Genomic DNA, 115,343 nt, shown 5'->3' on the forward strand with positions numbered 1-115,343 from the left:
CCCGGTCCCATCCCGAACCCGGAAGCTAAGACCCACAGCGCCGATGGTACTGCACCCGGGAGGGTGTGGGAGAGTAGGTCACCGCCGGACAACCATTACAGCCAGGCCCCGACACACAGTGTCGGGGCCTGAGCCTTTTAACACCCCAAGCACAGTGCCATTGAGAGGGACCAGCGGACACTCCCTCACCACCTGCGTGGTAGACGGGATCGCTCTCGCATAACTCTCCCGCGGCACCGGCAAGTACCCGACGGACCGTCCCGCAGCCCAAGCTGTGATGAGGCCCGGGTGAGCGCCGTCCGGCTGGGCTGTGAGACTTGACACCGCATCGGCCTAAAGCCCCGCTGCCGTTAGCCGGGTGCTGGCGTCTCGCCTAGAATTGATTGAGATGTACGGACTTCGAAGCGCTTGATTTCGGGTTGCGTAGGGAACGAAACACGGAAACAGAGCGGCTGCGATTGCGCCAGTGGTCAGCTCATAACAGGAGGAATCCAACATGGCTGAGCACAACGACGGCAACCGCGGCGGCAACGACCGCGGCAACTTTGGCGGGGGACGAAACTCTGGCGGCGGTGGATTCCGTGGTACGAGCAACTCTGGGGGTGATCCCCGCGGTTTCCGCGCCAGGGACGACCGTTCGGCCGGATCGAAGCCGGCTGGCGACCGGAAGCCGTTCAGCGGTGCCGGTGGCGACCGCGATCGTAAGCCTTTTGGCGATCGTCCATCGCGTGAGGGTGGGGAGCGTCGCAGCTTCGATGCTGATCGTGATCGGAAGCCGTTCAGCAGTGGTGGCGATCGTGATCGTAAGCCGTTCAGTGGTGGTGGCGATCGTGGTCGTAAGCCGTTYGGYGATCGTCCGTCGCGTGAGGGCGGGGAGCGTCGCAGCTTCGGCGCAGATCGTGATCGTAAGCCGTTCACCGGTGGTGGCGATCGTGATCGTAAGCCGTTCGGCGATCGTCCGTCGCGTGAGGGYGGGGAGCGTCGCAGCTTCGGCGCAGATCGTGATCGTAAGCCGTTCAGTGGTGGTGGCGATCGTGATCGTAAGCCGTTTGGTGATCGTCCGTCGCGTGAGGGCGGGGAGCGTCGCAGCTTCGGTGGCGACCGGGACCGTAAGCCGTTCACCGGTGCCGGTGCTGATCGTGATCGTAAGCCGTTTGGTGACCGTCCCCCGCGTGAGGGCGGGGAGCGTCGCAGCTTCGGTGGCGACCGGGACCGTAAGCCGTTCAGTGGCGGGGATAATCGCAAGCCCTTCGGCAACCGCGAGGACCGTCCGGCTCGCAGCTTTGACCGCGCCGAGTCCGGTCCGCGCCAGTTCGGCCGTGACCGCGCCGAGGACCGCCCCGTACGTGAGCCGAACGCCCGGGACCTGCGCAGCGCTAACCGCCCGGACCGTGAGCGTTCACCGCAGATCGACGAGGACGTCACCGGCAAAGAACTCGACCGGGCCACGCAGCACCAGATCAAGACCCTTGAAGACAACAGCGCCGAATGGGTGGCACGCCACCTCGTGATGGCCGGCCGCCTTCTTGATGAGGAGCCTGAGCTCGCCTTCCAGCACGCCCTGGCGGCGAGCCGCCGCGGCGGCCGCCTCGCAGCGGTCCGCGAAGCCGTTGGCCTGACTGCGTACGCTGCAGGACACTACGGTGAGGCGCTGCGGGAATTCCGCACCTACCGCCGGATCAGCGGATCCAACATGCACCTGCCGGTGATGGCCGACTGCGAGCGTGGCCTCGGCCGGCCGGATCGTGCCCTGGACATGGCCCGCTCCGAAGAGGCCAAGGACCTCGATGCTCCGGGCAAGGTGGAACTGGCGATCGTCGCGGCCGGCGCCCGTACCGACCTCGGCCAGCTCGACGCTGCGGTCTCCGAGCTCGAAATCGCGCAGCTGGACATCAACCGCGCGTTCTCCTACAGCCCGCGGCTCTTCCGCGCCTACGCCGATGCCTTGACGGCGGCCGGCCGCGACGCCGAAGCGGGGAAATGGCAGCGCCAGGCCGTCGTCGCCGAGAAGGCCCTGGGCATGGGCGTTGACGAGGAGCCGGACATCATCGACCTCGGTTGGGACGAGGAAGAGGAAGCCCGCGAGGAAAAGGAGCGCCGCCGGATCCTGCAGCAGCAGTCCGAGCAGCAGGCCGCTGCCGCCGCCGGCGAGGCCGCACCCCGTGCCGCCGGTGCCGGAGCGGTGGCCGGCCTCCCGGAGACCGACGCGCCGCACTCTGCTGTCCGCGATCTTGAAGCCGGCTCCGACGACGAAGAGCCCGACTTCTTCGAATCCGACGACGCCGAATCCGACGAGGATTCCGTGGAAGCCGACGAACTGGAAGCCGACGAACTGGAAGCCGACGAACTGGAACCTGTGGAGTCGGAATCCAGTGACGCCGACGCCGGGGAGTCCCACTACTCGGAACGCGTCGAGGACTAGTCCGTAATGGCCGAAGCTGAGCTGATTTCCCGGTTCGACGCGCTCCTCGCCGATTTGGACGGCGTCGTCTATGCGGGCCCGCACGCCATTCCCGGCGCCGTGGAGTCGCTCCGCCGCCTCTCGGAAATCGGCGTCGGGCTGGGTTACGTAACGAACAACGCCTCCCGTTCGCCCGCGGAGGTGGCACAGCACCTGCGCGAGCTCGGCGCCCCTGCGGAGGAGCAGCAGGTCGTGAGTTCGCCACAGGCGGCCGGAGAGCTGCTGGCCTCGCTGCTGCCTGCCGGTGCCCGCGTCCTGATCACCGGTGGCGAGGCGCTGGCCCGCGAAATCGAACTCGCAGGGCTGGTGCCGGTCCGCAGTGAGGCCGAGGATCCCGTCGCCGTCGTGCAGGGCTTTCACCCGGATCTGGGCTGGAAGGACCTCGCGGAGGCATCTTACGTCGTTGCGGCCGGCGCCCTGTGGGTGGCCACCAATACGGACATGTCCATTCCGCAGGCCCGCGGTATGGCGCCCGGCAACGGCACACTGGTTGCCGCCGTCGCCGCCGCCACCGGCCGGCAACCGCTCGTCGCGGGCAAGCCCGAAGCGCCGCTGTTCCACGCTGCCGCCAAGCGGCTGGCGGCCGACCGTCCGCTGGTGGTCGGAGACCGGCTGGACACTGACATCCTCGGCGGCAACAACGCCGGCTTCGCGACGGTGGCCGTGCTGACCGGTGTGGACACGAGGGAATCCATCCTCGCCGCGCGCACCATGGAACGCCCCACTTTCGTGATCAATGACCTCACCGACCTCTACCGCCCCTACCCGGCGGTGGAGCGCGACGCCGAGGGACGCTACCGTTGCGGAGCGGCTTCGGCGCTCGTCGAGGGGACCACGGTGCGCGTCAGCGGGGATCCCGCGGACCTCGACTCGTGGCGTGCAGCCTGTGCCGGCTGGTGGGCTGCGAACCCCGAAACTGCAACCGCCCTGGCGCCCGGCCTCGAGTGGCTGGATCACTAGACTGGAGAGCATGACCGAGCAAAGTTCTTCCACCGACGCCGATTTGGAAAGCGCTGACGCCCGGATCGACTGGCCTACGCCCGCCGACGCCGCTGCTGTAGACGATCCGGCCGTAGATGCCTTGCTGGTGCGCCTGAACGCGCTGCCGATGCTGCCGGTTGCGGACCACGGCGAGGTCTACGCCGGCCTGCACGACGAGCTGGCGGCAGCCCTCAACGAGGACGTGACCGGACAGCGTGCGGGGGACTCCCCGCAATGACCAGGCTTGATCAGGCCCTCGTCAGCCGCGGGCTGGCAAGGTCCCGCACCCATGCCGCGCGCCTGATCGGCGAGGGCAAGGTCAGCTCTGGAGGCGAAGTGCTCGCCAAGGCCTCCTTCCAGGTCCAGGACGGCATGGCCCTTAATGTCGCCGCCACCAGCGAGGACGACTACGTCAGCCGCGCGGCCCACAAACTGGCCGGCGCCCTGGATGCCTTTCCCGCCGTCGAGGTTTCCGGCAAGCGCTGCCTCGACGCCGGAGCCTCCACCGGCGGCTTCACCGAGGTGCTGCTTCGGCGCGGCGCCGCGCATGTCGTCGCCGTCGACGTCGGGCATGACCAGCTGGTACCGCAAATCCGCAACGACGCGCGGGTCTCGGTCCACGAAGGGCTCAACGTCCGCTACATGACCCCGCAGATGATCGGCGGCCCGGCGGCGCTGACCGTGGCGGACCTGTCGTTCATCTCGCTGACCCTCGTGGTGGCGCCCCTCGCGGCGTGCACCGAGCCCGGCGGGGACCTGGTCCTGATGGTCAAGCCGCAATTCGAGATCGGCAAGGACCGGCTGGGCCGCACCGGCGTGGTCACCTCCGTGCGGGAACGCCGCATGGCCGTCGCCAAGGTGGCGTCCGCGGCGATGGACGCAGGCCTGGACCTGGCGGGCCTCGCGCAGAGTCCGCTGCCCGGCCAGGACGGAAACGTGGAGTACTTCCTGTGGATAAAACGCGGGATCCGGACAGACCTGCCTAAGATCGAGGAGCGGGACGCAGCCGTTGCTGCGTTACTCGGAACGATCTGGCCAGAGCAGCACGAGAAGCACTAGAAGCACTAGAAGGCGGAACCCGATGAGCAGGCGTGTCCTCATCCTTGCCCACACCGGCCGCGAGGAATCCCTCAAGGCCGCTTGGGAAGCGTGCGCCCAGCTGCATGCCTCCGGCCTCGTCGCGGTGATGCAGAAATCCGAGCTCGCCGACATGGTCAGGTTCTTCGGCCGGCTGGACCAGCCCGTCGAGGTCCTGCACGACCACGTCAAACTGCCCGACGTCGAACTCGTCATGGTGCTCGGCGGTGACGGCACTATCCTGCGCGCCGCGGAGCTGGTCCGCGAGGTGGACGTGCCGCTGCTCGGCGTCAACCTCGGCCACGTCGGCTTCCTCGCTGAGAGCGAGCGGGCGGACCTGGCCCAGACCGTGGAGTGGATCGCCAGCCGCCAGTACACGGTGGAGGAGCGGATGACCATCGATGTGCAGGTGTGGGTCCGAGGGCAGAAGATCTGGCACACCTGGGCGCTGAACGAGGCCGCCATCGAAAAAGGCAACCGTGAACGGATGCTCGAGGTGGTCACCGAGGTAGACGAACGCCCGCTCACCTCCTTCGGCTGCGACGGCGTCGTCCTTGCCACCCCCACCGGCTCCACCGCTTACGCGTTCTCCGCGGGCGGCCCCGTGGTGTGGCCCGAGGTCGAGGCGCTGCTGATCGTGCCGATCAGTGCCCACGCCCTCTTCGCCAAGCCGCTCGTGGTCTCGCCCAGGTCCCGGCTGGCCGTCGAAATCCTGAACCGCACCGACGCCCAGGGCGTGCTGTGGTGCGACGGCCGGCGCTCCGTGGACCTGCCGCCGGGAGCCCGCGTGGAAGTGACCCGCTCGGCCACGCCGGTAAGGCTGGCCCGCACCCACCAGACCCCGTTCTCCGGACGCCTGGTCCGCAAGTTCGAGCTCCCCATCCAGGGCTGGCGCGGTCCGGTGCCGCAGACCGACACCATCCACACCGGGCCCCTGCCGGTGGTGCGCACCCCGCGGCCCAGCCGCGCGCTGCCCACGCCCCGTCATGCGGGCCCCGGCGCGGATCCGGAAGCACCAACTGATCCCTCGACTGTGAAGTGACCCATGCTTGAAGAACTGAGAATCCGCGACCTCGGCGTCATCACCGACGCGACGCTGCCGCTGGGCCCCGGCCTGAGCGTGGTGACCGGCGAGACCGGCGCCGGTAAGACGATGGTGGTCACCGCCGTCGGCCTCCTGCTCGGCGCAAGGTCCGACGCCGGCGCCGTCCGCAGTGGGGCGAAAAGCGCCTCCGCGGAAGCCGTGCTGAAGCTCGACGCCGGGCACGCTGCGATCAGCCGGGCACGCGAGGCCGGAGCCGAGGTCGAGGAGTTCGACGGCGGCGCCGAACTGCTGCTCGCCCGAAGCGTGGGTGCCGACGGGCGTAGCCGCGCCTACCTCGGCGGCCGCGCCGCGCCGGTCGGAGTCCTCGCCGAGATCGGCGGGACGCTGGTGGTGGTCCACGGTCAGTCGGACCAGATCAGGCTCAAGAGCCCGGTGGCGCAGCGCGAAGCCCTGGATAAGTTTGCGGGGGAGGGCCTGGCCGGTTCCCTGACCGCCTACCAGGAGCTGCACGGGCACTGGAAGGCCAGCCAGACCGAGCTGGACGAACTCCGCAGTGCCGCCCGCGAACGGCTGCGCGAGGCGGAATCCCTCGAGGCAGCCCTTGCCGAGATCGACGCCGTCGACCCACAGCCCGGCGAGGACGAATCGCTGAAAGCGGAGGCCGTCAAGCTCGCCAACGTCGAAGAGCTCCGAATCGCAGCCAGCACCGCCCATCAGGCCCTCATCTCCGAAGACTTCGGCGAGGACGCCGATGCCACCACGCTGGTGGACGCCGCAAAGCGCACCCTGGAGCACGTCGCGGAACACGACGGCGAACTGGGCTCTGCCGCCGCCCGGCTGGCGGAGGTGGGCTTCCTGCTCAACGACATCGCCGGCGACCTGGCCAGCTACCAGGCCTCCCTCGACACCGAGGGGCCGGAACGCCTGGCCGAGATCGAGGACCGGCGCGCCGCGCTGGCCAAGCTGGTGCGTAAGTACGCCCCCAGCATCGACGAGGTGTTGCTCTGGGCGGAGCAGGCCCGGGCCCGTTTCGAAGAGCTCCAGGACGACTCGACCCGGATCGAGGCGCTGGACGCCGAGGTCGCCCGCTCCGAGGCCGACCTCCGCAAGCAGGCCGCGGCCATCAGCAAGACCCGGAAGAAGGCCGCCAAGGACCTCTCAGCCCGGGTCAGCGCCGAGCTGACCGCGCTGGCCATGGCCGACGCCACCCTGGTCATCAATGTGGACCCCGGTGAGCAGCTGGGCCCGCTCGGCACCGACGAGATTTCCTTCCTGCTGCAGCCCCACTCCGGCGCGCCGGCCCGGCCGCTGGGCAAGGGTGCGTCCGGCGGTGAGCTCTCCCGCGTGATGCTCGCCATCGAAGTGGTGCTGGCCGCCGTCGACCCGGTGCCGACGTTCGTCTTCGACGAGGTCGACGCCGGCGTCGGCGGCCGCGCCGCCGTCGAGATCGGCCGCCGGCTGGCCATGCTCGCCCGGCATGTCCAGGTCCTCGTGGTCACCCACCTGCCGCAGGTGGCGGCCTTCGCCGACCAGCACATCCGGGTCACCAAGACCTCGGTGCGCGGGGCCGACGGCGCGACGGCGACCGGCTTCACCTCCAGCGATGTCCAGTTGCTGGACGAGGCGGAACGGGTCCGCGAGCTGGCCCGCATGCTCGCCGGGCAGGAAGACTCCGAATCGGCCCGGGCACACGCGCAGGAACTGCTGGACGACGCGAAGCTGCTGCCGCAGGCCTGATCGATCTTCCGGCGCGCCGGGACTGGGATGACCATCACAGCGGTGATTTATCGACCCTAGGACGGCCGAATTGATGATAGGCTCAAATTCCGTGGTGCAGCGATCAAATTCCCGTGTAAATTCCCGGTTCCCGGGCTCGTCCAAGACGACCAAACACATCTTCGTAACCGGTGGTGTGGCGTCCTCGCTCGGTAAGGGACTGACGGCTTCGAGCCTCGGTCACCTCCTGCGGGCACGCGGCCTGTCTGTAACAATGCAAAAGCTCGATCCCTATCTGAACGTGGATCCGGGCACGATGAATCCCTTCCAGCACGGCGAGGTCTTCGTGACCGACGACGGCGCCGAGACGGACCTCGACATCGGCCACTACGAGCGCTTCCTCGATGAAAACCTTGAGGGCTCGGCCAACGTCACGACCGGCCAGGTGTACTCCACGGTCATTGCCAAGGAGCGCCGCGGCGAGTACCTCGGCGACACCGTCCAGGTCATCCCGCACATCACCGATGAGATCAAGCGCCGCATGCGGCTCCCCGCCGAGGGCAAGAACGCTCCGGACGTCATCATCACCGAAATCGGCGGCACCGTTGGCGACATCGAATCCCAGCCGTTCCTCGAGTCCGCACGCCAGGTCCGCCAGGACGTCGGCCGGAACAACGTGTTCTTCCTGCACGTCTCCCTCGTGCCCTACATCGGGCCCTCGCAGGAACTGAAGACCAAGCCGACGCAGCACTCCGTCGCTGCGCTGCGCTCCATCGGTATCCAGCCCGAGGCGATCGTGATCCGCTCCGACCGCGAGGTCCCGCAGGCCATGCGCGACAAGATCGGCCGGATGTGCGACGTCGACATCGACGCCGTGATCGGCTGCCCGGACGCACCGAGCATCTACGACATCCCCAAGACCCTGCACTCCCAGGGCCTGGACTCCTACATCGTCCGCGCCCTGGACCTGCCGTTCAAGGACGTCGACTGGACCAGCTGGGACAAGCTCCTCGAAGCCGTCCACAACCCCAAGCATGAGGTTGAGATTGCCCTCGTGGGCAAGTACATCGACCTGCCGGACGCCTACCTGTCCGTGACCGAAGCACTGCGTGCCGGCGGCTTCGCAAACGACACCAAGGTCAAGATCCGCTGGGTCCCCTCGGACGAATGCGAAACCCACGACGGTGCCGTCAAGTCCCTGGCCGGCGTGGACGCGATTTGCGTCCCTGGCGGCTTCGGCATCCGCGGCCTTGAGGGCAAGCTCGGCGCCCTGAAGTACGCCCGCGAAACCAAGCTCCCGGTGCTGGGCCTGTGCCTGGGCCTGCAGTGCATGGTGATCGAGTACGCCCGCAACGTGGTCGGCCTGGAGGGCGCCTCCTCGTCCGAGTTCGAGCCGGACTCTAAGTACCCGGTCATCGCCACGATGGAAGAGCAGCTCGACATCGTCGACGGCAAGGGCGACCTGGGCGGCACCATGCGCCTGGGCCTGTATGAGGCGAAGCTGGACGAGGGTTCGGTCATCGCCGAGACCTACGGCACCACTACGGTCAGCGAACGCCACCGGCACCGCTACGAGGTCAACAACAAGTACCGCGAGCAGATCGCTGCCCAGGGCCTCGTCTTCTCCGGAACTTCGCCGGACGGCAAGCTGGTCGAGTACGTCGAGCTTCCCCGTGAAGTCCACCCGTACTACGTGGCCACGCAGGCGCACCCGGAGCTGAGCTCACGGCCCACCCGCCCGCACCCGCTGTTCGCCGGGCTGGTCAAGGCTGCCCTGGACCGCCAGCACGGCGCGGGCCAGCCTGCCGCTGCCACTGGCAAGGCTGCGGCCGCCAAGTCGACTCCGGCAGAGTCAAAGTAACTCCCAACTGAATCAAAGGACGGCGCGATGCCCGGTAAGTCTGAGACCCCCAATGCTGCACGGCAGGTTTCGGATGAGCCGAGCCCGCGCCGTCTTTTGTCTTCCGAGAAGGTCTACGAAGGCCGGATCTGGGACGTTGTCAGCGACAGTTTCCAGCTGAGCGACGACGGCGAGCCACTGGTCCGTGATTACATCGACCACCCCGGTGCGGTGGCCGTGTTGCCGATGAACGACGACGGCGAGATCCTGCTGATCAAGCAGTACCGGCACCCGGTGGGCATGGCCCTTTGGGAAATCCCCGCCGGGCTGCTCGACGTCGAGGGCGAGGACTTCGTGGCCGGGGCAGCCCGGGAGCTCGCCGAGGAAGCGGACCTGGTGGCCGGGACGTGGAACGTGCTGGCGGACTTCTTCAACTCACCCGGTTCCTCCAGCGAAGCCATCCGCATCTACCTGGCCCGGGACCTGAGCGACGTCCCCGGCCACGAACTGCACGTCCGCACCGACGAGGAAGCGGAAATCGAGCTGCACTGGATCCCGCTCGACGCGGCTGTCTCGGCGGTGCTGGACGGACGGCTGCACAACCCCTCCGCCGTCGTCGGAATCCTCGCCGCCGCCGCGGCCTGCGCCGACGGGTTTGGGGGACTCCGCCCGGCCGACGCGCCGTGGCCGGCCCACCCCAGCCAGCGCTGATGACCGGACTGCTGGCGGCCGAACCTCCCGCCGCTGAACCTCCTGCCGAGGCCTTGCCCGCGGCGAAGCCGGCGCCCGCCCGTCCGCTGACCGCCGTCGACCGCGCCATCACCGACTACCTGCAGCACATGGGGGTTGAGCGCGGACTGGCCGCGAACACCCTCTCCGCTTACCGACGCGACCTGGCGCGCTACGCCCGGCACCTCGCCAGGGCCGGCCGCCAGCGCCCGGAGGAGATCACCCGGCGCGACGTGACCGGCTTCGTGCAGGCGCTCTCCGACGGGTCCGATGGCGGTTCCGCCCTCGGTGTGCGCTCGGCCGCCCGCACGGTTGTGGCGGTTCGCGGGCTGCACAAGTTCTGGGCGCTGGAAGGTGTCACGCCCGCCGACCCGGCCAGCGATGTGCACCCGCCGATGCCCGGAAAGCGGCTGCCCAAGGCCATCACGGTCGATGAGGTGACCCGCATCCTGGAAGCGGCCGGAACCGACACTGCGACCGGACTGCGCGACCGCGCCCTGCTCGAGTTCCTGTATTCCACCGGGGCGCGCATCAGCGAGGCCGTGGGCCTCGACGTCGACGACATCTCGCTCCAAGGGGACGACGAGCCCGGCCCGGCGATTGTCCGGCTGTTCGGCAAGGGCTCCAAGGAGCGCTTGGTGCCGCTGGGATCCTACGGAGCACGCGCCCTGGACGCCTACCTGGTCCGCGGCCGGCCGCTGCTGGCCGCCAAGGGCAAAGGCACCCCGGCCCTCTTCCTTAACGCCCGGGGCGGCCGGATCAGCCGCCAAAGCGCTTGGACCATCCTCAAAGCCGCGGCCGAGAAGGCCAACATCACCAAGGACGTTTCGCCCCACACCCTGCGGCACTCCTTCGCCACGCACCTGCTCGAGGGCGGGGCCGATGTCCGCGTTGTGCAAGAGCTGCTGGGCCACGCGTCCGTAACCACCACACAGGTCTACACCCTGGTCACCGCTGACACGCTGCGCGAGATCTACGCCGCCGCGCATCCGAGAGCGCTGGGGTAGGCCTGATCTGCTTGGCCTGCTTGGCCTGCCGGGCGTGCGGCCGGCAGCTTACCGGCCGGCAGGATGCGACGCACCGCCATCAATAATGTCGGTGCTCGTTCGTAGGCTGGGGGTATGAAAAGCGGAGTGGCTTTCAACGCGCAGACTGGTGAGGCCCTGGCAGCCGTTGCCGACTCTGTCGTTGCGCTGGCTGCCGTCATAAGTGACGGCGAAGAGCATACCGATCCGCTGCGGGCCTTGGTCGATGGTTGCCTGGACGGTCTGGCCGAGGTGGCCCGGCTGGAGGCCCGGACAGAGGCACTGAAGGTCAGGCTCGCAGCGGCTTACCTGCAGGCCGCAGAAGCCCTGGCACAGCCCGCGGCGACGCCGCGGGATTCGACAGCGCAGGAGATGGCCGTGGTAGCCGAGGTCGCGTGTGTGCTTTCCGTGAGCGAACGCAGCGCCGGAGCCCTCCTGCACGAAAGCCGGGCACTCACGACGTCGCTGCCTCTAACCCTGGCAGCCTTGCAGGCTGGAACGATCTCGTGGCAGCACGCCCGGATCATGGTCGACGAAGCCGAGGGCCTGGATCCCGCCGGGGCGGCGGCGCTGGAGACCCACTTCCTGGACCCGGAGGCACCAGATCCGGCGCGTGGATGCCCAGCCGGGGAGTTGGCGCCGGGCCGGTTTCGGGCCAGGGCCCGGAGCTGGCGCGAACGCCACCACCCGGTCAGCGTAGAGTCGCGCCACACCAAGAGTGCGGGGGACCGGCGGGTCGAATACTGCCCGGACCGGGACGGGATGGCCTGGCTTTCGGCGTATCTTCCGGCCGACACGGCGGCCGGTATCTGGGAGCGGATCACCAGCCCGGCCCGGGCCCTGCAAAACCCTTCGGAGGTCCGGACTTTGAGCCAGCTCCGCGCGGACGTTGCCGCCACCTGGCTGCTGAGCAACGGGGGCGGCGAAGCGGCCGACGGCGAAGCGGCCGACGGCGAAGCGGGCGGCGGCGGGGGCGAGGCTGTGGCCGGGGATGTCCCGGCGCCGCGGGCACAGGTCCTGATCACGGTCCCGGCCCTCTCCCTGCTTGGAGTCACCGACGAACCTGCCATGCTGGACGGGCACGGATCCATCCCGCCGTCGATGGCCCGCCGTCTGGTCGCGGGCGGCGCCGATTCGTTCTACCGGGTCCTGACCGACCCGCGCGACGGCGCCCCGCTGGAAATCGGCCGCACCAGCTACCGCGTCCCGAAGGCCCTGCGGCAGTGGCTGCGCCTGCGTGACGGCAAATGCCCGTTCCCGGGCTGCAACAACCTGTCCCTGGACAACGACGCCGACCACCTCCTGGCCTGGGCCGACGGCGGCACCACCGGAATCGCCAACCTCGGCCAACCCTGCCGCAAACACCACCGCCTCAAACACACCACCGCCTGGGCACCCACCCAAGCCAGTCAAGACCACCCGCCTGGCTGGACCTCACCGACCGGCCGGCACTACGCCAGCGAACACCAGGATTGGGAACCACCCCACCTGCCGACGCTCATTGCGGAGTCGGACACCCAGTCCCACCAAGGACTGCCAGGGCATACGGGATACGGGAGTGTGCCCGCGCCGTTTCCAGAGGATCGTGCAGGCGAACATTTTGGACTGGAACTGCCGGAGGATCCCCTCCCGGACTGGTATGAATTTCCGGACTGGTATGAATTTAGGGTCGGGCACGAAATCCCTGCCGTTGAAGCAACCGACCCGGACTGGTCCTCGGCGATGGGAACCACGCTGGTAGGGCGCCTTCTCCAACCGGTCTGATCGACTAATCAACTGACGGTCCCTACCTCACCATGCGTGCGTCGACGATCTTTGGAGCCCCGGGGTCCCTCTGTTCCGTACCGTCGAAATCGAAGCCGTTGCGGCGATAGAACGCCACCGCACGGGGATTGTCCTTCGCGACCCACAGCATGGCCCCACCATCGCCCACGGTCGCATCCATCAAGGCCTGTCCCACCCCGGTGCCGTGGTGCTCCGCCAACACGTAAAGGCTGTAGAGCTGCCGGTCGCGGGGGAGTTGCTGGCCCCTCGCGTCGAGGCTGGGACCAGCGAACGCGAATCCGATGATCTGTCCTCTGCTCTCCGCGATTCTGATAGTCCATTCCACGCGGGGGTTCCCGAGGACCCTGTTCCACATCTGGTGTCGGCTCCGGACATGCTCCTCGGTGAAGAAGTCCTCAGGAAGTAAGCGTGAATACGTCTCCCGCCACGTGGCCACGTGCAGATCAGCGATCTCAAGTGCCTCGGGCAGCGCGGGTTCGCGCAAAGTGAAGGGCATCACGACATCCTGCCAGAATTTCCGCTCCTGAATGTTTTTAGTGGCCGATGTAAGAAAAAACCCGTCGCAGGACACTTAGTCTTCAGGAAGAAGTCATCCGATGTCCGGGGGAAGCACCATGTTGGCTGCCAAAGAGCAAGCGTTCATTGACCTGCACACGCAACATTCAGTGCGGGTCTACCGCTACATTGCCTGCCGGATCAGCGACCGGCACCGCGCCGAGGAACTGGCTGCGGATGTCTTCAGGATTGCCTGGGAAAAGCAGCTGTCGGAACCACCCGGTATTGGCTGGCTGCTGGCGACCGCCCGGAACGTGATCGGCAACGAATACAAGGGCCGCCGTCGCCGCCAGGAACTGGTCGACCGGCTGGAAGATGAGGCCCGCAGCCAGGTTCCAGGGCCAGACACTGAACAACGCGCCGCCGTAGCGGACGTTCTAGCGCGGTTGAGGGAGCGGGATCGCGAGGTCCTCATGCTCAGCTACTGGGACGAACTGAGCACCGCTGAACTGTCCCAGGCGCTGGGATGTTCTCCGTCCGCCGCTGCAGTCCGACTGCACCGGGCACGCCGGGCCTTCGCGAAGGCCGCGCCCACCCATCTCATGACCGAACGGAAGGACTAGCCATGGACCGCATCGAACAGCTCATGAAGGACGCCAAGCCGCGTGTCGGTGCACCGGGCGTGGCGCCGGGGAGCGATGCTGCCCGCTCTGCCGTCTTTTCTACGGATCCCAACATTGTCCAACTGGCCGGGCGCACACCCGCAGGGCGGACACCGGCACGACGCAAAACCGTCCGGGCCGCGGCGGCAACCGTGCTGGCCGCTGCTGCTGTCGTTGCCGCAGTGGTGATCGGCGGGAACCTGATGCCGCAATCGGCGCCCGGCCCTGCCCAGACCGGGGTCCCAACGGTGACCGCCTCCGCAAGCCCCGCACCGAGTCCTGCCAGCCCCTCACCAAGTTCGGCCACCCCGACGGCGCCCACGTCCACAGCCGCTCCCGCTCCAACGAGCGCCGCAGCTTTGAGCACCGGCGGCGTCGCGTGCACGCTGTCCAATATCGACCAGCAGCGCAATGACCAGACGCGTGCCATCAAGGCGATCCCCGCCGCCGAGCAGGCTTATTACACCGTGCTGGGCTGTGCTGACGGTTGGCTCGCCTACTCCATTTCCGATGATGGCGTCCGGGCGCTCAAGCTCGACGGCGGCAACGCGTGGTACAAGATTGCCAAGCTGCAAAACGGCCGTTTCCTCTGTGACGTTCGGCAGGAGTGGGCCTACGTCTTCAACTGGGAGTTCCAGGCGACGAACAACCAGGGACTCACCGCGCAGCAGGCCATGGACAAGGAATTCGCGGCCAAGGGAATTCCGGTCAAACTGCGGCCGAAGCTGGTCGGCGAGGGCCCGGCGGCCGGGTAACTTCGGTGCCGGCGGCTATTAGGCTGGAATACATGAACCTCACACCAGTGACCCTCTGCTTCCTGCTCCGCGATACGGCGGGCGGCGCGGAGGTGCTGCTGGGCCTGAAAAGGACCGGGTTCGGCGTCGGCAAGATCGTCGGCGTCGGCGGCCACGTCGAACCGGGGGAGAGCGACGCCGAGGCCGTGGTCCGCGAGGTCTGGGAAGAGGTCGGCGTCGTGGTGCTCCAGGAGGACCTGGTCCACGCCGGCAACGTCGAGTTCATCTTTCCCGCCCGGCCGGCATGGAACATGGCCTGCCGGCTCTTCACCACCCGGCGCTGGAACGGCGAACCCGCCGAAAGCGCGGAAATAACGCCCGAATGGTTCGGCGTCGGGGAGCTTCCGTTGCACCGCATGTGGCAGGATGCCGGGCACTGGCTACCACCGGCGCTGGCCGGCGAAACCATCGACGTCGTCGTGGTCCTCAACGAGGACAACGAAACGGTGGCGTCGATCCGCTACCCCTCCACGCAGAGGACCACGCAAGGCTGAGGCCCGGCGCCCGCGACGAATATTTCCGCGACTCGAAACTCGGTGCGGGGAATGCCGCGGCTGGGCCGGTAGCCTAGGCTTCGAACATTGCTCAGCGGCGATCCAGGCACTTCCTTCGCTCGCCGGCAAGCGGCACACGGACCACATTGGGGGCAAGGCATGGATTCAAGCAAGCACGACCTTACGGGCGGGGAGTCCTACGACGACGAACAGCCGGCCGTAAACGGTACACGCCGCCGCTGGCCGCTGGCGGCTGCCGTCGTTATCGTCGCGCTGGCGGCCGTTGCCGGGGGCGTCGCCGTCGCCGGCAATATGCGGCCCGCCGACCCGGCCCCCGCTGCGGCCTCGACGGCGGCAGTATCCACGCCGACCGAATCCGCCACCGTCACGACGGAACCGTCGCCCACCGCCACGGCGTCGGAATCCGCGACGCCGTCGGCAACCACAGCGCCCGCAACGGACGGGACGGTCAGCGGAGTCACCAACGGGCGTTACGTCAGCGCTTCGGCCGGGGTCTCGTTCACCTTGCCTGACCGTTGGACGGTAGAGGAATCCACGGACCGGCCCGCCGAGTTCCCCGGGACCAAAATCATCGTCTTCAACGAAGCCAGGATGCAGGTGGCCGAGCTTTACCACGGCGCCACTGGTGCAGTCGGCGGCGCCTGCGGTCCGGGTCCGTACAAAATGACGGAACTCGACACAGCGCCGGCCCTGGACACGCCGTGGGCCCAGGCCAGTGGAGTGCGGTTTTCCTACCGCGTCCTGGATATGCGGGCGGACGGCGGCGCCTTCGACTACCAGGTTGGACTGGTCGACAATGTGACCGGGCAAGTGAAGGACAGCTGCAAGATGTTCTCCTTCGTGTCCGGTGCGCCCAAGGGCACCCTGTCCTTTGCCGACCGCACCTTCCAAAGCCAGAGGAACGATGACCCCATCTTCAACTCGCTGGCGGAGGCCAAGGACTTTATGCGGAGCCCGGAGTACAAGAAGCTCAAGGCCATGATCCTCAGCCTGAGGATGCAGGGCTAGCCACAAAAAGCGCGGGCCGTCCACCTCCAGGAGGTGGGCGGCCCGCGCTTTTTTGTTGCTCGCACTGGCTAAGTCATGCTGTCTACGGCACGTGCCGTTCCTCGACACCGTTGTATTCGCTCAGCGGGCGGATCAGCGAGTTCGAGTCCAGCTGCTCCATGATGTGCGCGGTCCAGCCGGTGATCCGGCTGGCGACGAACAGCGGAGTGAAGGTGGGGGTGTCGAATCCCATCAGGTGGTACGTCGGTCCGGCCGGGTAGTCGAGGTTCGGCTTGATCGCCTTCGCCTCGTCCATCGCGGCCTCGAGTCCGTTGTAGAGCCCCAGCAGCTCCGGACGGCCGTAGTGCGCGATCATCTTGTCCAGGGCCGCCTTCATGGTGGGAACCCGGGAGTCGCCGTGCTTGTACACGCGGTGGCCGAAGCCCATGACCTTCTTCTTGTGCGCCAGGGCATCTTCCATCCAGGCCTTCGCCCGGACCGCAGCCTCGTCGAGCGACTCCTCCTGCCGGATGCCGATCTCGTCGAAGGTGTGCATGACCGCCTCGTTCGCGCCGCCGTGCAGCGGCCCCTTCAGCGCCCCGATGGCGCCGGTCACGGCCGAGTGCAGGTCCGAGAGCGTGGAGGTGATTACCCGCGCCGTGAAGGTCGAGGCGTTGAAGGAGTGCTCGGCGTACAGGATCATCGAGACATTGAAGGCCTCCACTACTTCCTGGACCGGCTCCTCGCCGAAGGCCATCCACAGGAAGTTGGCGGAATAGCCCAGGTCGTCACGGGGCTCCACCGCTGCCTGCCCGTGGCGACGGCGCTGGTCGTAGGCCACCACCGCCGGCATGGCGGCGAAGAGGTCCACGGCCTTGGCCATGTTGGCCTCCCGCGAGGAGTCCTCGGCGAGCGGGTGCCGGGCGCCCATCACCGACGCCGCGGTGCGGCAGACGTCCATGGGGTGCGAGGTGATCGGCAGCGCGTCGATGACCTGCTTGACGACCGGATCCAGGGCACGTCCCGCGCGCTCGGCGGCGGTGAACTCCGCCAGCTGCTCCGGCGTCGGCAGCTCGCCGTTCCAGAGCAGGTAGGCCACTTCCTCGAAACTGCACTTGGCGGCCAGCTCCTGGACGGGGTAGCCGCGGTAGAGCAGGGAATTGGTGTCCGGGTTGACCTTGGACACCGCGGTGTAGTCCACCACGACGCCGGCAAGGCCCTTTTTGATCTCATTTTCAGCCATGCTGAAACTCCTTTGTTCCTAACGCCTGTTGACCGGCCGGGGCCGGCAGTCCGGTGGGGGTGTCAGATGCCGGGGATCTGGAAATTGAAGACCCCGGTGTCAAAGCGGTTGTACGCCTCGTAGTCGACGAGGTCGTAGAGACGCGCACGGGTCAGCATGCTCGAAACCTGTGCCTCCTGGGTGCCGTCGGATTTGATCGATTCCAGAGTACGCTCAGCAGCGCCCATGGCACTACGGAGCAGCGTTACCGGGTAGATGACCATGTTGACGCCGACGCCGGCCAGCTCGTCGACCGTGAACAGCGCGCTCTTGCCGAACTCGGTCATGTTGGCCAGAATCGGCACGTCGACGGCGTCGCGGATGGCCTGGAACTCGCTGAGGTCCTTCATGGCTTCCGGGAAGATCGCGTCAGCGCCGGCTTCCACGAGGGCCTTGGCCCGCTGCTGCGCCGCCTCGAGCCCATCGGTGGCCCGGATGTCGGTCCGGGCCATGATCAGGAAGTTGGGATCCCGTCGGGCGTCGGCCGCGGCCCGGATCCGCTTGGTCGCGGTGTCGAGGTCCACAACGTTCTTGCCGTCGAGGTGGCCGCAGCGCTTCGGGTTGAACTGGTCCTCGATGTGGCAGCCGGCCAGGCCCGCGTTCTCGAGCTCCTGGATGGTGCGTGCCACGTTCATCGGCTCGCCGAAACCGGTATCGGCGTCGACGATCGAGGGCAGGTCCGTCATCCGGGCGATCTGCCCGGCCCGGGTGGCCACCTCGGTGAGCGTGGTCAAGCCGATGTCCGGCAGGCCGAGGTCATTGGCGAGGACGGCGCCGGAGATGTACACCCCGGCGAATCCCTTTTCCTCGATCAGCCGGGCCGAGAGCGGGTTGAACGCACCCGGGAACTGCTGGATTGTCCCGGAAGCAAGCAGCTCCCGGAACCGGATCCGCTTCTGCTCCGGCGTGGTCTTCGAATACAGCATTAGAAGAGTCCCTTCGGGGCGGCTGCCAGGTCGATCACGCCGTCGGCTGCCTTGATGTTGAGCTGGTCGAGCTCGCCGGCGGCGAGTTCGGGAAGCCGCGCGGCGGCGGCCAGGAAGCGCTCGATCTCGTCCTCGGCCACGAGGCCGGCGGCGAGGGTGCGGAACTTGTTGACGTACTGCTCGCGGGCGAACGGCCGGGCGCCCAGCGGGTGCGCGTCGGCGACGGCGATCTGGTCGGTGATGACGGTGCCGTCCTTGAGGGTGATCTCCACGGAGCCGCCGAAGGCCTTCTCCGCGATGTCCAGCGAGTGGTAGCGGCGGGTCCATTCCGGATCCTCGACCGTGGTCACCTTGTGCCACAGCTCCACCGTGTCCGGGCGGCCTGCGCGCTCCGGGGCGTAGGAATCGACGTGGTGCCAGGCCCCGTCCTGCAGGGCGACCGTGAAGATGTACGGGATGGAGTGGTCCAGGGTTTCCCGGCTTGCCGTGGGGCTGTACTTCTGCGGGTCGTTGGCGCCGGAACCGATCACGTAGTGCGTGTGGTGGCTGGTCTTGATCAGCACGGACTCGACGTTGGCCGGGTCGGTGACCTCGGGGTGCTCGCCGTGCAGCTTGCGGGCCAGGTCAATCCACGCCTGTGCCTGGTACTCGGCGGAGTGTTCCTTGGTGTAGGTGTCCATGATGGCGCGCTTGGCTTCGCCCTCCTCGGGCAGCGGCACCGTGTAGTTGGCGTCGGGGCCATCGAGCATCCAGGCGATGACGCCGTCTTCACCTTCGTAGATCGGCACCGGGGAGGTCTGGCCGCGCATGGCACGGTCGGCGGATTCAACAGCCATCTTGCCGGCAAACGCGGGGGCGTGGGCCTTCCAGGTGGAGATCTCGCCCTTGCGGGACTGGCGGGTGGCGGTGGTGGTGTGCAGCGCCTGGCCGATGGACTGGAAGATGGTCTCGACGTCGAGGCCCAGCAGGGTGCCGATGCCGGCGGCGGCGGAGGGGCCCAGGTGCGCTACGTGGTCGATCTTGTGCTTGTGCAGGCAGATGGCCTTGACCAGGTTGACCTGGATCTCGTAGCCGGTGGCGATGCCGCGGATCAGGTCCTTGCCGCTGGAACCGACGTGCTGGGCGACGGCGAGGATCGGCGGGATGTTGTCGCCCGGGTGGGAGTAGTCCGCGGCCAGGAACGTGTCGTGGTAGTCGAGTTCGCGGACGGCGACGCCGTTGGCCCAGGCCGCCCATTCCGGAGCCACGCGCTCCTCGATGCCGAACACCTTCGAGCCCTTGCCGCCGGTGGTGGGACCGTGGGTGAGTGCCTGGGCGCGGGCGGCGACGATCGGGGCGCGGTTCAGGGAAGCGATGGCCACCGAAGCATTGTCGATGACGCGGTTGATCACCATGTCGGTGACCTCGTCGGAGACCGCGACGGGATCCGCGGCGACCTTGGCGATCTTGTAGGCGAGCTGGTCCTCGCGGGCCAGGTTTTCCTCGCTCTTGTAAACGCGGACGTGGTGTTCCTTAACCATGGTGCTCCTTCTAGTGAGGTACGTGGGTGGCTTTGACGTGGGAAAGGCTTCGGTGCAGATGCAGCGTGGTGGCGGCCTCGGCGAGCCGCGGGTTGCCGGCGGCGATGGCTTCGGCAATGGTGGCGTGCTCGGCGGCCGCTGCGGTGAGGCGCTCGGCGTCGTCGGCCGCCAGCCGGCGCACCCGGACCAGGTGAACGCGCAGGCTGCGCATGGCCTGGACCAGGTAGGAGTTGGAAATAGCGGCGTCGATGGCCGCGTCGAGCCGCCCGACCAGGCTGTAGTAGTCATGGCGTGCGGGGTCTGTGCCATTGATCAGCTCCGGCGCTCGCAGGAGCTCGCGACGCAGTTGCTCGAATGTCGCCGCATCGCCGCGCTCGGCGGCCAGCGCCGCGGCCCTGCCCTCGAGGGTTTCGCGCAGTTCGAAGAGTTCGTCAATGTCCTCGAGGGAAATGTCGGTAACGACGACGCCGCGGCCGCCCGCCGTCGTCGTCAGCCCTTCCGCGCTGAGCCGGCTGAGGGCCTCGCGCAGCGGGGTCCGCGAGATGCCGAGCCGCTCGGACTGTTCGACTTCGGCGAGGACTGTTCCCGGCAGGAGACGCCACTCGATGATGTCGTCGCGCAGGGCGGCGTAGGCCTTGTCACTGGCGCGCATGATGGTCTCCTTCCTCGGCTGACCCGTTCAGTGTATACACAATCGGCAGAATAGCCCACACTTTCCGGCCCTAATCAGCAAAAAGAGCCAGATCCAAGTGTCCGCTGTATACACAGCCCTTGTGGAAGGACCCCAGCAGGGCTACCATGAGCTGCATCACAACGTCGTGGACGGGATTACTTCATGGTCACCAAGAGCTACCGGGACAGTTACCAGCGCAGCGTTGAGCAGCCGGAGGACTTCTGGCTTGAGGCCGCCGGGAAGATCGACTGGAGCACGCCGCCGGGCCGGGCCCTCGACTCCAGCCGCGCGCCGCTTTACAGCTGGTTTCCCGACGGCGTGCTGAACACCTGCTACAACGCCCTGGACCGCCACGTGGCGGAGGGCCGCGGCGGCCAGGACGCCCTGATCTACGACTCCGCCATGCTGGGCACGCAGCAGCGCTTCAGCTACGCCGAGCTCACCGACCTCGTCGCCCGCTTCGCCGGGGTGCTGCGCAGCCACGGCGTCGGCAAGGGCGACCGTGTGGTGATCTACATGCCGATGATCCCGGAGGCCGCCATCGCCATGCTGGCAACCGCCCGGCTCGGCGCGATCCACTCGGTGGTCTTCGGCGGTTTCGCGCCTAAGGAACTCGCCGCCCGCATCCGGGACGCCAACCCCGCCGCCGTGGTCACCGCCTCCGGCGGAATCGAGCCCTCGCGGCGGATCGAGTACCTCCCGGCCGTCGCCGAAGCGCTGGAACTGGCCGGCGCGCCGGAGACCCCCGTGCTGGTCAAGGCACGGGAAGGCTTCACCGCGTCCGCTGCAGACCACGCCGGCTGGCTGGACTGGGACACGGCGATGGCGTCCGCCGAGCCCGCCGCCCCGGTCGACGTCGCAGCCACGGACCCCCTCTACATCCTCTACACCTCGGGCACCACCGGGTCACCCAAGGGCGTGGTGCGGGACAACGGGGGCCACGCCGTCGCCCTGAGCTGGACGCTGGAGAATATCTACGACGTCGGCCCCGGCGACGTCATGTGGACTGCCTCCGACGTCGGCTGGGTGGTGGGGCACTCGTATATTGTTTACGGGCCGCTGCTGGCCGGCGCCACCACCGTGATCTATGAAGGCAAGCCGGTGGGCACCCCGGACGCGGGCGCGTTCTGGCGGGTCATCCAGGACCACAAGGTCAACGTGCTGTTTACCGCCCCTACCGCGTTGCGGGCCATCCGGAAGGCCGACCCCGAGGCAAAGCTGCTCGAAGAATACGACATCTCCAGCCTGCGCACCCTGTTTGCGGCGGGCGAGCGGCTGGACACGGACACGTTCCACTGGGCGTCCCGCGTCCTCGGCGTGCCCGTGGTGGACCACTGGTGGCAGACCGAGACCGGCTGGGCCATCTGCGCCAACCCTCGCGGCCTGGACGGGCTGCCGATCAAGGCCGGTTCGCCCAGCGTTCCGATGCCCGGCTTCAGGCTGCGGATCCTGGACGGCGCGGGCGACGAGGTGGAAACCGGCACCGAGGGGAACATCGTCCTGGGACTGCCCCTGCCGCCGGGCACGCTGACCACGCTCTGGCGCAACGACGAACGCTACATCTCCTCCTACCTGCAGGCCTTCGAGGGCTGCTACGCCACCGGCGACTCCGGTTACCAGGACGAGGACGGCTACCTCTTCGTGATGGGCCGGACCGACGACATCATCAACGTCGCCGGGCACAGGCTCTCCACCGGCGCCATGGAACAGGTGATCGGCCAGCACCCGGCCGTCGCCGAATGCGCTGTGATCGGACTCGCGGACCCCCTCAAGGGCCAACGCCCCAGCGGCTACGTGGTCCTCAAATCGGGGGTGGACGTGCCGGAGGAGATCCTGGTCAAGGACCTGATCGCCCTGGTCCGGCGCGACATTGGCGCCGTGGCGGATTTCAAGCACGTCACGGTCGTGGAGGCCCTGCCGAAGACCCGCTCCGGAAAGATCCTGCGCAAGACCATGCGCCAAATCGCCGACGGCGACGACTATGTGGTGCCCTCCACGATCGAGGACGCCGGCGTGATCGACCAGCTCCTGGAGACGCTGCGGCCCGGCGCCGTGGGCACCCGCCCGTCAACGGCGTCCTAGTCCGCCAGTTGGGTGAGCTGGCGCCGCGGGGGAGAGGCATGGGGCCAGGTGTAGGGCTACGACGCCGGCCGGCTCCAGCGGTACTCGTTCTCCGGCCGGCCGGGGGCGCCGTAGCGTGCGGTGCGTGACACCGTACCGGCGTCCGCGAGGTACTCGAGGTAGCGGCGGGCCGTGACGCGGGACATGCCCAGTGCTTCCATCACCTCGCTGGCCGACACCGCACCGGCCTGCAGCTTCATGAAGTCCTGCACGGAATCCAGTGTCGAGGCGGACAGGCCCTTGGGCAGCGGCAGTTCGGAGGGCGCCCGCAGGCTGGCGAAGGCCTGGTCCACGTCACTCTGGGACGCCCCGGCGCCGGTACCGCCCGGGCCGGGGGAGGCCAGCTGTTCACGGAACTGCCGGTAGCTGCTCAGCTTGTCCGCGAACGTGGCGTAGGTGAACGGCTTGATCAGGTACTGCACGACGCCGGTTGCCACGGCGCTGCGGACGATGTTCAGCTCCCGCACCGCCGTGATCGCGATGATGTCCGCAAAGAGGCCGGCGGCACGCATCCGGCGGGCGATGTCCAGCCCGTGCAGGTCCGGCAGGTTCATGTCCAGCAAGACCAGTTCCACGGGCTGCCCGGCGGCTGACAGGTCCGTCATCAGGCGCAGGGCGGACTGCCCGTCCGGGGCAGACCCGGCCAGGGTGAAGCCCTCGAGCCGGCCGATGTAGGCGGCGTGGGCGGCCGCGGCGATCGGCTCGTCCTCGACGACGAGTACGCGGATATCGCTCATTGCTGTTCCTCTGCTGTCCCGGCTGGTTCTTCCCTGGCGCCGTCCGCGGCGTCTCTCGCCGCGCCTGCCGCTGCAGCCGGTGCCGTCGGCAGGGTGACACGGAACAGTGCCCCGGCCGGGCTGGTGATTGTCATGCTACCGCCCAGGCGCTGCACGGCCTGGCGGACCAGGGCCAGCCCGAGGCCGCGCCCGAAGGGACCCGGAGCCTTGGTGCTGAAGCCGTGCCGGAAAACATCCTCCACGGCGTCCGGATCGATGCCGGGGCCGCTGTCCTCCACCGTGATCTCCAGGGCTCCGCCCGCCGAGGAGACACTCAGCTCCACGAGGCGCGGCGGCGGCGCGTCGGCCGCGGCGTCGATCGCGTTGTCGAGCAGGTTGCCGAGGATGGCCACGAGATCCTGGACGGCCAGTCCGGTGACCGCCGTGGAGCCGTCGGTGGTGAGGATGAGTTCGACGCCGCGTTCGTGCGCCTCGGCGGCCTTGCCCATGACCAGGGCGCCGAGCACCGGCTCCTCGAGGGAGCTGACCAGGTCATCGGTCAGCCGCTGGCTCAGCTCCAGGTCGTTGGTGGCGAAATCCAGTGCCTCGTTGCCGCGGCCCAGTTCCATCAGGGACACGATGGTGTGCAGCCGGTTGGCGTGTTCGTGGGTCTGGGCGCGGAGGGCGTCGGAGAGCGTCCGCATGGTCTCCAACTCGCTGCCGAGCGACTCGATTTCGGTGCGGTCCCGGATGGTGGCCACCGTGCCGTAGACGGGGGTACCGGAGGCCGCCGGCCGCTGCCGGGCCGCGGCGGACCGGGGCCCGACCGCGGGGCCCTGGTTCACCACCAGGACACGCGGGCCGGTCAGGTGGATTTCGTCCTGGGCGGTCCGGCCGGATTCGAAGAGTTCCTTGAGGCTGGGGGCCAGCGGCAGTTCCGCCAGCGACGGCGCGTCCGGTCCGCGGCCGCCGGAGGACCCGCCGTCGACGGCGCGGGGCGGCACCCCGAGCAGCGCGGCCGCCTGGTCGTTGTACATCACCACCTTGCCCTTCGGGTCAATCAGGATCACCCCCTCGCGGACCGAGTGGAGCACCGACTCGTAATAGGCGAACAGCTGCGCCAGCTGCTCCGGGCCCCAGCCGCGGGTAACCCGGCGGAGGTAGCGGCCCAGCAGCCAGGAGGCCACCGAACCGCCGGCCAGCAGGGCCACTGCGATCGCGAGCAGCGCCGGCAGGCGGCCGGAAAACGCGACATCCACCGTCCCCACCGTCACGCCCGCCGCCACCAGGGCCCGGACCTTGCCGTCGGCGTCCTTGACCGGGGCGATCGTCCGCACGGACGGTCCGAGCGTGCCGGCCATGATCTCGGTGAAGACCTCGCCGCGCAGGGCCGCGTCGATCGAGCCGATGTAGGGCTTGCCCAGCTCCTCGTTGCGGGGATGGGTCCACCGGGTCCGGTCCGGCGCCATGATCGTGATGAAGTCCGCGCGGGCGTCCCGCATCACCTCCAGGGCGTAGGGCTGGAGCCTCGCCGAGGGATTGGGGGCGCTCGCCGCCTGCAGCACCAGGGGGTTGTCTGCCACCGCGGTGGCGATCCCGGCCATCCGCCGGCCGGCTTCCTCGTAGGCGTGGTCGCGGGCGTCGACGAAGGTGGCCGTGCCGACGACGGCGGTCAGGGCCAGCATGAACAGCAAGTGGGCCACAAACAGCCTGCGGGCGATGCTCCAGTGATGGATCAACTGCACCTTCCATGACCAATATGAACGCAACGGTGATGCGCGTCACTTCATCCCCAATGATGGAGAAACACGCAGAACGGACGTGATGCGCACCCCAAGCCGCATCGAAGTCCAGCCTATCCAAGGAGAACACCATGGCCTCTCAACGAGGAGAGTCAGCGGCAACCGCCGCGGCGCCGGTCAAAAAGCGCAAGGGGCTGGACAAGTCCCACTACCTGTACATCGCAGTCATTGTCGCCGTGGTCCTCGGCGCCCTGGTCGGCCTGATCTTCCCCGAGGTCGGCAAGTCCCTCAAGCCGCTCGGCGACGGCTTCATCAAGCTCATCAAGATGATGATCGCCCCCGTCATCTTCTGCACCATCGTGCTGGGCATCGGCTCGATCGCCAAGGCCGCCACGGTCGGCAAGGTCGGTGGCCTGGCCCTCGGCTACTTCATCGTCATGTCGACCTTCGCGCTGGCCATCGGCCTCGTCGTCGGCAACCTGATCCACCCGGGTGAGGGCCTCAAGCTCGCCCCGTACGATCCCAACAAGAAGGCCGCCACGGACAGCACCGTCGACTTCCTGCTCGGCATCATCCCGGGCGACATCCCCGTGCTGCCCACCCTGCTCGCCGCCATCCTGGTCGGCTTCGCGCTGCAGAAGATGGGCCCGCAGGGCACCCCGATCCTGAAGGCCATCGGCCACGGCCAGGCCCTCGTGTTCCGCATCCTGATCATGGTCATGTGGCTCGCCCCGGTCGGCGCATTCGGTGCGATCGCCGCCGTCGTCGGCGCCACCGGCGTGCAGGCCATCATCAGCATGGCCACCCTCATGGTCGCCTTCTACATCACCTGCGCGGTGTTCATCGTCGTGATCCTGGGCGGCCTGCTCCAGGTCGTCTCGGGTGTCAACATCTTCCGCCTGATGCGTTACCTCGGCCGCGAATACCTGCTGATCTTCTCCACGTCCTCCTCCGAAGCGGCCCTGCCCCGCCTGATCGCGAAGATGGAACACCTCGGTGTCTCCAAGCCCGTCGTCGGCGTCACGGTCCCCACCGGCTACTCCTTCAACCTCGACGGCACGGCCATCTACCTGACCATGGCCTCCCTGTTCGTCGCCAACGCGATGGGCACCCCGCTGGACCTGGGCGCCCAGATCTCGCTGCTGATCTTCATGATCATCGCCTCCAAGGGCGCCGCCGGCGTCACCGGCGCCGGCCTCGCCACCCTGGCAGCGGGCCTGCAGGCCCACCGTCCGGAACTGCTCGGCGGCGTGGGCATGATTGTCGGCATCGACCGCTTCATGTCCGAGGCCCGCGCGCTGACCAACTTCACCGGCAACGCCGTGGCGACCGTCCTGATCGGCACCTGGGTCAAGGAGATCGACGGCGGACAGGTCGAGCGTGTCCTCTCCGGCGCCGAGCCCTTCGACGAGCAGACCATGATCGCCGGCCACACCGGGCACGTGGCCGCCGACCAGCCAGCCGGCCAGGCCGCGCAGCCGGTGCCGGTCAACGCCTGAGCACCAGCCCGAACGCACTGAAACCGCCCGGACGCGCACCCCGCGTCCGGGCGGTTTCGTTTGCGGCGGGGCCCCGGTGCCAGGCAACCCTCGACCTCTACCAGAGGGTCAAGGCGCGCGGAACGGCGGTTGTCAAGGTCCGTCGAATACCGTGTCGGGGGCTGTAACCTTGGGAGGAATAACGATCCTTGCCGAGCGGCCGCAAGCAAGATGAGGCCGCAACATGAGCCAGTCAGCACAACAAGCAGCCGGCAGGGTCAGGCACGAAAATCACCGTCATCGAAAGTGTGGATAGATACGTGAGCAGCGAACAGGGTTCAGCCACTCTGGAAGGCACCGGACTCGACCTGGAAGACGCCATCATGGGCCCCACCGGGCGCCCCCAACGCGACTTTCCGGAGCCCGCGCCGCTGTCATCCCACGGCCCGGCCCGGGTCATCGCCATGGTCAACCAGAAGGGCGGCGTGGGCAAAACCACGTCCACCATCAACCTGGCCGCTGCCCTGGCCGAATACGGCCGCCGCGTGCTGCTGGTCGACTTTGACCCGCAGGGCGCCCTCTCTGCCGGCCTCGGCACCAATCCGCACGAGCTGGACCTCACGGTCTACAACGTGCTGATGGACCGCAAGGTCGACATCCGCGACGCCATCCAGAAGACCGGCGTCGAAAATGTGGACCTGCTGCCGGCCAACATCGACCTCTCCGCCGCGGAAGTCCAGCTCGTGAACGAGGTCGCCCGTGAACAGGTCCTGGACCGGGCCCTGAAAAAGGTCGAAGACGACTACGACGTTGTCCTGATCGACTGCCAGCCCTCGCTCGGGCTGCTCACGGTCAACGCGCTGACCGCGGCGCACGGCGTCATCATCCCGCTGATCTGTGAATTCTTCGCCCTGCGCGCCGTGGCGCTGCTGGTCGAGACGATCGACAAGGTCCAGGACCGGCTGAACCCCCGCCTGCAGGTCGACGGCGTCCTCGCCACCATGTACGACTCCCGCACCCTGCACGGCCGCGAGGTCATCGCCCGGCTGGTGGAGGCCTTCGGGGACAAGGTCTTCGAGACCGTGATCAAGCGCTCCATCAAGTTCGCCGACGCCACCGTGGCTGCCGAGCCGATTACCAGCTACGCCGGCAACCACGCCGGTGCCGACGCCTACCGCCGCCTGGCCAAAGAGCTGATTTCGCGCGGCGGCGCGCCCTAACCAGGGCTATGGCGGCGACGGGAACCGCGACGGCAGAGCTGTCGCCGCCCGGGAAGAAGCCCGGATTCGAGGTCCGGCTGGCCAACTTCACCGGCCCTTTCGACCTGCTGCTGGGCCTGATCTCCAAGCACCAGCTGGACATCACCGAGGTGGCGCTGGCCACGGTCACCGACGAGTTCATCAAATACATCAAGGGGCTGCAACGGCTGGGGGAGGACTGGGCCCTGGACGAGGCCAGCGAATTCCTGGTCATCGCCGCCACCTTGCTGGACCTCAAGGCGGCCAGGCTGCTGCCCGCCGGCGAGGTCGAGGACGACGAGGACATCGCGCTGCTCGAAGCCCGCGACCTGCTCTTCGCCCGGTTGCTCCAGTACAAGGCCTTCAAGCAGGTTGCCGGACTGATCGGCTCGACGCTGGAGCTGGAGGGCCGGCGCTACCCGCGGCAGGTCGCCCTGGAGGGCCAGTTCGCCGCCCTCCTGCCCGAGCTGGTCTGGAAGCACACCCCGCAGCAGTTCGCGGCTCTGGCCGAAGCGGCCCTGAAGCCCAAGGAAGCAGCCCCCACCGAAGTGGGCCTCGAACACCTGCATGGCACGCCGGTAAGCGTGAAGGAGCAGGCCGAAATCATCGGCCACCGCCTGCGTCTTGGCAAGGCACTCACCTTCCGGGCCCTGATCGCCGACGCCGAGTCCACCCTCGTAGTGGTGGCCCGGTTCCTCGCGCTGCTGGAAATGTTCCGTGACAAGGCAGTGGGCTTCGACCAACTGCTTCCCCTCGGCGAGCTGTCCGTGCACTGGACCGCCGACGACCCGGACTGGAGCAGCGACAAGCTGAGCGAAGAATACGAGGAGCAGCCGTGACCGAAGCACCCACCTCTGCCACAGCCGGCGGGGCCCCATCAGGCGCGGCCGGATCCGACGCCGGCGACTCCCGGGTTCCGGACGTTTCCGGACTGCCCGGCGGCGCCCGTGCCGCGCTGGAGGCCGTGCTCATGGTGGTCGACGAACCGGCCACGGCCACGGAGCTGGCCGCCGGCCTGAACCTGACGGTCGACGCCGTCGAGGGCCTGCTCGGGGAACTGCAACGGGAGTATAACGGCTATACTGGTAATGCCCCGGATGCGGACGACGCCAGCACTGCGATTAATCGTGCTGGTTTCGGTGCCGCCCCCCGGGGTTTTGAATTGCGGAATATCGCCGGAGGCTGGCGGATCTATTCCCGCGCTGAGTTCGCCGACGTCGTAGGCGGATTCGTGCTGGAAGGACAGACAGCCAGGCTGACGCAGGCGGCGCTCGAAACGCTCGCCGTCATCGCCTACCGCCAGCCCGTTTCCAGGGCGCGGGTGTCTGCAATTCGAGGGGTCAATGTTGACTCCGTCGTGCGGACGCTGACCCAGCGCGGACTGATCGAGGATTCGGGAACCGATCCTGAGTCCGGGGCCATCCTGTACCGCACGACGTCGTATTTCCTCGAACGTATGGGAATCGGCTCGGTGGCTGAGTTGCCTCAGCTTTCGCCCCATCTTCCAGGGCTTGAAGGCATAGCAGAGTTTTACGACGCAGGAAGAATGTAGGCAGGAATGCTGCCTGCGTAACGAGTATCCACCAGGGCAGAACCATTTGCCCGGCCGGTGGGGGCTGCCGTGAGGCAGCCGCCGCGGGCCAACAAACGAAGGACGGGTCATGACACAGGCGGGACGCCAGGGTTCACCACGTAACGGTTCGGGACGCACCAGCGCCGGACATCAATCAGCACGCACCCAGGGTGCGGGCGGCGCCGGCCGAGGCCAGCGCGACTTCTCCAAGGGCGGCGGCGACCGCCCGTTCAAGCGGCCCAAGCCGCGCGAAGAGGCTTTCATCGATCCGGACCTGAACCCCGCGGGTTCAGCTCCGGAATCCGGGGACCGCAACGGCGCCAAGCCGGCAGCGCGTAAGCCGGCCGCCCGCAAGCCTGCGGCACGCAAGCCCGGTGCCGGCAAGGTCCCCGGTACGCCGGGCGCGCTCAAGCCCAAGCCGCGCATCGGCGCCGGAGCGGCCAAGGCCACCGGTTCCAGCGCGTTCGGCGGCGAACGCTTCGGCCAGAACCTCGGCCCGGTCCGGAAGCCGGCCCGCAAACGCGGCCCGCGCGGACCCGTGCCGCAGTCCGAACTGCACGATGCCGACGGTGTCCGTCTGCAAAAGGTCATGGCCTCCGCCGGCGTCGCCTCCCGGCGCGTCTGCGAGGAAATGATCGCCGAAGGCCGCGTCGAGGTCGACGGCCAGGTCGTCACCGAGCTCGGCATGCGCGTCGACCCCAAGGCGTCCGTGATCCACGTGGACGGCCTGCGCATCCAGCTGGACGAAAACATGGTCTACATGGTGTTCAACAAGCCCAAGGGCGTTGTCTCCACGATGGAAGACCCGGACGGCCGTCCGTGCGTCAGCGATTTCGTCCGCAACCACCACGGCGAACGCCTTTTCCACGTCGGCCGGCTCGATGTCGCCACCGAGGGGCTCCTGCTCCTGACGAACGACGGCGAACTCGCCAACCGCCTGACGCACCCCTCCTACGAGGTGCCCAAGACGTACCTCGTCCAGGTCCGCGGGCCGTTCCCGCAGGGCGTCGGCGCGCAGCTCAAGGCCGGCGTCGAACTCGAGGACGGCATTGCCTCGGTCGACTCCTTCAAGCTCGTCGACTCGACCCCGGGCCACGTGCTGATCGAGGTCGTGCTGCACTCGGGCAAGAACCGCATTGTGCGGCGCCTCTTCGACGCCGTCGGTTTCCCGGTACTGCGCCTGGTCCGCGTCAAGGTCGGTCCCATCGGCCTGGGCGACCAGCGCCAAGGCAGCATCCGCAACCTCGGCAAGCAGGAAGTCGGCCACCTGCTGGCATCCGTGGGGCTGTAAGGCATGTCCGCTTTTCGCACCCACGGCCGCGGCCACCTGAACGGGCCGGTCGTGGTCGTGGGCACCGGACTGCTGGGCACCAGCATCGGGCTGGGGCTCCGGGGCCGCGGCGTCGCCGTGTTCCTCTCCGACCCGTCGCCCACCAACCAGGCCGTCGCCGTCGACATCGGCGCAGGCCTGCCCTTGGCGCGCCTTGACGGCGAAACGCCGGAACTCGTCGTGGTCGCCGCGCCGCCGGACGTGACCTCCGACGTCGTCGCCCGCGCCCTCGCGGACTACCCGCAGGCCGTTGTGGTGGACATTGCCAGCGTCAAGGCGTCCATCCAGGCGGAGCTGCGCGAGCGCGGCGCCGACCTGGGCCGCTACGTCGGCACCCACCCGATGGCGGGCCGGGAAAAGTCCGGCCCCGTCGCCGCCCGCGGGGAACTGTTCACCTCGATGCCGTGGGTGCTCTGCCCCACGCCGGAAACCCGGCCCGAGGCCCTGCAGGCGGCGCGTGCGCTGGCCGGGGACCTGGGCGCCGTCGTCTCCGAATTCGGTGCCGAGGAACACGACGAGGCCGTGGCGCTGGTCTCGCACCTGCCCCAGGTCATGTCCTCCCTCGTAGCCAGCCGGCTGCAGGGAACCCCGCTGCACGCGCTCTCGCTGGCCGGCAACGGGCTGCGGGACGTGACCAGGATCGCCGCGAGCGACCCCACGCTCTGGGTGCAGATCCTCGGCGCCAACGCGGGCAAGGTCGTGGAGATCCTCTACGGCGTCCGCGAGGACCTGAACCGGCTGATCGGAACCCTCGAGGATCCGACCGCGCCCGGTGCCAGGCTGGACCTTGCCCAGCTGATCAGCGAAGGCAACGCCGGCCAGGCCCGGATCCCGGGCAAGCACGGCGGACCGCCGCAGGCCTACTCCTGGCTGACCGTCCTGGTGGACGACACGCCCGGCCAGATCGCCAGGCTCCTGACCGAGATCGGCGAGATCGGCGTCAACCTCGAGGACCTCCGACTGGACCACTCCTCAGGACAGAATGTCGGCATGGTGGAACTCTCCGTGCTGCCCAACAAGCACGAGCTGCTCATCGAAGCCCTCAACGACCGTGGATGGCGGGTACTCCAGTAATGACCCAGGAACTCATTGAAACGGTGGACGTCGTCCGCCCCGGCAAGAGCCTCGTCGTCGCAATCGACGGCCCCTCCGGCTCCGGCAAATCCAGCGTCAGCAAAGAGGTGGCGCGCCGGCTCAGGCTGGCCTACCTCGACACCGGCGCCATGTACCGGGCCCTGACCTGGTTCTGCCTCGACAGCGGCCTGGACCTCGCCGACGCCGAAGCCATCGAAGCCGCTGCCGAGGCCCTCCAACTGGAGATCAGCACCAGCCCGCAGGAAGAGTACGTCCGGGTCGCGGGTGCCGACATCACCGAGGCCATCCGCGAACCGGGCATCTCCGCTGCGGTCAGCGCGGTCGCCACCACGCTCGGGGCACGGACCGAACTGATCCGCCGGCAGCGCGCGCTGATCGAAAAGCACCACCGCCGCATGGTGGTGGAGGGCCGGGACATCACCACCGTCGTCGCTCCCAATGCCGAGGTGCGCATGCTGCTCACCGCCAGCGAAGAGGCCCGGCTTCGCCGCCGCGGCATCCAGCTCGGCGGCAGTCAGAACGCCGAACAGCTTGCCGCGCAAGTCACGGCGCGGGACGCCAAGGACTCCACCGTGGTGAACTTCACGCAGGCCGCCGACGGCGTGGTCACGCTGGACTCCTCGGACCTGGACTTTGCCCAGACCGTTGACGCGGCCCTCGGGATCGTGCACCGGGTCGTCACCCACACGGCCATCAACCACACGGCCATCGACCGTGACTGAGGGCTCAGCCGGGGCGCAGCTTCCCGGCCGCTGGTTCAAGCACGGGACCATGGCCTGGAGCCGGCCGGTCGGCTGGCTGCTGGACCATCTGGTGTACCGGACCACCGTCCAGGGCCGCGCCAACGTCCCGGCGGCGGGGCCGGTCATCTTCGCCGGAAACCACATCAGTTTCCTGGACGGCCCGGTCATGTTCGGTGCGGCGCCCCGGCCGATGCACATCTTCGTCAAGAAGGAGATGTTCAAAGGCTTCCTGGGCCTGGTCCTGAAGGCCTCCGGCCAGTTGGCGGTGGACCGTTCGGGTGACCGGGCGGCGCTGGAACGGGCCAAGAGCGTCCTCGACGCCGGACGGTGCGTCGGGATCCTGCCCGAAGGCACGCGGGGGAGCGGAGAGGCCGCCGCTATCAACAACGGGGTGGCCTGGCTCGCGCTGAACTCGGGGGCCACCGTGATCCCGGTAGCCATCCTCGGGACCAGGATCAGCGGCGAGCACCTCAACGCGGTTCCCCGTCCCGGCCGGCGGCTGCACGTCAGCTTCGGCGGGGCCCTCACCGTCAGCCGCAGGCCCGGGGAGACCGGGCGTGCTTCAATGGACAGGGTGGGAACCGAGATCCGCGCCGCACTGGCACGGCACGTCCAGGACACAATTCAGAGCAGCGGGCAGCGCCTGCCCGACGCGGATTCACCGCAAGAACCACAGACAGCAGTAGCCGCGACGCCGGCAGATCACCACCTAAGGAAAGTGCAATGAGCGATACGACTCAAACCCCCGGCCATTTTGGCGCCGGCGAAGACGAATACACGCCCACCGGCACGGACCAGGTGGCGGAGAATCTTGCCGCCCTGGACGACGAGGAAGCCGATCTCCGCGCGGCCTCGCTCCGCGCCGGCCTGGACGACTACGAACTGGACGAGGAAGACGCCGCCCTGCTGAGCGGGCGCTACGAGGACGAGGACTTCGACGGCCCGGTCAAGCTTGACCCCGTCCTGGCCATCATCGGCCGGCCGAACGTCGGCAAGTCCACCCTGGTCAACCGCATCCTGGGCCGCCGCGAAGCCGTCGTGGAGGACACCCCCGGCGTCACCCGTGACCGCGTTATGTACTCGGCGCACTGGAACGGCCGGAACTTCACCGTGGTTGACACCGGCGGCTGGGAGCACGACGCCCGGGGCATCCACGCCCGCGTCGCCGAGCAGGCCGAGATGGCCGTGGAGCTCGCCGACGCCGTGCTGTTCGTGGTGGACTCCGCCGTCGGCGCGACCGCCACGGACGAAGGCGTCATGAAGATGCTGCGCAAGTCCAAGAAGCCGGTCATCATGGTGGCCAACAAGGTCGACGACTTCGCCCAGGAAGCCGACTCGGCCGCGCTCTGGGGCCTCGGCTTCGGCGAGCCGTACCCGGTCTCCGCCCTGCACGGCCGCGGCGTCGCCGACCTGCTCGACCATGTCATGGACACGCTGCCGGAGTTCTCCACGATCGAAGGACTCGAGCGCAGCGGCGGCCCGCGCCGGATCGCCCTGATCGGCCGGCCGAACGTCGGCAAGTCCTCGCTGCTGAACAAGCTCGCCGGTTCCGAACGCGTCGTCGTCGACAACACCGCAGGCACCACCCGTGACCCGGTCGACGAGTTCATCGAACTCGGCGGCCGCACCTGGCGCTTCGTCGACACGGCCGGCATCCGCCGCCGCCAGCACATGGCCCAGGGCGCCGACTTCTACGCCTCGCTGCGCACCCAGAGCGCGCTCGAAAAGGCCGAGGTCGCCGTCGTGCTCCTCGCCGTGGACGAGGTGCTCAGCGAGCAGGACGTACGCATCCTGCAGCTCGCGATCGAGTCCGGCCGCGCGCTGGTGCTCGCGTTCAACAAGTGGGACCTGCTCGACGACGAACGCCGCACCTACCTGGAACGCGAAATCGAACAGGACCTCGCCCACGTGGCGTGGGCGCCGCGCGTCAACATCTCGGCCAAGACCGGCTGGCACAAGGACCGGCTGGTTCCTGCCCTGGACACTGCGCTGGAGAGCTGGGACAAGCGCATCCCCACCGGACGGCTCAACGCCTTCCTCGGCGAACTGGTGGCGGCACACCCGCACCCGGTCCGCGGCGGCAAGCAGCCCCGCATCCTCTTCGGCACCCAGGCCTCCAGCCGGCCGCCGAAGTTCGTGCTCTTCACCACCGGCTTCCTGGATCCCGGCTACCGCCGCTTCATCACCCGCCGGCTCCGCGAAACCTTCGGCTTCGAGGGCACGCCGATCGAGGTAAACATGCGGGTCCGGGAAAAGCGCGGCAAGAAGCGCTAATTCCGAACGCGCCCGCCGAGGGAAAAAGTTCCCGTGACACAAGTGAAAGTGTCACGGGCACCCTCCGGAATCGTGTAAGCTTTTGGAGGTGGTTCGGCCGGACTGCTCGGATGAAATCCTTTGGATAACAACAGGACATCATCAAGAGCGGAGAACGGCGGAACCAACGGGCTGTAGCGCAGCTTGGTAGCGCACTTGACTGGGGGTCAAGGGGTCGCAGGTTCAAATCCTGTCAGCCCGACCAACAGAAAGTACCCCGCCATTCCGGCAACGGAATGGCGGGGTTTTCTGTTTCCCGGACCGGTCGACTTCATAAAGCGGCTCCTGGAAAGGTCCTACTTCAAAAAACGCGACGTCCGGCGGTCCGCCAGGATCTTTCCCTTCGTCTGGCAGTGCGGGCAGTACTGCAGCGCGGTGTCGGCAAAGGAGACCTCTCGCACGGTGTCTCCGCAGACCGGGCATGCTTCGCCGGCCCGGCCGTGCACCCGCATGTGGCTCCGCTTGGCGTCCTTGAGCTCGGCCGGCGGTTTCCCGCGGGCCTCGGCCAGTGCCGTGCCCAGGATTTCGTGGATGGCGTCGTACAGGCGCTCTACCGCCGCCCGGTCCAGGGCGCCGGCGATGGCGAACGGGGAGATCCTGGCCGCGTGCAGAATCTCGTCGCTGTAGGCGTTCCCGATGCCGGCGATGACGCCCTGGCTGCGCAGCAGCCCCTTGATCTGCTGCTTGCCGGCCGCGAGGATCCCGGCCAGGGTCTCGACGTCGAACCCCGGGCTGAACGGATCCGGTCCGAGCGCCGCGATCCCCGGCACATCCGTCGGGCTGCGGACCAGGTAGACCGCCAGGCTCTTCTTGGTGCCGGCCTCGGTCAGGTCCAGGTCAAGTGGTCCGCCCCCGCTGGAAAATGACAGCCGCGCCGCGATATGCCCGCTGCCCATTTTCAGCACCGCGCCGGTGGGCGCGTCGGTGAACCGCACCCAGCCGGCGCGGGCAAGGTGAAAGACAAGATGCAGCCCGTCGGCCTCCAGGTCCACGAACTTGCCATGGCGGCGCACCCCCGTCACGGTCCTGCCTTCCAACGCCGAGATGGGAGGATCCGCCGTCTTCAGTACCGCAAACGAGACGATCTGGATTTTCGTGAGGACCGCACCGCGCAGGCGCGTGTCCAGGAAATCCGCGAGGGCTGCCACTTCCGGTAGCTCAGGCATGGGCAAATCCGACCGGAACGGGTGCAGGTGCTGCCATGGCCCCATCATGCCAGAGTCCTCCCGGGGTCCGGCCGGATATGCCTATACTTTCAGCGGCGGCCCGTTCGATCGGCCGCCGTCGACCTTGGTGATTGACCAGACGAAAGGCCCGCCATGAGCATCATTCCCGAAGAGCTGTCCTACACCGCGGAACACGAATGGGTCTCCGCCCCGAATGCCGACGGAGTCGTGCGCGTGGGGATCACGGATTTTGCCCAGGACGCGCTCGGGGACGTCGTCTACGCCCAGATGCCGGAGGTCGGCACCGACATCAAGGCCAACGACGTCGTGGGGGAGGTCGAGTCCACCAAGAGTGTCAGCGACATCTACGCCCCGGTCAGCGGCGAGGTAGTGGCCCGCAACGAGGCCCTGGACACCGATTCCGCCCTGATCAATTCGGATCCCTACGGCGAGGGCTGGCTGATCGAAATCAAGCTCGCAGAAGCCGACGCCGTGGAGTCGTTGCTCAGTGCATCGGAGTACGAACAACAGGTAGGCTAATGGGAAGGTCTCCGGGCCGTGTTACTGGACACAGCAGTTGTTGGAGACAGCAATTACTGGACACAGTGGCCGGCCGGGGGGACTGACTACCGGATCTGCCAGGCTTTTCCGGACGGCATGCGTTGTTTGCAGGGGGGACACCTGCAACGAATGAGGAGGACTCAATGGTTGGGCACGGACAGAACGACACCGGTGAATACGGCACGGGTGGAGTGAAAGCCTCGGAGACCACATCGATCCATCTCACTCCCGTGCGCGACGAGCCCACCCTCACCCCGAAGGTTTCGGTCGAGGAACGCACGGCCATCGAGTCGTTGCCCGCAGGGTCCGCCCTGCTGGTGGCACACAGCGGCCCCAACGCCGGCGCCCGCTTCCTGCTCGACTCGGACGTCACGACGGCGGGCCGCCACCCGGACGCCGATATCTTCCTCGACGACGTCACGGTCTCGCGCCGCCACGTCGAATTCCGCCGCACGGCGCGCAGCTTCGAGGTCGTGGACACCGGGAGCCTGAACGGCACCTACGTCAACCACGACCGTGTCGACAGTGTGGAGCTGAAGTCCGGTAACGAGGTGCAGATCGGCAAGTTCCGGCTCACCTTCTACCTCAGCCCTGCCCGTACCGCAGGCAACGTCTGATATCGGGGTAGTTGCCTGTGGCCATGGCACAAGCCGAACGGCGCGGACCCCAGGTCCTGAACATCGGGGAGGTCCTGGCTCAACTGAGCGACGACTTCCCCAACATGACCGCGTCGAAAATCAGGTTCCTCGAAGAAAAGGGACTCATTAACCCGCAGCGGACTCCCGCCGGGTACCGGCAGTACTCCGAGGGCGACGTCGAGCGTCTCCGCTTTGTGCTGGCCCTGCAGCGGGACCAGTACCTGCCGCTGAAGGTGATCAAGGACTACCTCGACGCGATTGACCGCGGCGAACGCCCGGACAACCTGCCTCCCGGGGTCACGGTCTCGCCGCGGATCGTCTCGGACCAACTCGCCGCCGAACTGAACCACCGGGTACGCCTGCTCAGCGAAGAGCAGCTCCGCACCGAGTCCGGGGCCAGCGTGCCGTTGCTCGAATCCCTGCTCAGCTTCGGCCTGATCGGCCACGTCAACGGCAAATTCGATGAACACGCCCTGCAGGTTGCCCGGGCCTGCGTGCAACTGGAGGGCCACGGCCTGGAACCGCGGCACCTGCGCCCGTTCCAGGCCGCCGCCGAACGCGAATTCGGGCTGGTGGAACGGGCGGTGGCGACCCTGACCTCGCGGAAGGACGCCGCCTCGCACGCCCGCGCCGCCGAGGCCGCCCGCGAAATCAGCGAACTCTGCCTGACGCTGCACCGGGCCCTGGTCCAGGACCGCATCTCGAGGATGGACATCTGATGATTGAGGTGGAAATCGTAGGCGTACGGATTGAATTGCCGTCCAACCAACCGCTCGTGCTGCTCAAGGAGATGCACGGGGAGCGCCACGTCCCCATCTGGATCGGCACCCCGGAGGCCAGCGCCATTGCCCTGGCCCAGCAGGGTGTGGTCCCGCCGCGGCCGATGACGCACGACCTGCTGGTGGACGTTGTCGAGGCATTGGGCCACACGATCGTCAGCGTCAACATCGTGGCGGTCGAGGACAACATCTTCTACGGCCAGCTCCAGTTCGAAGACGGCACCACCGTCAGCTCGAGGGCCTCGGATGCCCTGGCCCTGGCCCTGCGGGCCAAATGCCGGATCTGGTGCGCGGACGCCGTGATGGAAGAAGCCGGTGTGCGGATCACCGAGCACGACGACGGCGAGGAGGCCCAGCCCGGGCCCGCCGTCGACGAAGAGGGCGAGCTGCGCCGCTTCCGCGAATTCCTGGACGACGTCGAACCCGAGGATTTCGCCGGCTGAAACGGCCCTAAGCTTAAAGTCGAGGTCGAAAGTTTCGACACGCCCCGGCAATACCGCCAACGTCTTTGACCTTGGGCCCCGGCAGGCCTAACGTCGGAGGTACAAGTTCCCATTGCATACAACAGCCGCGCAAGTCACACTGGACAGAGCAGCCGGAGCCGAAACTACACGGATGATTTTCGTGCCTACTCGGTCCGACGCCGGTCCCGGACAGCGCGTCGTTGCTGCAAGTTCCCGCGGGAACTCATGACAAGGAGGATCCACGTGAGTCCGAAAGGCGAAGCAGGCGAGCTCAAGCAGACCTCGACGGCAGGCGTTGCTGTGCCCGCGAGCGGTGCCCAGGGCCTGCTCTTCACCGAGGATCTTCCCGTCCTGGACGAAGACGCGGGTTACCGCGGCCCCACCGCGTGCAAGGCGGCCGGGATCACCTACCGCCAGCTGGACTACTGGGCACGCACCGGGCTCGTCGAACCCGCCGTGCGCGGCGCCGCCGGCTCCGGGTCGCAGCGCCTCTACGGCTTCCGCGACATCCTCGTCCTCAAGGTCGTCAAACGGCTCCTCGACACCGGCGTCTCCCTGCAGCAGATCCGCACCGCCGTCGAGCACCTCCGGGAGCGCGGGGTCGAAGACCTCGCCCAGATCACGCTGATGAGTGACGGCGCGAGCGTCTACGAGTGCACCTCGGCGGATGAAGTCATCGACCTGGTCCAGGGCGGACAGGGTGTCTTTGGCATCGCCGTCGGCCGGGTCTGGCGCGAAGTGGAGGGAAGCCTCGCGGCACTGCCGAGCGAACACGCCACGGACCAGTCCTTCCCCGACGATGAACTCAGCAAGCGCCGCGCGGCCCGCAAGATCGGCTAGCACGGCCGGAAGATTTAACTAAGAAGCGCGGGGCCACATCGTGGCCCCGCGCTTCTTGTTGTCCTCCATCCGGGAGGCCGGACTTCGAGCCGGAACAGTACAGCTAACGCTGGCTGCGGTTGCGGACCATGCCCGCAGCCGCCAGCTCCCCGGTACCGCCGGCCCCCATCAGGTTGCCTAGCAGCGTGTCGAACAACGCCGCGGCGTTCTTGGCGGAGTCCCCGGGCCAGTGATGGACCGAGTGGGCCGCGCCCTGGATCTGCTGCCAGTTCGCCTGCTCCGGGATGTGCGGGGTGAGCAGCAGTTCACCGAACATGGACTGCATCTCGGCCAGACGGAAGGTGTGCTCCGAGGAGCCGGTCCGCACCCGGTTGGCGACAATGCCTGCGGGGGAGAGGCCTGGCGCGAATTCCTGCCGGAACAGCTGGATGGCGCGCATGGTGCGCTCGGTGCCCGCGACGGAGAACAGTCCCGGCTCGGCGACCAGGGCGACCTTGTCGCTGGCGGACCAGGCCATCCGGGTCAGGCCGTTCAGCGAGGGCGGGCAGTCGATCAGCACGAGTTCGTACTGCCCGGCACCTGCCAGCACGGCGGAGAGTCGGCGCAGGTCGCGGCGGCCGAGGTCGGGCCGGTCGTAGATTCCGGTATAGGCCGAGCCGATGGCGACATCCAGTACGGACGCTGCTGTTCCCTTGGAAGAAGCGCTGTGCTCCACCCATCCGCTGGGGACAACGTTGTCGGCGAGGCGGGCCCGGCGCGGGGACTTGAGCATCCGGCCGATGTCGAGTTGTTCATCGGGCCGGACGCCGAGGGCGGTGCTGGCATCCGCGTGCGGGTCAAGGTCGACCACAAGGGTGGGGATGCCGGCTGCGAGTGCGGCCGACGCCAGTCCGGTTGTCACGGAGGTCTTGCCGACACCGCCTTTGAGGCTGCTGATGCTGACTACTTGCACTTGAAAAACCAATACCTAACGCCGGTTGCCGAGACTGGGTCATGCCGGCCCGTGCGTTCCTTCGGACCGGGGCGTGCATGCGCCACCCACCAACTCATCATATGTTGACCCGGCACCGAAACCTTTCTCATCCGGCCCGACTTATCCGGGCCGGCGGGTGCCCGGACCGCTGTGGAGCCCCCCGCGCGAGAGCGATCTGCCCAATGCCGCCGAAATGACGCATAATGCTGTGATGGGCGCCACAATGATTTGTGTTTGCGCACACCAGTCTTAGAAACTGTGACGACTTACCGAACCACCCGCGATGATGCAGGAGAAGTATGTTTTCCAAGATTCTGGTGGCTAACCGCGGCGAAATCGCCATCCGCGCCTTCCGCGCCAGCTATGAGCTGGGTGCCAAGACCGTTGCAGTGTTCCCGACCGAGGACCGTAACTCGATCCACCGCCAGAAGGCGGATGAGGCGTATCTGATCGGCGAGGAGGGGCACCCGGTCCGGGCATACCTCGATGTCGACGAGGTGGTGCGCGTGGCGAAGGAGGCCGGGGCCGACGCGATCTACCCCGGCTACGGATTCCTCTCGGAGAACCCCAACCTGGCGCGCGCCGCGGCTGCCGCCGGCATCACCTTCGTTGGACCGCCGGCAGAAGTCCTTGAACTGGCCGGCAACAAGGTCGCCGCACTGGAGGCCGCCCGCAAGGCCGGCGTCCCGGTGCTCAAGTCGAGCCAACCGTCCAAGGACGTCGACGAACTCATCGCCGCCGCGGACGAAATCGGCTTCCCCATCTTTGCGAAGGCCGTCGCCGGCGGCGGCGGCCGCGGCATGCGCCGGGTGGACACCCGGGACGCGCTGCCCGAGGCCCTGCAGGCCGCCATGCGCGAGGCCGACGCCGCCTTTGGTGACCCCACCATGTTCCTGGAACAGGCGGTGCTGCGCCCGCGGCACATCGAAGTGCAGATCCTCGCCGACGCCGAGGGCAACGTCATGCACCTCTTCGAGCGCGACTGCTCCATCCAGCGCCGCCACCAGAAGGTGATCGAGATTGCCCCCGCGCCGAACCTCGATGAGGGCATCCGGCAGGCGCTCTACCGGGACGCCGTGAAGTTCGCCAAGGCCCTGAACTACGTCAACGCCGGCACCGTGGAGTTCCTCGTCGACACCGTGGGCGAGCGGGCCGGCCAGCACGTCTTCATCGAGATGAACCCGCGCATCCAGGTCGAGCACACCGTCACCGAGGAAGTCACCGACGTCGACCTCGTCCAGGCCCAGCTGCGGATCGCCTCGGGGGAGACCCTCGCCGACCTCGGCCTCTCGCAGGAGACCGTCAAGCTCAACGGCGCCGCACTGCAGTCCCGCATCACCACCGAGGACCCGGCAAACGGCTTCCGCCCCGACGTCGGAAAGATCACCGGCTACCGTTCGGCCGGCGGGGCCGGTGTGCGGCTCGACGGCGGCACCGTCTACTCCGGCGCCGAGATCAGCCCGCACTTCGACTCGATGCTGGTCAAGCTGACCTGCCGCGGCCGCGACTACAAGACCGCCGTCGCCCGCGCCCGGCGCGCCCTGGCCGAGTTCCGGATCCGCGGCGTCTCCACCAACATTTCCTTCCTGCAGGCCGTCCTGGACGACCCGGACTTCGTCGCCGGTGACGTCGCCACCTCGTTCATCGACGAACGCCCCGAACTGCTCAAGGCCCGCGTCTCCGCGGACCGCGGCACCAAGCTGCTGACCTGGCTCGCCGAGGTCACCGTCAACAAGCCCAACGGCGAGCTCACGGCACACACCGACCCGGCCGACAAGCTGCCCGCCCTGACGGACAGTGACGCCCCCTTGGGGTCCCGGCAGCGGCTGCTCGAACTCGGCCCGGAGGGCTTCGCGAAGGCCCTGCGCGAGCAGGACGCCGTCGCCGTCACCGACACCACCTTCCGCGACGCGCACCAGTCCCTGCTGGCCACCCGCGTCCGGACCCGGGACCTCGTGGCGGCCGGACCGGCAGTATCCAAGCTGCTGCCCGAACTGCTCTCCGTCGAGGCCTGGGGCGGCGCGACCTACGACGTCGCCCTCCGCTTCCTGGGCGAGGACCCCTGGGACCGCCTGGCCGCGCTGCGCAAGGCGCTGCCGAATATCTGCCTGCAGATGCTGCTCCGCGGCCGGAACACCGTCGGCTACACGCCATACCCGGAAGAGGTGACGGTGGCCTTCGTCAACGAGGCCGCCGCGACCGGCATCGACATCTTCCGCATCTTCGACGCCCTCAACGACGTCAACCAGATGGCCCCCGCCATCCGCGCCGTCCGCGCCACCGGCACCGCCGTGGCCGAGGTCGCCCTCTGCTACACCGCGGACATGCTCGATCCGGACGAGAAGCTGTACACCCTCGACTACTACCTGGACCTGGCCCAGAAGATCGTCGACGCCGGCGCGCACATCCTCGCGATCAAGGACATGGCCGGACTGCTGCGCCCGGCGGCGGCAGCCCGCCTCGTGACGGCCCTGCGGGAGAAGTTCGACCTCCCGGTACACCTGCACACCCACGACACGGCGGGCGGCCAGCTGGCCACCCTGCTGGCTGCAGTGGACGCCGGCGTGGACGCCGTCGACGTCGCCTCGGCCTCGCTCGCCGGCACCACCAGCCAGCCCTCCGCCTCGGCCCTCGTCGCGGCGCTGGCCCACACGCCGCGGGACACCGGCCTGAGCCTGGCCAATGTGTGCGCCCTGGAACCGTACTGGGAGGCTGTGCGCCGCGTTTACGCCCCGTTCGAGTCGGGACTGCCGGGCCCCACCGGCCGGGTCTACCAGCACGAGATCCCCGGCGGCCAGCTCTCCAACCTGCGCCAGCAGGCGATCGCGCTGGGGCTGGGCGAACGCTTCGAAGCGATCGAGGACATGTACACCGCAGCGGACCGTATCCTGGGCCGGCTCGTGAAGGTCACGCCCTCGTCCAAGGTGGTGGGCGACCTCGCCCTGCACCTGGTCGGCCTCAACGCGGACCCGGCGGACTTCAACGAGAACCCGCAGAAGTACGACATCCCGGACTCCGTGATCGGCTTCCTCTCCGGCGAACTGGGAGACCCTCCCGGCGGCTGGCCCGAGCCGTTCCGGACCAAGGCCCTGCAGGGCCGCAGCGTCAAGGTCCGCGACGTCGAACTCAGCGCCGAAGATAGTGCCGCGCTTAAGGGCGACTCCAGGACGGTGCAGCAGACCCTCAACCGGCTGCTCTTTGCCGGTCCCACCAAGGACTACCAGAAGAGTGTCGAGGCCTACGGAAACCTTTCCGTCCTGGACACCCGCGACTACCTCTTCGGCCTGCAGCGCGGCGCCGAGCACGAGATCGAGCTGGAGAAGGGCGTGCGTCTGATCGCTTCGCTCGAGGCCGTCTCCGAGCCGGACGAGAAGGGCATGCGGACCGTGATGTGCACGCTCAACGGACAGTCCCGGCCCGTGGTGGTCCGTGACCGCTCCGTGGTCAGCAACGTCAAGGCCGCCGAGCGGGCCGACGCCTCGCAGCCGGGCCAGGTCGCCGCGCCGTTCGCCGGCGCCGTCACCCTGACCGTCAAGGCCGGCGACGCGGTCAAGGCCGGGGACACGGTCGCGACCATCGAGGCCATGAAGATGGAAGCCTCGATCACGACGCCGGTGGCCGGGACCGTGTCGCGGCTCGCCGTCGGCCCCGTCGAGCAGGTCCAGGGCGGCGACCTGCTGCTGGTCGTGGAGTAACGCGGCCGGACACGGCAGCACAGCAGAAAGGGCTCCTCCGGCCACGGCCGGGGGAGCCCTTCCTGGTTTATGCCAACGCGTTGAAGCGGGTCTTAGGCGTGCGTGGTGCGCTTCGCGGAGTACATCTCCTCGATCACGTTCTCGAAGTCCTTCATCACCTGGGCGCGCTTGACCTTCATGGACGGCGTCAGGTGGCCGGAGGCCTCGGTGAAATCGGAGGGAACAATCCGGAACGACTTGATGGCCTCGGCCTGCGAGACGGACTGGTTCGCACGGTTGATCAGCTCCTGGACCGCCGCCGTGACGGCGGGGTTTACGGTCGCCTCGGCCACCGTGGTCGACGCCGGCAGGCCGTGGCGCTGCAGCCAGCCCGGGAGCGCCTCCTCGTCGAGCGTCACGAGAGCGCCGATGAACGGACGGTTGTCTCCGACCACAAGGACCTGCGAAACCAGCGCGTCGGCGCGGATCTGGTCCTCGAGCAGGGCCGGCACCACGTTCTTGCCGCCGGCGGTGACGATGATTTCCTTCTTCCGCCCGGTGATGGTCAGGAAGCCCTGCCCGTCAAGCTGGCCGATGTCGCCGGTGCGGAACCAGCCGTCCACGAAGGCTTCGGCCGTGAGGTCCTCCCGGTTGAAGTAGCCCCGCATCACGCAGACGCCCTTGGCGAGAATCTCGCCGTCGTCGGCGATCTTCACGGCGTTGCCGGGAATCGGCGCGCCGACGGTGCCGATCTTGATCAGGCCGGGCGTGTTGACCGTGACCGGGGCGGTGGTTTCGGTCAGGCCGTAGCCTTCGAGGATCTGCAGGCCGATGCCTTGGAAGAAGTGGCCGAGGCGTTCGCCGAGCGGGCCGCCGCCGGACACCGCGTGCGCGACCTGGCCGCCCATGGCGTCGCGGAGCTTGCCGTAGACGAGCTTGTCAAACAGGGTGTGCTTGAGCCGCAGGGCCAGGCCCAGCTTGCCCGCCTGGCGAGCCCGCGAATAGGCGATGGCGGTTTCCGCGGCGCGATGGAAGATCGCTCCCTTACCGCCGTCCTCGGCCTTGGTCAGAGCGGAGTTGTAGACCTTTTCGAAGACCCGCGGCACCGCGAGGATGAAGGTCGGCTTGTAGCTCTGCAGGTCCGGCAGCAGGTTCTTGATGTCCGGAGTGTGCGCCACGGTAACGCCGGCCGCCACCGCCAGCACAGAAATGAAGCGGGCGAAGACGTGCGCGAGCGGGAGGAACATGATGGTCCGCGCCTGCTCGTGGACGATCTGGCCCAGGGACGTGGCCAGCACATTGTCGGAGAGCTCCACGAAGTTGCCGTGGGTCAGCTCGCAGCCCTTGGGCCGGCCGGTGGTGCCGGAGGTGTAGATGATGGTGGCGAGATCGTTGAGCGAGGCCTGACTGCGGCGGGCTTCGAGTTCCTCGTCGCTGATCCCGCTGCCGGCGGCGCGGACCTCGTCGAGGGCGTCACCTTCCAGCTGCCAGACGTGCCTCAGCCCGGTGAGGCCCTCGGAGCCGGCAGCCTGCCGGATGATGTCCTCATGGTGGGCGGACTCGCCGAAGGCGGCGACGGCGCCGGAGTCGCCGAGGTTCCAGGCAACCTGTGAGGGGGAGGACGTTTCATAGATCGGGACCGAGACGGCGCCGGCAAACCAGATCGCGAAGTCGATCAGGGCCCATTCGTACCGGGTGCGGGACATGATGCCGACCCGGTCGCCGGCAGCCACGCCGCTGGCCATCAGGCCCTTGGCGAGCAGGGAGACATCGGCCAGGAAATCGGTCGCCCGGACGTCCTGCCACTGGCCTGCGGCGTCGAGCCGTGAGAACAGGGCCGGGTTGGACGCCTTCGCGGCCTGGCGCAGGACCAGGTCCGTTACGTTCGTCTCCGGTGGGACGGTGACCAGGGGCGGGACACTGATTTCTCGCACGATAGCTCCTTTGATATCCATTGGCCCGCAAGGGGGGTACGACTAACAGTAGTATGTGGCCCCGGCGGGGTGTGTTCCACTTCACCTACTGGCGAGTAACTTTACGGACAAGGCCCGTGTTGCGCCACCCGGGAGAGGGCCGGCGGCCCGGCCGCGCCGCTCGCTGAGGGCCCTAGAATGGGGAACGATGCATACTCCAACACCCGGCCAGAAGCCCGGACCGCAGCGCAGGACGGCCGCCTGGCGGCGCCGGATGCAGGGCTTTTCCGGCGCCTCCGAGGCCGGCAGTTTCCGTGAACACCTGCGGCTCGGGCGCAAGGGCCTCGCGATCGGCGTCGACATCGGCGGCACAAAGGTGGCGGCCGGCGTTGTGGACGCGGAAGGGCGCATCCTCAGCCAGGCCAAGCGGTCAACGCCGGGCAGCGATCCGCGCGCCGTCGAGCAGGTGATCGTCGAACTCGTGGAGGAACTGGGCCGGGGCCACCGCATCTGGTCGGTCGGCATCGGCGCGGCCGGGTGGATGGACCTCGACGGCGCCACCGTGCTGTTCAGCCCGCACCTGGCCTGGCGCAACGAACCGCTGCGTGAGAACCTGCAGCGGCTGCTCCGCCGTCCGGTGCTGCTGACCAACGACGCCGACGCCGCCGGCTGGGCGGAGTGGCGCTTTGGCGCCGGGAAGGGCGAGAGCCGGCTGGTCTGCATTACCCTGGGCACCGGAATCGGCGGGGCCATGGTGATGGACGGGCGGCTCGAACGTGGGCGCTTCGGCGTGGCCGGTGAATTCGGCCACCAGATCATCATGCCCGGCGGCCACCGCTGCGAGTGCGGCAACCGCGGCTGCTGGGAGCAGTACGCCTCGGGGAACGCCCTTGGCCGGGAGGCCCGGGAACTCGCCGCAGCCAACTCGCCGGTGGCCCAGGAGCTGCTCAAAGCAGTGCACGGCCATGCCGACCGGATCACGGGCGTGGTCGTCACCGAACTCGCCAAGGCCGGCGATCCCACCGCGCGTGAACTCCTCGAAGACGTGGGGGAATGGCTCGGCCTGGGACTGGCGAACCTGGCGGCGGCCCTGGACCCGGGAACCTTCGTCATCGGCGGCGGGCTCTGCGACGCCGGCGAACTCCTCGTGGAACCGGCGCGGAAGGCCTTTGCCCGGAACCTGACCGGCCGCGGGTTCCGCCCGGCGGCCACGATTGAACTGGCCGCGCTGGGCCCCAATGCCGGGCTGATCGGCGCGGCCGACCTTTCCCGGGTCAGCAGCCGCATGCGCAGCTAGCCGGCGCTCGGGCGGCTCCGCAGCCGCCAGCCGGACAGCAACCGGCTAAACGCGGGCCCCGTCGTCGTTCTCGTCCTTCTCCTGCGGCAGCTTCATGATCAGGAACACCACCGACGCCGCGAAGGCGACCACCATGCCGACGACCGCCAGCAGCGGTGCGCTCCGCCAGAAAATGGCGGACAGCATCAGCGCGATCGGGCCGCCGACGGCGCCCAGCCATGCGAGCATCGTCAGCGGGTCGGACCCGGCCAGGCTGGGCGGCTCTTCGGGGACGAACGCTCCGTCGTCGTCGTCCGGCTCGTAGTCCCGCGGGCCGGAGGCGCCCTGGCCGGCCGCGGCGTCGTCACTCCCGCGCAGCGAGGCCGCCCGGCTGCCGGCCGGGGGTTCGACCGGTGCCGGTGCCGGTGCCGCAAGGCCCAGCGGGTCGAAGTCGCGGAACGTCCGCGCGGCGGGGCTTCCGGCGTCGGCGCTGCCGGCCGGACCGGAGTCGGTGCCCTCCAGCCTGGCGACCAGATCCAGCCAGACGGCGTCGTCCTCGTTGGCGCTGGAGTCCGGGGAATCGGGGTCCGGCGAGCCCGGGTCGAATCTAGTCATCTGCCGTTTCTTTCTGGCTGGCACCGGCGGCGCCCGGGTTGGGCCCTTCCACGACCGACCGGATGAACTCCGCTGTGCCGCGGAAGATCTGTGGCGCGTCGTTGTCCATGGTAGCCACGTGGTAGCTGTTCTCCAGCCGGATGACCTCCAGCGGGGCGTTGCTCAGTCCGCGGCGCAGGGCGGCCAGGCTGGCGTCGGAAACGACGTGGTCCACGGTGGACCGGTAGACCCGGACCGGGGCCGTGATCCGGGGCAGCAGCCGCAGGGTGTCCTTGAACATCTTGTTCAGCTCGTGGGCCGCCGCGACCGGGGTCCGCGGATAGGCGCCTTCATCCACGCCCTCCTTGAGGATGTCATTGGCGATCGCCGGGGTGCTCTTCAGCACGAATTTCAGGATCCCGGCCAGCGGCGCGCGGGGATCATCGATGACCAGGCCGGGGTTCACCAGCACCGCCCCGGCCACGGGGCGGGTGGCCGCCAGCCGCAGCGCGAGGGCGCCGCCCATCGAGAGCCCGGCCACCACGACGTGGTCGCACTCCGAGGCCAGTTCCAGGTAGGCGGCGTCGAGCCCGGCATGCCAGTCCTGCCAGCGTGTCCGGGCCAGTTCCTGCCAGCTCGTGCCGTGCCCGGGCAGCAGCGGCATCCGGACCGCGTAGCCGGCCGCGGCCAGGGACTCGGCCCACGCCCGGACGCCGTGCGGGCTGCCGGTGAACCCATGGGAGACCACGACGCCGGTCCGGGGACCGGATCCGGTGAACGGACTGCTGTACGGCGAGTGGTCGGCGGCTGTGCTCATGGATGCTCCGTGGTTCATGGCTGCTCAGTTCTTACTGGCTGCTGAGGGCCTGCGGGGACAGTGGACTGGGCTGGGGACGGGGCCGCGTGCTCCCGGAAGAAGCGGGCGGACTGCGAAAAGATTACGGGAGCGTCGACGTCGAGCGTTGCAACGTGGCCGCTGGACGGCAGCGGGACCACCGTAAGGTCCGGCGATCCGAGGCGCCCGCGGAGCAGCTCCAGCGAGGTCGGCGGCACCACCGCGTCCGTGTCGGACTTGAACACGATAGCCGGAGCGTCGACGGCGGGCAGTTCGCGCAGTGTCGCGGTGAAGAGCTTGCGCAGTTGGTGGACGGCCGCGAGCGGGGTCAGTGAGTAGTCGCCGTCCTGGGTGGCGGCCGCCGTCGACTCCGTCTCCTGGAGCGGGACGGTGGTGCGCTGCAGGTACTTGAGCACCCCGATGTAGCGCACCCGGCGGTCGTAGAAACTGAGCCCGGGGTTCACGACGGCGACGCCGGCCACGCGGTGGCGGGCAGCGGTGCGCAGCGCGATGGTTCCGCCCATGGACAGGCCCGCCACGAAGCATGAGCGGGTTCCGGCGGCCAGGTCCAGGTACGCGGCCTCGAAGGCGCCGTACCAGTCCTGCCAGCCGTGCCGGGCGAGATCCCGCCAGTCGGTGCCGTGGCCGGGCAGCAGCGGGACGGAGACGGCGAACCCGAGGGAGGCCAGGTGCTCGGCCCAGGGAAGCACACTCAGGGGGCTACCGGTAAAGCCATGGCAGATCGCGACGCCGGTGCCCGCATTGGCGCCGTGGCCGGGGTAGCGAAAAGCGGCAGGCGCCACTGGAGTGCTGCTTTCGCTCATGAGCCCATCGTGTCACTGTTCCCGACAAAACTCACTAGAGTAGGGTGTCACTGAAGTCCTGGCCGGGTCCGAAGAAGGGCCGGCCAGACGCCTGCCGGAGAGGTACACCACGTGTTTTATTGGTTCATGAAGACGTTCGTCCTTGGGCCGGTCCTGAAGACGCTCTTCCGGCCGTGGGTCAAAGGCCTGGACAATGTTCCGGCCGAGGGCGCCGCGATCCTGGCCTCCAACCACCTTTCTTTTTCCGATTCCATCTTCATGCCGCTGATGGTGCCCCGGCCGGTGGTGTTCCTGGCGAAATCCGAGTACTTCACCGGCAAGGGAATCAAAGGCAAACTGACCGCCGCCTTCTTCCGGCTGACCAACCAGCTGCCGATGGACCGGTCCGGGGGAGCGGCGTCCGCCCGCTCGCTTGATGCCGGCATGGATGTGTTGAAGAACGGTTCGCTCCTGGGCATCTACCCCGAAGGCACCCGCAGTCCGGACGCCCGCCTGTACCGCGGCAAGGTCGGGGTCGCCCGGCTCGCCCTGCAGGCCCGGGTCCCGGTGATCCCGGTCGCGATGATCGGCACCGACAAGGTCCAGCCCATCGGCAAGCGGATGCCCAACATCCGCCGGATCGGGATGATCTTTGGCGAACCGCTGGACTTCAGCCGCTACTACGGCATGGAAGACGACCGCCTGATCCAGCGTTCCGTAACGGACGAAATCATGTACGAACTGATGCGGCTCTCCGGCCAGGAATACGTCGACGAGTACGCCGCCGTCGTCAAACTGCGTCTCGCCGGAAAAGCCACCGAGGCACCGGAGGCCGGCGCCGGCCAGGAACCGGAGACGCCCGGAACTGTGTGACGGGGCGCCCGCGGTCAATGACGCCGGGCGCCGCCGTTCAACGCGGAGGCAACTATCCTTAGAGGGTGACTGAGCTATCTGCGCCTTCGACGTCCCTGAACAACTCCACGCCGGCGGGCCCCGCCCCCGCAGGCTCCGCTTTTGCCGGTTCTGCTTTCACGAGCACGGCCCAGAGCGGCGCCGCCAACTATCCGGGACTGGACCACTGGCGGGAGCTGCCTGCCTCGCAACAGCCCAGCTGGTCCGACGCGGCAGTCTTTGAGGCCTCGGTCAAGGAACTCTCGGTGCTGCCGCCGCTCGTCTTCGCCGGCGAAGTGGACATCCTGCGCGAACGGCTCGCCGCGGCCGCGCAGGGCAAGGCGTTCCTGCTCCAGGGCGGTGACTGCGCGGAGACCTTCGAAGCCGCCACGGCGGACAAGATCAGCGCCCGGGTCAAGACCATCCTGCAGATGGCCGTCGTGCTCACCTATGGCGCGGCGATGCCCGTGATCAAGATGGGCCGGATGGCGGGCCAGTTCGCCAAGCCGCGCTCGTCCAACGACGAAACCCGCGACGGCGTCACGCTGCCGGCTTACCGCGGCGACATCGTCAACGGCTATGACTTCACGCCGGAGTCCCGCGCGCACGACGCCAGCCGGATGCTCAAGGCGTACCACACCTCGGCATCGACCCTGAACCTGATCCGGGCGTTCACGCAGGGCGGCTTCGCCGACCTGAGGCTGGTGCACCAGTGGAACAAGGGCTTCACCGAGAACCCGGCGCACGCGCGTTACGAATCCCTGGCCCGCGACATCGACCGGGCCATCAAGTTCATGTCCTCCTGCGGCGCGGACTTCGAGGCGCTTAAGCGCGTCGAGTTCTACGCCAGCCACGAGGCGTTGCTGCTGGACTACGAGCGGGCCCTGACCCGCATCGACTCGCGAACCGGCCTGCCGTACGACACCTCGGCGCATTTCCTGTGGATCGGGGAGCGCACCCGGGAACTGGACCACGCGCACGTCGATTTCCTCTCCCGCGTCCGCAACCCGATCGGCGTCAAGCTTGGCCCCTCGACCTCCGGCGAGGACGCCCTCCGCCTGATCGACAAGCTTGACCCTAACCGGGAACCCGGCCGCCTGACCTTCATCACCCGGATGGGCGCCGGCAACATCCGCGAGAAATTGCCTCCCATCGTCGAGCGCGTCACCGCCTCCGGCGCCCAGGTCCTCTGGGTCACCGATCCGATGCACGGCAATACGGTGACCTCGCCCAACGGCTACAAGACCCGCAACTTCGACGACGTCATCGACGAGGTGCGCGGCTTCTTCGAGGTGCACCACGGCCTCGGCACCGTTCCGGGCGGCCTGCACGTGGAAATGACCGGCGACGACGTGGCCGAGTGCCTCGGCGGCGCCGACCCGATCGACCAGGACGCCTTCCTGGACCGCTATGAATCCGTCTGCGATCCGCGGCTGAACCACATGCAGTCCCTCGAAATGGCGTTCCTGGTGGCGGGAGCCCTCGCCAAGCGCTAAGCCGCGCCGGCCGACACGGGCCGATGCCGCAAGCGGCGACGCCACAGACAGTAAGAGCTCCGCCCCGGCTGTTTCCAGCCGGGGCGGAGCTTTTACTTATTTGGCAGAAGTCAGGTCACGGTGATCGTGACGAGTGAGCCTTCGGGCTGCCGCCCGGTCTTGTCCTGGCCGGCCACCAGGCCCAGCACGGATGAACCGAAGGCGTAGTTGACCTTCACCTCGAAGCCGGCATCCTTGAGGGCCTGCACCGCCTCCTCCTCCGGCTTGCGGAACACGTCCGGGACCTGGACGAATTTCGGCCCCTTGGAGATCGTCAGGGTCACGGCGCCGCCCTTGGTGAGATTCCCGGTGGCCGGGTCCTGGCCGGCAACCGCGCCCTTTGGCACCTCCCGGTCGAAAACGGCTTCCGGGGCGACGACGGCTTTGAGCCCGGCGGCTTCCAGCGTTTTCACCGCGGTCTCCTGGTCCTTGCCGCGCAGCTCGGGCACCGGGATGGGCCGCGGCCCCTTGGAGACCGTCAGCCCCACGGCTGTCCCGTGCTTGGCGGGGGTGCCTTTGCCCGGCTTCTGGGCCAGCACGGTTCCAGCCGCCGCGGCCTCGTCGTAGCGCTCGGTGACGGGGCCCAGCGCCATGCCGGCGCCATTGAGGGCCGTCTTCGCCGCATCGAGCGACTTGCCCGTCAGCTGGGGCAGGGGAAACAGCTCCGGACCCTTCGAAACGGCCAGCGAGACGGACTGGAATTTCCGGACCACCTGACCCGCCTGCGGCTCCGAGCCGACCACGAGGCCAGGGGACACGTCGTCGTCAAAGACGTCCCGGGTGGTCGACTCGAAACCGGCAGTGCGGAGCAGCTGCTGTGCTTCGGCCACGGTCTTGTTGGCCAACTGCGGAATGGTCCCCGGAGACCCCGGGCCCATGCCGAAGAACCAACCGGCGCCGGCCGCGAGCAGCGCCACCAGGACCAGCACCAGGATCCAGGCCAGGCCCCGGCGCCGCGGGTCGCCCGCCCGGAGGCTTCGGCTGGGGGTCGCGGCAGCACGCTGCCGCGCCTTTTCCTCCTCGCGGTCCTGCTTGCGTTGTGCACGCTTGCTTGCCGGCTCCGGACGGCCGTCCGGAGCATCCTCAGGATAGGCGCCAAACTCTCGTTCCTCCGGCGCGGCGAGCGGACCGTAAGCGCCGGGCCGTGACCTGCCGGCGAGGACGGTGGTGGGGTTGCTGCCGCGGTTGATGACTTCCGTGGGCTGCTGGAGGCCACCGAGGAATTCCGTGTGTGCCTCAGCGGCGGCCGGGCGGGGTTCCGTCGCGGGCCGCCCGGGTGTGGAACCGCCGGGGCCTGCCGCCGCGGCGCCGGCAACGGGCGCCGCAAGGGCGGCCGGGGGCCGCAGGTCCAAGTCGGCGTCGCTGAGGTTGGTGCGGATGTGTCGAAGTTCGAAGAGCAATGCATTGCCGTCGACGGGGCGCTTGTCCGGGTCGTTCGCCGTGCACCACTGCACGAGCTCGTCGAGTTCTTCGGCCAGCCCCGGGACCAGGGCCGACGGCGGCCCGACGGTCGAGTTCACGTGCTGGTAGGCGACCTGGATGGGAACCTCGCCGTCGAACGGCTGGCGACCGGTGATCATCTCGTAGAGCATGATCCCGAGTGAATAGATGTCGCTGCGGGCGTCGGCCTGCTGGCCCAGCACGAGCTCGGGGGAGAGGTAGGCGACGGTCCCGATCAGGGCGCCGGTGCTGGTCGTCGTCGTGATCGCCCGCGCCAGCCCGAAGTCGCCGATCTTGATCCGACCGTCGTCGGCGATGAGCACGTTCTCGGGCTTGACGTCGCGGTGGATGAGGCCGGCCGCGTGTGCGGCTCCGAGTCCTTCCACGACCGGGTCGATCAGCGCCAGGGCAAGCCTCGGCGTGAGGGCTCCCTTTTCCTTGATCACGTCCCGCAGCGTGTGCCCCTTGATGTATTCCATCACCAGGTAGGCCAGCGGGCCGTCGTCGCCCTGGTCCAGGACGCCCACCACGTGCGGGTGCGACAGCCGGGCGGCGGCCTTGGCTTCGCGGCCCAGCCGGTCCAGGAACTGCGGGTCTCCGGCCATATGCGGATGCAGGACCTTGAGCGCCACGTCCCGCTCGAGCCGCCGGTCGGTGGCGAGGTACACCGTGGACATCCCGCCCCGGGCCAGCTTGGATCGAATCAGGTACCGGTTGTCCACCAGGGTCCCGACGAGAGCGTCCGATGTGTATTCCTGCACCCTTTGATCCTAAGCTCTGCACGGAAACGGGCCCGGATTGACATGCAACCCGGACCCGTATCGTTACGCGACGGAGGTCTCAGCCCCGTGCGATGCTGGCGGTTCTAGCTGAAGGTCTTCTGCAGCGCCTTGATCGACGCCACATAGGCCTTCGTATCCTCGTACATGCCCTTCGTGCTCACCGAGTACTGGCCCTGGTAATACCCCGCGACGGCGTAGTCCAGGTTCTTGCTGGTCGCGACCAGTTGGCGGATGATGGCGATGCCGGCCGTGGCGTTGTCGTACGGATCCAGCAGGTTCAGCTTGCGGCCCACGAGTTCCGAGGCCCACCCTCCGGAGGACGGAATGACCTGCATGGTGCCGATCGCGTTCGCGGGGGACACCGAGCGGTGGTTGAAGCCGGACTCCTGGTAGGCGAACGCCATGGCCAGCGACGGCGCCACACCCATCCGGCGCGCGGTGTCCGCCACGATCTGCTTCATCTGCTCGCGGGTGGGAACCGGCGAGGCATTCAGCAGCGCCTTGTTCTGGTTGGCGGAGCTGACGACAGCCTTCGGGTAGCTGAACCCCAGGAACGTGCTGGGCACGAGCGGGGTCACGGTCGCCGCGGGCTGGCTTGAGGCGGGCTTCAAGGTCCCGGTGCCGGCACCGGGAATGACGAGCTTGTGGCCGGGGTAGATGATGCTGCTCATGGTCAGCCGGTTCGCCGACAGGACGGCGGAGAGCTTTACGCCGTGCCGGGCGGCAATGCCGGAGAGCGTGTCACCGGATTTGATCGTGTAGGACCCCGAGCTGACTGGGGCCGGGGCGGGCTTGGGGGCGGGCTTCGGCGCCGCGGTCCGGACCGGCGCGGGTGCTGCCGCGGCGGGGCCGATGTTGATCCGCTGGCCAGGGTGGATTACCGAGCGCATGTTGAGCCCGTTCCGGCTGAACACGTCCGACAGCTTGACCCCGTGGCGGGCGGCAATGCCGCTCAGGGTGTCGCCGGACTTGACCGTATAAACGCTGCCGGCGGACCGGACCGGAGCAGCCTTCGCCGGAGCAGCCTTCGCCGGGACTGCCTTGGCCGGAGCTGCCTTCGCGGCGGGGCCGCCGGTGAGCTTGATTTTCTGGCCAGGGTAAATCACGGAGTTGGCGCGGAGCTTGTTCAGCGTAAGGACGGACTGGGTGCTCAGTCCAAACTTGTGGGCGATCGCGCTGATCGTATCGCCGCGGACGATCGTGTACTGGGCCGGTGCGGCGACCTTGGCGGGGCGGAACGCGGTCGGCAGCGCTACCGCAACCTCGGTTGCCGGAATCCGAGCCGAGGGCAGTGCCGCGGCGGCCTGACCCTGCGCCTTCATGGCCGCCGCCAGCGTCGCCGGGATCGCCCGGGGGCGGGATTCGGCAGCAGCCGGTTGTGCGATCGCCAAGGAGGAGAGCATGACGGCGGGGAGAGCCGCCGTCGTCGCCGCAATCAGCGGGAGGCCGGGCCTCGGGTTGGGCTTTGGCGAACGTGACGTCGTCATGGGAAAGATCCTCTTCTCAGCGGCGAACCCTGCAGCACAGACAGTGTTACTGGTGTTACCAGTGTGACTGAAGATACTGCAGTTACAAATGTGATCTATGCGAATCTCTCATGAATTGCGAATTAGCACAAGAACTGTTTGACATTCTGCAACGCGGCTAATGGGAGTGTCGGCCCAGGGGCCCCGGCCGGGGCCCGCGAAGGCGTCCGCGCCGGCGGCCATTTCGCAGTCCCTTTTATACGCCGGGTTAAGCGGTCGCATTATTGGGTCGTGGCTGACTAGGCGCATTCAGCCCCGGCATGGCAATCTTGATCCGTGAGTACTGTAGAAAGCCTTGTAGGCGAATGGCTGCCCCTGCCCGACGTAGCCCAGCTGCTGAACGTTTCCATCACTAAGGTTCATGCGCTGCTTGACGAGCGCGCGCTGGCGGCAGTGCGGATCGGCGACCGGCGGATCCGTTCCGTGCCCGCGGCGTTCATCCAGGACGGCCACCCGGTGGAGAGCTTGAAGGGCACAATTGTTGTCCTCGCCGACGCCGGCTATTCGGACGAAGAACTCATCACCTGGCTGTTCACGCCGGACGAGTCCCTGCGCGGCCGTCCGATCGATGCCCTCCGCGAAGGGCGCAAAACCGAAATCCGCCGCCGGGCACAGACCATGGCCTGGTAGTACGGCCCAAAAGTAAGCTCTGGTAATACGGCAAAGGCCGTGGACGGCGGATCCCGCTGTCCACGGCCTTTTTCGTCTCCGTTTTCGTCTGCCTGCGTGTTTTGGCCTTGCGTTTAGGCGGTGCGGCTGACGGCGGCCTCAGCCAGTTTCCGGAGCGCGGTCTTGGGCAGCTCCTCCAGCGGCAGCAGGTCCAAGGCGTCGAAGGCGGCCCGGCCGAATTCCTCGATCAGGACCTCCGTGGCCTGCAGTGCCCCGCAGTCGACAATGATGCGGCGGATCTCCTCGACGTCGGCGGTGCTCAGGTCCGGGCTGCCCAGCTTCGCGTCGAGAAAGCTCGATTCCGCCGGCGCGGCCTGGTCGAGGGCGAAGGCCACCAGTACCGTACGCTTGCCCTCGCGGAGATCGTCACCGGCCGGTTTGCCGGTGGTGACCGGGTCGCCGAAGACGCCCAGGACATCGTCGCGGAGCTGGAAAGCCTCGCCCAGTGGGAGGGCGAACGCGGAGTAGCCGCGCAGCAACTCGTCGGAGGCGCCGGCCAGGGCGCCGCCCAGCGCGAGCGGATGCTCGGTGGAGTACTTGGCCGATTTGAAGCGGATGATCGACTGGGCGCGGCTGACGGCGCCGGCACGGTCGCGGTGCGGCCCGGCCACCTCTTCCAGGATGTCCAGGTACTGGCCGGCCATGACTTCGGCGCGCATCAGGTTGAAGATGAGCCGGGCCTGGCTGCCCGAGGCGGCCCGGTCGCCGATTTCGGTGAACGATTCCTCGCTGAAGGACAGGCACAGGTCGCCGGTCAGGATCGCCGCCGCGTGGCCGAAGCGCTCCGGATCCAGGGCCCAGCCCTGGCTCGCGTGCAGTTCACTGAAGCGGCGGTGCACGCTGGGGCCGCCGCGGCGGGTGTCCGAGCGGTCAATGATGTCGTCGTGGATCAGTGCCGCGGCCTGGAACAGCTCCAGCGCCGAGCCGGCCGTGACCACTTCGCGGGCTCCGGCGCCGCCCCCGGCCCCGCGCCAGCCCCAGTAGCACATCAGGGCCCGGAGGCGCTTGCCGCCGGTGACCAGGTTGGAGATGGACCCCATCAGCGGGTCGATGTCGGGGGAAATGGCGGACATCACCGTGGTGCGGGCGGTGAGGAAGTCGGTCAGCTTGCCGGCGACGGCGGCCACGAAGTCCGTCTGCTCAACCCGCAGTTGTTCGGCCAGGCTCACTGGACGGACTCGGCGGCGACGTTGGCGCCGATCGTGAAGGTGGAGACCCCGGCGGCCTCGACGACGGCGAGATTCACGGTTTCATTGTCCCCGCGCAGGAAGTCCTTGGACGCCACCGAACCGACGGTGCCGCCTGGGACTGCCTTGAAGCCCTGGCTTTCCAGTTTTTTGCTGTAGTACGCGACCACTCCGGCCGCCGGCGAGGTGATTTTCGCCACCAGGGCGACGGTCGCGGGAGCACCGTTCTTGTCGAAACTGCTGGATTCCACCTGTGCGCCAGGCATGACCGGCAGCAGCTTCTTCGGGAAGCCCGCAACCAGGGCACCCACAGTGGCGGAGGTGCCGGGCTCGGCGGACGGGCTGGGAGGGGCCGTGGTGGAGGGTTGGGCGGTGGACTGCGCCGCCGGCGCAGACGCAGACGCCGAAGGCGACGGGGCTCCCGGGCCGGGGGTGCACGCGGCCAGGGCCAGCAAGGCGCCGGCGGCGGCCACGGCCGTCACGGCGCGTTTGCGCTCTCCAATAACCTTCACGGGGACATTCCTCCTGGTGTTGACGCCGGATCCAGCCTCCAGTTTAGTCAGTACCTGCGCATAGGATTGATGCGTGGGGCCGGACAGGGAAAATCACATCGATAAACACAGCGGGACACAATACAGCGAGGCGGGCCTTCGCGAACTCCGGCGCAGCAGCATCCTGCACGTGGACATGGACGCCTTCTTCGTCTCGGTGGAACTGCGCAGCCGTCCGGAGCTCAAGGGACGCCCGGTGATCGTGGGCTATCCGGCGGACCGCTCGGTGGTCCTCTCGGCTTCCTATGAGGCCCGCAAGTTCGGGGTCAAGTCAGCGATGCCCATGGCGGTGGCGGCGCGGATGTGCCCTTCCGCCGTCATCATCGAACCGCGGCACAAGCTGTACTACGAGGTGTCGGGACAGATCATGGCCATCTTCGGATCGATCACCGACCTCGTGGAACCCCTGAGCGTCGACGAGGCCTTCCTCGACGTCGGAGGTGCCATCCGGCGGCTCGGTCCGCCCCGGGACATCGGCGAACTGATCCGGCGCAGGGTCGAGGGCGAGCTGGGCATCACGGCGTCGGTGGGGATCGCGGCCAGCAAGTTCGTCGCCAAGATCGCCTCGACCCGGTGCAAGCCCGACGGCCTGCTGCTGATCGGTCCGGACGAGACGGTGCCCTACCTGCACACCCTGCCGGTCAACGCCCTCTGGGGAGTCGGTGCCAAGACCGTGGAAGTGCTCGCCCGGATGGGGATCCGGACGGTCGCCGACGTCGCCGCAACGCCGCTGCCGTCACTGCGCAAGATCCTCGGCGCCACGGGGGAGCACGTCTACCGGCTGTCGTGGGGGATCGACCCCCGGCCGGTGACGCCGGTCCGGCTGGAAAAGAGCATCGGGGCGGAAGAGACCTTTGCGGTGGACACCGCCGACGACGCCCTGCTGCACCGCGAGCTGCTCCGGCTTTCGCACCGCACGGCGGAAAGGCTCCGGAGCGCCGGGATGCATGCCAGGACGGTTGCCTTGAAGCTGCGTTACGCGGACTTCTCCACAATTACCCGCAGCCGCACCGTCAGCACGCCCATTGACAGCGCCCAGTTGCTTTACGGCGTCGCCGTGCAGTTGCTCGAGTCCGTTGGCCAGCGGCCCATGACCGTGCGCCTCGTGGGGATTAGGGCGGAGCAGCTCGAGGAAGCCGCCCAGGCGCCGCTGCAACTCAGCCTGGACCGCCGGGATGACAACTGGCGCGCCGCCGAGCAGGCCCTGGACCGCGTCACCCGCAAGTTCGGCAACAAGTCGGTTCTCCCGGCCCGGTTGCTTGACCCGGGGCCGGCCGCCGAGTGAGCTGGCAGTGCACGGGTGCAGGCCGTCCCGGTCGGCACTGGCGGGGCTGCGTCCAAGGGGCGGGCAGGCGCCGCGAAGCCGGGCCTAGCGTCTTTCAGAACAGGGCGCAACAATCTATCCTTAGATATACATAGTTTTCGAACGACTGGATCGAACGTTCGGGTTGCCGGCCATGCCAACTAAACACCTTTCAGGGAACCACGGATCCTTATTTCACCAATGACGGGAAACAAGGAACCAGCCGGCCATCCCGGTCGTTAGGGTTTTACGGACAAGGACCGCGTCAAATCTGGACGTTGGTCGACTTAAGGAGGTCGTGATGCCGCTCTCGGAGCACGAACAGAAGTTGCTTGAGCAACTTGAGAAGCAGCTGCACGAGGACGATCCCAAGTTTGCCAGCTCGATGGGCTCGGATCCGGGTCGCTCCTGGTCCACCCGTCATCTGGTCATCGGGGTCCTCGGTGCCCTCGCTGGCATCCTGTTGCTGTTGCTGGGCGTCTCGTTGCAGAGCATCATCGTGGGTGTCCTTGGCTTCGTCGTCATGGGTGCCGGCGTTTACTTCGCGACCATGCGCAGCGCGGGCGGCAAATCCAAGTCCGGAGCCGCCGGCCGGAAGCCGGGCAAGCCGCGCAGTTCCTTCATGAGCAACCTGGAGGAGCGGTGGGAGGAAAGGCACCGCGGGGACGCCTGACACGTTCCCGGTTCCGTCGCCGCAACCGCCCCTCCATTCCGCCCCACCGCGACCTCCGGTAGGCACCTAAAGACCCGCTTCGGCGGGTCTTTTGCCGTTAAGCCGGGCATCGACTGCTGCGTAGGTGCCCTTCCGGCTGCCCGGCCTCCCCGGGGCAAATCCCTCCACTGCGCCCCACTTTTGACGCTTCCCTTTATTTGCAACGGACATTTGTTTGAAAACTCGCCCAAAATTGCTCCAAAATGTCCCCGATGTCGTTGACGGGGGAGCGAAGTGGAGTAATGTGGAGGACGTAAGAGGGTAGTGGCAGCACAGGGGACGTTGGACTTCCTACAACAGACAGGCGGTGGGCCGTGTTTCTCGGCACTCATTCGCCACGTCTGGACGAAAAGGGTCGAATCATCCTCCCGGCGAAGTTCCGCGAGGAACTTGCCGCCGGCCTGGTTCTCACAAGGGGCCAGGAACGTTGCATCTACGTCTTCAGCGAGGCGGAATTCGGCCGGGTTCACGAGCAGATGCGGGAGGCTCCAATCTCCTCCAAGCAGGCTCGTGACTACATCCGCGTTTTCCTCTCTGGAGCCTCCGACGAGGTACCTGACAAGCAGGGGCGCGTGACGATTCCGCCGGCGCTCCGGGAATACGCAGGTCTCGGCAGGGAACTGGCCGTCATTGGCGCCGGCACCCGCGCGGAGATCTGGGACGCCCAGGCCTGGAACGAGTACCTGGCCGAAAAGGAAACAGCCTTCTCGGAAACCGACGACGCCATCCCGGGGATTCTCTGAAGCCCCGCAGGCGCCGGCACCATCAGCACCAACCGTTTCTTGATCGAGATCTCCAGCCGCCCATCCGGCAGTTCACCTGGCTCACTTCCCCGGAGCCAGGCGGGCCGCAGGGTAGGCGCGGATGGGGATCTGGACCAAGAAGCACACCACCCGACAGGTACTTCCCGCAACGAAAGGACGCAGGCATGAGCGAAGACTCCAACCAGGCGAAGCCTACGTCCGAACGCCATGTACCGGTCCTCAAGGACCGGTGCATCAATTTGTTGGCACCGGCTTTCGAAGAAGCGCGACGCCGCGGCGAGACGCCCGTCGTCGTCGATGCGACGCTCGGCATGGGGGGCCACTCCGAAGCCATGCTGCAGCGGTTTCCGGACCTGCACCTGATCGGCATCGACCGTGACGAGGAGGCTCTCGCCCTGGCCGGCGAACGCCTCAAGCCTTTCGCGGACCGAATCGACCTGGTCCACGCGGTGTACGACGAAATCCCCGAGGTCCTGGAAGACCTTGGCTTCACTGAAGTCCACGGCATCCTGATGGACCTCGGCGTTTCCTCGCTGCAGCTCGACGAGCGCGAACGCGGCTTCGCCTACTCCTTCGACGCGCCGCTGGACATGCGGATGGACACCAGCCGCGGCCAGACCGCCGCCGACGTCGTGAACAACTACAGCGAAGAAGACCTCGTCCGGATCATCCGGAAGTGGGGCGAGGAGAAGTTCGCCGGCCGGATCGCCAACCGGATCGTCGCCGCCCGCGCCGAAAAGCCCTTCACCACCACCGGGGAACTTGTCGAGACCATCCGCGCCGTGGTGCCCTCCGGTGCCGCCAAGTCCGGCGGCCACCCCGCGAAGCGGACCTTCCAGGCCCTCCGGATCGAGGTCAACGAGGAACTCGAGGTCCTGGAGCGTGCAATTCCGGCGGCCGTGGCCTCGATCGCCCTCGGCGGCCGCGTTGTCGTCATGTCCTACCACTCGCTGGAAGACAAGATCGTCAAGGGAGTCTTCCAGGCCGGTTCCAAGTCCTCGGCCCCGCTCGGTTTCCCGGTGGAGCTTGAGGAACACAAAGCCGAACTCAAGACCCTGACGAAAGGCACCGAGGTGCCCACCGCCGCAGAAATCGCAGAAAACCCACGCGCTGCCTCCGCCAGGCTCCGCGCCGTGGAACGCATCAAAGCCAGGAGAGTCGCATGAGCACCGCCGCCGTCAACAGCTTCCCCGTTGCCACAGCTGCCACAGCCCGTGCCCTCCCGGACCTGCACCCGGGTGCGCCCGCACGCAAGTCCCGCACCCCGCTCTCCGTCGTCCGCTCCGTTCCGCGCAAGCGCCGGGCACCGTTCGTCGTGATGTGCTTCAGTATCCTGGCCCTTGCGCTGATGGCGGTGCTGGTGCTGAACATCTCCGTCTCCTCGGCGCAGTACCAGCTGGTGGAGCTGCGGGCCAAGCAGTCCACGCTGACCAAGCAGAACCAGGACCTCACCCAGCAGGTGCAGAATTTTGACGCCCCGCAGAACCTGGCTGCCAAGGCCACGGAGCTGGGCATGGTGGCCTCCACGGTCAAGGGCCAGATTGACCTGTCCACCCTCGCGGTGACCGGCCAGGCCAAGCCCGCCGTCAAGGGCGACGCCCCCGGTGCCGTCATTGCCGCGCCGGCCGTTGCCGGCCAGGTCAATGTGGTTCCGGCCGCCACGGCGAATGAACCCCTCCTGAGCCGCAAGCCGGCCGCGAGCATTCCGGCAGCTGCAGGCGGTGCACCGGCCGTGCCCGCTGCAAAGGCCCCGGCCGTCCGGGCGCCAGCCCTGTCCGTGAACCTTTACGGCGGCTCCGTTCCCGCCCCCGCGCAGAAGGTCCCCGGGAAATAGCCGACGGGACCGACCACCAGCCCAGGCAAGCAGCAAGGAAACATCGTGGCGCAGAACACCGGCAAGGCACGGACAGGCAAGACGCCGAGCGCCACGCGGCGACTGCGGCTCGGGCTGGGCATCATGCTCACGCTCCTGTTGGTAGTGGGCGGGAAGCTGTTCCTGGTCCAGGGCCTCGACGTCGGCGGCATGGCTGAGGCAGCCCTCAAGAACCGGCTGAAGCCGATTGAGCTGCCCGCGGAGCGCGGCAGCATCCTTGACGCCAACGGCACCGTCCTGGCCAGCAGCGTGATCCGTTACAACGTCGTGGTTGACCAGACCGTCAACACCAACACCGAATCCTTCCCGCGGCTCGAAAAGGTCGACGGGAAGGACACCGTCGTCAAGATCCCGCGTGACCAGGGCATCGAAGAGCTCGCGACCGTGCTCGGCATGAAGAAAGACGACCTCAAGGCGGCGGTGACCGGGACGTCGCGCTACTACATCGTGGCGAAGGACATCAGGCCCGACGTCGAGGACCGCATCTCCAAACTCCAGGTGCCCGGCATCGTCACCGAGGGCACCAGCAAGCGGGTCTACCCCAACGGCTCGGTGGCGGGCGGAATCGTCGGCTTCCTCAAGGACGGCACCACCGGTCAGGCCGGGCTGGAGCAGACCCAGGACGAGGTGCTCAAGGGCACCGCGGGCAAACGGCTGTTCGAGATTGGCGCCGACGGGCTGCGCATCCCGGTGGGCGTGGACCAGTTCACGCCGGCCGTCAACGGTAAGGACATCAAGCTCACGCTGAACTCGGACCTGCAGTACTTTGCCCAGCAGGCCATCCAAAGCCAGAAGGACAAACTCAGCGCGGAGTGGGGCATCATCGTCGTCTCAGACGCCAAGAATGGCAACATCATCGCGATGGCCGACACCGACGCGCCGGACCCCAATGATCCAGGCAAGGTCGCCGCCAAGGACCGCGGAGTCCGTGCGGTGACCGCCGCCTACGAGCCGGGCTCGGTGGAGAAGATGATCACCGCCGCGTCCGCCATCGAGGAGGGCACCGCCCGGCCGCTGGATAAATTCATCATCCCGCCGAGCTACACGGTGGACGGCCAGACGTTCACCGACGCCTTCGAACACGGCACCGAGAAAAGGACCTTGGCGGGCATCGTCGGCTATTCCATGAATACCGGGACGGTCATGGTGGGCCGGCGGCTCAGCAAGGAAAAACGGCACGACTGGCTGCAAAAGTTCGGCATCGGCGAGGCACCGGACATCGGCTTGCCCGCCGAGTCCAAAGGCATCCTCACGCCGGCCGACCAATGGGACGGCCGCCAGCAATACACCGTGCTCTTCGGCCAGGGCGTGGCCCAGTCGACGCTGCAGACGGTCCGCGCCTACCAGAGCATCGCCAATGACGGCGTCATGGTCCAGCCGCGCCTGATCGACAGCTACATCAACCCGGACGGCACCGAAGAGAAAGTCCCGGCCAAGCCCACCCGCCAAGTTGTCTCCAAGAACACCGCCAAGCAGGTCCGCGACATCCTGGAAAGCGCCGTCACCGAAGGCGAGATCAAGGACGCCGCGATTGACGGTTACCGCGTGGGCGCCAAGACCGGCACCTCCGAGTCGCCGTGCGACGACGGCAAGTCGGGTTTCTGCGGCTACACGGCCTCGATGGTGGGGATGGCGCCGATGGACGATCCGCGGTTTATTGTTGAAGTGGTCCTGCAACGGCCCAAGGGCAGCATCTACGGCATCACGAACGGACCCGTGTTCCGTTCGGTCATGAGCCAGACGCTGCGCACGTACAACGTTGAGCCGTCCACCGGTAAACCGGTCAGGCTGCCGCAGTACGCCAAGTAGCACCCAGCTTCACGAGTCAGCAGCAACAACCAGTTCCACGCAGCAGGGCCTGCGTGCGGGGCAATCCTCCGCGCGCGGCGCACGCTGCCCCAGTACCGCAAACGGAGATCCCCTTGTCAGAGCTCAATGCCCAGGACGCGGCCGCCGCGCCGTCCGGCCAGGACTCCACTTCGGCGTTCCGGCCGACGGCGGTTGCCGCGGTGCCGCTCGAAACCATCGGTGAGTGGATCGGCGTCGTCGTTCCCGGCTCCTCCGCCGCCGTCCCGGTCACCGGGATCTCGCTGAACTCCCGGGCCGTCCGGCCGGGGGACCTGTACGTCGCCCTGCCCGGTGCCACCCGGCACGGCGCGGACTTTGTGTCCCAGGCGGTCGACGCCGGCGCCGTCGCGGTACTGACCGACGACGCCGGCGCCCGCCTCCTGGCGCTCTCCAACGACATCTCCGTGCCGGTACTGCTGACCGATGAGCCGCGCAGCCTGGTCGGGCGCCTCTCCGCGCTGATCTACCAGAGCCGGCCGGAGCACTCCGCGGCGCCGGCCCTGTTCGGCGTCACCGGAACCAACGGCAAGACGACCACCACCTACTTCATCAACTCCCTGCTCCAGGCGCTGGGCAAAAAGACCGGGTTGATCGGGACCATCGAGATCCTGGCCGGCGGCGAAGCGATCCCCAGCCTCCTGACGACCCCCGAGTCGACGGACGTGCACGCCCTGCTGGCCCTCATGCGCGAACGCGGCCTGGACGCCGCGTCCATGGAGGTCTCCTCGCACGCCATCTCCTTCCACCGGGTCGACGGCGTGGTGTTCGACGTCGCCGGCTTCACCAACCTCACCCAGGACCATCTGGACCTGCACGGGACCATGGAGGAGTACTTCCAGACAAAGGCCCGGCTCTTCACGGCAGAGCGCGCCCGTGCCGCCGTCGTGACCGTTGACGATGAGTGGGGCCGAAAGCTGGCCGCCGACGCCGGCATCCCCGTCACCACGCTCGCCACGGGCTCCGACGCAGCAGAAGCGGTTGCTCCGGGAGCGGACTGGAGGGTTGTGGACCCCCAGCCGCGCGGCCTCGGCACCGAGTTCGGCCTGCGCCACCGGGACGGTACCGAACTGCGCCTGCACACCGGGCTGCCCGGCAGCTTCAATGTCGCCAACGCCGCCCTGGCCACGGCCATGGTGCTCGCCACCGGTATCTCCGCGGCCGAGGTGCAAGCCGCCCTGGACAGCGCGGACCCCTTCACCGTGGCCGTCCCCGGCCGTATGCAGCTCGTTGCGACGGCTCCGGCCGCCGTGGTCGACTTCGCCCACAACCCGGATGCCCTCGCCCGGGCGCTTGAGGCAGTGCGCTCCCAGACGCCGGGGTCCAAGGTGATCGTCGTCTTCGGCGCCACCGGCCAGCGCGACCAGGGCAAGCGGCCCGCGATGGGAGCGATTGCGGCCCGGCTTGCGGACATCGTGATCGTCAGCGACGACGACCCGCACGATGAGGACGCGGCAGCCATCCGCGCCGACGTGATGGCCGGAGCCATCGAGGCCAAAACCGCGGAGGGCCTCGGCTGCACGGTCCTGGAGGTCTTCCCCCGCGACGCCGCCATCCGCAAGGCGGTGGAACTCGCCGGCCCGGAGGACACCATCCTGGTTGCCGGGCGCGGCCACGAGGTCTGGCAGGAAGTCAAGGGCGTCAACCTGGCGCTCGATGACCGGGTGGAGCTGCGGACCGCCTTGACAGTACGAGGATTCACCGTTCTCGATGACCAGCGGATAGAGTCCTAAACCGAGATGATTGCATTTACAGCGGCGGAAATCGCCGAAATAACCAACGGCCGGCTGGCCGCCGAACCGGGCCTCACGCCCGGCTCTGTGGTGACCGACTCCCGCGAGGCCACGGCGGGTTCCCTCTATGTGGCCAAGCCGGGGGAGGCCGCCGACGGGCACGATTTCGTGGCCGCCGCCTTCGAACGCGGTGCCGTCCTGGCCCTAGTGGAGCGGGACGTCCCCGCCGCTGACGGGCAGAATTTCCCCGCAGTCGTCGTTGCGGACTCGGTCCTTGCCATGGGCGCCCTCGCTGCTGAAGCGGTGCGCAGGATCCGTGCCCGCCGCGCAGCCCGCGGCGAGGAACTCACCGTGATCGGGATCACCGGGTCCGCGGGAAAGACCACCACCAAGGACCTGCTGGCCGGGATCCTCGCCGAACACGGCGAAATGGTGGCGCCCCAGGGTTCCTACAACGGCGAGGTCGGCGTTCCGCTGACCGTCTTCAAGGCCGGCTATGAGACCCGCTACCTCGTGATCGAGATGGGCGCCACCGGCGTCGGGCACATTCGCTACCTCGCGGACATGGTCCGCCCGGAGATCGGTGTGGTGCTGGCCGTCGGCACGGCCCACGCCGGTGAATTCGGCGGCGTCGAAAACATCACCCTGGCCAAGGGCGAACTGGTCGAGGCCCTCCCCGCCGACGGCACGGCCGTGCTGAACCTGGACGACGCGAGGGTGGCTGCGATGTCCGCGCGGACCTCCGCGACGGTCCTCGGTTTCTCCGCCCAGCCCGCCCGGGGCGGCCAGCAGGCCGCCATCCAGGCCGAAAACGTCGAGTTGAACGCCGGGGGAAGCCCTGAATTCGACCTCCTGCTTCCGGGCGAGAGCGCGCGGCACCACGTCTCGGCCAAGCTGATCGGGGCCCACCACGTGGGCAACCTGCTCGCCGCGGCCGGGGCGGCCCACGCCGCCGGAATCCCCGGCGCGCAGATCGCCGCCTCGCTGAGCGCCCAGGCGGCTGCCAGCCGCTGGCGGATGGAACGCACCGAACGGCCCGACGGCGTAACCATCATCAACGACGCCTACAACGCCAACCCCGAATCGATGCGCGCCGCCCTGCGGACGCTGGCGGACCTGGGCCGTGGCCGCCGGACCTGGGCCGTGCTCGGCGCGATGCTGGAACTCGGCGAGGAGTCCATCCGGGAGCACACCGCCGTCGGCACCCAGGTGGTCCGGCTCAACATCTCCCGGCTGCTGGTAATCGGACGCGAGGCCCGAGCGCTCTACGTCTCGGCCGTCAACGAGGGCTCCTGGGGGGACGAATGCCTGTTTGCCGAAACCGCGGACGAAGCCTACGAAATCCTGCGCTCCGAACTGGAGCCCGGTGACCTCGTCCTCTTCAAGTCTTCCAACAGCATCGGGCTGCGCCATCTGGGGGATCGGATAGCATTACCCCCACATGCGCCGGACGCGCCGGCCGGAAGCTCGGCCGGAAACGCTGCTGAATCCGCCGCCGGAACCGCCACTGAAGGGAGTGCGCTGCTGTGATCGCACTGCTGATGGGCTCCGGTCTGGCCCTGCTGCTCTCCTTCCTGGGGACCCCGCTCTTCATCCGCTTCCTGGTCCGCAAGAGCTACGGACAATTCATCCGGGACGACGGACCCACCTCGCACCACACCAAGCGCGGCACGCCGACCATGGGCGGGACGGTGGTGGTGGTCGCGGTACTGGTCAGCTACGGCATCACGCACCTGGTCATGTGGATGATGAACCCCCGTTCGCCGGGGCCGTCCGCCTCGGCCCTGCTCCTGCTCTTCCTCATGGTCGGCATGGGCCTGGTCGGGTTCCTGGACGACTTCATCAAGATTTCCGCGCAGCGCAGCCTGGGCCTCAATGCCAAGGCCAAGCTGATCCTGCAGGCCGCGGTCGGCATCATCTTCGCGGTCCTGGCCCTCAACTTCCCGGACGAGAACAACGTCACACCGGCGTCGTACCAGATCTCGCTGGTGCGGGACATCCCGTGGCTGAACCTCGCGTTCGGCGGCACCGTGCTGGGCGCCATCCTGTTTGTGCTGTGGTCCAACCTGATTGTCACCGCAGCGACCAACGGGGTAAACCTCACGGACGGCCTGGACGGCCTGGCCGCGGGCGCCTCCGTGATGGTCTTCGGGGCCTACACGATCATCGGGATCTGGCAGAGCAACCAGGCCTGCGGCTCGCCCCGGCAGGCCGGCGCCGGCTGCTACACCGTGCGTGACCCGCTCGACCTCGCCTTGCTTGCCGCCATCCTCAGCGCCGCGCTGGTCGGGTTCCTGTGGTGGAACACCTCGCCGGCGAAGATCTTCATGGGCGACACCGGGTCGCTGGCCATTGGCGGCGCCGTCGCCGGCTTCGCCATCCTGTCCCGGACCGAACTGCTGCTCGCCTTCATCGGCGGCCTCTTCGTCCTGATCACCCTCTCGGTCATCATCCAGGTCGGCTACTTCAAGATCACCAAGGGCAAACGGTTCTTCAAGATGGCCCCGCTGCAGCACCACTTCGAACTCAAGGGCTGGGCGGAAGTGACCGTCGTGGTCCGGTTCTGGATCCTCTGCGGGCTCTTCGTCGCCGCGGGCCTGGGCATCTTCTACGCCGAATGGGTGGTGCTGCTGTGAGCGGGAACATTCCCGAGCCGCTGGCCACGTCCCCGCGGCTGGACACGCTGACCAGCTGGGACTCGGACTGGGCCGGCCTCCGCGTGGTCGTCACCGGCATCGGCATCTCCGGTTTCGCCGCCGCCGACACCCTGATCGAACTCGGCGCCCGGGTGGTCGTGGTGGACGCCGCGGACAGCGCGAAGGCCCGCGCCCAGGCGGACACCCTCCGGATCGTCGGTGCCGCGGACGTACTGCTCGGCGACGACGCCGTCGCGTCGGTGCCCAGGGTCGACGGCGAGAAGCCCGAACTGATCGTTACCTCGCCCGGCTGGCGGCCCGACCAGTCCCTGCTGGCCGCCGCCGCACGGGCACACATCCCGATCTGGGGCGACGTCGAACTCGCCTGGCGGGTCCGGGAACGCGAGGGCCGCAAGACGGCCGACTGGCTCACCATTACCGGCACCAACGGCAAGACCACGACCGTCGGCCTGACCGAATCGATGCTGCAGGCCGCCGGACTCAAGGCGATCGCGGTCGGCAACGTCGGCACGCCGATCCTGGACGCCCTCCGCGACCCGGTGGACTACGACGTCTTCGCCGTCGAACTCTCAAGCTTCCAGCTGCACTGGAGCCACTCCGTGTCGCCGGTCGCCAGCGTGTGCCTGAACGTCGCCGAAGACCACGTGGACTGGCACGGCTCCTACGACTCCTACCTGGCGGACAAGGCCAAGGTCTACGAGCGCACACAGAAGGCGTGCATCTACAACGCCGAGCAGATTGAAACCGAGCGCATGGTGGAAGACGCCGACGTCGTCGAGGGTTGCCGCGCGGTGGGCTTCACAACCGTCACCCCGGCGATCAGCATGGTCGGCGTCGTCGAAGGCCTGCTCGTGGACCGCGCCTTCATTCCCGAGCGCAAGGACAGCGCCGCCGAACTGGCGGCAATGTCCGACCTCGGACCCGTGGCGCCCCGGCACATGGTTGCCAACGCCCTCGCCGCGGCCGCCCTCGTGCGCGCCTACGGGGTGGAGCCGTCCGCCGTTCGCCAGGGGCTGCAGAACTACCTGCCGGGGGACCACCGCATCCAGCCGGTCGCCCGCCACGAAGGCGTGCTTTGGATCAACGACTCCAAGGCCACGAACCCGCACGCCGCGGCCGCCTCACTGTCCGCTTTCCAGAACGTGGTGTGGATCGCCGGCGGCCTGTCCAAGGGTGTGAATTACGACTCACTGGTCCGGGACAACGCCGCCCGGCTCAAGGCTGTGGTGCTGATCGGCACGGACTCGTCCGGCCTGCTGGCCTCGCTCCAGCGACACGCGCCGGATGTCCCCGTGATCGGCCAGGCCAAGGGTGACACTGAAAACGTGCAGACTGCCGAAACGGCCCACGCCGACGCAGGCCCCTCGCCAATTTACGGCGAGACCGTGATGGCACGGGCCGTCGCGTCGGCGGCACAGCTGGCCACCTCGGGGGACACTGTGCTTCTGGCCCCGGCAGCTGCATCCATGGATCAGTTCTCTTCCTATGCTCACCGTGGCGACGCCTTCATCGAAGCTGTCCGCGAGCTCGTGGAAGGGCAGGCTCAGACCACCGAGGAGTAGCAATGGTCAGCACGCCCACCCGTCCCGCCGCGGCGCGGACGGCCGCCCCAGGCAGTCAACCAAGCAGCAATACAGCCAGGACACCCGTTCGGACGGCGAGCACAAGAGCCGCGGCCGCCGGACCGGTTCCAACACCCGCAGCCCGGGTCCGGGGCTGGTACCGCGGCTTCTGGTCGGCACTGGAAGGCACCGGCAAGTCCCGGAACGGTTCCACGTACTACCTCATCCTCGGCTCCACCCTCGCGCTGACCGCGATCGGCATCATGATGGTGCTCTCCGCGTCGAGCGTGGAGGCGATCGCGGCAGGGGAGTCGCCCTACTCCGCAGCCCTGAAGCAGGGGCTTTTCGCGGCCATCGGCGTCTTCGTCATGTTCGTCCTGTCCCGTGTGAACGTGGTGTGGCTCAAACGCATCGCCTGGTTCGCCATCCTCGGGGCGCTCGTCCTGCTGGTCCTGGTGCTCCTGGTGGGCCGCAGCGCGCTGGGCAACCAGAACTGGATCGAAGTCGGCGGTATCACCTTCCAGCCTTCCGAGGCGGCCAAACTGGCGCTGGCGCTCTGGATGGCCACGGTGCTGCACGCCAAGGCCAAGCTCCTCCATCAGGCCAAGCACGCCCTGATTCCCGTGGTGCTCCCGGGGGCGGCCGGGGTGATCGGCCTGATCCTGCTGGGCAACGACCTCGGCACGGCCATGATCGTCATGATGATCACGGCCGCCGCCCTGTACTTTGCCGGGGTGCGGCTGTATCTCTTCGGCATCGCCGGTGTGGTCCTGGCCGTGGGCACGGTGGTGCTCGCCATCACCAGCCCCAACCGGGTTTGCCGCATCCTGTCCTGGACAGGACAGACCTGCGCCGACGGCTCGGACGTAAACTACCAGTCCACCAACGGCCTCTACGCCCTGGCCTCCGGCGGCTGGTTCGGCGTCGGACTGGGCCAGAGCCGGCAGAAGTACAGCTGGATCCCGGAGGCCCACAACGACTTCATTTTCGCCATCATCGGCGAAGAGCTTGGCCTGATCGGCACCGTCGTGGTCCTGGTCCTGTTCGCGGTCCTGGGCACGGCCATCTACCGCGTCGTGGTGGCCCAGCAAGATTTGTTCCACCGCGTCCTCGCCGGCGCGATTATGGTGTGGCTGCTGGGCCAGGCCACCGTCAACATGGCAGTGGTCACCGGCTTGCTCCCCGTTATTGGCGTACCGCTGCCGTTTATCTCCTACGGCGGCTCGGCCCTGCTGATGTCGCTATGTGCCATCGGCGTAGTGTTGTCGTTGGCCCGGGCCCAGATGGAGCCGAACATGCAGCCGAAGGGGATGCTCAAGTTCGGGCCTGCCGGCTTCGCCAAAGTACTCCGCAAGCGGGCGGGGGCCAGGAGCGCTGCCAGACGTCCGGCCGCGGCGGCGTCTGCCAAGGCCCCGGCTGCCAGGCCGGCTGCCAGGCCGGCTGCCGGACCGATTACAGCCAGCTCGCCCGGCCGGAAGCCCGGCACCAGGACCCCCGCCCCCAAGAATCCCGCACGGAAGCGTACCTAGCCCACCATGAACACCAAGTCGTCCCTGTCCGTCGTCCTCGCCGGCGGCGGCACTGCCGGGCATATCAGCCCGCTGCTGGCCATCGCCAACGCCATCCTTGAGGTCCGGCCCGAGGCGCAACTCCTCGCCGTCGGCACCCCCGGCGGCATGGAAGCCCGCCTGGTCCCGGCCGCGGGGCTGGAGCTCGCCACGGTCAGCCGGGTTCCGTTTCCACGCAAACCTTCGATCGAACTGCTGCGGCTCCCCGGCAAGCTCGCCGGCGCCGTGCGGCAGGCCGGCGCCATCCTCGACGAAGCCGGGGCAGACGTCCTCGTCGGCGTCGGCGGCTACGTCTGCACGCCGCTGTACCTTGCCGCGTGGCGCCGCAAGATTCCGATTGTGGTGCACGAGGCCAACACCCGGCCCGGGCTCGCCAACCGCGTCGGTGCCCGGCTCAGCCGGCATGTGGCCGTAGCTTTCGCCGCGACCAGGCTGCGCGGGGCGCGGCACGTCGGCATGCCGATGCGGCGCGAAATCTCGGGCCTGGACCGGACGGTGGCCCGCGAGGCCGCACGCACGGCCCTCGGCCTGGAACAGGACAAGCCCACCCTGATCGTCACCGGCGGCTCCTCCGGCGCGCAAAGCATCAACCGCGCCGTCGCCGCCTCTGTCACGGCCCTGGCCGAGGCCGGCATCCAGACCCTGCACATCACCGGGCGGGGCAAGACCGTCCATGATGCCCAGGGCAAGCTGCTGGCCGCGCCCGGCTACCGCCAGGTGGAGTACGTCGACGGCATGGAACTGGCCTACGCCGCCGCCGACTTGCTGCTGGCGCGCTCCGGCGCCGCAACCGTCTGCGAGGTCGCCGCCGTCGGCGTCCCGGCCGTTTTCGTCCCGCTTCCGATCGGGAACGGCGAGCAGGCCCTGAACGCGGCCGGCCTGGTCGACGCGGACGCCGCGCTCCTGGTCGAAGACAGCGCCTTCGACGCCGGCTGGGTCGCCGGCCACATCATCCCGCTGCTGCGTGAGCCCGCCCGGCTGGACCGGATGGCCGTCGCCGCGGAACAGCTCGGCATCCGGGACGCAGACCGGCGGATGGCCGCCCTGGTCCTCGAAGCCGCGCAGTCCCCGGGCAGCACCGCCGCAACTCCGTGACCAGAACAGAACCGACCGGAACAGCAGCTTTGAACACCGAGCGCTTTGAACGACCGAGCACTTTGAACGACCGAGCACTTTGAACAGCAGGCAGGAAGCGGTAAAGCAATGACCCAGGCCCAGAACGGCACCCCGCCGGCGGTCCGCACCCAGGACTCCCTGGGGCGCGTGCACTTCATCGGCATCGGCGGCGTGGGGATGTCCGCCGTCGCGCGCATCACGGTGGCCCGCGGCGTGCCGGTGAGCGGCTCCGACGCCAAAGACCTGCCGGTGATGGCCGAACTCGCCGCGGCCGGCGCGCGGATCGCCGTCGGCTATGACCCGGCAAACCTGGGCGACGCGCAGACCGTCGTCGCCGGTTCGGCCATCCGCCCGGACAACCCCGAGCTGGCCGCCGCCCGCGCCGCCGGGCTACCGGTGCTGCACCGCTCCGAGGCCCTGGCCGCGACGATGGCGCAGGACACGGCCGTCACGGTCGCCGGCACGCACGGCAAGTCCACCACGACGTCGATGATCACGGTGCTCCTGCAGGGCGCCGGGCTGGACCCGTCCTTCGCCATCGGCGCCAACGTCCCCGCCCTGGGGGTCAACGCGGCCACCGGAACCTCCCCGGTCTTCGTCGCGGAAGCAGATGAATCGGACGGTTCGTTCCTGAACTACCGCCCGCAGATCGCGGTCGTGACCAACGTCGAGCCGGACCACCTGGATTACTACGGCACGGCGGAGGCCGTCTATGCCTCCTTCGACCGCTTCACCGAGCTGCTGCCCGCTGACGGCCTGCTGGTGGCCTGTGCCGACGACGACGGCGCCCGCGCCCTCGCGCTGCGCACCCGGGACCGGGGCAACACCCGCGTGCTCCTCTACGGCACCGCGGCGGACGCCGAGGTGAGGCTGCACGACGGCGGACCGGGCGACGTCTGGATCTCGACGCCCGCAGGCCGCTTTGCCGTCGAACTCCAAGTGCCCGGCCGGCACAACGCGCTCAACGCCGCCGCGGCCTTCGCGGTGGCGCTCGAACTCGGTATCGCCCCGGAAACCGCCGCCGGCGCGCTGGCCAACTTCTCCGGCGCCTCACGCCGCTTCGAATTCAAGGGCGCGGGCCGCGGCGTGCGCGTCTACGACGACTACGCCCACCATCCCACCGAGGTCCGGGCGGCCCTCGCCGCGGCTCGCTCGGTGGCCGGCGAACACCGGGTCCACGTCCTCTTCCAGCCCCACCTGTTCTCCCGGACCCGGGAGTTCGCGCACGAGTTCGCGGAGGCCCTCAACGCCGCTGACACCGCGCTGGTGCTGGAGATCTACCCGGCCCGGGAAGATCCCATTCCCGGCGTTACCAGCCAGCTGATCGCGGACCACCTCGGCCGGGGCGGACGGCTGGTGGGCCCCGGCGACGAGGCTGTCAAGGCTGTGCTCGAGGCCGCGGCTCCGGGGGACATCGTCCTCACGGCCGGCGCGGGCGACGTCACTGCCTACGGCCCGCTCATCGTCGAGGCGCTGACGGTCGAGGCGCCCGGTGGCTAGCACGCGCCGGCCCCCGTACCCCACCGGCCCGCGCGGGTCTGCCTCCGACCGGCCGGCGGCAGGGCAGGAGGACGTCATTTCGGCGTCCAAGGCGGACCACGCAGGCACCTCTTCCGCCGGCACGACCCCAGCCGGAGACCCGGCCGGGGCCGGCACGCCGGAGCCTCAGCGCGGGAATGTGCTCGCCTTCCCCGAACCGAAGGCCAAACGGCGGCGCCGGATCATCCTCACGACGGTGGCCGCAATTGCGGTGCTCATCGCAGGGATCGTGGCAGCGGCCGTGTACTCGCCGTGGCTTGCCGTTCACACCGTCACCGTGGAGGGCAACCGGATCCTCAGCACTCAACAGGTCAAGGCCGCCCTGGCGCCGCTTCAGGGCAAGCTCCTGACACAGATCAGCGATGAGGAAGTGAGCGGGCTGTTGCAGCCGCTGGTCCAGGTCAAAGCCGTCACCACCCAGGCCCGGCCGCCGTCCACGCTTCAGGTCCGAATCACCGAGCGCGTCCCGGTGGCTCTGGTCAAGCAGGCCGAGGTGTACCAGCTGGTCGACGTCGACGGCGTGCAGCTCGGAAAGGCCAAGGACCCGGCTTCGATAAAGCTTCCGGTCATCGAAGGCGGCCGAGGCGCGCTGCCCAAGGACCTGTTCCACGCCATCACCGGGGTTCTCGGGGCGCTCCCGCCGGACGTCCTGGCCCGGCTCTCCGATGCCTCGGCCAAGTCGGTGGACGCCGTGGAACTCAAACTCGTGGACGGCCAGACGATCGTCTGGGGCAACGCGGGGGAGAAGGAGCTGAAAGCCAGGGTGCTCACGGCCCTACTGAAGGCGCCCGCGGATCCCAAAAACCCAGTGGCAATCTACGACGTCAGCGTGCCCCGGCACCCGGTCACCCGATAGCTCTCCATCACTTATATCGCGCCGTGCGCGGGCGATAGTGGAAATGGTGCATCCGCCGGGACCCGGCGCAGCCACCAGGCAGCAAAAAAGCAGAAACGGACGGCATTTCACCGGTATTACCGCGACACGCGGAGCCGGTTATTGAATGTCCTCTGGATAGGAAATAGCGTCACAGACATGAGTTACTTGACATAACTATAACCTTCAACTGGAAGGTTAAGGTTCAAAGCCTCAAGCTCGACTCCATCAGTTTTCGCAATAGAACACGAACAAGGGACACGTAACGTGGCAGCTCCGCAGAATTACTTGGCCGTCATCAAGGTCGTCGGCATCGGCGGCGGTGGCGTGAACGCAGTCAACCGCATGATCGAGGTCGGTCTTCGCGGCGTCGAATTCATCGCCATCAACACGGACGCGCAGGCGCTGTTGATGTCCGATGCAGACGTCAAGCTCGACGTCGGACGCGAACTGACCCGCGGCCTGGGAGCCGGTGCGAATCCTGAGGTCGGCAGGCAGGCAGCAGAGGACCATGCCGACGAGATCGAAGAGGTCATCCGTGGCGCCGACATGGTCTTCGTGACCGCCGGCGAAGGCGGCGGCACCGGCACCGGCGGCGCACCCGTCGTGGCCCGCATCGCACGCTCCCTCGGCGCGCTGACCATCGGCGTCGTCACCCGCCCGTTCACCTTCGAGGGCCGACGCCGCGCCGGCTCCGCCGAAGCCGGCATCGACGCCCTGCGCGACGAGGTCGACACTCTGATCGTCATTCCGAACGACCGGCTGCTCTCCATCAGCGACCGCAACGTCTCTGTGCTGGACGCTTTCCGCTCCGCCGACCAGGTCCTGCTCTCCGGTGTCCAGGGCATCACCGACCTGATCACCACCCCGGGCCTGATCAACCTTGACTTCGCGGACGTCAAGTCCGTGATGCAGGGTGCCGGTTCCGCGCTCATGGGCATCGGTTCGGCCCGCGGCGAAGACCGCGCCGTCAAGGCTGCCGAGCTGGCCATCGCCTCGCCGCTGCTGGAGGCCTCCATCGACGGCGCCCACGGCGTCCTGCTCTCCATCCAGGGCGGATCGGACCTGGGCCTGTTCGAAATCAACGAGGCAGCCCGCCTGGTGCAGGAAGTGGCCCACCCGGAGGCCAACATCATCTTCGGCGCCGTGATCGACGACGCCCTCGGCGACGAAGCCCGCGTGACCGTCATCGCGGCCGGGTTCGACGACGTCAAGGCCACCTCGCCGTCGATGGACCAGTCCCAGCCCGCTCCGGCCCGCCCTGCCGCTCCCGCCCCGGCTCCGGCCCAGGCGCCCGCTTCCGCGCCGGTCCAGCCGCTGCACGCCGGCGTCGGTGCGTCCGGGCTCAGCAACTGGGGCCAGCAGCGCCCCTCGGCCGTGCCGGCCGACTCGGGCTTTGATGTGGACCTGCCCTCCGTCGTCGAACCGGATCTCTCCGGCCGCCACTCGGACGACCTGGATGTGCCTGACTTCCTGAAGTAGGCATCGGTCCAAGAAGCAGCAATCAGCACCATGGCACTGCCTCCGGCGGTGCCATGGTGCTTTGGCGGGGTTACGGTGTTTGGTATGGGTTTTTCAATGATTCCGGTTCCTGAAGTGGCGGTGTGCTGAGTGTTCTCCTGGCGAGCTGAGGTGCGGCCCGGTGTCTGGGCGGCCTTCACCAACGTTGCGGCGGGCAACCTGGCGCTCCATGTCGGGGACAACCCGGCCGCGGTGCGCCGGCGCCGGGAAATGCTCGAGCGGGCCGCCGGGCTCGGCTCACGCCGCTTCCGGTTCATGAACCAGGTCCACGGCAGCGAGGTGGCCCTCATCTCCAGCGCCGGCACTGCCCTGGCCTCCGGCCCAGCGCACGCCGATGCGGCCACCGCCGATGCGCCAACCGCCGACGCCATGGTCTCCACCGGGGAGCCGCTGGCGGTCATGGTGGCCGACTGCGTGCCGATCGTGCTGGTGGGAGAGGGCGGCCCCGCGGAGCCGGTGCTCGGCGTCGTACATGCCGGAAGGCCGGGCCTGGCCGCCGGTGTGGTGCCGGCCGCGGTGGCGCGGATGCGTGCTCTGGGAGCCGCGGACATCAGTGCCTGGATCGGCCCTTCCATCTGCGGGACCTGCTATGAGGTTCCGGAAGCCATGCGCGCGGACGTCGCGGCAATCGTCCCGGCGGCCTGGTGCACGACCGCCCAGGGCACCCCGGGGCTGGACCTGCCGGCCGGGGTCCGCAGCCAGCTCGAAGCCGAGGGGGTCGCCGTCGAATACTCCGGCGGGTGCACCCGCGAGGACGAGGGCCTGTACTCCTACCGGCGCAACAGCCGCACGGGCCGGTTTGCGGGCCTGGTCTGGACCGGCGGCGAAGCTGCCGGAGCAGCCAAATGACCGTGCCGGCTGCAGCGGCAGGAGATCCGCGCCTCGAGCAGCTCCGCGAACGGCTCGACGCCGTGCGGCAGCGGATCAACGCCGCGGCGGCCGACGCCGGACGGGACGCCGCGCCGCAGCTGATCGTGGTGACCAAATTCCACCCGGCCGAGGATGTCGCGCGGCTCGCCGCCCTCGGCGTCACCGACGTCGGCGAAAACCGCGACCAGGAAGCAGCGGACAAGGCGGCCCGGCTGCAGGAACTGCAACTGCGCTGGCACTTCATCGGCCAGCTGCAAAGCAACAAAGCCAAATCCGTCGTGAAGTACGCCCACGCCGTGCATTCCGTGGACCGGCCGCAACTCGTCGACGCCCTGGCCAAGTCTGTACGCGCGGAGCAGGATCGAACCGGCCGCGGGGACCTCGAGTGCTTCATCCAGGTCAGCCTGGACGAGGACGCCGACGGGCACCGCGGCGGCGCATTGCCCGCGGACGTCCCGGCCCTGGGCGAACAGCTCTCCGCGGCGGCCGGACTCCGGCTGGCCGGCGTGATGGCCGTGGCGCCGCTGGGTGCGGCGCCCGAGGGGGCGTTCGAAAAGCTGGCGGAAATCTCCGCTCGGCTGCGCGCTGACCATCCGCAGGCCACGGCCATCTCCGCCGGAATGAGCCAGGACCTCGAAGCGGCCATCCGGTTCGGAGCGACACACCTTCGAATAGGCTCCGATATTCTCGGTCCGCGCCCGGCCTTGCGGTAGGTTCAACGTATTGGAAGGTAATGGCGGGGATTCCAATGAAGTGACTCCAGAACTGTCGAGTCACTAAGCGGCCCCCATACGGACACGATTAGGAGTCGACCATGGCTGGCGGTCTGCGCAAGACAATGATCTATCTTGGGCTCGCTGATGGCGACGAACACTACGAGTCCGAGCATCACACACCGCACAAGGATGAGGACGATTCCATGGAGCACGACCGCGAAGAGCGCCGCGCGCCGGCACCCGTCCGCGAAGCCCCCAGGGAAGAGCCCTACGCCGCTGAAGAGGAATACCGCGCACCCGTGACACCCATCAAGCGAGCGGCCGCCAGCCGCGAAGAGACCACCGGCCTCCGGCAGATCACCACGATCCACCCGCGGTCCTACAACGACGCCAAGCTCATCGGTGAAAGCTTCCGTGACGGCATCCCCGTCATCATGAACGTCACCGACATGGGGGAGGCGGACGCGAAGCGCCTCGTCGATTTCTCCGCAGGTCTGGTGTTCGGCCTGCGCGGCAGCATCGAGCGAGTGACCAACAAGGTGTTCCTGCTCTCGCCGTCGTACGTCGAAGTGATCGGTGACGACAAGAAGGTCAGCGAGACGCAGGCCGCCTTCTTCAACCAGAGCTAGCCCAGGATTCCCGTTCGGATGCCAGGCAGGGGTACCTGCCTGGCATCCGTGCTGAGGTTTCCGTGTTGGAATAGACGTGTTGGAATGGATGCGCAACCACTGTCAGGACACTGCGGTATCCGGAATGATCATGGAGATATGAGTTAACTCATGGGAATTGTTTTCGGACTTGTCTATATCGCACTGCTGCTCTTTTTTGTCGCCCTGATCATCCGCCTGATCTTCGACTGGGTGCAGATGTTCGCCCGCAGTTGGCGTCCGCGCGGCGTGGCGCTCGTCACCGCCCACACTGTGTACTCAATCACAGACAAGCCCCTCAAACTGCTTGGCCGGATCCTCCCGCCGCTGCGGCTCGGCGGAATCTCGCTGGACCTGGCATTCCTGGTGCTCTTCCTGGCCGTCTCCGTGGCCATGGGCTTCGCCAGGTACTTCACCTACGCGCAGCCGATCGCCACGTAATCCGGCAACGGACCCGGTCCGCTTGCCACAAAAGATAAAAACTCCGGTTTGACACTGCGGTGTTGAATTAGAGGAACCAGACCATATTTAGGTACCGTAGTTTTGACGGCCGGAAGGCCTACTGACTAACTAGACCAACGAGGTGACCAGATGGCTTTGACGCCAGAAGACGTTGTCAACAAGCGCTTTCAGCCGACCAAGTTCCGCGAAGGCTACGACCAGGACGAAGTTGATGACTTCCTGGACGAGATCGTCGTTGAACTGCGACGCCTGAACCAGGAGAACGACGAGCTGCGCAAGAAGCTCGCCGAAGCCGGTTCCGGCACGGCCGCCAGCTCCGCTGCTGGCGCTCCCGTCGTGGAGAAGGTGCCGGCAGCCGTCAAGGCCGAGAAGGAAGACCGCGCCAAGGCAGAAGCCGAGGCAAAGGCCGCCGAAGCCGCCGCCGCCAAGAAGAAGGAAGCCGAGAAGGCTCCCGCTCCGGCAGCAGCCCCGGCCCCCGTCGCCGCCACCGCGTCCGCCGAGTCCGCTGCCGGCCTGCTGGCCATGGCGCAGCAGATGCACGACAAGCACGTCGCCGACGGCGAACAGCAGCGTGACAAGATCATCGCCGAAGCGCAGATCGAAGCCAGCAGCCTCGTCAACGACGCGCAGGAAAAGTCCCGCAAGATCCTGGGTGCCCTCGAGCAGCAGCGCTCCGTGCTGGAGCGCAAGGTCGAGCAGCTCCGCGGCTTCGAGCGCGACTACCGGTCCCGTCTGAAGGCCTACATCGAAGGCCAGCTGCGTGATCTGGACGCCCGTGGTTCGGTTGCGGCCCCCGAGGTCGAAGCCAACTAGGACGTTTTACAAGTATTCTGAAAGCCGGTGGCTGAGGACTCCTCGGCCACCGGCTTTTGGCATTAACCGCCGCCTTCGCGGCCTCCTTCGGGTGCCTGCACGCGCAAGCAGCAAGCCCCCAGCCACCCCCGGCACCGGAACGAAAGCACTATGACTGACGCACCAACCCCAGACGCCGCCCAGCCCGCGGACGCCGCCCAGCCCGCGGACGCCGCAGTGGCGCCGGCGCGCAAACCGCGCCGCGCCCTGCTGCTCACCCTTTTCGCCGGATTCGCGGTGTTCGCCTACGTGTTCGACCAGCTGACCAAACTCTGGGTCACGTCGACCATGACCGAGGGGGAACGGATCCCGGTGCTGCCGCCTCTGCTGCATTGGTACTACATCCGCAACTCCGGTGCCGCGTTCTCGATCGGTGAGAACGTCACGTGGGTCTTCACGATCATCATGGCGGCGGTCTCCATCGCGATCCTGCTGCAGCTGCGCAAGCTCGGCTCCGCCTGGTGGGCGCTGGCGCTGGGGCTGCTGCTGGGCGGCGCGCTGGGCAACCTCACCGACCGGCTGTTCCGCGAACCTTCGTTCGCGATGGGCCATGTGGTGGACTTCATCCAGCTGCCCAACTTCGCGATCTTCAACATCGCCGATTCCGCCGTGGTGTCCTCGGTCGTCATCATCTGCCTGCTGACGCTGCGCGGTGTGGCGCTTGACGGCTCACGGCTGAACCCGCGCCGGGACAGCAGCGCCGGCCGGCCGGCTGTGCTGGAAGAAAACGGACGGGAACACAATGTCTGAGCCCGGCCCGGCCAATGCGCCGGAACGCCGGCACTTCACCGTCCCGGCGGAGCTGGCCGGCGTCCGGGTGGACGCCGGGCTGGCGAAGCTGATGGAGATCTCCCGGTCACAAGCGGCCACGCTGATCGCGGAGGGCAACGTCAGCAGCCATGGCAAAGCCGTGGGGAAGTCCCTCAAGCTCAGCGCCGGCGGCGAGCTCGACGTCGTCGTGCCGGAGCGCCGGGACCCGCTGGAAGTTGTGGAGGAAGTTGTGGAAGGCCTAAAAATCCTGCTGGACGACGACGAGTTCGTCGTCGTCGATAAACCCGTTGGTGTGGCAGCGCACCCGTCGCCCGGCTGGGTCGGGCCGACGGTCGTCGGCGGCCTCGCCGGCGCCGGTTATCGGATCTCCACCTCCGGCTCGCCGGAACGCGCCGGGATCGTGCACCGGCTCGACGTCGGCACCTCCGGGGTCATGGTGGTCGCCAAGACCGAGAACGCCTATACGGCACTCAAGCGGGCCTTCAAGGAGCGCACCGTGGACAAGGTCTACCACGCCGTCGTCCAGGGCCTGCCGGACCCGCTGGCCGGCACCATCGACGCGCCCATCGGCCGCCACCCCGGCCACGACTGGCGCTTCGCCGTGATCGAGGACGGGCGCGACTCGATCACCCACTACGAGGTGCTGGAAGCCTTCGGCAAGGCCTCGCTCGTGGAGGTGCACCTGGAAACCGGCCGCACCCACCAGATCCGGGTGCACTTCGCGGCGCTGCGCCACCCCTGCGCCGGGGACCTGACTTATGGGGCTGACCCCCGGCTCGCGGCCACCCTGGGCCTGACCCGGCAGTGGCTGCATGCCCGGCAGCTGTCCTTCGACCACCCCCGGACCGGGGAGCGGGTCACCGTGACCAGCGAGTACCCGCAGGACCTGAAGTATGCCCTCGAGGTACTGGAGTCCGGCAACGCCTAGCGGAGGTCCGCACCTACCGCCGCGCCGGGCACGTGGGTGTCGCTGCCCGGCACTAGAATGATTCGGTGACTTCCAGCAACAACTCGTTCGTCCACCTCCACAACCACACCGAGTACTCCATGTTGGACGGCGCGGCGCGCCTCGGGGAACTCTTTGATGAGACCGAGCGGTTGGGCATGCCCGCCCTGGCCACCACCGACCATGGCTACCTCTTCGGGGCGTTCGACTTCTGGAAGCGGGCCACCGACAAGGGCATCAAGCCGATCATCGGTGTCGAGGCCTATGTCACGCCGGGGACCGCGCGCACGGACAAGACCCGCGTGCGCTGGGGCGAAGAGAACCAGCGCAAGGACGACATCTCCGGCGGTGGCGCCTACACGCACATGACGCTGCTGAGCTACAACAACGTCGGCATGCGGAACCTGTTCCGTGCCTCCTCGATCGCCTCCCTGGACTCCGTCTTCGGCAAGTGGCCGCGGCTGGACCGCGAGCTGCTGAATACCTATTCCGAGGGCCTGATCGCGACCACCGGCTGCCCGTCCGGCGAAGTCCAGACGCGGCTCCGGCTCGGGCAGTACCGGGAAGCCCTCGAGGCCGCGGCCGAGTTCCGCGACATCTTCGGCGCCGAGAACTACTTCTGCGAACTCATGGACCACGGCCTGGACATCGAGCGGCGCGTCACCGGGGACCTGCTGCGGCTGGCCAAGGAGCTGAACCTCCCGCTGGTGGCCACGAACGACCTGCACTACACGCACGAGCACGACGCCAAGGCGCACGAAGCCCTGCTTGCCATCCAGTCCGGCTCCACCCTGCTGGAGCCCACGTATGACAACGGCGGTTCACGCTTCGCCTTCTCCGGCAGCGGCTACTACCTGAAGTCGCCGCAGGAAATGCGGGAACTGTTCCGCGACCACCCCGACGCCTGCGACAACACGCTGCTGATCGCCGAACGCTGCGAAGTGTCGTTCAATACCGGCGCCAACTACATGCCCCGCTTCCCCTGCCCGGAAGGGGAGGACGAGACGTCCTGGCTGGTCAAGGAAGTGGACAAGGGTCTCCGCTACCGCTACCCCCAGGGCATCCCGGACAAGGTCCGCCAGCAGGCCGACTACGAGCTCGAAGTCATCACCTCGATGGGTTTCCCGGGCTACTTCCTGGTGGTGGCCGACTTCATCAACTGGGCCAAGAACAACGGCATCCGGGTGGGCCCCGGCCGTGGCTCCGGTGCCGGCTCCATGGTGGCCTACGCCATGCGCATCACCGACCTGGACCCGCTGCACCACGGCCTGATCTTCGAGCGCTTCCTGAACCCGGACCGCGTCTCCATGCCCGACTTCGACGTCGACTTCGATGACCGGCGCCGCTCGGAAGTGATCGACTATGTGACACGCAAGTACGGCGACGAACGCGTCGCCATGATCGTCACCTACGGCACGATCAAGACCAAACAGGCCCTCAAGGATTCCTCCCGCGTGCTGGGCTACCCGTTCAGCATGGGCGAGCAGCTCACGAAGGCGCTGCCGCCCGCCGTGATGGCCAAGGACATTCCGCTGGCCGACATCCAGAACCCCGAGGCCAAGCGCTACGGTGAGGCCGGGGACTTCCGGCAGCTGATCAGCACGGACCCGGAAGCCGCGAAGGTCTTCGAGACCGCGCTCGGCATCGAGGGCCTGAAGCGGCAGTGGGGTGTCCACGCCGCCGGCGTCATCATGTCCTCGGACCCCATCATCGACGTCATCCCGATCATGCGCCGCTTCCAGGACGGCCAGGTCATCACGCAGTTCGACTACCCGACCTCCGAGGGCCTCGGCCTGATCAAGATGGACTTCCTCGGGCTGCGGAACCTGACGATCATTTCCGACGCACTGGAAAACATCAAAATGAACCGCGGCGTGGACCTGGACCTCGAATCCCTCGCCCTGGACGACGCCGCCTCCTACGAGCTGCTGGCCCGCGGCGACACCCTGGGCGTCTTCCAGCTCGACGGCGGGCCCATGCGCTCCCTGCTCAAGCTGATGAAGCCTGACAACTTCGAAGACATCTCCGCCGTGCTGGCGCTGTACCGCCCGGGACCGATGGGCGCCAACGCGCACACCGACTACGCGCTGCGCAAGAACAAGATCCAGGACGTCATCCCGATCCACCCCGAGCTCGAGGAGCCGCTCGCCGAGATCCTCGGCGGCACCTACGGCCTGATCGTGTACCAGGAGCAGGTCATGGCGGTGGCGCAGAAGCTCGCCGGCTACACCCTGGGCCAGGCCGATATCCTGCGCCGCGCCATGGGCAAGAAGAAGAAATCCGAGCTGGACAAGCAGTTCGCCGGCTTCTCCCAGGGCATGCAGGACAACGGCTACTCGATGGCCGCGGTCAAGACCCTTTGGGACATCCTGCTGCCCTTCTCCGACTACGCGTTCAACAAGGCGCACTCCGCCGCGTACGGCGTGATCTCCTACTGGACCGCGTACCTGAAGGCTCACTACGCGCCGGAATACATGGCGGCCCTGCTCACCTCCGTCGGCGACGACAAGGACAAATCGGCGATCTACCTCAACGAATGCCGCCGCATGGGCATCACCGTGCTGCCGCCGGACGTCAACGAGTCAGCGCTCAACTTCACCCCGGTCGGCAACGACATCCGCTTCGGCATGGGAGCCATCCGCAACGTCGGCGCCAACGCCGTCGACGCGATGGTGGCCGCCCGCGAACGCGAAGGCGCCTACACCTCCTTCAAGGACTACCTGATGAAGGTCCCGGCGGTGGTCTGCAACAAGCGCACCATCGAATCCCTGATCAAGGCCGGCGCCTTCGACTCGCTCGGCCACCACCGCCGTGCCCTGGCCATGATCCACGAAGAAGCCATCGACTCGGTCATCACGCTCAAGCGCAACGAGGCGATCGGACAGTTCGACCTGTTCGCCGGCATCGATGACACCGAGTCGGAGTCCTCGCTGAGCATCGAGATCCCCGAACTGCCCGAGTGGGAGAAGAAGGACAAGCTCTCCTTCGAACGCGACATGCTCGGACTCTACGTCTCGGACCACCCGCTGCAGGGCCTCGAGGGGCTGCTCAGCCAGCACGCGGACCAGTCGATCACCTCGATCATCGCCGAGGACGGACCGCACGACGGCGCGATCATCACCATCGCGGGCATGATCACCTCGCTCAGCCGCCGGATCGCCAAGGCCAGCGGCAACGCCTACGCGCGCGCCGAGATCGAGGACCTCGGCGGCTCTGTGGAAGTGATGTTCTTCGGCCAGGTCTACGGACCGATCGCCTCGGTTTTGGCCGAGGACCTGATCGTCGTCGTCAAGGGCCGGCTGCAGCGCCGCGACGACGGCGCGGTGGCCCTGAACTGCATGGAACTCTCGGTGCCGGACCTCAGCGAAGGCCTGGACGGGCCGCTGGTGATCACCATGCCGACGCACAAGGCCACCGAGGCCGTGGTCAACGAACTCGGTGAAGTCCTCAGGACCCACCGGGGCAAATCGGAGGTGCGCCTGCACCTGCACGGCGATTCCCGGGTGGAGGTCATGGGCCTGCCCGTGCATCTGCGCGTCAACCCCAGCCCGTCCCTGTTCGGCGACCTGAAGGTGCTGCTCGGCCCGACCTGCCTGGACAGCTGACGGCCGTTCCCGACCCCCGTTTCGACGGTTCCCTGCTGGCTCGACGCCGCTGAGCGTCCTGGCGGCAGGGAACCGTCGAAACGGCCCGCGGGCGGCCTAGATTTCGTAGTCGAGCGGCACCGGCTGGCCGTAGCTGCCGCCGTGGTAGAGCAGCGGCGCGCCCTCGCCGCCGATCGCGCCGTCGACCACCTCGACGACCACTACCGCGTTGTTTTCGAAAGAGAGCCGCATCTGGATCTTGCCGATCAGCCAGCCGGAGACATCCTTGAGGATGGGCACCTCATGGGGCCCGAGCTCCCAATGGTCGCCCTCGAAGCGGTCCCGGGAGCGGGCGAAGCGGTCGGCGAGCTGCTGGTTGCCCAACCCCAGCATGTGCACGCCGATGTAGCCGGAATTCGCGACGGCGGGCCAGGAGCGTGAGGTCCGCGCCATGTTGAAGGTGAACCGGGGCGGCTTGGCCGACAGGGACGCCACCGAGGTTGCGGTGAAACCGTAAGGGACGCCGTCGTAGTTCACGGTGATGATGGCGACTCCGGCCGCATGGCGGCGGAACATTTCCTTAAACGTTCCTTCGAAGGCTTCTTCGGCTGAGGCCACGGTGGGTCATCTCCCTGCTGTTCTGCGACTGGTGCTCACTGCCAGCGTATTCCTGCGGGCGCCGCCTGCGGTATTCGGCCGGCGCCCGGGAGGGATCCGGGCGTCACGTCCCGTGCGGCGGCGTAATGTCCGGCGCCGCCGGATCCTTTGTTAAGGTTTGTTGCATGACACAACCTGCGGTGCACGTGCCCGTTCACGACCACGACGGCGGACCCTGGCCTGCCGCGCCCGGCCGGCCGGGCGCGTCCGTGCCGTGGACGGGGCTGGCCGTGATCGCCGCTGCAGGTGTTCCGGTGGGACTGTTGTGGTGGCTGCTGGCGCCGACCGGGCTGAACCTCATTACCCGGGACCCGGCATTGGCCGCCGGCAGCAACCCCGAAACGTGGCTGCCGCGGGACCTTGTCCTGGCCGGGCTGTTCCTGCTGGCCGGCTGCCTGTCCGGGATCTTCATTGCCGGCAACCGGCCCGCCCGGCTGGGAACCGCGACGGTGGTCCTGGCCGTCGCCGCGGGTGCCGTTGGGGCCCTGCTGGCTTGGGGGACCGGCGTGCTCGCCGGAACCTGGTGGAGCGCTCCGGTGGATACTTCGGCCAGCGCCAGCATCGCCTTCTCGCTCCGGGCCTACGCGATGCTGGTCATCTGGCCTGCCGCCATCGCCCTCGCGATCTTCCTCTCCACAGTGTTTGGCTCATCGGAGCCCAAGCCGGCGTCCGGGGGCACCGCGCCGGAGCGTAAAATGGACGAGTGACTCCAACTGCTGACAGCCCTGTGCCCTCCGCTCCCTCCGCCCTCAACTTCCGCACCGTGGACGTGCGCGGGCAGCGGTTGTCCCTCGCCGGGCTCCGCGCCGCCGTTCCGCGGGCGCAGCACGGCACCGTGGCCGACGCGGAGCAAAAGGTCCTGGACATTATTTCGTCGGTCCGGACGCGCGGCTTCGAGGCGCTGAGCGAGCTGGCGCTGAACTTCGACGGCGTCGAACAAGCCCACCCGCGGGTTCCCGCCGAAGCCCTCAAGGCAGCCCTGGACGGCCTGGACCCCGCAGTGCGCGCCGCCCTGGAGGAGTCCATCCGCCGGGCACGCCGCTTCGCTGACGCTCAGCGTCCGGCCGACACCGACGTCGAACTCGGCGAAGGTGCCGTGGTCAGCCAGAACTGGGTCCCGGTGGCCCGGGTCGGGCTCTACGTCCCCGGCGGTCTGGCGGTCTACCCCTCCTCGGTCATCATGAACGTGGTCCCGGCGCTGGCAGCAGGCGTGGAATCCATTGCCCTGGCCTCGCCGCCGCAAAAGGACTTCGGCGGCCTCCCGCACCCCACGATCCTGGCGGCGGCATGCCTGCTGGGCATTGAGGAGGTCTATGCGATCGGCGGCGCCCAGGCCATTGCAGCGTTCGCCTACGGCATCCCCGGTGGAACCGGAACCGGGACCGGAACCGGGACCGGGACCGGCGCTGCCGCCGGCATCGACGCCGGTATCGACCCGGTCGATGTCGTCACCGGACCCGGAAACATCTTCGTGGCCACCGCCAAGCGGCTTGTGAAGGGTGTGGTGGGAATCGACTCGGAGGCCGGCACCACCGAAATCGCCATCCTGGCCGACGCCACCGCGCGCCCGGGCCTCGTCGCGGCCGACCTGATCAGCCAGGCCGAGCACGACCCGCAGGCCGCTTCCGTGCTGATCACCGACTCCGAGGAACTCGCCGCCGCCGTCCGCCGCGAGCTCGAACTCCAGGCCGCCGCGACCAAGCACAGCGCCCGGGTCCGGCAGGCCCTGTCCGGTCCGCAGTCCGGCGTCGTGCTGGTCGAGGACCTTGAGCAGGGCATCGCTGCCTGCGACGCCTACGCGGCTGAACACCTCGAAATCATGACCGCGGACGCCGCCGGCGTCGCCGCCCGGATCCGCAACGCCGGCGCCATCTTCGTGGGGGACTACAGCCCGGTCAGCCTGGGCGACTACTGCGCCGGTTCCAACCACGTGCTGCCCACCAGCGGAACGGCCGCGTTCTCCTCCGGGCTCAACGTGACCACGTTCCTGCGCGCCATCCAGGTGATCAACTACAGCCGGAGCGCGCTGGAGGAGGTCAGCAGGCACATCGTCAGCCTCTCCGTCGCGGAGGACCTGCCTGCTCACGGCGAAGCAGTCACCGCACGGTTCTCGGCCAGCAGTTAGGGCGGCTGGCGGGCAGTCCGCCGGAACAGCGCCCAACCACAACATGTAGTAATTACAGGCTTGTTATTCAGCAACATCTAGTCGTAAACTGATCCCGGAAGCACCAAACGTGGTGCCTCGGCTCTCTACAGGGATCCAGCTTGCGGCAGGGGAGGAACCGACGTGTATTGCCCGTTCTGTCGTAACCCTGATTCGCGCGTGGTGGACAGCCGCATCGCCGACGACGGCTCCGCCATTAGGCGCCGCCGGCAGTGCCCCGAATGCGGACGCCGGTTCACCACGGTGGAAACCACTAGCCTGACCGTGATCAAGCGCTCCGGCGTCGGCGAGCCGTTCAGCCGCAGCAAGGTCATCAACGGCGTTCGTAAGGCCTGCCAGGGCCGCCCCGTCACCGAAGACGACCTCGCCATGCTGGCCCAGGAAGTCGAGGAGACCATCCGGGCCTCCGGCGCAGCCGAGATAGATGCCCATGAGGTGGGCCTCGCGATCCTCAACCCCCTGCAGCGCCTCGATGAGGTGGCCTACCTGCGCTTTGCGAGTGTGTACCAGGCCTTCGAATCGCTGGAAGACTTCGAGTCCGCCATCGCCCTGCTCCGCCATGAGGCCGAGTCCAAGGGGCTGGAAGGCAAGAGCTCGCAGAAGAGCCCGCTCTAGGCTCAACCAAGTTCCGGTGGTGGCAGCGGAGGGGAAGCCGCGGCCACCACCGGCTCCAACCCAACTGACTCGCAGTTGTTGTCGCTTTGAGCGTTCAAAACGACACCTAGTGCCAGTCAGTTGGGTTGTTGTGCGTCCGGGACTACTTGGCCAGCTTGTGCGTGAGGGCGACCTCGATGGCCGCGCCCACGATGCCGGCGTCGTTCTTCAGCTCGGCCGGAACGATCGGCGTGCGCAACGACATGTGCGGCAGGTATTCGTCGGCCCGCTTGGAGATACCGCCGCCCACGATGAACAGTTCCGGGGAGAAGAGGAACTCGACGTGGGAGAAGTAGCGCTGCAGCAGCACGCTGTATTCGGCCCAGCTCAGGCCGTCGCGCTCACGGGCGACGGCGGAGGCCTTGCTCTCGGCGTCGAAACCGTCGATTTCCAAGTGGCCCAGTTCGGCGTTGGGGACGAGCTTGCCGTCGAAGATGAAGGCGGAGCCGATGCCGGTGCCGAGGGTGATCACCAGGACGGTGCCGGAGATGCCTTCGCCGGCACCGTAGCGGGCCTCGGCCAGGCCGGCGGCGTCGGCGTCGTTGATGACCTCGACCGGGCGGCCGAGCCGTGCGGTGAGCAGGGCATCGATGTCCAGGTTCAGCCAGGAGTTGTCGACGTTCGCCGTCGAGTGGACCACGCCGTGCTGGATGATGCCAGGGAAGGTCACGCCGACCGGAGAGTCGGCTGCGGGGGCGTCGGGACGCTTGGACAGCTCCGCTACCACCTGCGCCACGACTTCGGCAACGGCCTCCGGAGTGGACGGCTGCGGGGTGGGCACGCGGAGCCGGTCGCCGACGAGCTTGCCCTTCTTCAGATCAACGATTCCGCCCTTGATGCCGGTGCCACCGATGTCGATGCCGATCAGCGGTGCGTTCTTCTTCGACTTCTCGTCCTTCTTGGCCAATGTTGTTCCGTTCGTGGCAGGGGCGGGGTGGGTCTTGTTGTTGATTTTTGAAAGGCGGTGCGGGGATCAGGGCAGGGTCAGGACTTCGGCGCCGGACTCCGTGACCAGCAGGGTGTGCTCGAACTGTGCGGTCCGTTTGTGGTCGCGCGTCACCACCGTCCAGTCATCGGCCCACATGTCCCATTCGACCGTGCCCAGCGTGAGCATCGGCTCGATCGTGAAGACCATGCCGGCCTCCATGACGGTGTTGTAGGCCGGGGCGGCATCGTAGTGCGGGATGATCAGCCCGGTGTGGAAGGCCTCACCGACGCCGTGCCCGGTGAAGTCCCGGACTACGCCGTAGCCGAATCGCTTGGCGTAGGACTCGATGGTCCGGCCGATCACGTTGATTTCGCGGCCCGGGGCCACGGCGCGGATGGCGCGGCGCAGGGACTCTTCGGTGCGTTCGACCAGCAGCCTGGACTCCTCGTCGACGTCGCCCACGAGGAAGGTGTAATTGGTGTCGCCGTGCACGCCACCGATGAAAGCCGTGATGTCGATGTTCAGGATGTCGCCGTCCTGGACCACGGTGCTGTCCGGGATGCCGTGGCAGATCACTTCGTTGAGCGAGGAGCACAGGGACTTGGGGAAACCACGGTAGCCGAGGGTGGACGGGTAGGCGTTGTGGTCGAGCAGGAATTCGTGCCCCACCTTGTCCAGCTGGTCGGTGGTGACGCCGGGGACGATGTGCTTGCCGACCTCCACGATGGCCTGGGCGGCAATCCGTGAGGCGATCCGGATCTTCTCGATGGTCTCGGCTGACTTGACCTCTGAGCCCGTGAACTTGGCCGGAGCAGGCTTGCCGACGTATTCAGGGCGCGGTATGGACGCCGGCACGGCAAGCTGCGGGCTGACTGTTCCCGGGACAAGGGTGCCGATGGGTGCAGTCGAGGTGAGGGAAGGCATAGATTGATTCTATAAGCCCCCGGGCGCAGCCCGGAAAATACAGCGGAAAATGCATCCGGAAAAACAGCCGGAACCAGGCACACGCAGAAGGAGCCCCGATGACCGAATACTGGTACAACGTCAACACCCACGAGATCGAGGAAGACGCCATGTCCGACTGGAGCCAGCTGATCGGCCCCTACAAGACCCGCGAGGAAGCCGAACACGCCCTCGAAAAGGTCAAGGCCCGCAACGAGGCCTGGGAAAAGGGCGACGACGACGCGTAACGGCGTGCCGGCTCCCGTTGTCCTCCTGGTTCACGGGTTGACCGGCTCCGGCAAGTCCACGCTGCCGGCGCAGTGGACGTTGAAGCGCTGTGCCGGCAGCTCCGGCCCCTGCTGGAACCCGTTGCTTTGCAGTTAGAAGGAATGTTCCGGGCCGGGGAAGTGGCCTGATCGGACGTCGTCGCCGTAGGCCTTCGCGGCGTCGCTGAGTGTGGTCCGCAGATCCGCGTACTGCTTGACGAACTTGGCCATCTTTCCGCCGCGCAGCCCGGCCATGTCCTGCCACACCAGCACCTGGCCGGTGGTCGCGTTGCCGGCGCCGATGCCGATCGTGGGGACCTCGACGGCGGCGTCCACGGCGGCCGCCGTCGGCGCCGGAACCATTTCCATCAGCACACAGAACGCGCCGGCGTCGGCCAGGGCGACGGCGTCGTCGATCAGCCGCTGGGCGTCGTCGCCGCGGCCCTGGACCCGGTAGCCGCCGAGGGCGTGCTCGCTCTGCGGCGTGAAGCCGATGTGCGCCATCACGGGGATGCCGGCCTGGACCATGGCCCGGACGGTCTCGGCATAGAACTTGCCGCCCTCGATCTTGACCGCGTGCGCGAGTCCTTCCTTGAGGAAACGCACGCCCGTCGCCACTGCCTGCTGGGCGGAGACCTCGTAGCTGCCGAAAGGCAGGTCGGCCACCACGAGGGCGCGCCGCGCGGAACGGGTTACCGCGCGGCACAGCGGGATCAGCTCGTCCACGGTGACGGGCAGGCTCGTTTCATTGCCGAAGACATTATTGGAGGCCGAATCTCCGACCAGCAGCACCTCGATGCCGGCCGCATCGAAGATCTCGGCGGTGTACTGGTCGTAAGCCGTCAGCATGGCGAAGCGCTCACCGTTGAGCTTGGCCTGGCGCAGGTGGTGCGTGCGGATGCGGCCGGCGGGTTTGGCGGCAGTGTCTTTGGCGGCGCTGTCTTTGGCGGCGCTGTCCGGCGCCGGCTCCTGGCCTGCGCCGGCCGCGCCCGTTGCGGGGCCATTGCCGTAGGGGGCAGCGAGTTCTGCGGACGTGCTGGAATCGGGGCTGTTGCTGGGGGCCATGCCACGAGCGTAGTGCGATACCCGGCGTCCTAGCTACCGGGCGGCCCCGCCGGCTCGGTGATAGCCGTCACAAACGGGGCGTCCGGGCACCTCAGGAGGGACACCCAAGCGGCGGTTCGGCGGCCGTTGTGTTAACGGTGTGTTACGCCGGTGCGCTACGCCAGCAATCCCCGGGAATGCTTAGTAGAGTGATTCGAGAGCAGCTGCGGGCGCCAGCCAGGACGAGTAGTCGGGACGGGTCCGGGGCACGGACGTAGACCCGGAAAGAGGCACCATGGACCGCCAGCAAGAGTTTGTCCTGCGGACGATCGAAGAGCGTGACGTGCGCTTTGTGCGCTTGTGGTTCACCGACGTCGTGGGATCGCTGAAGTCTGTGGCCCTCGCCCCGGCCGAAGTTGAAGGCGCCTTCGAGGAGGGCCTGGGCTTCGACGGGTCCTCGATCGAGGGCCTGGCCCGCGTCTTCGAATCCGACATGTTGGCCCAGCCGGACCCCTCCACCTTCCAAATCCTGCCGTGGCGCGGTGAGACGGAAGCGACCTCGCGGATGTTCTGCGACATCCTGACGCCCGACGGCGAGCCCTCCGCAGCGGATCCGCGCAACGTCCTCAAGCGCAACCTCGCGAAGGCCGCGGACATGGGCTTCACCTGCTACACCCACCCCGAAATCGAGTTCTACCTGCTCAAGTCCCAGCAGCCGGGCCCGGACGGCGCACCGGTTCCGGTGGACGAGGGCGGCTACTTCGACCACGTTCCCGGGGGCGTGGCGCAGGACTTCCGGCGGACCGCCGTGACCATGCTGGAGTCGGTGGGCATCTCGGTCGAGTTCAGCCACCACGAGGCCGGCCCGGGGCAGAACGAGATCGACCTGCGCTACGCGGACGCCCTGCAGACCGCGGACAACATCATGACCTTCCGCACCGTGATCAAGGAGGTCGCGCTGCAGCAGGGGACCTACGCGACCTTCATGCCCAAGCCGTTCACCGCGCACCCGGGCTCCGGCATGCACACGCACTTCTCGCTGTTCGAGGGCGACACCAACGCCTTCTACGAAGCCGGGGCGGAATTCCAGCTCTCCGAAACGGCCCGGCAGTTCATCGCCGGCATCCTCAAGCACGCCCCCGAATTCACCGCCGTGACCAACCAGTTCGTGAACTCCTACAAGCGCCTCTGGGGCGGGGGAGAAGCGCCCAGCTACCTGAGCTGGGGCCACAACAACCGCTCGGCCCTGGTCCGGGTTCCGCTGTACAAGCCCGGCAAGGGCCAGTCCGCGCGGATCGAATACCGCGGCATCGACTCGGCCGCCAACCCTTACCTCGCCTACGCCGTGCTGCTTGGTGCCGGGCTGAAGGGCATCGAAGAGGGCTACCAGCTGCCCGCCGCCGCCGAGGACGACATCTGGTCGCTGAGCTCGGCCGAGCGCCGTGCCATGGGCCACGATCCGCTGCCGGCCAGCCTGCACGACGCGATCCGGACCATGGAGGATTCCGAGCTCATGCCGCAGATCCTGGGCGAGCAGGTCTTCGAGCACTTCCTGCGCAACAAGCGGGCCGAGTGGCAGGACTACCGCCTCCAGGTGACGCCCTACGAGCTGCAGCGCAACCTGGCCATCCTTTAGGCGGCCGCGGTGAGCCTGGCACGGCGCCTCATCGCCGCGGGTTTCAACGACCTGGACAAGGGCGAGCGGTTCCTGGCCGCCCCGGAGCTGGCGGGCCTGGACGAGGATGCCCTGTTTGCCGGGCTGCAGCTGGCCGCCAACCCGGACACGGCTCTGCAGTCCCTGGTCCGGCTGATCGAGAAACACCCGAAGCTGCGGGACCTGGCCGCGGCCGAGCCGGACCGCAGCGAGCCGCTCTACCGGGTGCTCGGCGCTTCCGAGGCGCTGGGCGAGTTCCTCATCCGGCACCCCGAGCACCTGGACGCCTTCGACACGACGGCCAGCCCCGAGCCGCAGGCAGCCGACGCCGCCGGGTTGCGCACCCGGCTGCTGCAGTCGGTCCGCGCCGACCCGAAGGCCGCCCGTCCGGTCGCGGCCGTGACCGGGCAGGAAGGGTACGAGGCCCTCCGCACGGCGTACCGGCGGGGGCTCGTGGAGCTCGCCATCAAAGACCTTTGCGCCGCCGATCCGCTGGACTTCATGCCCGCCGTCGGGGCCGAACTGGCTGACCTGGCCGGCGCCGCGATCGAGGCAGCCCTGGCCGTGTCCCGGGCCGAGGCGGCGGAGCAGTTCAGCGCAGCGGACGTGGCCGACATCGGTCTGGCCGTGATCGGGATGGGCAAGTGCGGCGCCCGCGAACTGAACTACATCTCCGACGTCGACGTCATCTATGTGATCGACGCCGGCGCCCTGGAGGACTCGCGGGCGAACACCATCGGCACCGCCCTGGCCTCGGGGATTTCACGGGCCATCATGTCCACCGGCCGGGAGCCGGGGCTCTGGGAGGTCGACGCCAACCTCCGGCCGGAGGGCAAGTCCGGGCCCCTGGTGCGCACCTTGGCCTCGCACGAGAGCTACTACGCGCGCTGGGCCGAAAGCTGGGAATTCCAGGCCCTACTCAAGGCCCGCACCATCGCCGGCGACGCCGGGCTCGGCGCCCGCTACGAGGCCGCCGTCGCGCCGCTGATCTGGTCCTCCGCGGGCCGCGAAGGGTTCGTCGAGTCGGTCCGTTCGATGCGCCGCCGGGTCACCGAGCACATCCCGGCCGAGGAGGAGCAGCGGCAGATCAAACTGGGCCGCGGCGGGCTGCGCGACGTCGAGTTCACCGTCCAGCTGCTCCAGCTGGTGCACGGCAAATCCGACGAAACCCTGCGCTGCCGGGACACCACCTCGGCCATCGCTGCGCTTTCCGCCGGCGGCTACATCGGACGCTCCGACGCCAAGGAATTCGACCGCGACTACCGGTACCTGCGCCTGCTCGAGCACCGGATCCAGCTCTTCCAGCTGCGCCGCACCCACCTGATGCCCGTCAAGGAAGCGTCGCTGCGTTCCCTCGCCAAGGCGGTGCTGGGCCCGTTCTCCAACGAACGTCCGCACCCGGACGCGCTGCTCAAGGCCTGGCGCCAGACCAAGCGTTCCGTGCGGGAACTGCATGAACGCATCTTTTACCGGCCGCTGCTCAACACCGCGGCCGCGCTGAGCAGCGAGGAGGCCAAGCTCACGCCCGAAGCCGCGCAAGGCCGGCTCGCCGCGCTCGGCTACCTCGATCCTCCCGGCGCCATGCGGCACATCGAGGCGCTCACCGGCGGCGTGAGCCGGCGCGCCGCGCTGCAGCGCCAGCTGCTGCCGATCCTGCTCGGCTGGCTCGCCGAGGGCGTGGACCCCGACGGCGGGCTGCTGGCCTTCCGCCGGGTCAGCGAGGCGCTCGGCACCACGCACTGGTACCTCGGCCTGCTGCGGGATTCGACGGCGGCGGCCGAGCGGCTGTGCCATGTGCTCTCCAATTCCCGGCTCATCTCGGACCTGCTGGAGGTCTCGCCAGAGTCCGTGGCCTGGCTCGGCTCGGACAAGGACCTGGCGCCGCTCAGCTACGAGGCGCAGTGGCTGGAGATCACCTCCAAGATGTCCCGGCACTCGGACCCGGAAAGCGCCATGCGCCTGATCCGGCTGATCAGGCGCCGGGAGATCCTGCGCATCGCCATCGCGGACAGCGCCGGACTGCTGGACCAGGACCAGGTGGGCGCGGCCCTGGCCGATACCGACCGGGCCGCCGTCCTCGGCGCCCTGCGGGTGGCCGAGACGGTTGTTGCCGCCGGGGAACCACTCAAAACCCGGGTGCTGGTGGTGGCTATGGGGCGTCAGGGCGGTCGCGAGATCGGCTACGGCTCGGACGCCGACGTCATGTATGTGCACCGCGGCCTGCCCGGCGTGCCGGAGGACGAGGCGCAACAGCAGGCAGCCCGGATTGTCGGCAAGCTCTCCAGCCTGCTGACCCAGCCGCTCAAACCTGCCATCCTGGCCGAACGCGTGCTGATGGTGGACGCGGACCTGCGTCCGGAGGGCAAGAGCGGACCGATGGTGCGTTCGCTGGAGTCCTACGCCGAGTACTACCGCCGCTGGTCCCTCATCTGGGAGGCCCAGGCGCTGCTGCGTGCCCGGCCGATGGCCGGCGACGACGAACTTGCCGCCGATTTCGTAGCGCTGATCGATCCCATCCGCTACCCGGAGACCGTTGCGGAGCAGGATGTCCGTGAGGTCAGGCGGGTCAAGGCCCGCATGGAGTCCGAACGTCTGCCACGCGGCGCGGACCCGGCCCGGCACCTGAAACTGGGCCGCGGCGGCCTGAGCGACGTCGAATGGCTCGCGCAGCTGCTGCAGCTGCGGCATGCCGGCAGGCACCCGGAGCTGCGGACGACTTCCACCGTCCAGGCCCTCGAAGCAGCCGCCAGCCTGGAGCTGCTGGAGGCCGGGGAAGTGGTGCTGCTGCTGCGGGCCTGGCGGCTAGCGAGCCGGATCCGCTCCGCCAACGTGATCTGGACCGGACGCGCCTCGGACGTGCTGCCGTCCTCGCGCCGCGACCTGGAAGCCGTGGCCCGCTGGTGCGGCTACGGCCACGGCAACGCCGCCGAGCTTGAGGAGGACTACCTGCGGCTCAGCCGGCGGGCACGGGCCGTCTTCGAGCGCGTCTTCTACGGCCAGTAGGCGGCCGGGCCGACATCTGCCTCGCCGTCGGTCAAATGCGGGTAGCCTCGAGGGGTACTTTGCCGGTCCTCCGGACCGGCTGCCGCACTTACCTAGGGGTTGTTTAACTTGCCCAGACTCCAGCAGACCGGGGCCGCCCGGCCGCGGACGGCCACGGTCATCGGAGCGTTGCTGGCCTTCGCCGCCATGCTCTTCGGTGCCTCAGGTGCCGCCGCGGCCCCCGCGGCCGCACCCGCAGCGCACCAGTCCGTCGACCGGGCCCAGCCGGCCGCCGCGCCGTCGAGCCTTTCCGGAAAGACCTTCGTCATCGGCACGGACACCACGTTCGCCCCCTTCGAATTCCGTGACGCCGGCGGTGAACTGACCGGAATCGACATGGACATCATCCGTGAGATCGCCAAGAGCCAGGGATTCGCCGTCGAGATCAAGTCGCTCGGCTTCAACGCGGCCCTGCAGGCGCTGTCCTCCAACCAGGTCGACGGCGTGATCGCCGGCATGTCGATCACGGAACCCCGCAAGCAGATCTACGACTTCTCCGACCCGTACTTCGAATCGGGCGTCCAGATGGCCGTCGCCAAGTCCAACAAGGACATCGAGGGCTACGAGGACCTCAAGGGCAAGACGGTCACCGCCAAGACCGGCAGCGAGGGCGAGACGTTCGCCAAGTCGATCGCCGGCAAGTACGGCTTCACGGTCAAGTCCCTGGACCAGTCCGCCACCATGTACGAACTCGTGAAGTCCGGCAACGCCGTCGCAGTCTTCGATGACTACCCGGTGCTGGCCTACGGGATCAGCCAGAACAACGGCCTCAAGGCCGTGTCCGAGAAGGAAAAGGGCGGCTCCTACGGTTTTGCCGTCAACAAGGGCAAGAACCCGGAACTGCTGAAGGCGTTCAACACCGGGTTGGCGGAGCTGAAGTCCAGCGGCAAGTACCAGGAAATCCTGGACAAGTACCTCAAGGACCCCACGCAGGCCGCCCAGTCCAGCTTCTGGGAGCTGCTGGCCAACAGCTTCCCCGCCCTGATGAAGGGCCTCGGGAACACCGTCCTGGTCACCGCGATTTCCTTCGCCCTGGCCATGCTGATCGGCCTTTTCATGGGGTTCATGAAGATCTCCACGAGCGCGCTGCTGCGCGGGATCGCCACCACCTTCGTCAGCATCTTCCGCGGGACCCCGCTGCTGGTCTGGGCCTTCTTCTTCTACTTCGGCATCCCGCAGCTGACCGGCCAGCCGATCGACATCTGGGTGGCCGGCGTGCTGACCCTCAGCCTCAACGCCGGCGCCTACATCACCGAAATCGTCCGGGGCTCCATCCAGTCCGTGGACCCGGGCCAGCTCGAAGCCAGCCGCAGCCTGGGCCTGGGCTACGCGAAATCCATGCAGAAAGTCGTGGTCCCGCAGGCGTTCAAGATCATGACGCCGTCCCTGATCAACCAGCTCATCATCATGCTCAAGGACAGCTCGCTGCTGCTCGCCATCGGCTTCGCCGAACTGCTTTACCAGGGCCAGCAGATCTACGCCGGGAACTTCCGGATCACCGAAACCCTGCTGATCGTCGCGGTCCTGTACTTCGTGGTGATCATGCTGCTGACCAAGCTGGCCAACGTTGCGGATAAGAGGTTCAACAAATGAGCACGGCAGTCACTGCACCCAGCAAGATTTCCGTCCGGGAGCTGAAGAAGTCCTTCGGCGCCAATGAAGTCCTCAAGGGCATCAACGCGGAGGTTGCCGAAGGCGAGGTGGTCTGCGTGATCGGGCCCTCCGGCTCCGGCAAATCCACTTTCCTGCGCTGCCTGAACAAGCTGGAGGACATAACCGCCGGCCACGTCACGGTGGACGGTTTCGACGTGACCGACCCCAAGGTGGACATCAACGAGGTGCGCCGGCACATCGGCATGGTCTTCCAACACTTCAACCTGTTCCCGCACATGTCCGTGATCGAGAACATCATGCTGGCACCGGTGGAGTCGAAGAAACAGGGCAAGGACGAAGCCCGGGCCAACGCCCTGAAACTGCTGGAGCGCGTTGGTCTCGCCGAGAAGGCCGATGCCCGTCCGGCGTCGCTCTCCGGCGGCCAGAAGCAGCGCGTGGCGATCGCCCGGGCGCTGGCGATGAACCCGGACATCATGCTCTTCGACGAGGCCACATCCGCGCTGGACCCGGAAATGGTCGGCGAGGTGCTGCAGGTGATCAAGGACCTTGCCCGTGAGGGCATGACGATGGTGCTGGTCACCCACGAGATGGGCTTCGCCCGTGAAGTGGCCGACCGAGTGCTGTTCATGGCCGACGGCGTCATCTGCGAGCAGGGCGCTCCGGAGGAGTTGTTCGGCAACCCGCAGCAGCCGCGGACCCGGGAATTCCTCTCCAAGGTCCTCTAGGCGTTGTCCGCCGGGCTGCCCGACGGCGGGGCAGCCCGGCTTTGGATACGCTTCTGATATGTCTGAACACGTGTGGCTGATCGCCTTGAAGAACCTCGACGACGACGCCCGGGCCATCAAGCTCGGGGAGGTCGCCGGACTGGAGCTGGGCGAGGGGCAACGGAAGTTCGTCGGGGATCCGCTGCGGATGATGCTGATGGGACTCGAAGAGGGTAGCCGCTTTCCCTATGTCATGGATTCCAACGGCTCGGCCGTCGGCGTAGCAACCCTGCAGGCCGGGGCCGCACGCGCCGCCGGCTGGGCCGACGACGATTCCGCCTGGCTGCTGCGCGGTTTCCTCGTGGACCGGCGGCAGCAGGGCAGGGGATTCGGTGCGGCCGCGGCTGCCGCGGCCGTGCGTGAAGCCGCCAGGCTCACGTCCGCGCTGGGCGGGGAGCAGCGCGGCGTCGTCCTGTCCGTCAACGAGGCCAACCCGGCCGGTCAGGCCGCCTACCGCAAGGCCGGATTCGAGGACCGCGGGCAATACCTGGGCGGCGACGCCGGCCCGCAGCGGATCATGTACCGGGGGTTTTGACCGGCGCACGAGACATTCCGCCCGGGCTGCTGATTGTGAGGTTACGTGCGGAACGCGCCGCACTCATTCGTGGGTCGCGGCCCACTCCGGGTCGAAATCCGGGTGGTCCTCGTAACCTGCGGCGAGGATGTTGAGCATGGCGCGGCGGGCCATGGCCAGTTCGCCCTGGGCGTCCGTGCTGTCGAAGAGGTCCGCCGAGGCCCGCTTCCAGCGCGCCAGGATCTCCCGCTTCTGGGCACACTCGGCGCGCATTGGCGCGGCGAGCGGGGGAGACGCGGAGTGGTCCGGAACGGGGGCGTGCCGGAGCTCTGCTTCTTCTTCATCGATTCGAGCTTCTAGAAACTCCACAATATCCACACGAGGGATTGTGCCACGCCACTACGCCGGGTGGGAGGTTTCGTCGCCCGGGGGACGATTGTCATCCGCTGAGGTGAGGGCTGCCCGGATGAGCCGGGAGTAGTGCCGGTCATGGGGAGCGAGGCGGTCCAGGTGCGCAGCCAGTTCCTCCACCCGCTCAATCACGGTCCGCCGCTCTTCAACGAGGGCTAGCAGGTAGCGCCTGTCCCGGGCGGACTGGTCGGCCACGCCGCCGACAAATTCGTTCTCGTCTGCCGTGAGTCTTTCCTCAATTGCGGCGAGAGCCGCGTCCGGGGAGTCTGCCGGGGCGGGTGCGGGGGTGGGCGCCGTCGGGGATCCTGCTGGCTCGCCCGGCGTCGCCGCAACCGCCGCCGATTCCCCGAGGCCATCGCGGCGGTCCAGGCGGGAGTAGCCGGGTGCCGGGTCGTCGGCCACGAGGTGTTGGCGTACAAAGCTTCGGAACCGGGACATCACCGCTCCTCGATGTAGTTCCTGGGACCAAGCGTAGCCTCGAATTGGCGGAGACGGACGGCTAATTATCTCCGGGTGCGGCACAAAGCGGCTTGGCCCCGGCCTGGACAGCGCGGCTAAGCGGCACATGACACAAAAAAGGCCGGCCCAGAGGTTTCGCGAACCTCCGGACCGGCCTTTTGTCTGCGGGGCTAGACGCCGTAGTAGAGCTCGAACTCGTACGGGTTCGGGCGCAGCGAGAGCGGGCGGATCTCGTTCTCGTACTTGTACTCGATCCAGGTGTCGATCAGGTCCTGGGTGAAGACGCCGCCGGCCTGCAGGAACTCGTTGTCCTCGGCCAGGGCTTCCAGGGCTTCCTCGAGCGTGCCCGGGGCCTTGGGGATGTCCTTGGCTTCCTCGGCGGGGAGCTCGTAGAGGTCCTTGTCGATCGGCGCCGGCGGTTCGATGCGGTTGCGGATGCCGTCAATACCGGCCATCAGCTGGGCCGCGAAGGCCAGGTACGGGTTGGAGGAGGGGTCCGGAGCGCGGAACTCGATGCGCTTGGCCTTCGGGTTCGAGCCCGTGATCGGGATGCGGATACCGGCGGAGCGGTTGCCCTGCGAGTACACCATGTTGACCGGAGCTTCGAAGCCCTTGACCAGGCGGCGGTAGGAGTTCACCGTCGGGTTGGTGAAGGCCAGGACGGCGGAGGAGTGCTTCAGCAGGCCGCCGATGTACCAGCGGGCGGTGTCGGACAGGCCCGCGTAGCCCTTCTCGTCGTAGAAGAGCGGCTCGCCGCCGTTCCACAGCGACTGGTGGCAGTGCATGCCCGAGCCGTTGTCACCGAAGACCGGCTTCGGCATGAAGGTAACCGACTTGCCCCAGGCATCGGCGGTGTTCTTGATGACGTACTTGAACTTCTGCAGGTCATCGGCCGCGTGGGTCAGGGTGGTGAACTTGTAGTTGATCTCAGCCTGGCCGGCGGAACCGACCTCGTGGTGGCTGCGCTCGACCTCAAGGCCGGCCTCATCCAGCGCGATGCACATGGCGTCGCGCAGGTCGGCCTGCTTGTCGGTCGGGGAGACCGGGAAGTAACCGCCCTTGACGGGGGTCTTGTAACCGAGGTTTCCGCCTTCTTCTTCGCGGCCAGTGTTCCAGTGGGCTTCCTCGGAGTCGATCTTGTAGAAGCTGCCCTGCGGGGAGGACTGGTACTGAACGTTGTCGAAGACGAAGAACTCGGCCTCGGGGGCGAAGAACGCGGTGTCGGCAATGCCGGTGGAGGCCAGGTAGGCCTCGGCCTTCTCGGCCACGCCGCGGGGATCGCGGTGGTACGGGTCGCCCGTGCGCGGGTTCACGATGGAGAAGTTCAGCGCGAGGGTCTTCTCGATGCGGAAGGTGTCAACGAACGCCGTCGTGACGTCCGGGATGAGCTGCATGTCCGACTCGGCGATGCCCTGGAAACCGCGGATCGACGATCCGTCGAAAAGCTGGCCGTTGACGAAGAAGTCCGCGTCAACACTCTTGGCGGGGACGTTGAAGTGCTGCTGAACGCCCGGGAGGTCGGTGAAGCGGATATCAACGAATTTGATGTCTTCGTCTTTGATGAACTTGAGGACTTCGTCCGCAGTCTTGAACATCTATGCTCCTTACGCATATGAAAGATCTGGCCGTGAGGCCGTGTGGTCCAGCGCAGTCCGACGTCGGGGAAAACGCAGTGTTCACCCCGCCTACGGTGCCGCTAGCAACTGTTACCACCCTAAGGACACGGGATTTCCCCGCGGTGTCCGCTTTGTTTCGGGCAGGTTACAGAATGCGCTGACGTGTTAAAGCTAGTCGCTGTCCACAGTGTGGCCTATCCGGGTCCGCTCTGTGACCGCCCAGCGTCCAGATGGTGAACACCCCCGAGGGCCGCCCGGGAGCCGATAGGCTTGGGGGGTGGTTGATCGTAAAGACATAGGCTCGTGGCTCAGCGGACCGGACACGTCCGGCATCTCCAAGTATCCGGGGGAGCGGCTGGGTCTGCCCGAGTCCGGCCCCGGCTCGATTGCCCGCGCGGGCCGGCGGATCCTGGCCATCTGCATCGACTGGGGGATCGCCCTGTTGATCAGCAACTTCGCTTTTGGCGGGAACTCCTGGGCCACGCTGGCGGTGTTCGCCGTCGAACAGGCCCTGCTGGTCGGAACCCTGGGCTACAGCATCGGGCACCGGATCATGGGGATCCACGTCATCCGGCTTGGCGGCGGTCCGGCGGGTCCGCTCCCGGCCCTGGTCCGGAGCGTGCTGCTTTGCCTGGTGATTCCCGCCGTCATCTTCGACCCGGACCACCGCGGCCTGCACGACAAGGCCATGAACACGGTGCTCGTCCGGATGTAGCCGCCGCGGGGTTGGGCTTCGGGGACGAATCCGCCGCTGTTCTGTGCCGAAAGCGGCTGCGAATTGCCGAAAATGGCCGCTATGGCACCCGACTAAGCGGCCGTTTGTGGTGAATGGACGGGCGTGGTGCCGCAAGGTGATCCCACCGGACCCTGCTGACTCTAGACCCGGGTTGTTTCCTCGGCCGGGATCGATGTGACTCCGTGCGGACCTTCAGCCAGATAGCCGCGCCCGCCGGCCCAGCGTTCGAACCAGATGGTGGTGAACGGCAGGACCGCGGAGAGCCCTGCGAACAGCGCCACCCGGAACGGCCAGCGCTGCAGCCGCCACAGCGCCAGGGCGGACAGGCCGTAGCCGATGAAGAACGCCCCGTGGACCGGCCCCGCCAGTTCGACGCCCAGTTCGGTGGTCCGGAGCACCCACTTGAGGAACATTCCCACCAGCAGTGCTGCCCAGCTGAAGGCTTCGGCGACGGCCAGGATCCGGAAGATCCTGATCACGGCGGTCTTGGCGGGAAGTTTCATGGGGCAGTCTCCGGATTCGGTTGTGGCGGTGCCGCGCGCTGGGGCCGGCGCCCGGCGTCGTACGGTCGGTCGTAAGGGATAACGCAGGGGTTAAAGTGGACCGCCCCGGCTCCCGGCAAGATGCCGGCAACCGGGGCGCCCCGGGAAAGCTGTGGCCAACGGGCGTCCCTAGCGGCCGCGGGCCGCCTTGCGGTCGGGGCGGGCCTTGTAGGGGTCGATTCCCTTGGGGATCGGCAGGCGGTTGCCGAGCGAGGAGATGCGCTTCGAAACGGTGCTGACCTCGGTCTTGGTCAGTTCGTTCTTCATCTTGCCCATCTTCTTGGCGACCTGGCTGATCGGCACCTGGCCCTCGCCCCGGCCGCTCTCGATCACGTGGATGGTGACGTTGGGCAGGATGCGGGCGAGGCGCTTGCGTTCGCCGTCGAGCAGTGGCTTGACCCGGTGGCTGGGGCCCTCGCTGACCAGTACGACGCCGGGGCGTCCGATGGCGCGGAAGACGGCGTCCTGGGTGCGCGGGTTGACGGCGACCGGCTGGTCCTCGGTGATCCAGCCGCGGCGCAGGGTGCCCAGCGCGGCGCCCGAGGCCCCCGGCTGGTTCTCAATCTGGGCGAACGCGGCGCGCTCGGCGCGGCGGGACAGGATCAGGGTGGCGGCCAGAATGCCCAGCGGAATGCCGATGATCAGGCCCGTGATCCAGTTATCCAGCAGGAACCCGACGAGGAAGCTGACCGCGACGACGCCGAGGAACGCCAGCAGCATGAGCCACGGGACCATCGGATCGTGGCGGCGGGTCATCTGGAAGACTTCCCTGATCTGCTTCAGCCGGCTCGGCTTCTTGGCCTTGGCTTCCTTGGGCTTGCGGGAAAAAAGGCCACGCTTCGGCTCATCGGCTGAAGAAGTGGACGTGCTGGAGTCAGGGAAATTCGCCATAGTGCCTTAATTCTACGTGATGCACGGCTCAGGGCCGGACACCGGATTGCTCCGGTGCCGGCCCTGGGCGGCAATGGTGTGCGGTGTCTGTCAGGAGTGCGCCGCGAGCAGCGAACTGGCTTCCTGGCGGGTGCTGCCGGAGCTTTCGATGTGCGCCAGCTCGGCCGGGATTTCCCAGCCCTTCTTGCGCATCGCCGTGGCCCAGAGCCGGCCGGCACGGTAGGAGGAACGCACCAGCGGTCCGCTCATCACGCCGAGGAAACCGATCTCGTCGGCCTCCTGCTGCAGGTCCACAAACTCCTGCGGCTTGACCCAGCGGTCCACCGGAAGGTGGCGTTCGGACGGGCGCAGGTACTGGGTAATGGTGATCAGGTCGCAGCCGGCCTCGTGCAGGTCGCGCAGTGCCTCGGAGATCTCCTCGCGGGTCTCTCCCATGCCCAGGATCAGGTTGGATTTCGTGACCATGCCCAGCTTGCGGCCCTGCGTGATGACGTCCAGGGACCGCTCGTAACGGAACGCGGGACGGATCCGCTTGAAGATCCGGGGGACAGTCTCGACGTTGTGCGCGAACACCTCGGGCTTGGAGTCGCAAATCGCCTCGATGTGCTCGGGCTTGCCGGAGAAATCGGGGATCAGGAGTTCGACGCCGGTGCCCGGGTTCAGCTCGTGGATCTTGCGGACCGTCTCGGCGTAGAGCCAGACGCCCTCGTCGGCGAGGTCGTCGCGGGCCACTCCGGTGACGGTGGCGTAGCGCAGCTGCATGGACTGGACCGAGCGGGCCACCTTGGTGGGCTCGAACATGTCCACCGGTGAGGGCTTGCCGGTGTCGATCTGGCAGAAGTCGCAGCGCCGGGTGCACTCGGAGCCGCCGATCAGGAACGTCGCTTCCTTGTCTTCCCAGCATTCGAAGATGTTGGGGCAGCCGGCCTCTTCACAGACGGTGTGGAGGCCTTCCTTCTTGACGAGGTTCTTGAGCTGGACGAACTCCGGGCCCATCTGGACCTTGGCCTTGATCCACTCGGGCTTCCGTTCCACCGGGGTGGCCGCATTGCGCTGCTCAATACGCAGCATCTTCCGGCCTTCTGGTGCCAGTGTCACAGTAGAGCTCCTTCGTGGGTTGCAACTAGGGCTTCTTCATTGTTGCGCAGTTCCTCGGTGATCCGCGACACGAGGTCTGCCGGGGCGACATCCCGGCCGGTCTCCTGCGCGATCGTGGTGACGCCGGCGTCGGTGATGCCGCAGGCGATGATCTGGCCGTAGGGGGCGAGGTCATTGTTGCAGTTGATGGCGAAGCCGTGCATGGTGACGCCCTCGTGGACCCGGATGCCGATCGCGGCAATTTTGCGCGCCGGGCCCTTCTCGTCCTGCTCGATCCAGACGCCGGCACGGCCCTTGATCCGGACGGCGTCGATGCCGTAGTCGGCCAGGACAGCGACGATGACGGCTTCGAGCCGTTCGACGTAGTCACGGATGCCGGCCGGGTTCTTCAGCTTGATGATGGGATAGCCCACCAGCTGGCCCGGGCCATGCCAGGTCAGCTTGCCGCCGCGGTCCACGGGCACCACGGGGGTCCCGTCGAAGGGGCGTTCGTGGTCCTCGGTGCGTTTACCTGCGGTGTAGACCGGGGAATGTTCGAGCAGCAGAACGGTGCTGGGTGCGGTTCCGGCGACGACTTTCTCGTGGAGTTCGCGCTGGATATCCCAGCCGCGGGTGTAGTCGACGAATTTAGGAGCGAGACCCAGCTGGGAGAACTCAAGAGTCATGGCATCCAGCTTAGTCCTCGGCTGTCGCGCCCACCGATTCTGTGGTGAAGCTCTCATACCTGTGGATAACTCCTGCAGGAAAGTCGAAGATCCGCTATTCCTAAACCATGGATGATTACGAACGGTCCGCGTCCCCTGCTTCCGCTTCCGATCCCGCCCTGCCCCCGGAGGTTTCCGGATACGACGTCGGGCGGCTGCTGGGCCGCGGCGGCAGCGCCGCCGTCTGGCTCGCCACTGACCACGTGACGCGGCGTGACGTGGCGCTGAAGTGCTTCAACGCCGTCGGTCCAGCGGGAGAGCCGCAGCGGGAACGACGACGGGCGGTGGATGCCGAGGAAGCCGTGCGGCGTGAGGTGCGGATCCTCTCCGCCCTTGACCATGAGCACCTCGTCAAGGCGCATGCCGTGGTGCGGGTGGCTTACGGGACCAGCGGCGGCCCCGGGCTGGGGCTTGTGCTCGACTACGCCGCCGGCGGCTCGCTGGCCGAACTCCTTGGGGCCCGGGGCAGCCTGGCGCCGGGGGAGACCGTCACGGTGCTGACCCCGATCGCCCAGGCGCTGGCGTACCTGCACCGGAACGGATTTACCCATGGCGACGTCTCACCGGGCAACGTGCTGTTCACTGCGCAGGGAAAGCCGCTGCTGGCCGACCTCGGGGTGGGGCGGATGCTGGCGGAGCCGCAGGATGCCTCCGGCGCCGGCACGGACGGGTTCCGTGACCTGGCCCCGGTGGATGCCGTCCGGGCCGGGCTCCAGCCTGAAAGGGATGTCTACTCCGTGGCGGCGCTGGGCTGGTTTTGCCTCACCGGCCGGGCGCCGGAGCCGGAACCCCAGCGTCCGCCGCTGCCGCTGCTGGTTCCCGCCGTTCCGGCGGAGCTCGCGGACGCGCTCGAGGCGGGACTGTGCAGTGACCGACGCCGGCGGCCGTCGGCCGCGGAGCTGGCCGAGGCGATTTTCCGCGGCGCCCCGGCGGCGCCCGTGGATCTTTCCGTGTCGGTGCATTCGACCGTGCTGCCGCAACTGCTGACCCGGCGCTCCCTTCCGGCCGGCGCGCGGGAAAGGCGGGCGTTGCTGCTGTGGCGCTGGCGGCGCCGGGTGGCGCTGCACCCCTCGGTCGGACCAAGTGCGCGGCACGCGTCCCTGCCGGTGCGCCGCCAGCCGGGAGCTCGGCCGGGCGTCCGGCCGGGAATTAGGCGCGTGAGCGTCCGGCCTGGCCTGGCGGTCCTCGTGACGGCCGTGCTCTTCACGGCGGCAGGGGTCTTCGGGACGTTGCTGCTCGCCGGGAGGCTGGCGGTGGGGGAATGGGCCCCTGAGGTCCGGCCGCTGTCCGGACCGGCAGCGGTACCGCTGACCGGGGCTGCCACCGATCCGCAGGCCGCGGCGGCCGGAGCCGTGCCGGCCGTTCTGCAGAAGCTGCTCGCCGCGCCACGGCCCGAAGACGCGGTGCGCGGCCTCGCTGGCCTCCGTTCCTACGCCTTGAGCACGGGGAACCTCGGGCTCCTGGAACAGGTGAATGCGCCCGCGTCCCCTGCCGCGGCAGCAGACGCCGGCGTCGGCTCCCGGCTGGCGGTGTCCGGCCACGTCCTCGACGGCTTCGAAGCCCGCCTGAGCCTGGTCAAGCGGCAGCCGGAGAGCACAGCCGCGCGGGCCGTGGTGTCGCTCAGCGTGGCCTCGCCGTCGTACCGGGAGCGCGACGCCGCGGGGACGGTGGTGGCCGAGGCGGCGGCCGTCCCGCAACAGCGGCTTCGCCTGGTGCTGGTGCCGGTGGACGGCAAATGGCGGATCCAGGAGGTCCTCCGGGCCGCCGGGGGCTAGGACGGGCGCCTCCGGCGCCGCCCGGTCAGCCGCGGGCCGCCACCCAGGCCGCGGCCTGGGCCAGCGAGGGGTGCTGCCACTGGAACCCGGCGCCGGCCAGGGCAGCCGGTTCCATCCGCTGGCTGGCGAGCAGCAATTCATTGGCCAGTTGGCCCATCACGAGGCGCAGTACGGGCGCCGGCACCCGCAACAGAGCCGGCCGGTGGAGTGATTCGGCCAGCCGGGAGATCAACGAGTTCACGTCCGCGCTCTCCGGGGCGCAGACGTTCACCGGTCCGGCCAGCGGCGCAGTGAGCAGGAAGTTGAAAGCGCCGGCCACGTCCGGAAGCGTGATCCACGGCCAGTACTGCCGGCCGTTACCCAGCGGGCCGCCCACGCCCAGGCGCAGCAGCGGCAGGAGCCGGCCGAGGGCGCCGCCGCTGCGGCTCAGGACGACGCCGGTGCGCGCGGTAACAACGCGGACCCCGGCCGGCGCCTCCTGGGCCGCGGCCTCCCAGTCGGCGCAGATCCGGGCCAGCACGCCGCTGCCGGCCGGCGCGTTCTCGCGCAGCACCGCCTGGCCGGCATTTCCGTAGTAACCGGAGGCGGACTGGCTCAGGAAGACCGGCGGCGGGTTGTCCATCCGGCCCATCGCCGCGGTCAGGGTCCGCGTCGGGCCCAGCCGCGAGGCGCTGAGCTCGTTGATCCGGCCCCGCGTCCACGGCCGGTCGCCGATCCCGGCACCGGAGAGGTTGATCACCGCGTCCGCACCCTTGAGGGCCGTGTCGTCGATGCGGCCCGCGGCGGGATCCCACTGGAACTCGGCGGGCGAGGCGGCCGGGCGCCGGACCAGGCTCGCGACGTCGTGCCCGCTCTCGCGCAACGTGCTGGAAAGGGCGGTTCCGATCAGCCCGGAGGCGCCTGCTACAAGGATTCGCATGATCCATCTCACCATGCCCGGCACGGCAGGGAAACCTCCCCGGGGCTAGGGGAGGTTTTGACTATGATCGAACGATGACCTCTTCGAGCTACCTCCGTTTCCCGCATCTGCATGGCGATCTGGTCACCTTCGTGGCCGAGGACGACGTCTGGATCGCGCCCCTCGACGGAGGCCGCGCCTGGCGGGTCTCCTCGCTGCAGCTGCCGGCCCGCAACCCGCGGTTCACCCCCGACGGAAAGCGCCTGGTCTGGACGGTCGTCCAGGGGACCGCCCCGGAGGTTGTCACGGCGGACGTCGACGGCGGCGGATACCGCCAGCTCAGCTACTTCGGCCACAGCTCCACCAAGGTCAAGGGCTTCACCCCGGACGGCGACGTGGTGGTCACGAGCGCCTTCCGGCAGGCGGACAGCCGCCTCACGCACGCCTACAGCCTGCCCGTCGACGGCGGCTGGGCCGAGGAGCTGCCCTACGGACCGGTCGAGTCCGTGGCCTACGGCACCGTCGTCGGGGATGAACGGCCCGTGGTGCTGGCCAGTGTGCTCTCCCGTGAACCGGCCTGGTGGAAGCGGTACCGGGGCGGCGCCGCCGGGAAGTTGTGGATCGACGCGGACGGCAACGGCGAGTTCGAGCGGCTCGCGCCCGAACTTGACGGCAACCTCACCGACCCGATGTGGGTCCAGGGCCGGATCGCCTTCCTCTCCGACCACGAGGGCTACGGCAACCTGTATTCCGTGCTGCCCAACGGCACGGACCTCCGCCGCCACACGGACCACGAGGACTTCTACGTCCGGCACGCGGCCACCGACGGTGAACGGGTGGTCTTTGAGTCCGCAGGCGAACTCTGGCTGCTGGCCGGTCTCGACGCCGACGCGATCAAGCTCGACATCACGCTGGGCTCCGCCTCGCAGGCCCGGCGCTCGTCGGCGCTGAAGCCCTCCCGCCACCTTGGCGACGTCATCCCGGACCACACCGGCGACTCCAGCGCCGTGGAAGCCCACGGCACCCTGCACTGGCTGCGGCACAAGGACGGCCCGTCGCGCATCCTCGAGGCGACGCCGGGTGTCCGGGCACGACTGCCGCGCCCCTTCGGTGCCGGCCGGATCGCCTACATCGCGGACCACGAGGGCGCCGAGGCGCTCTACCTCAAGCCCATCGCCGCGCCCGTGCACGGCGGCCACGGATCCGGCAACCACGGATCCGGCAACCACGGATCCGGCAACCAGGTGCAGGCCCCCGCACCGGCCGCCGCCGCGGCCGGGCAGGACGCCGACGGCGGGACTCCGCTGCCGCGGCCGGTCTCCGCTGCTGCCCTCACCCGCCCCGACGCCGCGCCGGCGACCGCCGTCGTCGCCGCCGTCGAGGCCGTGCCGGTGGGGGCCGCGGATGCCGCCTCCGCCAGCGCCTCTTCGGGTGCCGGCTCCGCGCCGGAGCAAGCCGACAGCGGTCGACCGACCCGGATCGACTTCCCGAAGCCCAGCCGGGCCAGCGCGATGGAGGCAAGCCCGGACGGCAACTGGCTCGCCGTCGGCACCTCCTTCGGCGATATCTTCCTCGCAGACACCCGCACCGGCGCCCTGTCGCTGCTGAGCAGCATCGGCGAGGGCAGCATCGACGGCTTCAGCTGGTCTCCGGACTCGGCGTGGCTGGGCTGGGCCGAGCCGGTCACCTCCTTCGGCTCCAGGACCCGGCTGCGGCTGGCCCGGATCGATCGGACAGGAACGGCAACGCCCGCCGCGGATAAGCCCGCGATCATCGACGTCACCGACGGCCGCTTCCGGGACGAGTCGCCGGCGTTCACCCCGGACGGCAAATTCCTGGCCTTCCTGTCCAACCGCAGCTTCGACCCGGTGTACGACGGGCACTCCTTCGACCTGTCCTTCCCGAGCCCGATCAAGCCCTACCTCGTGGCCCTGGCAGCCGACACACCGTCCCCGTTCGGGCCGAGCGTCGCACTCCCCGAAGACTCGGAGGATTCCCGGGACGGGGCCGCCGTCGAAAGCGGTGCCGGAGACGCAGCCAAAACCGCCGCGCCGGTCAGGGTCGACGCCGAGGGCCTGGCGCACCGCGTCATCAGCGTCCCGGTCCCGCAGGGCAACTACTCGGACCTAGCCGCCACCGCGGGCGCGCTGCTCTGGCTCGACCACGAGCTGGCCGGCGTGACCGGCGACGGCCGGGCCAGCCTGGAGGACAAGAACGCCGCCCCGAGCCTGGTCCGCTTCGACCTCGCCAAGCGCCGAGCCACCACGATCGTCGACGCGCTGGACAGCTACCGGCTCACCGGCGACGGCGAAAAGGTCGTCCTGGTCCAGGACAAGCAGATCCGTGTCTCGCCCGCGGCATCGAAGGCCGACGAGGAATCCGGACAACTGGTCAAGGTGGATCTGAACCGCATCCGGGTCCGGCTTGACCCGGTCAGTGTCTGGGGCCAGGCCTTCGACGAGGCCTGGCGCCTGCAGCGCGACTTCTTCTGGACCGCGGACATGGCCGGCCAGGACTGGGATTCGGTGCACGCCCGCTACCGGCCGATCGTGGACCGGCTCGGCTCCCACGATGACCTCGTGGACCTGCTCTGGGAACTTCACGGCGAGCTGGGAACCTCCCACGCCTACGTCCGCCCCGCCCTGGTGACGGAGAACGGCAGCAACGGCCAGGGCCGCCTCGGCGCCGACCTCGCGTTCACCGGTGAGGGCTGGGAAATCACCCGCATCCTGGCCGGGGAATCTTCGGACCCGCTGGCCACCTCGCCGCTGACCCGGCCGGGCGTGGACGCGCGGCCCGGGGATGTGTTGCTGGCAATCGACGGCGTCGAACTCTCGGCGTCGCTGACGCCGGCCGTGCAGCTGGCCGGAGCCGCCGGCCGCGCCGTGGAACTGACCCTGCGCAACGGTGCCGGCCACGGCGCCCGGGCAGGGGAGCAGCGCCGCGTCGCCGTCGTGCCGGTCAAGGACGAGGAACGGCTGCGCTACCAGGAATGGGTCGCGTCCAACCGCCGCACCGTGCGGGAAGCCTCGCAGGGCACCTTCGGTTACCTGCACATCCCGGACATGATGGCCAACGGCTGGGCGCAGCTGCACCGCGACCTGGATACCGAGACCTCCCTCGACGGCCTGATCGTGGATGTCCGCCGCAACCGCGGTGGCCACACCTCGCAGCTCGTCGCGGAGCTGATCGGCCGCAAGGTGACCGGCTGGAGCATGCCCCGCGGCGAGCGTCCGCGCACCTATCCGCACCACGCACCGCGCGGCCCGGTCATCATCCTCACCGATGAGTTTGCCGGCTCCGACGGCGACATCATCACCCAGGTCTCCAAGCTGCGCGGGATCGGACCGGTCATCGGCACCCGGACCTGGGGCGGCGTCGTCGGTATCGACAACCGGTTCGCCCTGGCGGACGGCACCGGGGTCACCCAGCCGCGCTACGCCACCTGGTTCACCGGCGGCGTGGGCTGGGGCGTCGAAAACTACGGTGTTGCCCCCGACATCGAGGTCTCCTTCCCGCCGCACGCCTATGCGGCCGGCACGGACCCGCAGCTCGAATACGGCATCGGCGCGCTCAAGGAAATGATCCAGGAGCTTCCCACCGACCGCCCGCCGCTCCGCGAGGGCTACCGCACGGTGCGGCCCGCCCCGCTGCCGGCCCGCCGGCAGGGCAACTAGCGCACACGGCGAAGGCCCCCGCTCCGGACAATCCGGGGCGGGGGCCTTCGTGTATCTGCGGTTGCCGGCTGCTAGGCGGCCAGGGTGGCGTCCAGGGTGATCTTGATGCCGGTCAGGGCAGCCGAGACCGGGCAGCCGGTCTTGGCGTCCTCGGCGATGCGCTGGAACTCCTCCTCGGCGATGCCGGGCACCCGGGCGTTCAGGGTGAGGTGGCTGCCGGTGATGCCGGTGCCGGGTTCGAACGTGACGTCGGCCTTGGTGTTGACTTCCTCCGGCGTGTGGCCGGCCTGCGCCAGGGCGTGGCTGAATGCCATCGAGAAGCATGCGGAGTGCGCGGCGGCGATCAGTTCTTCCGGGCTGGTCTTCCCCTCGGCCGCTTCGGCGCGGGCCTTCCAGGTGACGTCGAAGTTGCCGAGCCCGGAGCTGTCGAGGCTGGTGTTGCCCGCCCCCGACATCAGGTCGCCGTTCCATACAGTGTGTGCGGTGCGTGTTGTTGCCATGTCCACTCCTCAGCGTCGTTGAGTCAGCGATCCGGCCAGATAAGCGGATCCTGCCGTGTCCCATCCTAGGGACTCGGTCCGGTCGCCGCACCCGGTGTCCGCTGTCAGAGAATTGCCTCGACATAGCGGGGCGGCAGGGATAAAGCCCAGCCGCTGTCCCGCCGGGAGGAACGGGTTAACGACGACGGCGGCGCACCCCGGTTGGGGGTACGCCGCCGTCGCTGCGGTCGGGTGCCTACTGCCAGAGGGTGGCGATGGCGACGTTAAGCAGCGCCAGGCCGCCAACGCTGTGGGCGAGGCCCCTGCTGACCGGCTCGTCCTTCTTGTACTTGCGGCTGCCGATGAACGCGAGCACGGCCACGGCGAGGGCGATCACCAGTTTAAGGCCGAGCTTGGCGTAGTTGGCGTCCATGTTCAGGGCCGGGATGAGCCCCATCATGGCAATGCCGGTGATGAGCTGGAGGGCGGCGCCGTCGAACTGGCGCGGGTGCACGGTGGGGTTCTTCATCTGGGCGATCCAGATACCCACGATCATGGCGGCGCCGATGATGTGCAGGAAGACCATGATGTTATAGACGATGTTCATGGGACCTAGCTTAGCGACAAAGTGTCCATAAAGAGCGAAGGGCACCWTCCCTTGCGGGAAGGTGCCCTTCTCTCACCCAGATGGATGAGCTGGCTGCTAGAGGCCGAGGTCTGCTTCGAACGCGCCTTCTTCAAGGCGTGCCTTCAGCGTCTGCAGGAAGCGTCCTGCGTCGGCGCCGTCCACCAGGCGGTGGTCGTACGTCAGCGACAGGTACATCATCGAACGGATGGCGATCGAGTCGTCGCCGTTCTCATCGGAGACCACGACGGCGCGCTTGACGATCGCGCCGGTGCCGAGGATGGCCACCTGCGGCTGGTTGATGATCGGGGTGTCGAAGAGGGCGCCCACGGAACCGATGTTGGTGATGCTGAAGGTTCCGCCGGAGAGCTCGTCCGGGCCGATCTTGCCGTTGCGGGTGCGGTCCGCGACGTCGGCGATCTTGCCGGCCAGGCCGGCCAGGTTCAGGTTGCCGGCGTCGGCGATGACCGGAACCAGCAGGCCCTTGTCGGTGTCCACCGCAATCGCCAGGTGCTCGGCGTTGTGGTAGGTGATCTCCTGCTTGTCCTCGTCGTAGGAGGCGTTGACCTTCGGGTGCTGCTTCAGGGCCTCGGCGACGGCCTTGGCAATGAAGGGCAGGAAGGTCAGCTTGGAGCCGTTCTGCGCCTGGAAGGAGTTCTTGGCCTTGGCCCGCAGCTTGGCGACCTTGGTCATGTCCACCTCGTGCACCTGGGTCAGCTGGGTGGAGATGTCCAGCGACTCCCGCATGCGGCGGGCGATGACCTGGCGGATCCGCGGGGCCTTCTGCACGGTGCCGCGCAGCGACGAGGCCTCAGCAGATGCTGCAGGGGACGCTGCTGCCGGGGCTGCGGACGACGCGGCCGGCGCGGAAGCTGCGGCCGCCGGGGCGGCCTTGGCCTCGGCTGCGGCCAGCACGTCCTGCTTGCGGATCCGGCCGCCGACGCCGGTGCCGGTCAGCGAGGAGATGTCCACGCCCTGCTGGTTGGCGAGCTTGCGGACCAGGGGAGTGACGTAGCCGGACTCGGCAGGAGCCGCAGCTGCGGCGGGGGCAGCTGCCTGCTTGGGGGCTTCCTGCTGGGGAGCGGCGGCCGGAGCGGGTGCCGCGGGGGCTTCCTGCTTGGGAGCCGCGGCCGGAGCCGGGGCCTCCTGCTTGGGAGCCTCCGGAGCCGGAGCAGCGGCCGGCGCGGCAGCGCCGGAGCCGATCACGGCGAGGACGGAGCCGACCTCGGCCGTTTCATCCTCGGCAACGCGGATTTCCTGCAGCGTGCCGGCGACCGGAGACGGGATCTCGGTGTCGACCTTGTCCGTGGAAACT

101 protein-coding genes, 1 tRNA gene and 1 rRNA gene (1 of these 103 running past the window's edge) are annotated in these 115,343 nt (G+C 68.0%); 71 read left to right on the forward strand and 32 right to left on the reverse strand.

Annotated features, from left to right (window positions below):
* The 11 genes from rrf to AC1DH3_RS12990 all read left to right on the forward strand — a co-directional run.
* Positions 1–90, forward strand: a 5S ribosomal RNA gene (gene rrf / locus AC1DH3_RS12940); the annotation flags it as partial.
* A gap of 406 nt (positions 91–496) precedes the next feature.
* The gene (locus AC1DH3_RS12945; RefSeq protein ID WP_476909474.1) at positions 497–2,422 is read left to right on the forward strand and encodes a hypothetical protein; all 1,926 of its coding nucleotides are present in this window, start codon (positions 497–499) and stop codon (positions 2,420–2,422) included.
* Between the two features lie 6 nt (positions 2,423–2,428).
* Positions 2,429–3,421: an HAD-IIA family hydrolase gene (locus AC1DH3_RS12950; protein WP_476909475.1), complete on the forward strand. Its 993-nt coding sequence runs from the start codon at positions 2,429–2,431 to the stop codon at positions 3,419–3,421.
* Positions 3,422–3,431: 10 nt separating this feature from the next.
* The gene (locus tag AC1DH3_RS12955) at positions 3,432–3,680 is read left to right on the forward strand and encodes a hypothetical protein (RefSeq protein WP_476909476.1); all 249 of its coding nucleotides are present in this window, start codon (positions 3,432–3,434) and stop codon (positions 3,678–3,680) included.
* Positions 3,677–4,501: a TlyA family RNA methyltransferase gene (locus AC1DH3_RS12960; RefSeq protein ID WP_476909477.1), complete on the forward strand. Its 825-nt coding sequence runs from the start codon at positions 3,677–3,679 to the stop codon at positions 4,499–4,501. The genes AC1DH3_RS12955 and AC1DH3_RS12960 overlap by 4 nt, the downstream gene beginning before the upstream one ends.
* Positions 4,502–4,523: 22 nt before the next feature.
* Entirely contained in the window at positions 4,524–5,561 is a 1,038-nt protein-coding gene (locus AC1DH3_RS12965) for an NAD kinase (protein WP_441418926.1), read from the forward strand.
* Between the two features lie 3 nt (positions 5,562–5,564).
* Positions 5,565–7,301 carry a DNA repair protein RecN gene (gene recN / locus AC1DH3_RS12970; RefSeq protein ID WP_476909478.1) on the forward strand — a complete coding sequence of 579 codons (1,737 nt, stop codon included), beginning with the start codon at positions 5,565–5,567 and terminating at the stop codon, positions 7,299–7,301.
* 73 nt (positions 7,302–7,374) lie between these two features.
* On the forward strand, positions 7,375–9,141 hold the full coding sequence (locus AC1DH3_RS12975) for a CTP synthase (RefSeq protein WP_441418924.1): 1,767 nt from the start codon (positions 7,375–7,377) through the stop codon (positions 9,139–9,141).
* A 27-nt stretch (positions 9,142–9,168) separates the two neighbouring features.
* Positions 9,169–9,831 (forward strand): NUDIX domain-containing protein, encoded by a 663-nt coding sequence (locus AC1DH3_RS12980; protein WP_476909479.1) that lies wholly within the window; start codon positions 9,169–9,171, stop codon positions 9,829–9,831.
* The gene (xerD, locus tag AC1DH3_RS12985) at positions 9,831–10,856 is read left to right on the forward strand and encodes a site-specific tyrosine recombinase XerD (protein ID WP_476909480.1); all 1,026 of its coding nucleotides are present in this window, start codon (positions 9,831–9,833) and stop codon (positions 10,854–10,856) included. The genes AC1DH3_RS12980 and xerD overlap by 1 nt, the downstream gene beginning before the upstream one ends.
* Positions 10,857–10,970: 114 nt before the next feature.
* Positions 10,971–12,638: an HNH endonuclease signature motif containing protein gene (locus AC1DH3_RS12990; RefSeq protein ID WP_476909481.1), complete on the forward strand. Its 1,668-nt coding sequence runs from the start codon at positions 10,971–10,973 to the stop codon at positions 12,636–12,638.
* 22 nt (positions 12,639–12,660) lie between these two features.
* Here the strand turns inward: AC1DH3_RS12990 and AC1DH3_RS12995 are convergent, their stop codons facing one another.
* On the reverse strand, positions 12,661–13,155 hold the full coding sequence (locus tag AC1DH3_RS12995) for a GNAT family N-acetyltransferase (RefSeq protein WP_441418920.1): 495 nt from the start codon (positions 13,153–13,155) through the stop codon (positions 12,661–12,663).
* A 118-nt stretch (positions 13,156–13,273) separates the two neighbouring features.
* Here AC1DH3_RS12995 and AC1DH3_RS13000 point away from each other — a divergent pair, with 118 nt between their 5' ends.
* The 4 genes from AC1DH3_RS13000 to AC1DH3_RS13015 all read left to right on the forward strand — a co-directional run bounded on the left by AC1DH3_RS13000 (position 13,274) and on the right by AC1DH3_RS13015 (position 16,133).
* Positions 13,274–13,777: an RNA polymerase sigma factor gene (locus AC1DH3_RS13000; protein ID WP_476909482.1), complete on the forward strand. Its 504-nt coding sequence runs from the start codon at positions 13,274–13,276 to the stop codon at positions 13,775–13,777.
* Positions 13,778–13,779: 2 nt separating this feature from the next.
* Positions 13,780–14,571: a hypothetical protein gene (locus AC1DH3_RS13005; RefSeq protein WP_441418918.1), complete on the forward strand. Its 792-nt coding sequence runs from the start codon at positions 13,780–13,782 to the stop codon at positions 14,569–14,571.
* A 32-nt stretch (positions 14,572–14,603) separates the two neighbouring features.
* Positions 14,604–15,104 carry an NUDIX domain-containing protein gene (locus AC1DH3_RS13010; RefSeq protein WP_476909483.1) on the forward strand — a complete coding sequence of 167 codons (501 nt, stop codon included), beginning with the start codon at positions 14,604–14,606 and terminating at the stop codon, positions 15,102–15,104.
* Between the two features lie 159 nt (positions 15,105–15,263).
* Positions 15,264–16,133 carry a hypothetical protein gene (locus AC1DH3_RS13015; protein WP_441418916.1) on the forward strand — a complete coding sequence of 290 codons (870 nt, stop codon included), beginning with the start codon at positions 15,264–15,266 and terminating at the stop codon, positions 16,131–16,133.
* Positions 16,134–16,215: 82 nt separating this feature from the next.
* Here AC1DH3_RS13015 and AC1DH3_RS13020 read toward each other — a convergent pair whose 3' ends face one another.
* From AC1DH3_RS13020 to AC1DH3_RS13035, 4 genes are all read right to left on the reverse strand, one after another.
* Positions 16,216–17,355: a bifunctional 2-methylcitrate synthase/citrate synthase gene (locus AC1DH3_RS13020; RefSeq protein ID WP_476909484.1), complete on the reverse strand. Its 1,140-nt coding sequence runs from the start codon at positions 17,353–17,355 to the stop codon at positions 16,216–16,218.
* 62 nt (positions 17,356–17,417) lie between these two features.
* Positions 17,418–18,320: a methylisocitrate lyase gene (gene prpB, locus AC1DH3_RS13025; RefSeq protein WP_441418914.1), complete on the reverse strand. Its 903-nt coding sequence runs from the start codon at positions 18,318–18,320 to the stop codon at positions 17,418–17,420.
* The gene (locus AC1DH3_RS13030) at positions 18,320–19,840 is read right to left on the reverse strand and encodes an MmgE/PrpD family protein (RefSeq protein ID WP_476909485.1); all 1,521 of its coding nucleotides are present in this window, start codon (positions 19,838–19,840) and stop codon (positions 18,320–18,322) included. Before AC1DH3_RS13030 ends, prpB begins: the two co-directional genes overlap by 1 nt.
* 10 nt (positions 19,841–19,850) lie before the next feature.
* Complete coding sequence (locus AC1DH3_RS13035; RefSeq protein ID WP_441418912.1) at positions 19,851–20,492, reverse strand: GntR family transcriptional regulator; 642 nt, start codon at positions 20,490–20,492, stop codon at positions 19,851–19,853.
* 183 nt (positions 20,493–20,675) lie between these two features.
* On the opposite strand from AC1DH3_RS13035, the gene AC1DH3_RS13040 reads away from it, so the two are divergent.
* Positions 20,676–22,595 (forward strand): propionyl-CoA synthetase, encoded by a 1,920-nt coding sequence (locus AC1DH3_RS13040; RefSeq protein WP_476909486.1) that lies wholly within the window; start codon positions 20,676–20,678, stop codon positions 22,593–22,595.
* A gap of 56 nt (positions 22,596–22,651) precedes the next feature.
* Here the strand turns inward: AC1DH3_RS13040 and AC1DH3_RS13045 are convergent, their stop codons facing one another.
* On the reverse strand, positions 22,652–23,371 hold the full coding sequence (locus tag AC1DH3_RS13045) for a response regulator (protein ID WP_441418910.1): 720 nt from the start codon (positions 23,369–23,371) through the stop codon (positions 22,652–22,654).
* On the reverse strand, positions 23,368–25,089 hold the full coding sequence (locus AC1DH3_RS13050) for a sensor histidine kinase (RefSeq protein ID WP_476909487.1): 1,722 nt from the start codon (positions 25,087–25,089) through the stop codon (positions 23,368–23,370). The genes AC1DH3_RS13045 and AC1DH3_RS13050 overlap by 4 nt, the downstream gene beginning before the upstream one ends.
* Before the next feature lie 134 nt (positions 25,090–25,223).
* Here AC1DH3_RS13050 and AC1DH3_RS13055 point away from each other — a divergent pair, with 134 nt between their 5' ends.
* The 10 genes from AC1DH3_RS13055 to AC1DH3_RS13100 all read left to right on the forward strand — a co-directional run bounded on the left by AC1DH3_RS13055 (position 25,224) and on the right by AC1DH3_RS13100 (position 35,067).
* A complete protein-coding gene (locus AC1DH3_RS13055) occupies positions 25,224–26,591 on the forward strand; it encodes a cation:dicarboxylate symporter family transporter (RefSeq protein ID WP_441418908.1) in 1,368 nt (455 codons plus the stop codon).
* Between the two features lie 299 nt (positions 26,592–26,890).
* A complete protein-coding gene (locus AC1DH3_RS13060) occupies positions 26,891–27,790 on the forward strand; it encodes a ParA family protein (protein ID WP_441418907.1) in 900 nt (299 codons plus the stop codon).
* 8 nt (positions 27,791–27,798) lie between these two features.
* Positions 27,799–28,647 (forward strand): segregation and condensation protein A, encoded by an 849-nt coding sequence (locus AC1DH3_RS13065; protein ID WP_476909488.1) that lies wholly within the window; start codon positions 27,799–27,801, stop codon positions 28,645–28,647.
* Positions 28,648–28,739: 92 nt separating this feature from the next.
* Positions 28,740–29,360, forward strand: coding sequence for an SMC-Scp complex subunit ScpB (gene scpB, locus AC1DH3_RS13070; RefSeq protein ID WP_476909555.1), 621 nt, complete (start codon positions 28,740–28,742; stop codon positions 29,358–29,360).
* A 109-nt stretch (positions 29,361–29,469) separates the two neighbouring features.
* The gene (locus AC1DH3_RS13075; protein ID WP_441418905.1) at positions 29,470–30,672 is read left to right on the forward strand and encodes a pseudouridine synthase; all 1,203 of its coding nucleotides are present in this window, start codon (positions 29,470–29,472) and stop codon (positions 30,670–30,672) included.
* Positions 30,673–30,675: 3 nt separating this feature from the next.
* Positions 30,676–31,785, forward strand: coding sequence for a prephenate dehydrogenase (locus AC1DH3_RS13080; protein WP_441418904.1), 1,110 nt, complete (start codon positions 30,676–30,678; stop codon positions 31,783–31,785).
* Positions 31,785–32,528, forward strand: coding sequence for a (d)CMP kinase (gene cmk, locus AC1DH3_RS13085; protein WP_441418903.1), 744 nt, complete (start codon positions 31,785–31,787; stop codon positions 32,526–32,528). Before AC1DH3_RS13080 ends, cmk begins: the two co-directional genes overlap by 1 nt.
* A 49-nt stretch (positions 32,529–32,577) precedes the next feature.
* Positions 32,578–33,276 carry a lysophospholipid acyltransferase family protein gene (locus AC1DH3_RS13090; RefSeq protein WP_441418936.1) on the forward strand — a complete coding sequence of 233 codons (699 nt, stop codon included), beginning with the start codon at positions 32,578–32,580 and terminating at the stop codon, positions 33,274–33,276.
* Positions 33,273–34,823 (forward strand): ribosome biogenesis GTPase Der, encoded by a 1,551-nt coding sequence (der, locus tag AC1DH3_RS13095; RefSeq protein ID WP_476909489.1) that lies wholly within the window; start codon positions 33,273–33,275, stop codon positions 34,821–34,823. The genes AC1DH3_RS13090 and der overlap by 4 nt, the downstream gene beginning before the upstream one ends.
* Positions 34,824–34,990: 167 nt before the next feature.
* A tRNA-Pro gene (locus tag AC1DH3_RS13100) sits at positions 34,991–35,067 on the forward strand.
* A 91-nt stretch (positions 35,068–35,158) separates the two neighbouring features.
* Here the strand turns inward: AC1DH3_RS13100 and AC1DH3_RS13105 are convergent.
* Positions 35,159–36,028 carry an Fpg/Nei family DNA glycosylase gene (locus tag AC1DH3_RS13105; RefSeq protein WP_476909490.1) on the reverse strand — a complete coding sequence of 290 codons (870 nt, stop codon included), beginning with the start codon at positions 36,026–36,028 and terminating at the stop codon, positions 35,159–35,161.
* A 153-nt stretch (positions 36,029–36,181) separates the two neighbouring features.
* Between AC1DH3_RS13105 and gcvH the strand changes: the two genes are divergently transcribed.
* The 5 genes from gcvH to AC1DH3_RS13130 all read left to right on the forward strand — a co-directional run bounded on the left by gcvH (position 36,182) and on the right by AC1DH3_RS13130 (position 39,310).
* Positions 36,182–36,568, forward strand: coding sequence for a glycine cleavage system protein GcvH (gene gcvH, locus AC1DH3_RS13110; RefSeq protein ID WP_138769663.1), 387 nt, complete (start codon positions 36,182–36,184; stop codon positions 36,566–36,568).
* Positions 36,569–36,732: 164 nt separating this feature from the next.
* The gene (locus AC1DH3_RS13115; protein ID WP_175321575.1) at positions 36,733–37,206 is read left to right on the forward strand and encodes an FHA domain-containing protein; all 474 of its coding nucleotides are present in this window, start codon (positions 36,733–36,735) and stop codon (positions 37,204–37,206) included.
* 23 nt (positions 37,207–37,229) lie between these two features.
* Positions 37,230–37,946, forward strand: a complete 717-nt coding sequence (ftsR, locus tag AC1DH3_RS13120) for a transcriptional regulator FtsR (RefSeq protein ID WP_175321576.1) — start codon at positions 37,230–37,232, stop codon at positions 37,944–37,946.
* Positions 37,946–38,449, forward strand: a complete 504-nt coding sequence (locus AC1DH3_RS13125; protein ID WP_175321577.1) for a bifunctional nuclease family protein — start codon at positions 37,946–37,948, stop codon at positions 38,447–38,449. The genes ftsR and AC1DH3_RS13125 overlap by 1 nt, the downstream gene beginning before the upstream one ends.
* 264 nt (positions 38,450–38,713) lie before the next feature.
* Positions 38,714–39,310 carry a MerR family transcriptional regulator gene (locus AC1DH3_RS13130; RefSeq protein WP_476909491.1) on the forward strand — a complete coding sequence of 199 codons (597 nt, stop codon included), beginning with the start codon at positions 38,714–38,716 and terminating at the stop codon, positions 39,308–39,310.
* Positions 39,311–39,413: 103 nt separating this feature from the next.
* Here AC1DH3_RS13130 and AC1DH3_RS13135 read toward each other — a convergent pair whose 3' ends face one another.
* Positions 39,414–40,262 carry a ParA family protein gene (locus AC1DH3_RS13135; RefSeq protein ID WP_441418900.1) on the reverse strand — a complete coding sequence of 283 codons (849 nt, stop codon included), beginning with the start codon at positions 40,260–40,262 and terminating at the stop codon, positions 39,414–39,416.
* 320 nt (positions 40,263–40,582) lie between these two features.
* On the opposite strand from AC1DH3_RS13135, the gene AC1DH3_RS13140 reads away from it, so the two are divergent.
* Positions 40,583–43,978: a pyruvate carboxylase gene (locus AC1DH3_RS13140; RefSeq protein ID WP_476892762.1), complete on the forward strand. Its 3,396-nt coding sequence runs from the start codon at positions 40,583–40,585 to the stop codon at positions 43,976–43,978.
* 92 nt (positions 43,979–44,070) lie between these two features.
* Here the strand turns inward: AC1DH3_RS13140 and AC1DH3_RS13145 are convergent, their stop codons facing one another.
* Positions 44,071–45,891, reverse strand: a complete 1,821-nt coding sequence (locus AC1DH3_RS13145; RefSeq protein ID WP_476909492.1) for an AMP-dependent synthetase/ligase — start codon at positions 45,889–45,891, stop codon at positions 44,071–44,073.
* Between the two features lie 253 nt (positions 45,892–46,144).
* On the opposite strand from AC1DH3_RS13145, the gene AC1DH3_RS13150 reads away from it, so the two are divergent.
* Complete coding sequence (locus AC1DH3_RS13150) at positions 46,145–47,167, forward strand: ROK family glucokinase (protein WP_476909556.1); 1,023 nt, start codon at positions 46,145–46,147, stop codon at positions 47,165–47,167.
* A 45-nt stretch (positions 47,168–47,212) separates the two neighbouring features.
* On the opposite strand, the gene AC1DH3_RS13155 is transcribed toward AC1DH3_RS13150, so the two are convergent.
* The 3 genes from AC1DH3_RS13155 to AC1DH3_RS13165 are packed head-to-tail and all read right to left on the reverse strand — an operon-like array spanning position 47,213 to position 49,399.
* Positions 47,213–47,761, reverse strand: a complete 549-nt coding sequence (locus AC1DH3_RS13155) for a hypothetical protein (RefSeq protein WP_476909493.1) — start codon at positions 47,759–47,761, stop codon at positions 47,213–47,215.
* The gene (locus AC1DH3_RS13160; protein WP_476892761.1) at positions 47,754–48,557 is read right to left on the reverse strand and encodes an alpha/beta hydrolase; all 804 of its coding nucleotides are present in this window, start codon (positions 48,555–48,557) and stop codon (positions 47,754–47,756) included. Before AC1DH3_RS13160 ends, AC1DH3_RS13155 begins: the two co-directional genes overlap by 8 nt.
* Positions 48,558–48,571: 14 nt before the next feature.
* A complete protein-coding gene (locus AC1DH3_RS13165) occupies positions 48,572–49,399 on the reverse strand; it encodes an alpha/beta hydrolase (protein WP_476892760.1) in 828 nt (275 codons plus the stop codon).
* A gap of 111 nt (positions 49,400–49,510) precedes the next feature.
* Here AC1DH3_RS13165 and AC1DH3_RS13170 point away from each other — a divergent pair, with 111 nt between their 5' ends.
* Both AC1DH3_RS13170 and AC1DH3_RS13175 read left to right on the forward strand, forming a co-directional pair.
* On the forward strand, positions 49,511–50,251 hold the full coding sequence (locus AC1DH3_RS13170; RefSeq protein ID WP_175321586.1) for a lysophospholipid acyltransferase family protein: 741 nt from the start codon (positions 49,511–49,513) through the stop codon (positions 50,249–50,251).
* A gap of 65 nt (positions 50,252–50,316) precedes the next feature.
* Positions 50,317–51,765 (forward strand): class II 3-deoxy-7-phosphoheptulonate synthase, encoded by a 1,449-nt coding sequence (locus tag AC1DH3_RS13175; RefSeq protein WP_476909494.1) that lies wholly within the window; start codon positions 50,317–50,319, stop codon positions 51,763–51,765.
* 110 nt (positions 51,766–51,875) lie between these two features.
* Here the strand turns inward: AC1DH3_RS13175 and AC1DH3_RS13180 are convergent, their stop codons facing one another.
* A complete protein-coding gene (locus AC1DH3_RS13180) occupies positions 51,876–54,005 on the reverse strand; it encodes a protein kinase domain-containing protein (RefSeq protein ID WP_476909495.1) in 2,130 nt (709 codons plus the stop codon).
* 104 nt (positions 54,006–54,109) lie between these two features.
* On the reverse strand, positions 54,110–55,513 hold the full coding sequence (locus AC1DH3_RS13185; protein ID WP_476909496.1) for a lytic transglycosylase: 1,404 nt from the start codon (positions 55,511–55,513) through the stop codon (positions 54,110–54,112).
* Positions 55,514–55,828: 315 nt separating this feature from the next.
* Here AC1DH3_RS13185 and AC1DH3_RS13190 point away from each other — a divergent pair, with 315 nt between their 5' ends.
* Positions 55,829–56,182: an Rv2175c family DNA-binding protein gene (locus tag AC1DH3_RS13190; RefSeq protein ID WP_441418891.1), complete on the forward strand. Its 354-nt coding sequence runs from the start codon at positions 55,829–55,831 to the stop codon at positions 56,180–56,182.
* Positions 56,183–56,295: 113 nt separating this feature from the next.
* Here the strand turns inward: AC1DH3_RS13190 and AC1DH3_RS13195 are convergent, their stop codons facing one another.
* Together AC1DH3_RS13195 and AC1DH3_RS13200 are read right to left on the reverse strand one after the other, a co-directional pair.
* Positions 56,296–57,390, reverse strand: coding sequence for a polyprenyl synthetase family protein (locus AC1DH3_RS13195; protein WP_476909497.1), 1,095 nt, complete (start codon positions 57,388–57,390; stop codon positions 56,296–56,298).
* Entirely contained in the window at positions 57,387–57,920 is a 534-nt protein-coding gene (locus tag AC1DH3_RS13200; RefSeq protein WP_476909498.1) for a hypothetical protein, read from the reverse strand. The genes AC1DH3_RS13195 and AC1DH3_RS13200 overlap by 4 nt, the downstream gene beginning before the upstream one ends.
* Before the next feature lie 97 nt (positions 57,921–58,017).
* Here AC1DH3_RS13200 and dinB point away from each other — a divergent pair, with 97 nt between their 5' ends.
* The 23 genes from dinB to dnaE all read left to right on the forward strand — a co-directional run bounded on the left by dinB (position 58,018) and on the right by dnaE (position 85,895).
* Positions 58,018–59,244: a DNA polymerase IV gene (gene dinB, locus AC1DH3_RS13205; protein WP_476909557.1), complete on the forward strand. Its 1,227-nt coding sequence runs from the start codon at positions 58,018–58,020 to the stop codon at positions 59,242–59,244.
* Positions 59,245–59,563: 319 nt separating this feature from the next.
* Entirely contained in the window at positions 59,564–59,935 is a 372-nt protein-coding gene (locus tag AC1DH3_RS13210; protein WP_175321592.1) for a DUF3040 domain-containing protein, read from the forward strand.
* A gap of 353 nt (positions 59,936–60,288) precedes the next feature.
* Positions 60,289–60,717: a division/cell wall cluster transcriptional repressor MraZ gene (mraZ, locus tag AC1DH3_RS13215; RefSeq protein WP_056740915.1), complete on the forward strand. Its 429-nt coding sequence runs from the start codon at positions 60,289–60,291 to the stop codon at positions 60,715–60,717.
* 185 nt (positions 60,718–60,902) lie between these two features.
* Entirely contained in the window at positions 60,903–61,904 is a 1,002-nt protein-coding gene (gene rsmH, locus AC1DH3_RS13220; protein ID WP_441418887.1) for a 16S rRNA (cytosine(1402)-N(4))-methyltransferase RsmH, read from the forward strand.
* Positions 61,901–62,572, forward strand: a complete 672-nt coding sequence (gene ftsL, locus AC1DH3_RS13225) for a cell division protein FtsL (RefSeq protein ID WP_476909499.1) — start codon at positions 61,901–61,903, stop codon at positions 62,570–62,572. The genes rsmH and ftsL overlap by 4 nt, the downstream gene beginning before the upstream one ends.
* Positions 62,573–62,617: 45 nt before the next feature.
* Positions 62,618–64,420, forward strand: coding sequence for a peptidoglycan D,D-transpeptidase FtsI family protein (locus AC1DH3_RS13230; protein WP_476892755.1), 1,803 nt, complete (start codon positions 62,618–62,620; stop codon positions 64,418–64,420).
* Positions 64,421–64,533: 113 nt separating this feature from the next.
* Positions 64,534–66,189 (forward strand): UDP-N-acetylmuramoyl-L-alanyl-D-glutamate--2,6-diaminopimelate ligase, encoded by a 1,656-nt coding sequence (locus AC1DH3_RS13235; RefSeq protein ID WP_476909500.1) that lies wholly within the window; start codon positions 64,534–64,536, stop codon positions 66,187–66,189.
* 6 nt (positions 66,190–66,195) lie between these two features.
* Entirely contained in the window at positions 66,196–67,719 is a 1,524-nt protein-coding gene (locus AC1DH3_RS13240) for a UDP-N-acetylmuramoyl-tripeptide--D-alanyl-D-alanine ligase (RefSeq protein WP_476909501.1), read from the forward strand.
* On the forward strand, positions 67,716–68,825 hold the full coding sequence (gene mraY / locus AC1DH3_RS13245) for a phospho-N-acetylmuramoyl-pentapeptide-transferase (RefSeq protein WP_175321598.1): 1,110 nt from the start codon (positions 67,716–67,718) through the stop codon (positions 68,823–68,825). The genes AC1DH3_RS13240 and mraY overlap by 4 nt, the downstream gene beginning before the upstream one ends.
* The gene (gene murD / locus AC1DH3_RS13250; protein WP_441418882.1) at positions 68,807–70,408 is read left to right on the forward strand and encodes a UDP-N-acetylmuramoyl-L-alanine--D-glutamate ligase; all 1,602 of its coding nucleotides are present in this window, start codon (positions 68,807–68,809) and stop codon (positions 70,406–70,408) included. Before mraY ends, murD begins: the two co-directional genes overlap by 19 nt.
* Positions 70,409–70,410: 2 nt before the next feature.
* Entirely contained in the window at positions 70,411–71,937 is a 1,527-nt protein-coding gene (ftsW, locus tag AC1DH3_RS13255) for a putative lipid II flippase FtsW (RefSeq protein WP_476909502.1), read from the forward strand.
* 6 nt (positions 71,938–71,943) lie between these two features.
* Complete coding sequence (gene murG / locus AC1DH3_RS13260) at positions 71,944–73,071, forward strand: undecaprenyldiphospho-muramoylpentapeptide beta-N-acetylglucosaminyltransferase (RefSeq protein WP_476909503.1); 1,128 nt, start codon at positions 71,944–71,946, stop codon at positions 73,069–73,071.
* Positions 73,072–73,179: 108 nt separating this feature from the next.
* A complete protein-coding gene (murC, locus tag AC1DH3_RS13265) occupies positions 73,180–74,592 on the forward strand; it encodes a UDP-N-acetylmuramate--L-alanine ligase (RefSeq protein WP_476909504.1) in 1,413 nt (470 codons plus the stop codon).
* Complete coding sequence (locus AC1DH3_RS13270; RefSeq protein WP_476909505.1) at positions 74,585–75,487, forward strand: cell division protein FtsQ/DivIB; 903 nt, start codon at positions 74,585–74,587, stop codon at positions 75,485–75,487. The genes murC and AC1DH3_RS13270 overlap by 8 nt, the downstream gene beginning before the upstream one ends.
* A gap of 285 nt (positions 75,488–75,772) precedes the next feature.
* Positions 75,773–76,987 (forward strand): cell division protein FtsZ, encoded by a 1,215-nt coding sequence (gene ftsZ, locus AC1DH3_RS13275; protein ID WP_175321604.1) that lies wholly within the window; start codon positions 75,773–75,775, stop codon positions 76,985–76,987.
* 129 nt (positions 76,988–77,116) lie between these two features.
* Positions 77,117–77,875 carry a purine nucleoside phosphorylase YfiH/LACC1 family protein gene (locus tag AC1DH3_RS13280; RefSeq protein WP_476909506.1) on the forward strand — a complete coding sequence of 253 codons (759 nt, stop codon included), beginning with the start codon at positions 77,117–77,119 and terminating at the stop codon, positions 77,873–77,875.
* Positions 77,872–78,609, forward strand: a complete 738-nt coding sequence (locus tag AC1DH3_RS13285; RefSeq protein WP_476909507.1) for a YggS family pyridoxal phosphate-dependent enzyme — start codon at positions 77,872–77,874, stop codon at positions 78,607–78,609. Before AC1DH3_RS13280 ends, AC1DH3_RS13285 begins: the two co-directional genes overlap by 4 nt.
* A 101-nt stretch (positions 78,610–78,710) precedes the next feature.
* Positions 78,711–79,241, forward strand: coding sequence for a cell division protein SepF (locus AC1DH3_RS13290; protein WP_175321607.1), 531 nt, complete (start codon positions 78,711–78,713; stop codon positions 79,239–79,241).
* Between the two features lie 150 nt (positions 79,242–79,391).
* A complete protein-coding gene (locus AC1DH3_RS13295) occupies positions 79,392–79,700 on the forward strand; it encodes a YggT family protein (protein WP_441418875.1) in 309 nt (102 codons plus the stop codon).
* A gap of 150 nt (positions 79,701–79,850) precedes the next feature.
* Complete coding sequence (locus AC1DH3_RS13300; RefSeq protein WP_441418874.1) at positions 79,851–80,534, forward strand: DivIVA domain-containing protein; 684 nt, start codon at positions 79,851–79,853, stop codon at positions 80,532–80,534.
* 150 nt (positions 80,535–80,684) lie between these two features.
* On the forward strand, positions 80,685–81,323 hold the full coding sequence (gene lspA, locus AC1DH3_RS13305) for a signal peptidase II (RefSeq protein ID WP_476892746.1): 639 nt from the start codon (positions 80,685–80,687) through the stop codon (positions 81,321–81,323).
* Entirely contained in the window at positions 81,316–82,272 is a 957-nt protein-coding gene (locus AC1DH3_RS13310) for an RluA family pseudouridine synthase (protein WP_476892745.1), read from the forward strand. Before lspA ends, AC1DH3_RS13310 begins: the two co-directional genes overlap by 8 nt.
* A gap of 65 nt (positions 82,273–82,337) precedes the next feature.
* Entirely contained in the window at positions 82,338–85,895 is a 3,558-nt protein-coding gene (gene dnaE, locus AC1DH3_RS13315) for a DNA polymerase III subunit alpha (RefSeq protein ID WP_476909508.1), read from the forward strand.
* A gap of 96 nt (positions 85,896–85,991) precedes the next feature.
* Here the strand turns inward: dnaE and AC1DH3_RS13320 are convergent, their stop codons facing one another.
* A complete protein-coding gene (locus AC1DH3_RS13320; protein WP_175321743.1) occupies positions 85,992–86,450 on the reverse strand; it encodes a flavin reductase family protein in 459 nt (152 codons plus the stop codon).
* A 206-nt stretch (positions 86,451–86,656) separates the two neighbouring features.
* Here AC1DH3_RS13320 and AC1DH3_RS13325 point away from each other — a divergent pair, with 206 nt between their 5' ends.
* The 3 genes from AC1DH3_RS13325 (at position 86,657) to nrdR (ending at position 89,310) form a co-directional block, all read left to right on the forward strand.
* On the forward strand, positions 86,657–87,238 hold the full coding sequence (locus tag AC1DH3_RS13325; RefSeq protein WP_441418870.1) for a hypothetical protein: 582 nt from the start codon (positions 86,657–86,659) through the stop codon (positions 87,236–87,238).
* A complete protein-coding gene (gene hisD / locus AC1DH3_RS13330; protein WP_476892742.1) occupies positions 87,235–88,656 on the forward strand; it encodes a histidinol dehydrogenase in 1,422 nt (473 codons plus the stop codon). The genes AC1DH3_RS13325 and hisD overlap by 4 nt, the downstream gene beginning before the upstream one ends.
* A 162-nt stretch (positions 88,657–88,818) precedes the next feature.
* The gene (gene nrdR, locus AC1DH3_RS13335; RefSeq protein WP_175321615.1) at positions 88,819–89,310 is read left to right on the forward strand and encodes a transcriptional regulator NrdR; all 492 of its coding nucleotides are present in this window, start codon (positions 88,819–88,821) and stop codon (positions 89,308–89,310) included.
* 142 nt (positions 89,311–89,452) lie between these two features.
* On the opposite strand, the gene ppgK is transcribed toward nrdR, so the two are convergent.
* Together ppgK and map are read right to left on the reverse strand one after the other, a co-directional pair.
* Complete coding sequence (ppgK, locus tag AC1DH3_RS13340; protein ID WP_441418868.1) at positions 89,453–90,256, reverse strand: polyphosphate--glucose phosphotransferase; 804 nt, start codon at positions 90,254–90,256, stop codon at positions 89,453–89,455.
* A gap of 66 nt (positions 90,257–90,322) precedes the next feature.
* Entirely contained in the window at positions 90,323–91,201 is an 879-nt protein-coding gene (map, locus tag AC1DH3_RS13345; RefSeq protein WP_441418867.1) for a type I methionyl aminopeptidase, read from the reverse strand.
* Positions 91,202–91,299: 98 nt separating this feature from the next.
* Between map and AC1DH3_RS13350 the strand changes: the two genes are divergently transcribed.
* On the forward strand, positions 91,300–91,467 hold the full coding sequence (locus AC1DH3_RS13350; RefSeq protein WP_175321618.1) for an SPOR domain-containing protein: 168 nt from the start codon (positions 91,300–91,302) through the stop codon (positions 91,465–91,467).
* Between the two features lie 132 nt (positions 91,468–91,599).
* On the opposite strand, the gene panB is transcribed toward AC1DH3_RS13350, so the two are convergent.
* Positions 91,600–92,550 (reverse strand): 3-methyl-2-oxobutanoate hydroxymethyltransferase, encoded by a 951-nt coding sequence (gene panB / locus AC1DH3_RS13355; RefSeq protein ID WP_441418866.1) that lies wholly within the window; start codon positions 92,548–92,550, stop codon positions 91,600–91,602.
* Between the two features lie 274 nt (positions 92,551–92,824).
* Here panB and glnA (AC1DH3_RS13360) point away from each other — a divergent pair, with 274 nt between their 5' ends.
* The 5 genes from glnA (AC1DH3_RS13360) (at position 92,825) to AC1DH3_RS13380 (ending at position 100,138) form a co-directional block, all read left to right on the forward strand.
* Positions 92,825–94,165: a type I glutamate--ammonia ligase gene (gene glnA, locus AC1DH3_RS13360; RefSeq protein WP_138769615.1), complete on the forward strand. Its 1,341-nt coding sequence runs from the start codon at positions 92,825–92,827 to the stop codon at positions 94,163–94,165.
* 9 nt (positions 94,166–94,174) lie between these two features.
* A complete protein-coding gene (locus AC1DH3_RS13365; protein ID WP_476909509.1) occupies positions 94,175–97,186 on the forward strand; it encodes a bifunctional [glutamine synthetase] adenylyltransferase/[glutamine synthetase]-adenylyl-L-tyrosine phosphorylase in 3,012 nt (1,003 codons plus the stop codon).
* Positions 97,187–97,372: 186 nt separating this feature from the next.
* Complete coding sequence (locus tag AC1DH3_RS13370; RefSeq protein ID WP_441418934.1) at positions 97,373–98,818, forward strand: amino acid ABC transporter substrate-binding protein/permease; 1,446 nt, start codon at positions 97,373–97,375, stop codon at positions 98,816–98,818.
* A complete protein-coding gene (locus tag AC1DH3_RS13375) occupies positions 98,815–99,564 on the forward strand; it encodes an amino acid ABC transporter ATP-binding protein (RefSeq protein WP_441418864.1) in 750 nt (249 codons plus the stop codon). The genes AC1DH3_RS13370 and AC1DH3_RS13375 overlap by 4 nt, the downstream gene beginning before the upstream one ends.
* A 58-nt stretch (positions 99,565–99,622) precedes the next feature.
* On the forward strand, positions 99,623–100,138 hold the full coding sequence (locus tag AC1DH3_RS13380) for a GNAT family N-acetyltransferase (protein WP_441418863.1): 516 nt from the start codon (positions 99,623–99,625) through the stop codon (positions 100,136–100,138).
* 63 nt (positions 100,139–100,201) lie between these two features.
* Here the strand turns inward: AC1DH3_RS13380 and AC1DH3_RS13385 are convergent, their stop codons facing one another.
* From AC1DH3_RS13385 to glnA (AC1DH3_RS13395), 3 genes are all read right to left on the reverse strand, one after another.
* Positions 100,202–100,486, reverse strand: a complete 285-nt coding sequence (locus AC1DH3_RS13385) for a DUF6221 family protein (protein ID WP_441418862.1) — start codon at positions 100,484–100,486, stop codon at positions 100,202–100,204.
* 30 nt (positions 100,487–100,516) lie between these two features.
* Positions 100,517–100,966: a hypothetical protein gene (locus AC1DH3_RS13390; RefSeq protein WP_476909510.1), complete on the reverse strand. Its 450-nt coding sequence runs from the start codon at positions 100,964–100,966 to the stop codon at positions 100,517–100,519.
* 191 nt (positions 100,967–101,157) lie between these two features.
* Complete coding sequence (gene glnA, locus AC1DH3_RS13395) at positions 101,158–102,582, reverse strand: type I glutamate--ammonia ligase (RefSeq protein WP_138769611.1); 1,425 nt, start codon at positions 102,580–102,582, stop codon at positions 101,158–101,160.
* A gap of 298 nt (positions 102,583–102,880) precedes the next feature.
* Here glnA (AC1DH3_RS13395) and AC1DH3_RS13400 point away from each other — a divergent pair, with 298 nt between their 5' ends.
* Positions 102,881–103,318 carry an RDD family protein gene (locus tag AC1DH3_RS13400; RefSeq protein WP_441418860.1) on the forward strand — a complete coding sequence of 146 codons (438 nt, stop codon included), beginning with the start codon at positions 102,881–102,883 and terminating at the stop codon, positions 103,316–103,318.
* Positions 103,319–103,479: 161 nt separating this feature from the next.
* Here the strand turns inward: AC1DH3_RS13400 and AC1DH3_RS13405 are convergent, their stop codons facing one another.
* The 4 genes from AC1DH3_RS13405 to lipB form a co-directional block, all read right to left on the reverse strand.
* The gene (locus tag AC1DH3_RS13405; protein WP_476909511.1) at positions 103,480–103,842 is read right to left on the reverse strand and encodes a DUF3817 domain-containing protein; all 363 of its coding nucleotides are present in this window, start codon (positions 103,840–103,842) and stop codon (positions 103,480–103,482) included.
* Positions 103,843–104,010: 168 nt separating this feature from the next.
* Positions 104,011–104,772: a DUF4191 domain-containing protein gene (locus AC1DH3_RS13410; protein WP_175321643.1), complete on the reverse strand. Its 762-nt coding sequence runs from the start codon at positions 104,770–104,772 to the stop codon at positions 104,011–104,013.
* Positions 104,773–104,862: 90 nt separating this feature from the next.
* On the reverse strand, positions 104,863–105,870 hold the full coding sequence (lipA, locus tag AC1DH3_RS13415) for a lipoyl synthase (RefSeq protein WP_175321644.1): 1,008 nt from the start codon (positions 105,868–105,870) through the stop codon (positions 104,863–104,865).
* The gene (gene lipB / locus AC1DH3_RS13420; RefSeq protein ID WP_476909512.1) at positions 105,867–106,535 is read right to left on the reverse strand and encodes a lipoyl(octanoyl) transferase LipB; all 669 of its coding nucleotides are present in this window, start codon (positions 106,533–106,535) and stop codon (positions 105,867–105,869) included. The genes lipA and lipB overlap by 4 nt, the downstream gene beginning before the upstream one ends.
* A gap of 107 nt (positions 106,536–106,642) precedes the next feature.
* Here lipB and AC1DH3_RS13425 point away from each other — a divergent pair, with 107 nt between their 5' ends.
* Positions 106,643–108,349, forward strand: coding sequence for a serine/threonine-protein kinase (locus AC1DH3_RS13425; RefSeq protein WP_476909513.1), 1,707 nt, complete (start codon positions 106,643–106,645; stop codon positions 108,347–108,349).
* Positions 108,350–108,374: 25 nt separating this feature from the next.
* On the opposite strand, the gene AC1DH3_RS13430 is transcribed toward AC1DH3_RS13425, so the two are convergent.
* Positions 108,375–109,268 carry a TIGR01777 family oxidoreductase gene (locus tag AC1DH3_RS13430; RefSeq protein ID WP_476909514.1) on the reverse strand — a complete coding sequence of 298 codons (894 nt, stop codon included), beginning with the start codon at positions 109,266–109,268 and terminating at the stop codon, positions 108,375–108,377.
* A 74-nt stretch (positions 109,269–109,342) separates the two neighbouring features.
* Between AC1DH3_RS13430 and AC1DH3_RS13435 the strand changes: the two genes are divergently transcribed.
* On the forward strand, positions 109,343–112,924 hold the full coding sequence (locus AC1DH3_RS13435) for a S41 family peptidase (protein ID WP_476909515.1): 3,582 nt from the start codon (positions 109,343–109,345) through the stop codon (positions 112,922–112,924).
* 71 nt (positions 112,925–112,995) lie between these two features.
* Here AC1DH3_RS13435 and AC1DH3_RS13440 read toward each other — a convergent pair whose 3' ends face one another.
* The 3 genes from AC1DH3_RS13440 to sucB form a co-directional block, all read right to left on the reverse strand.
* Entirely contained in the window at positions 112,996–113,424 is a 429-nt protein-coding gene (locus tag AC1DH3_RS13440; RefSeq protein ID WP_476909516.1) for an OsmC family protein, read from the reverse strand.
* A 235-nt stretch (positions 113,425–113,659) separates the two neighbouring features.
* Positions 113,660–114,010, reverse strand: coding sequence for a hypothetical protein (locus tag AC1DH3_RS13445; protein WP_476909517.1), 351 nt, complete (start codon positions 114,008–114,010; stop codon positions 113,660–113,662).
* A 96-nt stretch (positions 114,011–114,106) separates the two neighbouring features.
* Positions 114,107–115,343, reverse strand: the 3' portion of a protein-coding gene (sucB, locus tag AC1DH3_RS13450; protein ID WP_476909518.1) for a 2-oxoglutarate dehydrogenase, E2 component, dihydrolipoamide succinyltransferase. 509 nt of this gene lie beyond the right edge of the window; the window shows 1,237 of its 1,746 coding nt (coding positions 510–1,746); the start codon falls outside the window, past its right edge; it ends in the stop codon at positions 114,107–114,109.

The sequence above is a fragment of the Arthrobacter sp. 05L428 genome (genome assembly GCF_056397665.1).

Bases quoted from the DNA above. Each gene is read 5' to 3' on its own strand.
- AC1DH3_RS12950 (WP_476909475.1), top strand. From the start codon at position 2,429: ATGGCCGAAGCTGAGCTGATTTCCCGGTTCGACGCGCTCCTCGCCGAT.
- AC1DH3_RS12955 (WP_476909476.1), top strand. From the start codon at position 3,432: ATGACCGAGCAAAGTTCTTCCACCGACGCCGATTTGGAAAGCGCTGAC.
- AC1DH3_RS12960 (WP_476909477.1), top strand. From the start codon at position 3,677: ATGACCAGGCTTGATCAGGCCCTCGTCAGCCGCGGGCTGGCAAGGTCC.
- AC1DH3_RS12965 (WP_441418926.1), top strand. From the start codon at position 4,524: ATGAGCAGGCGTGTCCTCATCCTTGCCCACACCGGCCGCGAGGAATCC.
- recN (WP_476909478.1), top strand. From the start codon at position 5,565: ATGCTTGAAGAACTGAGAATCCGCGACCTCGGCGTCATCACCGACGCG.
- AC1DH3_RS12975 (WP_441418924.1), top strand. From the start codon at position 7,375: ATGATAGGCTCAAATTCCGTGGTGCAGCGATCAAATTCCCGTGTAAAT.
- AC1DH3_RS12980 (WP_476909479.1), top strand. From the start codon at position 9,169: ATGCCCGGTAAGTCTGAGACCCCCAATGCTGCACGGCAGGTTTCGGAT.
- xerD (WP_476909480.1), top strand. From the start codon at position 9,831: ATGACCGGACTGCTGGCGGCCGAACCTCCCGCCGCTGAACCTCCTGCC.
- AC1DH3_RS12990 (WP_476909481.1), top strand. From the start codon at position 10,971: ATGAAAAGCGGAGTGGCTTTCAACGCGCAGACTGGTGAGGCCCTGGCA.
- AC1DH3_RS12995 (WP_441418920.1), bottom strand. From the start codon at position 13,155: ATGCCCTTCACTTTGCGCGAACCCGCGCTGCCCGAGGCACTTGAGATC.
- AC1DH3_RS13000 (WP_476909482.1), top strand. From the start codon at position 13,274: ATGTTGGCTGCCAAAGAGCAAGCGTTCATTGACCTGCACACGCAACAT.
- AC1DH3_RS13005 (WP_441418918.1), top strand. From the start codon at position 13,780: ATGGACCGCATCGAACAGCTCATGAAGGACGCCAAGCCGCGTGTCGGT.
- AC1DH3_RS13010 (WP_476909483.1), top strand. From the start codon at position 14,604: ATGAACCTCACACCAGTGACCCTCTGCTTCCTGCTCCGCGATACGGCG.
- AC1DH3_RS13015 (WP_441418916.1), top strand. From the start codon at position 15,264: ATGGATTCAAGCAAGCACGACCTTACGGGCGGGGAGTCCTACGACGAC.
- AC1DH3_RS13020 (WP_476909484.1), bottom strand. From the start codon at position 17,355: ATGGCTGAAAATGAGATCAAAAAGGGCCTTGCCGGCGTCGTGGTGGAC.
- prpB (WP_441418914.1), bottom strand. From the start codon at position 18,320: ATGCTGTATTCGAAGACCACGCCGGAGCAGAAGCGGATCCGGTTCCGG.
- AC1DH3_RS13030 (WP_476909485.1), bottom strand. From the start codon at position 19,840: ATGGTTAAGGAACACCACGTCCGCGTTTACAAGAGCGAGGAAAACCTG.
- AC1DH3_RS13035 (WP_441418912.1), bottom strand. From the start codon at position 20,492: ATGCGCGCCAGTGACAAGGCCTACGCCGCCCTGCGCGACGACATCATC.
- AC1DH3_RS13040 (WP_476909486.1), top strand. From the start codon at position 20,676: ATGGTCACCAAGAGCTACCGGGACAGTTACCAGCGCAGCGTTGAGCAG.
- AC1DH3_RS13045 (WP_441418910.1), bottom strand. From the start codon at position 23,371: ATGAGCGATATCCGCGTACTCGTCGTCGAGGACGAGCCGATCGCCGCG.
- AC1DH3_RS13055 (WP_441418908.1), top strand. From the start codon at position 25,224: ATGGCCTCTCAACGAGGAGAGTCAGCGGCAACCGCCGCGGCGCCGGTC.
- AC1DH3_RS13065 (WP_476909488.1), top strand. From the start codon at position 27,799: ATGGCGGCGACGGGAACCGCGACGGCAGAGCTGTCGCCGCCCGGGAAG.
- AC1DH3_RS13075 (WP_441418905.1), top strand. From the start codon at position 29,470: ATGACACAGGCGGGACGCCAGGGTTCACCACGTAACGGTTCGGGACGC.
- AC1DH3_RS13080 (WP_441418904.1), top strand. From the start codon at position 30,676: ATGTCCGCTTTTCGCACCCACGGCCGCGGCCACCTGAACGGGCCGGTC.
- cmk (WP_441418903.1), top strand. From the start codon at position 31,785: ATGACCCAGGAACTCATTGAAACGGTGGACGTCGTCCGCCCCGGCAAG.
- AC1DH3_RS13090 (WP_441418936.1), top strand. From the start codon at position 32,578: ATGGCCTGGAGCCGGCCGGTCGGCTGGCTGCTGGACCATCTGGTGTAC.
- der (WP_476909489.1), top strand. From the start codon at position 33,273: ATGAGCGATACGACTCAAACCCCCGGCCATTTTGGCGCCGGCGAAGAC.
- AC1DH3_RS13105 (WP_476909490.1), bottom strand. From the start codon at position 36,028: ATGCCTGAGCTACCGGAAGTGGCAGCCCTCGCGGATTTCCTGGACACG.
- gcvH (WP_138769663.1), top strand. From the start codon at position 36,182: ATGAGCATCATTCCCGAAGAGCTGTCCTACACCGCGGAACACGAATGG.
- AC1DH3_RS13115 (WP_175321575.1), top strand. From the start codon at position 36,733: ATGGTTGGGCACGGACAGAACGACACCGGTGAATACGGCACGGGTGGA.
- ftsR (WP_175321576.1), top strand. From the start codon at position 37,230: ATGGCACAAGCCGAACGGCGCGGACCCCAGGTCCTGAACATCGGGGAG.
- AC1DH3_RS13125 (WP_175321577.1), top strand. From the start codon at position 37,946: ATGATTGAGGTGGAAATCGTAGGCGTACGGATTGAATTGCCGTCCAAC.
- AC1DH3_RS13140 (WP_476892762.1), top strand. From the start codon at position 40,583: ATGTTTTCCAAGATTCTGGTGGCTAACCGCGGCGAAATCGCCATCCGC.
- AC1DH3_RS13150 (WP_476909556.1), top strand. From the start codon at position 46,145: ATGCAGGGCTTTTCCGGCGCCTCCGAGGCCGGCAGTTTCCGTGAACAC.
- AC1DH3_RS13155 (WP_476909493.1), bottom strand. From the start codon at position 47,761: ATGACTAGATTCGACCCGGGCTCGCCGGACCCCGATTCCCCGGACTCC.
- AC1DH3_RS13160 (WP_476892761.1), bottom strand. From the start codon at position 48,557: ATGAGCACAGCCGCCGACCACTCGCCGTACAGCAGTCCGTTCACCGGA.
- AC1DH3_RS13165 (WP_476892760.1), bottom strand. From the start codon at position 49,399: ATGAGCGAAAGCAGCACTCCAGTGGCGCCTGCCGCTTTTCGCTACCCC.
- AC1DH3_RS13185 (WP_476909496.1), bottom strand. From the start codon at position 55,513: ATGACGACGTCACGTTCGCCAAAGCCCAACCCGAGGCCCGGCCTCCCG.
- AC1DH3_RS13210 (WP_175321592.1), top strand. From the start codon at position 59,564: ATGCCGCTCTCGGAGCACGAACAGAAGTTGCTTGAGCAACTTGAGAAG.
- rsmH (WP_441418887.1), top strand. From the start codon at position 60,903: ATGAGCGAAGACTCCAACCAGGCGAAGCCTACGTCCGAACGCCATGTA.
- ftsL (WP_476909499.1), top strand. From the start codon at position 61,901: ATGAGCACCGCCGCCGTCAACAGCTTCCCCGTTGCCACAGCTGCCACA.
- AC1DH3_RS13240 (WP_476909501.1), top strand. From the start codon at position 66,196: ATGATTGCATTTACAGCGGCGGAAATCGCCGAAATAACCAACGGCCGG.
- murD (WP_441418882.1), top strand. From the start codon at position 68,807: ATGGGTGGTGCTGCTGTGAGCGGGAACATTCCCGAGCCGCTGGCCACG.
- ftsW (WP_476909502.1), top strand. From the start codon at position 70,411: ATGGTCAGCACGCCCACCCGTCCCGCCGCGGCGCGGACGGCCGCCCCA.
- murG (WP_476909503.1), top strand. From the start codon at position 71,944: ATGAACACCAAGTCGTCCCTGTCCGTCGTCCTCGCCGGCGGCGGCACT.
- murC (WP_476909504.1), top strand. From the start codon at position 73,180: ATGACCCAGGCCCAGAACGGCACCCCGCCGGCGGTCCGCACCCAGGAC.
- AC1DH3_RS13285 (WP_476909507.1), top strand. From the start codon at position 77,872: ATGACCGTGCCGGCTGCAGCGGCAGGAGATCCGCGCCTCGAGCAGCTC.
- AC1DH3_RS13290 (WP_175321607.1), top strand. From the start codon at position 78,711: ATGGCTGGCGGTCTGCGCAAGACAATGATCTATCTTGGGCTCGCTGAT.
- AC1DH3_RS13295 (WP_441418875.1), top strand. From the start codon at position 79,392: ATGGGAATTGTTTTCGGACTTGTCTATATCGCACTGCTGCTCTTTTTT.
- AC1DH3_RS13300 (WP_441418874.1), top strand. From the start codon at position 79,851: ATGGCTTTGACGCCAGAAGACGTTGTCAACAAGCGCTTTCAGCCGACC.
- lspA (WP_476892746.1), top strand. From the start codon at position 80,685: ATGACTGACGCACCAACCCCAGACGCCGCCCAGCCCGCGGACGCCGCC.
- AC1DH3_RS13310 (WP_476892745.1), top strand. From the start codon at position 81,316: ATGTCTGAGCCCGGCCCGGCCAATGCGCCGGAACGCCGGCACTTCACC.
- AC1DH3_RS13320 (WP_175321743.1), bottom strand. From the start codon at position 86,450: ATGTTCCGCCGCCATGCGGCCGGAGTCGCCATCATCACCGTGAACTAC.
- AC1DH3_RS13325 (WP_441418870.1), top strand. From the start codon at position 86,657: ATGACACAACCTGCGGTGCACGTGCCCGTTCACGACCACGACGGCGGA.
- map (WP_441418867.1), bottom strand. From the start codon at position 91,201: ATGCCTTCCCTCACCTCGACTGCACCCATCGGCACCCTTGTCCCGGGA.
- AC1DH3_RS13350 (WP_175321618.1), top strand. From the start codon at position 91,300: ATGACCGAATACTGGTACAACGTCAACACCCACGAGATCGAGGAAGAC.
- panB (WP_441418866.1), bottom strand. From the start codon at position 92,550: ATGGCCCCCAGCAACAGCCCCGATTCCAGCACGTCCGCAGAACTCGCT.
- glnA (WP_138769615.1), top strand. From the start codon at position 92,825: ATGGACCGCCAGCAAGAGTTTGTCCTGCGGACGATCGAAGAGCGTGAC.
- AC1DH3_RS13370 (WP_441418934.1), top strand. From the start codon at position 97,373: ATGCTCTTCGGTGCCTCAGGTGCCGCCGCGGCCCCCGCGGCCGCACCC.
- AC1DH3_RS13375 (WP_441418864.1), top strand. From the start codon at position 98,815: ATGAGCACGGCAGTCACTGCACCCAGCAAGATTTCCGTCCGGGAGCTG.
- AC1DH3_RS13380 (WP_441418863.1), top strand. From the start codon at position 99,623: ATGTCTGAACACGTGTGGCTGATCGCCTTGAAGAACCTCGACGACGAC.
- AC1DH3_RS13390 (WP_476909510.1), bottom strand. From the start codon at position 100,966: ATGTCCCGGTTCCGAAGCTTTGTACGCCAACACCTCGTGGCCGACGAC.
- glnA (WP_138769611.1), bottom strand. From the start codon at position 102,582: ATGTTCAAGACTGCGGACGAAGTCCTCAAGTTCATCAAAGACGAAGAC.
- AC1DH3_RS13405 (WP_476909511.1), bottom strand. From the start codon at position 103,842: ATGAAACTTCCCGCCAAGACCGCCGTGATCAGGATCTTCCGGATCCTG.
- AC1DH3_RS13410 (WP_175321643.1), bottom strand. From the start codon at position 104,772: ATGGCGAATTTCCCTGACTCCAGCACGTCCACTTCTTCAGCCGATGAG.
- lipB (WP_476909512.1), bottom strand. From the start codon at position 106,535: ATGACTCTTGAGTTCTCCCAGCTGGGTCTCGCTCCTAAATTCGTCGAC.
- AC1DH3_RS13425 (WP_476909513.1), top strand. From the start codon at position 106,643: ATGGATGATTACGAACGGTCCGCGTCCCCTGCTTCCGCTTCCGATCCC.
- AC1DH3_RS13430 (WP_476909514.1), bottom strand. From the start codon at position 109,268: ATGCGAATCCTTGTAGCAGGCGCCTCCGGGCTGATCGGAACCGCCCTT.
- AC1DH3_RS13435 (WP_476909515.1), top strand. From the start codon at position 109,343: ATGACCTCTTCGAGCTACCTCCGTTTCCCGCATCTGCATGGCGATCTG.
- AC1DH3_RS13440 (WP_476909516.1), bottom strand. From the start codon at position 113,424: ATGGCAACAACACGCACCGCACACACTGTATGGAACGGCGACCTGATG.
- AC1DH3_RS13445 (WP_476909517.1), bottom strand. From the start codon at position 114,010: ATGAACATCGTCTATAACATCATGGTCTTCCTGCACATCATCGGCGCC.